118 protein-coding genes and 3 riboswitches (2 of these 121 cut by a window edge) are annotated in these 108,793 nt (G+C 68.0%); of the genes, 68 read left to right on the forward strand and 50 right to left on the reverse strand.

All coding sequences use genetic code 11. The features are described from left to right. A protein-coding gene (locus B3Z70_RS13870; RefSeq protein WP_292023767.1) for an ABC transporter transmembrane domain-containing protein crosses the window boundary here: on the reverse strand, nt 1-1,145 show its 5' portion. The gene continues 721 nt to the left of window position 1, outside the view; only the first 1,145 of its 1,866 coding nucleotides appear in the window; its start codon is at nt 1,143-1,145; its stop codon lies off the left edge, out of view. 136 nt (nt 1,146-1,281) lie between these two features. On the opposite strand from B3Z70_RS13870, the gene rpmE reads away from it, so the two are divergent. Together rpmE and B3Z70_RS13880 are read left to right on the forward strand one after the other, a co-directional pair. Continuing rightward, complete coding sequence (rpmE, locus tag B3Z70_RS13875) at nt 1,282-1,506, forward strand: 50S ribosomal protein L31 (protein WP_087119900.1); 225 nt, start codon at nt 1,282-1,284, stop codon at nt 1,504-1,506. 168 nt (nt 1,507-1,674) lie between these two features. Beyond that, on the forward strand, nt 1,675-3,237 hold the full coding sequence (locus B3Z70_RS13880; protein WP_292023764.1) for a L,D-transpeptidase family protein: 1,563 nt from the start codon (nt 1,675-1,677) through the stop codon (nt 3,235-3,237). Between the two features lie 10 nt (nt 3,238-3,247). Here the strand turns inward: B3Z70_RS13880 and B3Z70_RS13885 are convergent, their stop codons facing one another. Together B3Z70_RS13885 and B3Z70_RS13890 are read right to left on the reverse strand one after the other, a co-directional pair. Further along, on the reverse strand, nt 3,248-3,754 hold the full coding sequence (locus tag B3Z70_RS13885) for a DUF1465 family protein (RefSeq protein ID WP_312124097.1): 507 nt from the start codon (nt 3,752-3,754) through the stop codon (nt 3,248-3,250). Nucleotides 3,755-3,861: 107 nt separating this feature from the next. Further along, nucleotides 3,862-4,065 carry a DUF1192 domain-containing protein gene (locus tag B3Z70_RS13890; RefSeq protein ID WP_292023760.1) on the reverse strand — a complete coding sequence of 68 codons (204 nt, stop codon included), beginning with the start codon at nt 4,063-4,065 and terminating at the stop codon, nt 3,862-3,864. Between the two features lie 88 nt (nt 4,066-4,153). Between B3Z70_RS13890 and B3Z70_RS13895 the strand changes: the two genes are divergently transcribed. After that, complete coding sequence (locus B3Z70_RS13895; protein WP_292023758.1) at nt 4,154-5,125, forward strand: NAD(P)H-quinone oxidoreductase; 972 nt, start codon at nt 4,154-4,156, stop codon at nt 5,123-5,125. Here the strand turns inward: B3Z70_RS13895 and B3Z70_RS13900 are convergent. Beyond that, entirely contained in the window at nt 5,122-5,949 is an 828-nt protein-coding gene (locus B3Z70_RS13900; RefSeq protein ID WP_292023756.1) for a beta/gamma crystallin-related protein, read from the reverse strand. The genes B3Z70_RS13895 and B3Z70_RS13900 overlap by 4 nt on opposite strands. Before the next feature lie 219 nt (nt 5,950-6,168). Here B3Z70_RS13900 and B3Z70_RS13905 point away from each other — a divergent pair, with 219 nt between their 5' ends. After that, entirely contained in the window at nt 6,169-6,834 is a 666-nt protein-coding gene (locus B3Z70_RS13905) for a DUF1013 domain-containing protein (protein WP_292023753.1), read from the forward strand. 101 nt (nt 6,835-6,935) lie between these two features. Here B3Z70_RS13905 and B3Z70_RS13910 read toward each other — a convergent pair whose 3' ends face one another. After that, nucleotides 6,936-7,109 carry a YdcH family protein gene (locus tag B3Z70_RS13910; RefSeq protein WP_292045778.1) on the reverse strand — a complete coding sequence of 58 codons (174 nt, stop codon included), beginning with the start codon at nt 7,107-7,109 and terminating at the stop codon, nt 6,936-6,938. 116 nt (nt 7,110-7,225) lie between these two features. Between B3Z70_RS13910 and B3Z70_RS13915 the strand changes: the two genes are divergently transcribed. From B3Z70_RS13915 to B3Z70_RS13940, 6 genes are all read left to right on the forward strand, one after another. Then, nucleotides 7,226-7,825 (forward strand): UbiX family flavin prenyltransferase, encoded by a 600-nt coding sequence (locus B3Z70_RS13915; RefSeq protein ID WP_292023749.1) that lies wholly within the window; start codon nt 7,226-7,228, stop codon nt 7,823-7,825. Next, nucleotides 7,825-8,289, forward strand: a complete 465-nt coding sequence (locus B3Z70_RS13920; protein ID WP_292023747.1) for a TIGR02444 family protein — start codon at nt 7,825-7,827, stop codon at nt 8,287-8,289. Before B3Z70_RS13915 ends, B3Z70_RS13920 begins: the two co-directional genes overlap by 1 nt. Nucleotides 8,290-8,326: 37 nt before the next feature. Beyond that, on the forward strand, nt 8,327-8,551 hold the full coding sequence (locus B3Z70_RS13925; protein ID WP_292023745.1) for a YdcH family protein: 225 nt from the start codon (nt 8,327-8,329) through the stop codon (nt 8,549-8,551). 164 nt (nt 8,552-8,715) lie between these two features. Next, nucleotides 8,716-9,354, forward strand: a complete 639-nt coding sequence (locus B3Z70_RS13930; protein ID WP_292045779.1) for a M23 family metallopeptidase — start codon at nt 8,716-8,718, stop codon at nt 9,352-9,354. 84 nt (nt 9,355-9,438) lie between these two features. Further along, nucleotides 9,439-10,386, forward strand: a complete 948-nt coding sequence (locus B3Z70_RS13935; RefSeq protein ID WP_292021559.1) for an ABC transporter ATP-binding protein — start codon at nt 9,439-9,441, stop codon at nt 10,384-10,386. After that, nucleotides 10,383-11,741, forward strand: a complete 1,359-nt coding sequence (locus B3Z70_RS13940) for an ABC transporter permease (RefSeq protein WP_292021557.1) — start codon at nt 10,383-10,385, stop codon at nt 11,739-11,741. The genes B3Z70_RS13935 and B3Z70_RS13940 overlap by 4 nt, the downstream gene beginning before the upstream one ends. Nucleotides 11,742-12,003: 262 nt before the next feature. Here B3Z70_RS13940 and cysS read toward each other — a convergent pair whose 3' ends face one another. Further along, on the reverse strand, nt 12,004-13,455 hold the full coding sequence (gene cysS / locus B3Z70_RS13945) for a cysteine--tRNA ligase (protein ID WP_292021556.1): 1,452 nt from the start codon (nt 13,453-13,455) through the stop codon (nt 12,004-12,006). 130 nt (nt 13,456-13,585) lie between these two features. Here cysS and folE point away from each other — a divergent pair, with 130 nt between their 5' ends. The 16 genes from folE to B3Z70_RS14025 all read left to right on the forward strand — a co-directional run bounded on the left by folE (nt 13,586) and on the right by B3Z70_RS14025 (nt 28,596). Beyond that, nucleotides 13,586-14,200 carry a GTP cyclohydrolase I FolE gene (folE, locus tag B3Z70_RS13950; RefSeq protein WP_292021555.1) on the forward strand — a complete coding sequence of 205 codons (615 nt, stop codon included), beginning with the start codon at nt 13,586-13,588 and terminating at the stop codon, nt 14,198-14,200. A 169-nt stretch (nt 14,201-14,369) separates the two neighbouring features. Then, entirely contained in the window at nt 14,370-14,804 is a 435-nt protein-coding gene (locus tag B3Z70_RS13955; RefSeq protein ID WP_248118864.1) for a biopolymer transporter ExbD, read from the forward strand. Nucleotides 14,805-14,947: 143 nt separating this feature from the next. Then, a complete protein-coding gene (locus tag B3Z70_RS13960) occupies nt 14,948-16,765 on the forward strand; it encodes a gamma-glutamyltransferase family protein (protein WP_292045780.1) in 1,818 nt (605 codons plus the stop codon). Between the two features lie 238 nt (nt 16,766-17,003). Next, nucleotides 17,004-17,732, forward strand: a complete 729-nt coding sequence (locus B3Z70_RS13965) for an SPFH domain-containing protein (protein WP_292021652.1) — start codon at nt 17,004-17,006, stop codon at nt 17,730-17,732. Continuing rightward, nucleotides 17,729-18,070, forward strand: coding sequence for an MmcQ/YjbR family DNA-binding protein (locus B3Z70_RS13970; protein ID WP_292021653.1), 342 nt, complete (start codon nt 17,729-17,731; stop codon nt 18,068-18,070). The genes B3Z70_RS13965 and B3Z70_RS13970 overlap by 4 nt, the downstream gene beginning before the upstream one ends. 67 nt (nt 18,071-18,137) lie before the next feature. Continuing rightward, on the forward strand, nt 18,138-19,031 hold the full coding sequence (locus B3Z70_RS13975) for a serine aminopeptidase domain-containing protein (protein WP_292021655.1): 894 nt from the start codon (nt 18,138-18,140) through the stop codon (nt 19,029-19,031). A gap of 70 nt (nt 19,032-19,101) precedes the next feature. Beyond that, entirely contained in the window at nt 19,102-19,944 is an 843-nt protein-coding gene (locus B3Z70_RS13980; protein WP_292021658.1) for an aldo/keto reductase, read from the forward strand. Nucleotides 19,945-19,962: 18 nt separating this feature from the next. Then, nucleotides 19,963-20,625: a Pr6Pr family membrane protein gene (locus B3Z70_RS13985; protein WP_292021660.1), complete on the forward strand. Its 663-nt coding sequence runs from the start codon at nt 19,963-19,965 to the stop codon at nt 20,623-20,625. Nucleotides 20,626-20,635: 10 nt separating this feature from the next. Beyond that, a complete protein-coding gene (locus B3Z70_RS13990; protein ID WP_292021662.1) occupies nt 20,636-22,165 on the forward strand; it encodes a UbiD family decarboxylase in 1,530 nt (509 codons plus the stop codon). A 129-nt stretch (nt 22,166-22,294) separates the two neighbouring features. Then, a complete protein-coding gene (locus B3Z70_RS13995; RefSeq protein WP_292021664.1) occupies nt 22,295-23,224 on the forward strand; it encodes a DUF3829 domain-containing protein in 930 nt (309 codons plus the stop codon). Between the two features lie 186 nt (nt 23,225-23,410). Further along, nucleotides 23,411-25,180 carry a M14 family metallopeptidase gene (locus B3Z70_RS14000; RefSeq protein WP_409410580.1) on the forward strand — a complete coding sequence of 590 codons (1,770 nt, stop codon included), beginning with the start codon at nt 23,411-23,413 and terminating at the stop codon, nt 25,178-25,180. 3 nt (nt 25,181-25,183) lie between these two features. Continuing rightward, entirely contained in the window at nt 25,184-25,591 is a 408-nt protein-coding gene (locus tag B3Z70_RS14005) for an MAPEG family protein (RefSeq protein ID WP_292021668.1), read from the forward strand. Nucleotides 25,592-25,823: 232 nt separating this feature from the next. Continuing rightward, the gene (locus B3Z70_RS14010) at nt 25,824-27,179 is read left to right on the forward strand and encodes a TldD/PmbA family protein (protein WP_292045781.1); all 1,356 of its coding nucleotides are present in this window, start codon (nt 25,824-25,826) and stop codon (nt 27,177-27,179) included. After that, the gene (locus B3Z70_RS14015; RefSeq protein WP_292022735.1) at nt 27,176-27,985 is read left to right on the forward strand and encodes a 3'(2'),5'-bisphosphate nucleotidase CysQ; all 810 of its coding nucleotides are present in this window, start codon (nt 27,176-27,178) and stop codon (nt 27,983-27,985) included. Before B3Z70_RS14010 ends, B3Z70_RS14015 begins: the two co-directional genes overlap by 4 nt. A gap of 94 nt (nt 27,986-28,079) precedes the next feature. Further along, nucleotides 28,080-28,322, forward strand: a complete 243-nt coding sequence (locus tag B3Z70_RS14020) for a DUF4170 domain-containing protein (RefSeq protein ID WP_248118852.1) — start codon at nt 28,080-28,082, stop codon at nt 28,320-28,322. 67 nt (nt 28,323-28,389) lie between these two features. Further along, nucleotides 28,390-28,596 carry a hypothetical protein gene (locus B3Z70_RS14025; RefSeq protein WP_292022737.1) on the forward strand — a complete coding sequence of 69 codons (207 nt, stop codon included), beginning with the start codon at nt 28,390-28,392 and terminating at the stop codon, nt 28,594-28,596. Nucleotides 28,597-28,756: 160 nt separating this feature from the next. Here the strand turns inward: B3Z70_RS14025 and B3Z70_RS14030 are convergent, their stop codons facing one another. Then, on the reverse strand, nt 28,757-29,422 hold the full coding sequence (locus B3Z70_RS14030; protein ID WP_292022739.1) for a fused DSP-PTPase phosphatase/NAD kinase-like protein: 666 nt from the start codon (nt 29,420-29,422) through the stop codon (nt 28,757-28,759). A 31-nt stretch (nt 29,423-29,453) separates the two neighbouring features. Next, on the reverse strand, nt 29,454-30,419 hold the full coding sequence (locus B3Z70_RS14035; RefSeq protein WP_292022741.1) for a DMT family transporter: 966 nt from the start codon (nt 30,417-30,419) through the stop codon (nt 29,454-29,456). A 98-nt stretch (nt 30,420-30,517) separates the two neighbouring features. Beyond that, nucleotides 30,518-30,661, reverse strand: a riboswitch (FMN riboswitch). A 98-nt stretch (nt 30,662-30,759) separates the two neighbouring features. Between B3Z70_RS14035 and B3Z70_RS14040 the strand changes: the two genes are divergently transcribed. The 5 genes from B3Z70_RS14040 to lpxK all read left to right on the forward strand — a co-directional run bounded on the left by B3Z70_RS14040 (nt 30,760) and on the right by lpxK (nt 36,318). Next, entirely contained in the window at nt 30,760-31,281 is a 522-nt protein-coding gene (locus B3Z70_RS14040; protein WP_292022743.1) for a hypothetical protein, read from the forward strand. A 31-nt stretch (nt 31,282-31,312) separates the two neighbouring features. Then, nucleotides 31,313-33,151 (forward strand): ABC transporter ATP-binding protein, encoded by a 1,839-nt coding sequence (locus tag B3Z70_RS14045; RefSeq protein ID WP_292022745.1) that lies wholly within the window; start codon nt 31,313-31,315, stop codon nt 33,149-33,151. Nucleotides 33,152-33,329: 178 nt separating this feature from the next. Continuing rightward, entirely contained in the window at nt 33,330-34,013 is a 684-nt protein-coding gene (locus B3Z70_RS14050; protein WP_292022746.1) for a lysophospholipid acyltransferase family protein, read from the forward strand. Next, nucleotides 34,010-35,305 carry a 3-deoxy-D-manno-octulosonic acid transferase gene (locus tag B3Z70_RS14055; protein ID WP_292045782.1) on the forward strand — a complete coding sequence of 432 codons (1,296 nt, stop codon included), beginning with the start codon at nt 34,010-34,012 and terminating at the stop codon, nt 35,303-35,305. Before B3Z70_RS14050 ends, B3Z70_RS14055 begins: the two co-directional genes overlap by 4 nt. Continuing rightward, the gene (gene lpxK, locus B3Z70_RS14060; RefSeq protein ID WP_292020630.1) at nt 35,302-36,318 is read left to right on the forward strand and encodes a tetraacyldisaccharide 4'-kinase; all 1,017 of its coding nucleotides are present in this window, start codon (nt 35,302-35,304) and stop codon (nt 36,316-36,318) included. The genes B3Z70_RS14055 and lpxK overlap by 4 nt, the downstream gene beginning before the upstream one ends. Here lpxK and B3Z70_RS14065 read toward each other — a convergent pair. After that, on the reverse strand, nt 36,303-37,628 hold the full coding sequence (locus B3Z70_RS14065; protein WP_292020621.1) for a metal-dependent hydrolase family protein: 1,326 nt from the start codon (nt 37,626-37,628) through the stop codon (nt 36,303-36,305). The two genes, lpxK and B3Z70_RS14065, sit on opposite strands and share 16 nt — an antisense overlap. Between B3Z70_RS14065 and B3Z70_RS14070 the strand changes: the two genes are divergently transcribed. From B3Z70_RS14070 to B3Z70_RS14080, 3 genes are all read left to right on the forward strand, one after another. After that, nucleotides 37,582-37,767 (forward strand): hypothetical protein, encoded by a 186-nt coding sequence (locus B3Z70_RS14070; protein WP_292020633.1) that lies wholly within the window; start codon nt 37,582-37,584, stop codon nt 37,765-37,767. The two genes, B3Z70_RS14065 and B3Z70_RS14070, sit on opposite strands and share 47 nt — an antisense overlap. Next, nucleotides 37,743-38,435 carry a murein L,D-transpeptidase catalytic domain family protein gene (locus B3Z70_RS14075; protein WP_292045783.1) on the forward strand — a complete coding sequence of 231 codons (693 nt, stop codon included), beginning with the start codon at nt 37,743-37,745 and terminating at the stop codon, nt 38,433-38,435. Before B3Z70_RS14070 ends, B3Z70_RS14075 begins: the two co-directional genes overlap by 25 nt. Nucleotides 38,436-38,525: 90 nt before the next feature. Further along, nucleotides 38,526-39,491, forward strand: a complete 966-nt coding sequence (locus tag B3Z70_RS14080) for a hypothetical protein (RefSeq protein ID WP_292020622.1) — start codon at nt 38,526-38,528, stop codon at nt 39,489-39,491. A gap of 166 nt (nt 39,492-39,657) precedes the next feature. On the opposite strand, the gene B3Z70_RS14085 is transcribed toward B3Z70_RS14080, so the two are convergent. The 5 genes from B3Z70_RS14085 to B3Z70_RS14105 all read right to left on the reverse strand — a co-directional run bounded on the left by B3Z70_RS14085 (nt 39,658) and on the right by B3Z70_RS14105 (nt 42,362). Next, the gene (locus tag B3Z70_RS14085; protein WP_292020624.1) at nt 39,658-39,828 is read right to left on the reverse strand and encodes a hypothetical protein; all 171 of its coding nucleotides are present in this window, start codon (nt 39,826-39,828) and stop codon (nt 39,658-39,660) included. Continuing rightward, a complete protein-coding gene (locus tag B3Z70_RS14090; RefSeq protein WP_292020625.1) occupies nt 39,810-40,325 on the reverse strand; it encodes a TSUP family transporter in 516 nt (171 codons plus the stop codon). Before B3Z70_RS14090 ends, B3Z70_RS14085 begins: the two co-directional genes overlap by 19 nt. Before the next feature lie 91 nt (nt 40,326-40,416). Beyond that, nucleotides 40,417-41,691: a phosphoribosylamine--glycine ligase gene (gene purD, locus B3Z70_RS14095; RefSeq protein ID WP_292045784.1), complete on the reverse strand. Its 1,275-nt coding sequence runs from the start codon at nt 41,689-41,691 to the stop codon at nt 40,417-40,419. A gap of 63 nt (nt 41,692-41,754) precedes the next feature. Then, complete coding sequence (locus B3Z70_RS14100; RefSeq protein ID WP_292020627.1) at nt 41,755-42,183, reverse strand: PRC-barrel domain-containing protein; 429 nt, start codon at nt 42,181-42,183, stop codon at nt 41,755-41,757. 17 nt (nt 42,184-42,200) lie between these two features. Further along, nucleotides 42,201-42,362, reverse strand: coding sequence for a hypothetical protein (locus B3Z70_RS14105; protein ID WP_292020628.1), 162 nt, complete (start codon nt 42,360-42,362; stop codon nt 42,201-42,203). 65 nt (nt 42,363-42,427) lie between these two features. Between B3Z70_RS14105 and xseA the strand changes: the two genes are divergently transcribed. The 9 genes from xseA to B3Z70_RS14150 all read left to right on the forward strand — a co-directional run bounded on the left by xseA (nt 42,428) and on the right by B3Z70_RS14150 (nt 50,346). Beyond that, nucleotides 42,428-44,020, forward strand: a complete 1,593-nt coding sequence (xseA, locus tag B3Z70_RS14110) for an exodeoxyribonuclease VII large subunit (RefSeq protein ID WP_292045785.1) — start codon at nt 42,428-42,430, stop codon at nt 44,018-44,020. 249 nt (nt 44,021-44,269) lie between these two features. Further along, nucleotides 44,270-44,755 carry a signal peptidase II gene (gene lspA, locus B3Z70_RS14115; RefSeq protein ID WP_292022584.1) on the forward strand — a complete coding sequence of 162 codons (486 nt, stop codon included), beginning with the start codon at nt 44,270-44,272 and terminating at the stop codon, nt 44,753-44,755. Nucleotides 44,756-44,925: 170 nt separating this feature from the next. Continuing rightward, complete coding sequence (locus B3Z70_RS14120) at nt 44,926-45,492, forward strand: DUF3035 domain-containing protein (protein WP_248118835.1); 567 nt, start codon at nt 44,926-44,928, stop codon at nt 45,490-45,492. A gap of 74 nt (nt 45,493-45,566) precedes the next feature. Further along, nucleotides 45,567-46,010, forward strand: coding sequence for a PaaI family thioesterase (locus B3Z70_RS14125; protein ID WP_292022585.1), 444 nt, complete (start codon nt 45,567-45,569; stop codon nt 46,008-46,010). A gap of 111 nt (nt 46,011-46,121) precedes the next feature. Continuing rightward, nucleotides 46,122-46,805 carry a Tat pathway signal sequence domain protein gene (locus tag B3Z70_RS14130; RefSeq protein ID WP_292045786.1) on the forward strand — a complete coding sequence of 228 codons (684 nt, stop codon included), beginning with the start codon at nt 46,122-46,124 and terminating at the stop codon, nt 46,803-46,805. Next, complete coding sequence (argS, locus tag B3Z70_RS14135) at nt 46,805-48,607, forward strand: arginine--tRNA ligase (RefSeq protein WP_292045787.1); 1,803 nt, start codon at nt 46,805-46,807, stop codon at nt 48,605-48,607. The genes B3Z70_RS14130 and argS overlap by 1 nt, the downstream gene beginning before the upstream one ends. 50 nt (nt 48,608-48,657) lie before the next feature. Further along, nucleotides 48,658-48,894, forward strand: coding sequence for a FitA-like ribbon-helix-helix domain-containing protein (locus B3Z70_RS14140; RefSeq protein WP_292023832.1), 237 nt, complete (start codon nt 48,658-48,660; stop codon nt 48,892-48,894). Then, the gene (locus tag B3Z70_RS14145; RefSeq protein WP_292023833.1) at nt 48,891-49,337 is read left to right on the forward strand and encodes a type II toxin-antitoxin system VapC family toxin; all 447 of its coding nucleotides are present in this window, start codon (nt 48,891-48,893) and stop codon (nt 49,335-49,337) included. Before B3Z70_RS14140 ends, B3Z70_RS14145 begins: the two co-directional genes overlap by 4 nt. Further along, entirely contained in the window at nt 49,330-50,346 is a 1,017-nt protein-coding gene (locus B3Z70_RS14150; protein ID WP_292023836.1) for an adenosine deaminase, read from the forward strand. Before B3Z70_RS14145 ends, B3Z70_RS14150 begins: the two co-directional genes overlap by 8 nt. Before the next feature lie 45 nt (nt 50,347-50,391). Here B3Z70_RS14150 and B3Z70_RS14155 read toward each other — a convergent pair whose 3' ends face one another. The 3 genes from B3Z70_RS14155 to B3Z70_RS14165 all read right to left on the reverse strand — a co-directional run bounded on the left by B3Z70_RS14155 (nt 50,392) and on the right by B3Z70_RS14165 (nt 53,170). Continuing rightward, nucleotides 50,392-51,024 carry a nicotinamidase gene (locus tag B3Z70_RS14155; protein WP_292023838.1) on the reverse strand — a complete coding sequence of 211 codons (633 nt, stop codon included), beginning with the start codon at nt 51,022-51,024 and terminating at the stop codon, nt 50,392-50,394. Then, the gene (locus B3Z70_RS14160; RefSeq protein ID WP_292023840.1) at nt 51,024-51,989 is read right to left on the reverse strand and encodes a class 1 fructose-bisphosphatase; all 966 of its coding nucleotides are present in this window, start codon (nt 51,987-51,989) and stop codon (nt 51,024-51,026) included. Before B3Z70_RS14160 ends, B3Z70_RS14155 begins: the two co-directional genes overlap by 1 nt. Nucleotides 51,990-52,129: 140 nt before the next feature. Further along, on the reverse strand, nt 52,130-53,170 hold the full coding sequence (locus tag B3Z70_RS14165; protein WP_292023842.1) for an alpha/beta hydrolase: 1,041 nt from the start codon (nt 53,168-53,170) through the stop codon (nt 52,130-52,132). Between the two features lie 105 nt (nt 53,171-53,275). Beyond that, nucleotides 53,276-53,373: riboswitch (glycine riboswitch) on the forward strand. 4 nt (nt 53,374-53,377) lie between these two features. Then, nucleotides 53,378-53,463: riboswitch (glycine riboswitch) on the forward strand. A 56-nt stretch (nt 53,464-53,519) separates the two neighbouring features. Between B3Z70_RS14165 and gcvT the strand changes: the two genes are divergently transcribed. From gcvT to B3Z70_RS14200, 7 genes are all read left to right on the forward strand, one after another. Further along, nucleotides 53,520-54,632 (forward strand): glycine cleavage system aminomethyltransferase GcvT, encoded by a 1,113-nt coding sequence (gcvT, locus tag B3Z70_RS14170; RefSeq protein ID WP_292023844.1) that lies wholly within the window; start codon nt 53,520-53,522, stop codon nt 54,630-54,632. A gap of 167 nt (nt 54,633-54,799) precedes the next feature. Beyond that, entirely contained in the window at nt 54,800-55,165 is a 366-nt protein-coding gene (gcvH, locus tag B3Z70_RS14175) for a glycine cleavage system protein GcvH (protein WP_205681434.1), read from the forward strand. A gap of 143 nt (nt 55,166-55,308) precedes the next feature. After that, the gene (gcvPA, locus tag B3Z70_RS14180; RefSeq protein ID WP_292023846.1) at nt 55,309-56,655 is read left to right on the forward strand and encodes an aminomethyl-transferring glycine dehydrogenase subunit GcvPA; all 1,347 of its coding nucleotides are present in this window, start codon (nt 55,309-55,311) and stop codon (nt 56,653-56,655) included. Nucleotides 56,656-56,667: 12 nt separating this feature from the next. Next, entirely contained in the window at nt 56,668-58,236 is a 1,569-nt protein-coding gene (gcvPB, locus tag B3Z70_RS14185; RefSeq protein WP_409410540.1) for an aminomethyl-transferring glycine dehydrogenase subunit GcvPB, read from the forward strand. Between the two features lie 241 nt (nt 58,237-58,477). After that, on the forward strand, nt 58,478-59,413 hold the full coding sequence (locus B3Z70_RS14190) for an SDR family oxidoreductase (protein ID WP_292023848.1): 936 nt from the start codon (nt 58,478-58,480) through the stop codon (nt 59,411-59,413). A 193-nt stretch (nt 59,414-59,606) separates the two neighbouring features. Further along, the gene (locus tag B3Z70_RS14195; RefSeq protein WP_292023850.1) at nt 59,607-60,011 is read left to right on the forward strand and encodes a hypothetical protein; all 405 of its coding nucleotides are present in this window, start codon (nt 59,607-59,609) and stop codon (nt 60,009-60,011) included. A gap of 132 nt (nt 60,012-60,143) precedes the next feature. Beyond that, entirely contained in the window at nt 60,144-60,614 is a 471-nt protein-coding gene (locus B3Z70_RS14200) for a DUF6789 family protein (RefSeq protein WP_292023852.1), read from the forward strand. A gap of 79 nt (nt 60,615-60,693) precedes the next feature. Here the strand turns inward: B3Z70_RS14200 and B3Z70_RS14205 are convergent, their stop codons facing one another. From B3Z70_RS14205 to B3Z70_RS14225, 5 genes are all read right to left on the reverse strand, one after another. Further along, nucleotides 60,694-61,209 carry a F0F1 ATP synthase subunit B gene (locus B3Z70_RS14205; RefSeq protein ID WP_292023854.1) on the reverse strand — a complete coding sequence of 172 codons (516 nt, stop codon included), beginning with the start codon at nt 61,207-61,209 and terminating at the stop codon, nt 60,694-60,696. Then, entirely contained in the window at nt 61,209-61,781 is a 573-nt protein-coding gene (locus B3Z70_RS14210) for a hypothetical protein (protein ID WP_292045788.1), read from the reverse strand. The genes B3Z70_RS14205 and B3Z70_RS14210 overlap by 1 nt, the downstream gene beginning before the upstream one ends. 68 nt (nt 61,782-61,849) lie before the next feature. Beyond that, nucleotides 61,850-62,074: a F0F1 ATP synthase subunit C gene (locus tag B3Z70_RS14215; RefSeq protein ID WP_008261286.1), complete on the reverse strand. Its 225-nt coding sequence runs from the start codon at nt 62,072-62,074 to the stop codon at nt 61,850-61,852. Nucleotides 62,075-62,131: 57 nt separating this feature from the next. Further along, nucleotides 62,132-62,917 carry a F0F1 ATP synthase subunit A gene (locus B3Z70_RS14220; protein ID WP_248118819.1) on the reverse strand — a complete coding sequence of 262 codons (786 nt, stop codon included), beginning with the start codon at nt 62,915-62,917 and terminating at the stop codon, nt 62,132-62,134. 6 nt (nt 62,918-62,923) lie between these two features. Next, nucleotides 62,924-63,283, reverse strand: coding sequence for an AtpZ/AtpI family protein (locus B3Z70_RS14225; RefSeq protein ID WP_292019530.1), 360 nt, complete (start codon nt 63,281-63,283; stop codon nt 62,924-62,926). A gap of 251 nt (nt 63,284-63,534) precedes the next feature. Between B3Z70_RS14225 and ispH the strand changes: the two genes are divergently transcribed. After that, complete coding sequence (gene ispH / locus B3Z70_RS14230) at nt 63,535-64,506, forward strand: 4-hydroxy-3-methylbut-2-enyl diphosphate reductase (RefSeq protein WP_292019528.1); 972 nt, start codon at nt 63,535-63,537, stop codon at nt 64,504-64,506. 68 nt (nt 64,507-64,574) lie between these two features. Beyond that, the gene (locus B3Z70_RS14235) at nt 64,575-64,823 is read left to right on the forward strand and encodes a DUF333 domain-containing protein (protein ID WP_292019526.1); all 249 of its coding nucleotides are present in this window, start codon (nt 64,575-64,577) and stop codon (nt 64,821-64,823) included. A gap of 10 nt (nt 64,824-64,833) precedes the next feature. Here B3Z70_RS14235 and B3Z70_RS14240 read toward each other — a convergent pair whose 3' ends face one another. From B3Z70_RS14240 to B3Z70_RS14265, 6 genes are all read right to left on the reverse strand, one after another. Then, nucleotides 64,834-66,441, reverse strand: a complete 1,608-nt coding sequence (locus tag B3Z70_RS14240) for a sensor histidine kinase (protein ID WP_292019523.1) — start codon at nt 66,439-66,441, stop codon at nt 64,834-64,836. Nucleotides 66,442-66,505: 64 nt separating this feature from the next. Beyond that, nucleotides 66,506-67,177, reverse strand: coding sequence for an SMC-Scp complex subunit ScpB (scpB, locus tag B3Z70_RS14245; protein WP_292019521.1), 672 nt, complete (start codon nt 67,175-67,177; stop codon nt 66,506-66,508). Nucleotides 67,178-67,324: 147 nt separating this feature from the next. After that, a complete protein-coding gene (locus B3Z70_RS14250; protein ID WP_292019519.1) occupies nt 67,325-68,146 on the reverse strand; it encodes a segregation and condensation protein A in 822 nt (273 codons plus the stop codon). A gap of 48 nt (nt 68,147-68,194) precedes the next feature. Beyond that, a complete protein-coding gene (gene nagZ / locus B3Z70_RS14255) occupies nt 68,195-69,244 on the reverse strand; it encodes a beta-N-acetylhexosaminidase (RefSeq protein ID WP_292045789.1) in 1,050 nt (349 codons plus the stop codon). Continuing rightward, the gene (locus B3Z70_RS14260) at nt 69,241-70,026 is read right to left on the reverse strand and encodes an SPOR domain-containing protein (protein ID WP_292045790.1); all 786 of its coding nucleotides are present in this window, start codon (nt 70,024-70,026) and stop codon (nt 69,241-69,243) included. Before B3Z70_RS14260 ends, nagZ begins: the two co-directional genes overlap by 4 nt. A gap of 76 nt (nt 70,027-70,102) precedes the next feature. Continuing rightward, entirely contained in the window at nt 70,103-71,293 is a 1,191-nt protein-coding gene (locus B3Z70_RS14265; protein ID WP_292045791.1) for a deoxyguanosinetriphosphate triphosphohydrolase, read from the reverse strand. A gap of 142 nt (nt 71,294-71,435) precedes the next feature. Here B3Z70_RS14265 and erpA point away from each other — a divergent pair, with 142 nt between their 5' ends. The 4 genes from erpA to B3Z70_RS14285 all read left to right on the forward strand — a co-directional run bounded on the left by erpA (nt 71,436) and on the right by B3Z70_RS14285 (nt 73,778). Beyond that, a complete protein-coding gene (erpA, locus tag B3Z70_RS14270) occupies nt 71,436-71,753 on the forward strand; it encodes an iron-sulfur cluster insertion protein ErpA (RefSeq protein ID WP_292024175.1) in 318 nt (105 codons plus the stop codon). Between the two features lie 91 nt (nt 71,754-71,844). Next, complete coding sequence (locus tag B3Z70_RS14275) at nt 71,845-72,150, forward strand: metalloregulator ArsR/SmtB family transcription factor (protein ID WP_292024173.1); 306 nt, start codon at nt 71,845-71,847, stop codon at nt 72,148-72,150. Then, nucleotides 72,147-72,827, forward strand: coding sequence for an SdpI family protein (locus B3Z70_RS14280; protein ID WP_292024174.1), 681 nt, complete (start codon nt 72,147-72,149; stop codon nt 72,825-72,827). The genes B3Z70_RS14275 and B3Z70_RS14280 overlap by 4 nt, the downstream gene beginning before the upstream one ends. 21 nt (nt 72,828-72,848) lie before the next feature. After that, on the forward strand, nt 72,849-73,778 hold the full coding sequence (locus B3Z70_RS14285) for an alpha/beta hydrolase (RefSeq protein ID WP_292045792.1): 930 nt from the start codon (nt 72,849-72,851) through the stop codon (nt 73,776-73,778). A 521-nt stretch (nt 73,779-74,299) separates the two neighbouring features. On the opposite strand, the gene B3Z70_RS14290 is transcribed toward B3Z70_RS14285, so the two are convergent. From B3Z70_RS14290 to B3Z70_RS14300, 3 genes are all read right to left on the reverse strand, one after another. Continuing rightward, nucleotides 74,300-75,040 (reverse strand): prephenate dehydrogenase, encoded by a 741-nt coding sequence (locus tag B3Z70_RS14290; protein ID WP_292020021.1) that lies wholly within the window; start codon nt 75,038-75,040, stop codon nt 74,300-74,302. 136 nt (nt 75,041-75,176) lie between these two features. Beyond that, a complete protein-coding gene (locus tag B3Z70_RS14295; protein ID WP_292020023.1) occupies nt 75,177-76,508 on the reverse strand; it encodes a dihydroorotase in 1,332 nt (443 codons plus the stop codon). A 217-nt stretch (nt 76,509-76,725) separates the two neighbouring features. Beyond that, nucleotides 76,726-77,697, reverse strand: a complete 972-nt coding sequence (locus B3Z70_RS14300) for a glycosyltransferase family 9 protein (RefSeq protein ID WP_292045793.1) — start codon at nt 77,695-77,697, stop codon at nt 76,726-76,728. Nucleotides 77,698-77,783: 86 nt separating this feature from the next. On the opposite strand from B3Z70_RS14300, the gene B3Z70_RS14305 reads away from it, so the two are divergent. From B3Z70_RS14305 to B3Z70_RS14335, 7 genes are all read left to right on the forward strand, one after another. Further along, complete coding sequence (locus B3Z70_RS14305; protein ID WP_292020044.1) at nt 77,784-78,014, forward strand: hypothetical protein; 231 nt, start codon at nt 77,784-77,786, stop codon at nt 78,012-78,014. A gap of 83 nt (nt 78,015-78,097) precedes the next feature. Next, on the forward strand, nt 78,098-78,946 hold the full coding sequence (locus B3Z70_RS14310) for a pepsin/retropepsin-like aspartic protease family protein (protein WP_292020041.1): 849 nt from the start codon (nt 78,098-78,100) through the stop codon (nt 78,944-78,946). Between the two features lie 12 nt (nt 78,947-78,958). After that, nucleotides 78,959-79,507 carry a hypothetical protein gene (locus tag B3Z70_RS14315; protein WP_292020039.1) on the forward strand — a complete coding sequence of 183 codons (549 nt, stop codon included), beginning with the start codon at nt 78,959-78,961 and terminating at the stop codon, nt 79,505-79,507. A 376-nt stretch (nt 79,508-79,883) separates the two neighbouring features. After that, nucleotides 79,884-80,690 carry a YgfZ/GcvT domain-containing protein gene (locus B3Z70_RS14320; protein WP_292020037.1) on the forward strand — a complete coding sequence of 269 codons (807 nt, stop codon included), beginning with the start codon at nt 79,884-79,886 and terminating at the stop codon, nt 80,688-80,690. An 8-nt stretch (nt 80,691-80,698) separates the two neighbouring features. Beyond that, nucleotides 80,699-81,457: a 3-oxoacyl-ACP reductase gene (locus B3Z70_RS14325; RefSeq protein ID WP_292020035.1), complete on the forward strand. Its 759-nt coding sequence runs from the start codon at nt 80,699-80,701 to the stop codon at nt 81,455-81,457. A gap of 544 nt (nt 81,458-82,001) precedes the next feature. After that, nucleotides 82,002-82,601: a DNA-3-methyladenine glycosylase I gene (locus B3Z70_RS14330; RefSeq protein WP_292020033.1), complete on the forward strand. Its 600-nt coding sequence runs from the start codon at nt 82,002-82,004 to the stop codon at nt 82,599-82,601. Further along, a complete protein-coding gene (locus tag B3Z70_RS14335; protein WP_292020031.1) occupies nt 82,594-83,235 on the forward strand; it encodes a ribonuclease HII in 642 nt (213 codons plus the stop codon). Before B3Z70_RS14330 ends, B3Z70_RS14335 begins: the two co-directional genes overlap by 8 nt. A 9-nt stretch (nt 83,236-83,244) precedes the next feature. Here the strand turns inward: B3Z70_RS14335 and B3Z70_RS14340 are convergent, their stop codons facing one another. Beyond that, the gene (locus B3Z70_RS14340; RefSeq protein ID WP_292045794.1) at nt 83,245-83,592 is read right to left on the reverse strand and encodes a hypothetical protein; all 348 of its coding nucleotides are present in this window, start codon (nt 83,590-83,592) and stop codon (nt 83,245-83,247) included. Between the two features lie 61 nt (nt 83,593-83,653). Continuing rightward, nucleotides 83,654-84,799: a DNA adenine methylase gene (locus B3Z70_RS14345; protein WP_292045795.1), complete on the reverse strand. Its 1,146-nt coding sequence runs from the start codon at nt 84,797-84,799 to the stop codon at nt 83,654-83,656. A gap of 42 nt (nt 84,800-84,841) precedes the next feature. On the opposite strand from B3Z70_RS14345, the gene poxB reads away from it, so the two are divergent. After that, on the forward strand, nt 84,842-86,560 hold the full coding sequence (gene poxB, locus B3Z70_RS14350) for a ubiquinone-dependent pyruvate dehydrogenase (RefSeq protein WP_292045796.1): 1,719 nt from the start codon (nt 84,842-84,844) through the stop codon (nt 86,558-86,560). A gap of 216 nt (nt 86,561-86,776) precedes the next feature. Here the strand turns inward: poxB and B3Z70_RS14355 are convergent, their stop codons facing one another. Then, complete coding sequence (locus B3Z70_RS14355) at nt 86,777-87,325, reverse strand: hypothetical protein (protein ID WP_291832730.1); 549 nt, start codon at nt 87,323-87,325, stop codon at nt 86,777-86,779. After that, nucleotides 87,318-87,794 (reverse strand): hypothetical protein, encoded by a 477-nt coding sequence (locus B3Z70_RS14360; protein WP_292045797.1) that lies wholly within the window; start codon nt 87,792-87,794, stop codon nt 87,318-87,320. Before B3Z70_RS14360 ends, B3Z70_RS14355 begins: the two co-directional genes overlap by 8 nt. A 166-nt stretch (nt 87,795-87,960) precedes the next feature. Here B3Z70_RS14360 and B3Z70_RS14365 point away from each other — a divergent pair, with 166 nt between their 5' ends. Beyond that, nucleotides 87,961-89,022 (forward strand): hypothetical protein, encoded by a 1,062-nt coding sequence (locus tag B3Z70_RS14365; RefSeq protein ID WP_291832732.1) that lies wholly within the window; start codon nt 87,961-87,963, stop codon nt 89,020-89,022. A gap of 78 nt (nt 89,023-89,100) precedes the next feature. Beyond that, complete coding sequence (locus B3Z70_RS14370; protein WP_292045798.1) at nt 89,101-90,465, forward strand: hypothetical protein; 1,365 nt, start codon at nt 89,101-89,103, stop codon at nt 90,463-90,465. 125 nt (nt 90,466-90,590) lie between these two features. Here B3Z70_RS14370 and B3Z70_RS14375 read toward each other — a convergent pair whose 3' ends face one another. From B3Z70_RS14375 to B3Z70_RS14425, 11 genes are all read right to left on the reverse strand, one after another. Continuing rightward, entirely contained in the window at nt 90,591-91,712 is a 1,122-nt protein-coding gene (locus B3Z70_RS14375; protein ID WP_292045799.1) for an acyltransferase family protein, read from the reverse strand. Nucleotides 91,713-91,714: 2 nt separating this feature from the next. Next, the gene (locus tag B3Z70_RS14380) at nt 91,715-92,014 is read right to left on the reverse strand and encodes a hypothetical protein (protein WP_291839638.1); all 300 of its coding nucleotides are present in this window, start codon (nt 92,012-92,014) and stop codon (nt 91,715-91,717) included. Between the two features lie 120 nt (nt 92,015-92,134). Beyond that, nucleotides 92,135-92,575, reverse strand: coding sequence for a CopM family metallochaperone (gene copM / locus B3Z70_RS14385; RefSeq protein WP_291839634.1), 441 nt, complete (start codon nt 92,573-92,575; stop codon nt 92,135-92,137). A 28-nt stretch (nt 92,576-92,603) separates the two neighbouring features. Beyond that, nucleotides 92,604-95,108: a heavy metal translocating P-type ATPase gene (locus B3Z70_RS14390; protein WP_292045800.1), complete on the reverse strand. Its 2,505-nt coding sequence runs from the start codon at nt 95,106-95,108 to the stop codon at nt 92,604-92,606. Between the two features lie 174 nt (nt 95,109-95,282). Further along, nucleotides 95,283-95,927 carry a methyltransferase family protein gene (locus B3Z70_RS14395; RefSeq protein ID WP_291839626.1) on the reverse strand — a complete coding sequence of 215 codons (645 nt, stop codon included), beginning with the start codon at nt 95,925-95,927 and terminating at the stop codon, nt 95,283-95,285. Beyond that, nucleotides 95,924-96,523 carry a cation transporter gene (locus B3Z70_RS14400; protein ID WP_291839623.1) on the reverse strand — a complete coding sequence of 200 codons (600 nt, stop codon included), beginning with the start codon at nt 96,521-96,523 and terminating at the stop codon, nt 95,924-95,926. The genes B3Z70_RS14395 and B3Z70_RS14400 overlap by 4 nt, the downstream gene beginning before the upstream one ends. Beyond that, nucleotides 96,520-99,744 (reverse strand): efflux RND transporter permease subunit, encoded by a 3,225-nt coding sequence (locus B3Z70_RS14405; protein WP_292045801.1) that lies wholly within the window; start codon nt 99,742-99,744, stop codon nt 96,520-96,522. Before B3Z70_RS14405 ends, B3Z70_RS14400 begins: the two co-directional genes overlap by 4 nt. 9 nt (nt 99,745-99,753) lie before the next feature. Next, nucleotides 99,754-100,956 (reverse strand): efflux RND transporter periplasmic adaptor subunit, encoded by a 1,203-nt coding sequence (locus B3Z70_RS14410; protein ID WP_291834352.1) that lies wholly within the window; start codon nt 100,954-100,956, stop codon nt 99,754-99,756. Beyond that, nucleotides 100,956-102,209: a TolC family protein gene (locus tag B3Z70_RS14415; RefSeq protein ID WP_291834349.1), complete on the reverse strand. Its 1,254-nt coding sequence runs from the start codon at nt 102,207-102,209 to the stop codon at nt 100,956-100,958. The genes B3Z70_RS14410 and B3Z70_RS14415 overlap by 1 nt, the downstream gene beginning before the upstream one ends. Before the next feature lie 56 nt (nt 102,210-102,265). Beyond that, nucleotides 102,266-102,610 carry a hypothetical protein gene (locus B3Z70_RS14420; RefSeq protein ID WP_291834346.1) on the reverse strand — a complete coding sequence of 115 codons (345 nt, stop codon included), beginning with the start codon at nt 102,608-102,610 and terminating at the stop codon, nt 102,266-102,268. 40 nt (nt 102,611-102,650) lie between these two features. Then, nucleotides 102,651-103,319, reverse strand: a complete 669-nt coding sequence (locus tag B3Z70_RS14425; protein WP_291834343.1) for a cation transporter — start codon at nt 103,317-103,319, stop codon at nt 102,651-102,653. A gap of 53 nt (nt 103,320-103,372) precedes the next feature. Between B3Z70_RS14425 and B3Z70_RS14430 the strand changes: the two genes are divergently transcribed. Next, entirely contained in the window at nt 103,373-103,837 is a 465-nt protein-coding gene (locus B3Z70_RS14430; RefSeq protein ID WP_291834340.1) for a MerR family transcriptional regulator, read from the forward strand. Between the two features lie 21 nt (nt 103,838-103,858). On the opposite strand, the gene B3Z70_RS14435 is transcribed toward B3Z70_RS14430, so the two are convergent. From B3Z70_RS14435 to B3Z70_RS14450, 4 genes are all read right to left on the reverse strand, one after another. Continuing rightward, on the reverse strand, nt 103,859-105,811 hold the full coding sequence (locus B3Z70_RS14435) for a hypothetical protein (RefSeq protein WP_292022770.1): 1,953 nt from the start codon (nt 105,809-105,811) through the stop codon (nt 103,859-103,861). Continuing rightward, nucleotides 105,808-106,401, reverse strand: coding sequence for a hypothetical protein (locus tag B3Z70_RS14440; protein WP_291834334.1), 594 nt, complete (start codon nt 106,399-106,401; stop codon nt 105,808-105,810). Before B3Z70_RS14440 ends, B3Z70_RS14435 begins: the two co-directional genes overlap by 4 nt. Further along, complete coding sequence (locus B3Z70_RS14445) at nt 106,398-107,675, reverse strand: dsDNA nuclease domain-containing protein (RefSeq protein ID WP_291834331.1); 1,278 nt, start codon at nt 107,673-107,675, stop codon at nt 106,398-106,400. Before B3Z70_RS14445 ends, B3Z70_RS14440 begins: the two co-directional genes overlap by 4 nt. A 116-nt stretch (nt 107,676-107,791) precedes the next feature. Then, nucleotides 107,792-108,193, reverse strand: coding sequence for a hypothetical protein (locus tag B3Z70_RS14450; RefSeq protein WP_291834328.1), 402 nt, complete (start codon nt 108,191-108,193; stop codon nt 107,792-107,794). 290 nt (nt 108,194-108,483) lie between these two features. On the opposite strand from B3Z70_RS14450, the gene B3Z70_RS14455 reads away from it, so the two are divergent. After that, a protein-coding gene (locus tag B3Z70_RS14455) for an LPD7 domain-containing protein (protein WP_292022767.1) crosses the window boundary here: on the forward strand, nt 108,484-108,793 show its 5' portion. 110 nt of this gene lie beyond the right edge of the window; 310 of the gene's 420 nt are visible here — the first part of the coding sequence; its start codon is at nt 108,484-108,486; its stop codon lies off the right edge, out of view.

Here is a 108,793-nt window from a genome sequence, read left to right on the forward strand (position 1 = left end):
ATCGACAGTTCCCCGCGCGGCGGTTGAGGCAGGGCCGCGACATGAGCGGGCGGCGCGATGCCGGGCACGGCGCGCATCAACTCCTCGATCCGCTCCATGGCGCCCGCGGCCTTCTGCACGTCGCCCCAGCTTTCGCCCAGCGCGCCCACGGCCCCGGCGGCGAAGACCGACAGCAGCACGAACTGCAACAGGGCGCCGGGCGTCATGACGCCCTTCACCACGTCCTGGGCGCCCAACCACAGCACCAGGGTAACCCCGCCGAACATGACGACGATGATCAGGGCGGTCATCCAGGCGCGGGCCTGCATCCGAGTCAGGGAGGCGTTGAAGGCGTCCTCCACCGCCGCGCCGAAACGGTCGATGGCGCTGCGTTCACGACCGAAGGCCTGAACGGTCTCGATGGCGTCCACGCTCTCGCCGGCGAAACCGACGGCGTTGGCGAAGCGATCCTGCGACGCCACGGTCAGTTTGCGGACGCGGCGACCGAAGATGAAGATCGGCCCCAGGAGGAAGGGCACGATCAGCAGGACGAGGCCGGTCAGCTTGGGGCTGACGAAGAACAGCAGGATCACGCCCCCGATCAGGGTCAGGAAGTTGCGAAGCGCATAGGAGATCGAGGTCGTCATCAGCGTCTCGACCAGCGCAATGTCGGTGGTCAGGCGCGATAGCACCTCGCCCGTGCGCATATGGGCGTAGAAGGACGGGTCCAGCGTCAGGATGCGGCCGAACAGACCCTTGCGGACATCGGCGATGACGCGCTCGCCCGTGCGGGTGACGAAATAGTAGCGGGCCGCCGTCGCCAGCCCCAGGAACAGGGCGTTGGCGCCCAGCAGCAGGAACCAGATGTTCAGATTGGCGCCGCCCGCCTCGAATCCATGATCGATGGCGCCGCGCGCCAGGGCCGTCAGACCTAGGGAGGCGGCGGTGGACAAGAGCAGCCAGAACACCGCCATCAGGGCGTGTCCCTTGTGCCGCAGGGCGAAGGGGATCAGGCGCGCCAGCGGGCGGATGTCGCGGCGTTTGGCGCGCTTGGCCCCCGCCTCGTTCATCTGGTCGGCCAGAAGGGCGCCGGCGCTGGGCCGCCCCTCGACGGAAGCCAGACCGGAAGCGCGATTGGAGGGGGCGGAGGCGGTCTGATCGGTCATGGCGCCCGCCTCTTGCCCCGGAACGCCCCCCGGTGTAAACGCCGCGCTCTTTTCCGCTGGACCTTTCAGCGGGATTCTCATTTTCACGCGCACAGACGGTCGGCATCGTCACCGCGCCAGAGACTGGACGACGACCATGAAAGCGGACACGCATCCCGACTATCACTTCATCACCGTGGTGATGACCGACGGCACCTCCTACCAGACCCGTTCGACCTACGGTAAGGAAGGCGACACGCTGAACCTGGATATCGATCCGACGACGCACCCGGCCTGGACCGGCGGCAACGCCCAGCTGATGGACCGCGGCGGCCGCGTCTCGCGCTTCAACAACAAGTTCGCCGGCTTCATCAAGAAGTAAGGCCCGACTTGAGACTTCGCTGCGACATACTGCAGCAAACAGGTCACCAGGAGCGTCGGTCGAAAGGCCGGCGCTTTTTGTTTGACCGGAACACCGATAATGTAAGGACGTTCGGGTACCAGGGGCATCGGCCACGCTGGCCGAAGCGATCGAAGAAGCGGACAGGTTATGAATAGACGGCAACTGGGTCTGGGCGTCGCCACGGCGGCCATGGCCCTCGGTTCCACGGCGCGCGCGCAACAGGTCTTCGTGCAGCGCGGCCCGGAGGCGACCGCCTTCTACAACAGCTTCAACGACCAGATTTCCCGCCTGCCGCAAACCCAGCAGGCCGACGTCCGCGCCTTCTACGAGATGAACAACTGGCGCCCCGTCTGGAACGCCGAACGGTTGCGGGCCCTGAACACGGCGGCCTCGCGCGCGGACAAGCACGGTCTGGCCGCCAACGACTATTTCGATTTCGTCGGCCTGGCGGCGGACCCGGCCAGCGCGGACCTGCGCACCACGGCGGCGGCCCTGGCCTATGCCCGCGTCCTGGCCGAGGGCAAGGTGCGGCCGGAAACGGTCGAAGAGTTGTGGGAGATGCAGAAGAATCGCGTCGACCTGCCGCGCGGCCTGACCGACGCCCTCAGCCGCAACGTCCTGGCCAACTGGTACGACGGCCTGGCCCCGACCGACATCGGCTATCAGAACCTGTCGGCGGGCTATGTGCGCTATCGCCGCCTGGCGGCCCAGGGCGGCTGGCCCCGGTTCACCCAGGGCGCGACCATCGAGCCGGGCAATAGCGACCGCCGCATCCCCGCCCTGATCGACCGCCTGACGGCCGAGGGCGATCTGTCGGCCGCCGACGGCGCGCGGTTGAAGGCGCAAGGCCTGACCTACAACGCCGAGCTGCAGCGCGCCGTGCAAAGCTTCCAGAACCGGCACGGCCTGGGCGCCGACGGCCGTATCGGCGCGGGAACCCAGCGGTCGCTGGGCGCCTCGGCCGAGGATCGTGCGCGTCAGATCGCCCTGAACCTGGAACGCCGCCGCTGGCTGAAGCGCGAGGTCGCGCCCGAGCGGATCGAGGTCAACACCGCCGCCGCCATCATGGTCTATTGGAAGGACGGCAAGCCCGTTCACTCCAACCGCGTGGTGGTCGGTTCGGCCGAGAACCAGACCCCCAGCCTGGAGAAGCCGTTCGCCTCGGTCGTGGCCAATCCGCCCTGGTATGTGCCGGCCGGCATCGCGCGCCGTGAAATCCTGCCCAAGGGGCCGGGCTATCTGGCCGCAAACGACATGTATGTGAAGGACGGCATGGTCATCCAGCGCGCCGGTCCGCGCTCGGCCCTGGGCTATGTGAAGTTCGAGCTGCGCGACAGCTACGCCATCTTCCTGCACGACACCCCATCCAAGGCCGCCTTCAACCTGTCTACCCGCCAACGCAGCCACGGCTGCGTGCGGGTTCAGAATGCGGTGGAGTTCGCCCGCCTGCTGCTGTCGCCCGACCCGACCAAGCTGGGACAGTTCGACGCCGCCCAGGACAGCCGTGAGACGACGCGGGTGACGACGGGTCGCGAGATTTCGGTGCGCCTGCTGTACTGGACAGCCTTCGTCGACGGTCAGGGGCGCGTCGCCTTCCGCGAGGACGTCTATGGCCGCGACGACAAGCTGGCCCAGGCGCTTGGAATCGGCGTCAACCTGCCCAAGCCCATCGACGACGGCCGCGCCGACGCCAACGACGTCGGGCCGTAAGCGCCAGCGATCAGCCCCGGAAGGCGGCCTCCAGCCTTCCCATCTGGGACAGCACGGGGTTTTCCGGGGCCTTCTCCTGGTCGTCCAGATACATGCGGCGATCCAGATAAAGGGTCCGTTCGAACAGTTTTTCGGACCGCACCAGATATTCGACCAGGGCGATGGGCAGTTCGGCGTGGCTGGGTTCGGCCTCGATACGGCGGTCGTTCAGGCGATAGCGCGGCTCGCACGCCGTCTCGGGCGACATGTCGTCCTCGCGCACGGCCCGCTGGACCAGCAGCCACGAGGCGATCTGCATCAACCGGGTGGTCAGCTTCATGCTCTCGGCCGCATAGGCCAGGGCGGCGGCGCGCGACAGCATCTTGGAATCGCGACGCCCCTCCCCGTCCAGATAGGCGGCCGTCTCCTCCACCAACTCCATGCCTTCGCGGAAGGTGCGGTCGAACAGTTCCGAACGGGCGAAATCGCGCACCGTGCGGCTGCGGTCGGCGGAGGCGTGGGCGTGGGCGAAGGTCATTTCAGCTTTGATCATTGGGTATGCGGAGCCGTCCTGCAATCGGCCCCTGACGGCGCCGTTCGTCGAAACGATGCAACGCTCATGCCATGCCGCGACCGCTTTCGCGATCAGGATCCGAAGTTGAACAGGGCGTCGGCGGCGTTTTTCTTAGAGCGTTTGGCCTCGATGGCGGCGCGGGCGCGGGCGATCTCGTCGTCGAGAGCGGCGATGCGCCCCTCCAGATCCTCGATGGAATAGACGTCCAGATCTTCGCGCGACAAGGCGCGCAGCGGTTCGCCGCGCTGGGGCCTGGGCTCCAAATCCTCGAACATCGTCTGCGCCCTTCGTTCCGGTGATGGCCAAGGCGGGCCGGGGCGCCTATCTGAACGCCCTGACACGGACGAAAGCAAGGCGAGTGCGATGCGGGTCATCCAGATCGAAGGCGGCGCCGGGCCGGCCGAGGCGTTGAAGATCGCCGAACGTCCCGATCCCGTCGCGGGACCGGGCCAGGTGGTCATCCGCGTGCGGGCGGCGGGGGTGAACCGGCCGGACCTGCTGCAACGCACCGGCGCCTATCCCCCGCCGCCCGGCGCGTCGGACACCCTGGGGCTGGAGGTCGCCGGCGAGATCGCGCAGCTCGGGGAAGGCGTCACGCGATGGCAGGTCGGCGACCGGGTCTGCGCGCTTCTGGGCGGCGGCGGATACGCCGAACAGGCGGCGGTTGACGCCCGCCATGTCCTGCCGATCCCGGATGGACTGGATTTCATCCAGGCCGCGGCCCTGCCCGAGACGGTCTTCACCGTCTTCGCCAATGTGTTCGAAGGCGGCGCCCTGAAGGCTGGCGAGACCCTTCTGATTCACGGCGCGACCAGCGGCATCGGCGTGACGGCGATCCAGATGGCCAAGGCGGCCGGGGCGACCGTCATCGCCACCTCTCGCGGTGCGGACAAGGCGAAAGCGGCCGCCGCTTTGGGGGCCGACGTCAGCCTGGACGCCCGGACCGACGATCTGGAGGCGCGCATCAAGGCGGCGGGCGGCGCCGACGTCGTTCTGGACATGGTGGGGCGCGACTACGCCGATCTGAACCTGAACAGCCTGAAGGCCGGCGGGCGATGGGTTGTCATCGCCTCACTGACCGGCCCGAAGGTCGAGATGGACCTGCAGCGTATCATGCTGAAACGCCTGACGTTGACGGGATCGACGCTGCGCAGCCGCCCGGCGGACGAAAAGGCGCGTCTGACTGCCGCTGTCGAGGCGACCGCCTGGCCGTGGGTCGCGTCCGGGAAGGTGAAGCCGCCGGTTCAGGCGGTGTTCGCGTTGGAGCAGGCGGCCGATGCGCACGCCGAACTGGAAGCCGGCGGGCACATCGGCAAGATCGTGCTGAGCGCCTAGTAGCGCCCGCCGCGAACGGGACGCAGCGACGAGATGTTGTCGTTGAAGCCGCCGGTCAGGAAGCGGACGTCGCCTTCGACGACGCGGCAGCGGCCCCGGAACTCGGCGTCGGTGCAGACTTCCCAGCGGCCTTGGACGCGCATCGAGCTGATGCGGTCGTTGAACGGGGTGCGGCCCAGGTTGCGGTCCTCGCTGGTGAACTCGCGCGAGGCGCCGCGGAAGTTGGCGTCGTCATAGACGGTGATCGAGGACCGACCCCAGCCGCCGCCATTGCCGCCGCTCCATCCCCCTTCGCCTTCCCACTGGCCTCGCACCGGGCCGCAGACCAACAGACCATTTTCGTTGGCGATGTCGAAGCGGCCGCAGCGGCTGTAGTCCAACGAGCTGGCGCGACGATCCCGACCGCCGCCCTCGCAACGGGCAAACAGGCGACCGTCGCGCACCGAGGCGTCCGTGCAGCTTTGGCGATAACTGCCCTGGGGCGCGCGGCCGGCCCCACCGCCCCAGTCTGGACCGCCGTTGCCAGGGCCCCAGCCGCCGCCGGGACGGCCGGGCTGGCTGTCCTCATAGTCGCCACGGAAACGCCCGCAGACCAGCAGGCCGTTGTCGTTGTTGATCTCCTCGCCGCCGCAGCGGTTCAGCTCGATCGACGTGCCGCGCATCTGGCCGCGCGTATCGCGGCAGTCGGCATAGAGACGACCGCGATTCACATAGGCTTCCGAACACGACTGGGCATAGCCGCCGCGCGGGGCGACGCGCTGCTGCGCATAGTCCTGGCCCGAGGCCATCGCTGCAGCCAGAGCCGCGCCAAGCAGAATGGACATGGTGGTTCTCCTCTCCCGAAGCTGAAAAGCTTCACTACCGCAAGGGTTGCATCGGACGGATGAACCGTTGCTGTATGCGATTGTCGGTCGGCGTTTTCTTTTCGCGCGAATGGGCCTATATCGGCATCATACGCGCCCGGTCGAAAGGCCGGGCGCCGTCGTATCCAACGCCAGCCGAAGTCCCATTCGGCGGCTCAACAACACCGGGACGAACGCCCCATGAGCGACATTCTGATGCCCAAGGCCACCGCGGTCTGGCTGGTCGACAACACCTCCCTCAGCTTCGAGCAGATCGCCGATTTCTGCGGCCTGCACCCGCTGGAAGTCCGCGGCATCGCCGACGGCGACGTGGCGCGCGACATTCGCGGCGTCGATCCCGTGACCGGCGGCCAGCTGACACGCGAAGAGCTGGACAAGGCGCAAGGCGACGAAAACTATCGGATGAAGGCCATCGTCAGCCGTCACGCCGAACTGCTGAAATCGGCCAAGCCGGCGCCGAAATACACCCCCGTCTCGCGTCGCCAGGACCGCCCGGACGCCATCGCCTGGTTCGTGCGCAATCACCCCGAGGTGACCGACGCCCAGATCGCCAAGATGCTGGGCACCACCAAGTCCACCATCGAGAGCGTGCGCAACCGCACCCACTGGAACTCGGCCAACATCAAGCCGGTCGACCCGGTGACCCTGGGCCTGGTCGGCCAGCTGGCCCTGGACGAGATCGTCAAGAAGGCCGCCGACAAGAAGGCCAAGGACGACCTGAAGAAGGGCGGCGGCACCATCCAGCCCGTCGAGGAAGTGGAGGCCGAGCCCGAATTCGTCCCCGAGGCCCGCCAGCGCCCCAGCGCCGAACCGACCGCAGAGTCGGTGTTTGGCTCCAAGGACTAAAACAAGGTCTCCTCCCCACTTCGTAGGGAGGAGACATAACGAAAACGGCCCCGGAGAGCGATCTCCGGGGCCGTCGTCGTTTTGGGAAGCCTGACGCCGCGTTAGTGAGCGCGGGCCTCCAGACTGGTGATCTCTTCCTTGAGCCGAAGCTTCCTCTGCTTCAGCTCCCTGACGTGCAACGTGTCCACGGACGGCCGGGCGAGTTCCTTCTGGATCGTCTGATCCAGATTGCGATGACGGTTACCCAGTTCGCGAATACGAGCCTCGATGGTCATGGCTTGCGCCTCCTCAGGTTAGGGACCAGTAGAGTGAGCGCCCGGTTTGGCAGGCTGTGGAATCACATTCCGGTGACAGCCCGCTTCGTCGGACAGGTTGGAGGCTGACCGCAAAAATGGTCGATGATGTGAACGGAGCCATACGGAACCTGCCCGCGCGGATGGTGGTCGGAATTTCAGGAGCTTCCGGCGCGATCTATGGCGCGCGGACGCTGGATGCGCTGAACGACCTGGGCGTGGAGAGCCATCTGGTGGTGACCAAGGCCGCCCTGCTCACATTGTCGCAGGAAACCGATCTGACGCCGGATGCGCTGACGGCCAAGGCGTCCGTGGTTCACAAGCTGGCCGATGTGGGCGCGACCATCGCCTCCGGCTCCTTTCGCACCCTGGGCATGATCGTCGCCCCCTGTTCGGTCAGGACGATGGGCGAGATCGCGACGGGCGTGACCTCCACCCTGTTGACGCGCGCGGCGGACGTCACTTTGAAGGAACGGCGCCCGCTGGTCTTGATGGTGCGGGAAACGCCGTTCCACCTGGGCCACCTGCGCACCATGACGGCCCTGACCGAGATGGGCGCCGTCATCGCCCCGCCCCTGCCTGCCCTCTACGCCCGACCCGCCTCGATCCAGGAGATGGTCGACCAGTCGGTGGGCCGCGCGCTGGACCTGTTCGGCCTGGATTGGGACGCCGTGCGGCGCTGGAAGGGTCTGAGCTGATGGGATTGTGGGATTGGGCCGTCGCCGCCTATGGCGCGCCGGGCGTTTCCGACGCCTGTCTGGCGCTGCAGGACAATCACGAACAGAACGTGCCGCTGCTGCTGTGGTCGGCCTGGGCCGCCGCGACGGGGCGTCGGCCGGACGAGGAAACCCTAGAGGCCGCCTGCGACACCGCCCGCGCCTGGGACGGGGTGGTGGTGACGCCGCTGCGAGCCATGCGCCGCATCCTGAAGGCGCCCGTGCCCGACATCGACGACGGGCCGCGCGAGACGATCCGCAACCGCGTCAAGGCGCTGGAGCTTGAGGCCGAACGCCATCTTCTGCAGGCGCTGGAGGCGCTGGCGCCCGAGCCCAGCGCCCCGCCCCGCCCCGCCATCGACGGCCTGGCCGCCACGGCCAGGATCTGGGCTTCCGTCACCCCTCGCCCGGCGCTGATCCGCCTGGCCGACGCCCTTCCGGCCTGAAGCCGGCGTCGCTATAAGCGCCTTCGGGGACCAGACGATGAACGACGACCTGCCTGACATCAGCGAAGAAGAAGCGGCCCTGCACGCCCGCGTCAAACTGCTGCGCCAGGAGCACGCCGACCTGGACGCCTCCATCGACGCGCTCAGCCAGGCGGCGGTGCCCGACCAGCTGATGATCGCCCGGCTGAAGCGAAAGAAGCTGGCTCTAAAGGATGAGATCGTGAAGATCGAGGACGTCATACTGCCCGACATCATCGCCTGAACGTCGCTGCGGCCCGGTTCCGCCCTGCGACCATCCGCCGCCCGGACCAGGCCCCAAAGTCGCCCCAGCCCCCGGGCATAAGCCGCCCTTCCACGGAACGCCGTGCGTCATCGAACGCCGCGTCCCTTCATTCCAGAGCGTAAAGACGCTGGAGACGCCGCCGAATGCGACGCCTGCTGACCGACGCGCCGATGGCGCGCTGCAAGACCCTTTTGATCCACTCCGGCCAGACGGCCGCCTTCGCCGCCGTGGCCGTCCTCGCCGCCGCCGCAGCCCCCAACGTCGCCCCCGCGCCCGACCGCACGCCGACGCCCGTCGCCGCCCCCGTGGCCCCGCCGATCAAGGCCGAGGCCGAAAAGGCCGGGCCGGTCACGCGCCAGATCGTCTTCACCGCCCCGGTGCGCGGCTATGCGATCAACTCGGTCTTCGGCCTGCGCAAACTGGCCATCGAGGCCAAGGCCCGCGCGCACAAGGGTGTGGACATCGCCGCCCCCCAGGGCACCAGCGTCTTCACCGCCGCAGAGGGCCAGGTGCTGCGCACCGGCTATGACGCCGGCGGCTACGGCAACTTCATCGAGGTGCGCCACCCCAATGGCATGACCACCCTCTATGGCCACCTCAGCCGCATCGACGTGGCCAGCGGCGACCGCCTGGCGCCCGCGCAGCGTATCGGCCTGGTCGGCTCCACCGGCTACTCCACCGGCCCCCACCTGCATTTCGAGGTCCGTCGCGACGGCGCCCAGGTCAATCCGACCAAGGTCATGGACCGCCACTTCGAGATCGCCGTCAAACCCAAGGCCTGACGACCGCTCTTTTCGAAACCGCTTCATGACTGGCGTCCAGGCGGCAACGCCCATAGGCTGACGGCTGGAACATGAGGGGGCGACATGGCGGCGTTGACGCTGGACGGCGTAAGCAAGCGGTATGGCGATTTCGACGCCGTGCGCGATCTGAGCTTTCAGGTTCAGAGAGGCTCGATCTGCGGGTTTCTGGGGCCCAACGGGGCGGGCAAGACCTCGACGTTGCGGATGATCCTGGGGCTTCAGCCGGCGACGTCAGGTTGGATCGAGATCCTGGGCGCCGCAGACGGGCGTCAGGTGCGCGACCGGATCGGCTTCCTGCCCGAGGAGCGGGGCCTCTACAAGAAGATGACGCCGGTCGAGGCCATCGCCTTCTTTGGCGCATTGAAGGGCCTGCCCGCTGCAGAAGGCCGCCGTCGCGCCAAGACCATGCTGGAGCAGCAGGGGCTAGGCGCCGCGCAAAAAAAGAAGATGAAGGAGCTGTCCAAGGGGATGGCGCAGAAGGTGCAACTGATCGCCTCGGTCGTGCACCAGCCTGAGTTCGTCATCCTGGACGAGCCGTTCTCGGGCCTGGACCCCATGAACCAGCAGGGGCTGGAGGCCATGATCCGCGACCTGGCGGCCAACGGGGCCACGGTCCTGTTCTCGACCCATGTGATGCAGCACGCCGAGCGACTGTGCGACAAGGTCGTGCTGCTGGCGCGGGGACGAAAGGCGTTCGAGGGTACGGTCGATCAGGCCAAGGCGACCTCGCCCCGGTTCCTGGATCTGGACGGCGCCATCGACGCCCAGGCGGCGGCGACCCTGCCTGGCGTGGCGGGGGTCGAAACCATGTCCGAACAGGACGGCGTGCGGCGGCTGAAGATCGCCCTGTCGCCGGGCGCGGCGGGTCAGGAGACGTTGAAGGCCGCCTTCCTGAACGGCCTTGACGTGCGCGGCTTCGCCTTGAAGGAGCCGACGCTGCACGACGCCTTCATCGGCCTGACCGGCGACCATCCCGACCAACCCGCCTCGCCGTCGGAGGCGGTCCAATGAAGCGCACCCTGCTGATCGCGCGCCGCGAATATGTCGCCTACGCCAAGACGGTGGGGTTCTGGCTGTCGCTGCTGGCCTTTCCGATGTTCGCCGTGCTGGGCGGGGGCATCCCGCTGTTGATCCGTTCGGCCGAGCCGATCAAGACGGTGGCCGTGATCGAACAGGGCCCCGCCGCGACGGGCCTGGCCGCCACGGTCCGCGACGCCTTGCAGGCCGATCTGAATAAGCAGGGCGAACGGCTGCGCATCGCCGCCGAGAAGGGCCAAGCCGGCGCCGGGCGCGCCGTGGCCTCGATCAGCGCGCCAAAAATTCGTTTGGTCGCGGCCCCGGCCGCCATCGCCGATGCGACCGGCCCGGCGCGCGACGCCGCCATCAAGACCGCGCTGGACAAGCAGACGCCCAAGGCCGATCGCCTGGACGCCGTGGTGTTTCTGGACCGCATCGACGGCAAGCCCGCCGCCCAGGTCTGGACCGCCCGCGCCACCGACAACGACGTGTCCGGCTTCGTCCGCAGCGCCCTGCGCGACGCGCGCCGCAACGAACTGCTGACCGAGGCGGGCGTGCCCCCGACCTTGGCGACCGAGATCCAGACCTTCCAGCCCGAGGTGAAGGCCTTCTCGCCCAACGCCGCCAGCGGGGCCGAGGTGTCGATGCGCGACCGCATCCCGTCCTTCGTGGGCCTGGGGGCCGGTTTCCTGCTGTGGTCGCTGGTCATCACCGGCGCCTCCATCCTGCTGAACAGCGTGATGGAGGAGAAGTCGAACAAGATCCTGGAGGTGCTTTTGTCCTCGGCGTCGGCGACCGAAATTTTGACCGGCAAGGTGCTGGGGGTGGCGCTGCTGACGCTGACGGTCATGGCGGTGTGGGGCGGGATCGGCGCATCGACCCTGATGTCCGCCTCGCCCGAGGTGGCGGCCAGCATCGGCCAGGCGCTGATGCACGACGGCCTGATCTTCTATTTCATGGCCTATATGGTCGGCGGATATCTGATGTATGCGGTGCTGTTCGCCGCCATCGGCGCCTTCTGCGAGACGCCGCGCGACGCCCAGACGCTGATGGGGCCGATCATGATGATCCTGGTGGTGCCGATCCTGGTCATGCAGATGGCCCTGACCAGCCCCGACGCGCCGGTGGTCAAGGTGCTGTCTTGGATCCCCTTCTTCACCCCCTTCCTGATGAGCGCGCGGGCGCCCAGCGATCCGCCGCTGATCGAGGTCGTGCTGACCCTGATCGGCATGTTCGCCACGGCCGCCTTCATGGTCTGGATCGCCGGCCGCGCCTTCCGCGCCGGCGCCCTGTCGGACGTGAAGCTGAGTTGGAAGACATTCGGTCGGGCGGTGACAGGACGGGGGTGAGGACCAATCTTCCACCATCCCATAACGAGCCACCTCGACCGTTGTCGTCAGTCTCCATGGGCTGCCCGCGCTTGAGGCCCCGTGCAATGGATTAAGGTCCTGCCGCCTATTATGCGGACTTGACCTCGGTCGCTCGCCCGGTGCGCAAGCATCAGGCTCATCGCAGCGCCGGTTCGCGCTCGGCCGGAGTAAACTTGAACGCATCTCCAGCGGTCGGCGGACATGGCGGCGCCCGCTCCCCGCTGACAGGAGACGCGAGTCGTCAGCCCTTCATCCGCCAGGTGGCGCCGTCGGGGCCGTCCATGACGATGACGTTCAGGGCGTTCAGGCGGTCGCGGATGCGGTCGGCCTCGGGCCAGTCCTTGGCGGCGCGGGCGGCGGCGCGTTGGTCCAGCAGGGCCTCGACCTCGGCCTTCAGGGCGGGATCGCCGCCTTCGAACCAGGCGTCCGGCGTCAGCGACAGCACGCCGAGCAGCCCGGCCGCTTCCTTCAGGCTCCAGCGGGCCATGGCGACGTCGTTGATGTCGGCCTCGGCGTCGTTCAGCAGGTCGCGCAAGGCGTTTCCAAGACCGAACAGCTGGGCGACGGCGCCCGGCGTGTTGAGGTCGTCCTCAAGCGCGTCCAGCACCGGATCCAGGGCGTTCTCGGCCAGTTCCCTCTCGGCCTCGTCCAGCGCGCCCTCGTCGAAGTCGGCCAGGGCCGCGTCGGCGTCGCGCAGAACGCCGTAAAGACGGTCCAGGTTCTTGCGGCTCTGGTCCAGCAGCCCCTGGTTCCAGTCCAGCGGCTGGCGATAGTGGGCGCTCAGCAGCGCCCAGCGGACGACCTCGCCCGGCATGGCCTGAACCAGGTCGTGCAGCAGCAGGACGTTGCCGATGGACTTGGACATCTTCTCGGCGTCCACGGTCAGAAAGCCGTTGTGCATCCAGTAGCGGGCGTATTCGTCGTGCGCCTGATCGCCGTGGGCATGGCCGTGAGCGCAGACGCCTTGCGCGATCTCGTTCTCGTGGTGGGGGAAGACAAGGTCGATGCCGCCGCCATGGATGTCGATGGGCAGGCCCAGCGTCTTCTCGATCATGGCCGAGCATTCGATATGCCAGCCGGGACGCCCCTGCCCCCACGGCGACGGCCAGGACGGCTCGTCCGCCTTGGACGGCTTCCACAGGACGAAATCGTGGGGGTTCTTCTTGTAGGGCGCGACCTCGACGCGGGCGCCGGCGATCATGTCGTCCAGATTCCGACCCGACAGCGCGCCATAGGATTTATAGGAGGAGACGTCGAACAGGACGTGCCCCTCGGCGGCATAGGCGCAGCCGGCGTCGACGATGGCCTGAATCTGATCGACGATGGCGGGGATATAGTCGGTGACGTGGGGGGCGATGTCAGGCGGGCTGACGTTCAGCAGGCCCATGTCGGCCAGATAGGCGGCCTCGTAGCGCGCCGTGACCTCGCCGATCGGCACGCCCTCTCGCGCGGCCTTCTGATTGATCTTGTCGTCCACGTCGGTGACGTTGCGGGCGTAGATGACCTTGTCCGCGCCATAGGTCCGGCGCAGCAGCCGCACCAGGACGTCGAACACCACCGGCGGACGCGCATTGCCGATATGGGCGTAGTCATAGACCGTGGGGCCGCAGACATAGAGGGTCACACGATCCTTGTTCCGGGGCTCGAACAGGCGCTTTTCACGGCGCAGGGTGTCGTGGATGTGCAGCGGCATGGATCGGTCTTTAGCGGGTTTTCTTGCGGGACGCAGGCTCCGTCCCATATAGCGGCCTGATATACAGTCCCGACGGATTGTAGAAGGTAAACCGGGCCGCCCCGCCCGCCCCGGCCGGAAAATCGAGTTCATGAGCCTTATCCCCGCCAAGCCCGTTCTCGTCGCCGATGCCGCCGTGCAACGCCCCAGCCGCGAACAGGCGCTGGAGGCGGTGCGGACCCTGATCGCCTGGGCCGGCGACAATCCCGACCGGCCGGGCCTGGTGGATACGCCCAAACGGGTGGTGGACGCTTACGGCGAATGGTTCGACGGCTATGAGGCCGATGCGGCCAAGGAGCTGAGCCGCACCTTCGAGGACGTGACCGGATACGACGACATGGTCATCCTGCGCGACATCGAGGTGGAGAGCCACTGCGAGCACCACATGGCCCCCTTCCTGGGCAAGGCCTATGTCGCCTATCTGCCGGGTGAAAAGGTGGTCGGCATCTCCAAGCTGGCGCGGGTGGTCGAGATCTTCGCGCGCAGGCTCCAGAATCAGGAAACCCTGACCAACGACATCATCGACGCCATCGAATCGCATCTGCAGCCGCGCGGCGTGGCGGTGATGCTGGACGCCGAACACCAGTGCATGACCACCCGCGGGGTGCATCACCGGCACGTTTCGACCATCACCACCCGGTTCACCGGCGCCTTCAAGGACGATCCTGCCCTGATGGACCGTTTTCTGAAGCTGGCGAAGGCCTGAGACGGGCGGCGGCGGGGGACTGTCGCGTATAATTGACGTTCGGGAACGCCGGATCGTTTAGAACCGCTTTACAAGCGCGCATCGGGACGCCAAGAACCGAGCAAGCTTTCGGGCGATCCATAGGGAAATGCCGGCGCGGATTGCAGCCGGCGAGTAACGGAGACGATGCATGGCTGCCAAGCTCGGTGGTTCCGGCGGGGACAAGCACACGATCGAACAGACGGCGGATATCAACATCACGCCGTTCATCGACATTCTGCTGGTGCTCATGATCATCTTCATGGTCGCCGCGCCGATGGCGACCGTCTCGATCCGTCTGGACCTGCCGCCCGCGCAGCCGCCGGTGAACCCGACCCAGGAAAAGGAGCCGGTGTACATCACCATCCAGGAAAACGGTCAGCTGTTCCTGTCGGACAAGCAAACCTCGATCGACAACCTGCCCACCGACGTCTGCACCGCCCTGGGCGGCGGCGCCTGCCAGGAAGAGCGCGTGTTCGTCCGCGCCCAGCCGGAAGTGAAGTACAAGCAGTTCATGGAAGTCATGAACAAGATGCAGGAGAACGGCTTCTTCAAGGTCGGTCTGCTGAACGAAGACATCAGCTAAGTTCACGCTCAGGCGAAACGATCAGGGCCGCGTTCCGAAAGGGACGCGGCCTTTTTCTTTGGCGCCATGATCGGCCGATTGGGGCTTGCCGGATCGGCCGCACGGCCCCTTGATGCCGCATCGGTTGTTCGAGGAGTTGCCCCATGCGTCGTCGCACCTTCCTGTCCGCCCTGCCCGTCGGGGTGCTGGCGGCGAATACGGCCCAGGCCCAGCAGCCGACGCCGACGACCGCCCCGCCCGCCCCTGCCCGCCCGGCCGACCCCTACGCCGGCGTCGGCATCGGCGACCGGATCTCGGGGCCGAAGTTCATGGGACGCTCGACCGTCTGGGGCGCGAACGGGGCGGCGGCGACGGCGCATCCGGCCGCCAGCCTGATCGGCATCGACACCCTGAGACGCGGCGGATCGGCCATCGACGCGGCCATCGCCATAAATGCGGCCCTGGGCTTCCTGGAGCCGGTCGCCAACGGCATCGGCGGCGACGCCTATTGCATGTTGTGGGACCCGAAACAGAAGAAGGTCGTCGGTTTGAACGGCTCGGGCGCCAGTCCACGCGGGCTTAGCCTTCAGACGGCGCGATCCAGGGCCATCGACGGCTATCTGCCCCGCTATGGGGCGGTGACGGTCAATGTGCCGGGCGCGGTCGACGCCTGGTGGAGCGCGCACCAGCGGTATGGAAAACTGCCGTGGAAGGAGGTGCTGCTGCCGGTCGCCGAACTGTGCGAACAGGGCGCGCCCGTGCCCCAGGTCATCGCCTACTATCTGGAGCGCAACATGGCCGCCTTCGACCGGGGCCAGATTCCGATCGAGGAGAACGACAACCGAAAGCGCATCTGGGCCGCCGGCGGCGCGACGCCCAAGGTCGGCGAGCTGTTCGCCAACCCTTATCTGGGAAAGACCCTGCGGCTGATCGCAGAGGGCGGGCGCGACGCCTTCTACGACGGTCCCCTGGCCGATCAGATGGAAGCCTATTTCAAGCGAATCGGCGGTTGGATGACCCGCGCCGACCTGGCCGCCCACCACACCGAATGGGTCGAGCCGATCCAGACCAACTATCGCGGCGTGGACGTCTTCGGCCTGGGTCCGAACACTCAAGGGTTGTCCACCAACCAGATCCTGAACATCTGCGAACAGTTCGATCTGAAATCCATGGGCTTCCAGTCCGCCGCCTCCCTGCACGTACAGGCCGAGGCCAAGCGGCTGGCGTTCGAGGACCGGGCCCGCTGGTTCGCCGACGACCGATTCTCCAAGACCCCGGTCGAATGGCTGAACTCCAAGGCCTATGCCGCCGAACGGGCCATACTGATCCGGCCGGATCGGGTGATGGATCGCGTTATGCCCGGCGACGCGCCGCACCACGGCGACACCACCTATTTCAGCGTCGCCGACAGCGACGGGATGATGGTCAGCTGGATCCAGTCCAACTATCGCGGCATGGGCTCGGGCCTGGCGCCGGACAATGGGTCGGAGCCGCTGGGCTTCATGTTCCAGGACCGGGGCGAGCTGTTCGCCCTGACCGACGGCCATCCCAACATCTATGCGCCGGGCAAGCGGCCCTTCCAGACCATCATCCCCGGTTTCGCGCTCAAGGACGGCGAGCCCTGGATGGCGTTCGGCGTCATGGGCGGCGCCATGCAGCCGCAGGGCCAGGCCCAGATCATCATCAACATGGTCGACTATGGGCTGGAGCCCCAGGCGGCGGGCGACGCTCCGCGCTGGCAGCACTATGGCTCGTCCGAACCGACCGGCCAGCCGCAGGAAGGGACCGGCGTCCTGCATCTGGAAAGCGGCGTGCCCGAGGCGACCAAGGCCCAGCTGCGCGCCATGGGCTGGACCCTGGGCGAACCGGACGGCGGCTTCGGCGGCTATCAGAACGTGATGAAACAGATGAACCCCGGCGGCCGCTGGACCTATGGCGCGGCGACCGAGATGCGCAAGGACGGCATCGCCCTGGCCTATTGAAGGCTGGACGTCGGGACGGTCCGCGCTAAGGTCGGGCGGGGTCTTCCCCGTTGAGATCGTCTCGGCGCGACGCCCGGTCACGGGCGCGGTCAGCCGCAAAGGGGCGGCCTCTCGTGTTTGGTCACAACGCAAAGGACGCCCGGCGCCGGCCGAAAGGCAAGTCGTGGAGGGGCCATGCGGGCTTCGCGCCCCCGCCCCTTCGCCACGGCGCCGGGCGTCTGTGTCGCAGGAGACGAGAATGAGCGAGATGCCGGACTACGCCGTAATCCTTACGGCCATCGTGATCCTGGTCGGCGTGATCGGCCTGCTGAACGCCTTCCGGCGCGTGCGGGTCAACCGTTGGGAGCGGACGGCCGTCTATGTCGATGGCGTGTTCGACCGCCTGCTGGAGCCGGGGGTTCACCGTCTGTGGAAGGGTCACGGCCGCCTGATGCTGGTTCCGATCAGCCTGGATCAGCAGGTGCGGTCGATCCGGGCGGACGTCCTGTCTTCCGAACGGATGCCCCTGCGCCTGACCGCATCGGTCCTGTTCCGCATCGAGAACGCCGAGCTTTCGCTGCGCGAGCCGGTCGAGCCGCGCCTCGATCTGGCGGTCCAGTCGGCCCTGATCCGGCTGGCGGGCGAGACGCCGCTGGACGCCCTGCTAGCCCATGCGCCGGAGACGGCGGACATGCTGACGGCCCATGTGGGCGACACGGTGGGCGCCGCAAGGATCGAGCGGGTCGAGATCGCCGCCGTCACCCTGCCGCCCGAGATTCGTCGGCTGCTGAGCGATGTCGAACGGGCGCGGCTGGATGGGCTGGCGGCGCTGGAACGCGCCCGCAGCGAACAGGCGGCGCTTCGCGCCCTGGCCAACGCCGCGCGCCTGCTGAAGGACAATCCCGAGCTGGCGCAGCTGCGGCTGCTGCAGACGGCCGAGAACGCCAAGGCCGCGACCATCGTCATCGGCGACGAGCGAGGCCGATGACCCACGAGGAGGTTCGCGCCCTGATGCTGTCCTTTCCCGGCGTGGAGGACGGGACATCCTATGGCGAGCCGTCGTTCAAGGTGGCGGGCAAGTTCCTGACCTGGCTGCGGCCCCGGCTGGACGACAGCATCGTGGTGCATCTGGCCAACCGCGACGAACGCGACCTGCTGGTCGAGATGGAGCCGGCGACCTTTCACTTCACCGACCATTATCGCGATCACGCCATCGTCCTGGCGCGCATCGCCACGGTCGATCCGGTCTGGCTGAAGACCATGATGGAACGGCGCTGGCGCAAGGTCGCGCCCGGACGGCTGGTGAAAGGCGTCGATCAGGCTTGACCTGACGCGACGGAAATCCGGCATGGTCCGTATTCAATAAGGACGGACACAGAGGCTGGGGCGCGCCGTGACGGTCGGGATCGAGGATCGCATCATCAACTCCGGCGACGGCTGGCCGCTGGAGGCGACGCTGTTTCGCCCCGCCGAGGCGCGGATGGCGGTGCTGATGTCGGCGGGGACCGGGTTTCCGCGCGGATTCTACGGCCGGTTCGCGTGCTGGATGGCGGGGCGTGGGGCGGTGGTCCTGACCTATGACTATCGCGGGATCGGCGGATCGCGGCCCGAGGATCTGGCGGCGATGCAGATGGATTACACTGACTGGGGGCGGCTGGACATGCCGGCGGCCCTGGAGGCGTTGAAGGCGGCGGCGCCCGGTCTGCCCGTCTTTCATGTCGGCCACAGCGTCGGGGGCCATTTCGTCGGCTTCATGCCGAACCAGGGCGAGATCGCCCGACACGCCTTCGTCTCGGTCGGCAGCGGCTGGTGGGGCGGGCATCACCGGACCTACAACCCGTTCGAGCTGATGTTCTGGCTGGTGCTGGGTCCGCACGATCTCGGCAAATACGGCTATGTCCGCAACGGCAGGCTGTGGCGCGGGACCGACCTGCCGCGCGGGGTGTTCCAGACCTGGAAACGGTGGTGCCTGAAGCCGAGCTATTTCCTGAAGGAACTGGCCGACGGCGCCCTGGACCCGCAGCAGTTCGACCGGGTGACGGCGCCCATTCGGTCGTGGATCTTCAGCGACGATCCCATCGCCCCGCCGAAGACGGGCGCGCGCCTGCTGACCGCCTATTCCGCAACGCAGGCTGAAATCCTGACGCGGCGGCCCGAAGACTATGGCGTCAAACGCATCGGCCATGAGGGGGCGTTCAGAAAGGGGATGGAGCCCTTGTGGGAGGACATCCTGGACTGGTTCGAGGCGGAACGTGCGCGCCCCGTCGAACCGGGGACGCAGGATTAATACAGGCGAAACAGTGGCGAAGCCGCGTTCGGGACCTATATCGGGCGACACGACCCAGCAGGAGATGCGCATGGCCTACGGCGACCAACCCACGATCACCGTCGATGGAATCGAAATCCCGCTGCTGGGGTTCGGCACCTGGCAGCTGGAGCCGGACGATGCGCGGCGCATGGTCGCCGAGGCGCTGCGGATCGGTTATCGCCACATCGACACCGCCTGGATTTACAAGAACGAGAAGGCCGTCGGTCAGGGCATCGTCGATTCCGGCGTGGCGCGCGACGACATCTTCCTGACGACCAAGATCTGGGTCGAGCATTTCACCAATGACGCCCTGCTGAAACAGGCGAAGGAATCGGCCGACAGCCTGGGGACGACGCCGGACCTGTTGCTGCTGCACTGGCCCAAGACCACGCCGTCGTTCGAAGAGACGCTGGGCGCCCTGAACGAGGCCAGGGACCAGGGGCTGACCAAGTCGATCGGCCTGTCCAACTTCCCGTCCAGGGAATTCCGTCAGGCGCAGGCGCTGTCCAAGGCGCGGCTGCTGACCGATCAGGTCGAGCATCACCCCTATCTGGGCATTGACCAACTGGTCGCCACCGCCGCCGAGTTGGGGTCGTCGATCACCGCCTGGTCGCCGCTGGCCCAGGGCAAGATCGCCGAGGACGCCACGATCAGCGAACTGGCCAAGGCGCATGGCAAGACCAACGGTCAGATCACGCTGCGCTGGCTGATCCAGCACGGGATCATCGCCATTCCGCGCACGACCAAGGAAAGCCGGGCGCGCGAGAATTTTGACATCTTCGACTTCGCCCTGACGGACGAGGAGATGCAGCGGATGGACGCCCTGGATCGCGGCGAACGGCTAGGCGACTGGCTGGACCCGGCGTTCGAATGGGACAAGACTGCCGCCTGACCGACGACGGAGGCGCGGATGCTGAGGCACAGGGACCGGCCGCGACTGTGGCGGGCGACCTTCGCGGTCGTCGGCTGGGCGACCCTGATCCTGCAGTATATCTTGATGGTCGGCCCGACCCAGGGCTGGAGCGTGGTCGAGCGGACCGTCAACTATTTCAGCTTCTTCACCATCCTGACCAACATCCTGGTCGCCCTGGCCTTCACCGGCCCGCTGATCGACGCCGATCGCAGGCTGGCGCGCTGGAGCGCCAGCGAAGGCGTGCGGGCGGCGGTGGCCATGTACATCGTCGTGGTCGGGGTCGTGTACCACCTGCTGATCGCGCCGCACTGGCGGCCGCAGGGCCTGCTCTACGGGGTCAATCTGGTGCTGCACTATCTGATGCCGGTCGCCTTCGTGCTGGACTGGCTGTGGTTCACGCCCAAGGGTCGGCTGCGCTGGATCGACCCGGTGAAGTGGCTGGCGTTTCCGCTGATCTATGGCGGGTGGACGCTGGTTCACGGCATGGCGACCCATTGGTGGCCCTATGGGTTCGTGGATGTGGATGCGCTGGGCCTGGGGCGGGTGGTCGCGGTGTTCGGCGGGCTGCTGGTCTTCTTCTGGCTGGTCGGGATGACGTTGGTAGGGCTGGACCGGCTGTTCGGGCGAACGGCGCGTGACAGCGGGCCGAGAGCCGCCTAAGCCACCGCGCATGGCCTACAAATCCCTGCGTGACTTCATCCAGCAACTGGAAGCCGACGGCGAACTGGTTCGGGTGTCCGAGCCGGTGTCGACCGTGCTGGAGATGACCGAGATCCAGACCCGGCTGCTGCGAAACGGCGGCCCGGCGGTGCTGTTCGAAAAGCCGGTGATGCCGGACGGAACGATCAGCCCCATCCCCTGCCTGGCCAATCTGTTCGGCACGGTGAAGCGGGCGGCGATGGGGGTGACGCTGGAGGGCAAGGCGCGCACCACCACGGCGGAGCTGCGCGAGGTCGGGGAACTGCTGGCCTTCCTGCGCAATCCGACGCCGCCGCGCGGCCTGGGCGACGCGATGGAGATGCTGCCGCTGGCGCAGACCGTCATGTCGATGCGGCCCAAGACGGTGAAGAAGGCCCCGGTCCAGGAGGTGGTGCTGAAGGGCGAACAGATCGACCTGACGGCGCTGCCCGTCCAGTCATGCTGGCCCGGCGAACCGGCGCCCCTGATCACCTGGGGTCTGGTCGTCACCAAGGGGCCGTCGGACGACCGCGAGGACGACTTCAACCTGGGCATCTATCGGATGCAGGTGCTGGGCAAGGACAAGGCCATCATGCGCTGGCTGGCCCATCGCGGCGGCGCTCAGCACTACGCCCGGCACAAGAAGGCCGGAAAGCGCGAGCCCCTGCCCTGCGCCGTGGTGCTGGGCGCCGATCCCGGCACGATCCTGGCCGCCGTGACGCCGGTGCCGGACACCCTGTCGGAATATCAGTTCGCCGGCCTGATGCGCGGCGCAAAGGCCGAACTGGTGCCGTGCAAGACCGTGCCGCTGATGGTCCCGGCCCAGGCCGAGATCGTGCTGGAGGGCCATGTCCTGCTGGACGAGTTCGAGGACGAAGGCCCCTACGGCGACCACACCGGCTATTACAACTCGGTCGAGAAATTCCCGGTCTTCAAGGTCAGCGCCATCACCATGCGCAAGGACCCCATCTATCTGACCACCTTCACCGGGCGTCCGCCGGACGAGCCCAGCGTGCTGGGCGAGGCGCTGAACGAGGTGTTCATCCCCCTGCTGCGCCAGCAGTTCCCCGAGATCGTCGACTTCTGGCTGCCGCCCGAGGGGTGCAGCTATCGGATCGCCGTGGTGTCGATGAAGAAGGCTTATCCGGGCCACGCCAAGCGGGTGATGCTGGGCGTCTGGAGCTATCTGCGCCAGTTCATGTACACCAAATGGGTCATCGTCGTGGACGACGACATCGACGCCCGCGACTGGAAGGACGTCATGTGGGCCATCTCGACCAAGATGGACCCGGCGCGCGACATTACCCTGATCGAATCCACCCCCATCGACTATCTGGACTTCGCCTCGCCCGAGAGCGGCCTGGGCTCCAAGATCGGTCTGGACGCCACCAATAAGTGGGAGCCCGAGACCAAGCGCGAATGGGGCGAGGAGATCCGAATGGAGGACGCCGTGATCGAGCGGGTTTCCGACATGTGGGACCGGCTGGGTCTGCCCGGCGACGGCAAGCCGATCTGGAAGTGAAGCGCATTCAAGGACTTGCGAACTTATCGCAAGACGGCGGCGTTTCCTGAGAACCCAACCTTGACCGTGGCGTTGTCTTCCCACTTCGGCGGAGGCTGAGCCTTCGCCCCATCACGGAAGGGAAAATCCATGAAGTCTCGGACAGCGGTTAGCGCCATGGCCTTGGTCTGCGCGATGACGATGGGCCTGGCGGCCTGCGGACAGGGCGACGGCAAGAAAACGGACGGCCGCCCGCAATCGATCGCCGCCGCCACGGGCAATGAGGCGACGCAGCAGAAGCTGGGCCTCTACACCGACGCCTTCAACAAGCTGATCGACAAGAACTGGGGCGTGCCCGAGAACTTCGACAAATATCAAAAGCTGAACATCCCGTCGGCCGACGCGACCGGTTCGATCTACTTCCCCGAGAACATCACGACGCTGGAACAGGCCATCGAGAAGCTGAAGGAAGGCAAGGCCCTGTCGGGCGGCGCGCAGAGCCAGCGGGCCGATGCGGCGGTGGACAAGCTGATTCCGCAACTGGAGGCCCTGCTGGCCCAGTGGAAGACCCTGGATCCCTATTTCGAATCCCGCGCCTATCGCGAGGATGGTCTGGCCAAGGCCAAGGCCGCGCACCCGGCGGTGATGACGGCCTATCAGGGCGCCGTCGGCGGGATCGGCGAACTGGACGCGGCCCTGTCGGAGTATCAGCGCGCCCGCAACGCCGCCCAGATCACCGCCCTGAACAAGGCGGGCCACGCGGCTGAGGCCAATCTGGTCGACGCCATGCAGAAGGCCGATCACTTCACAACCGCCGTGATGGAGGACAAGCCGGAAGAGGCCGACCGCCTGCTGCCCGGCCTGGTCGCGGCGACGGCCAAGGTGCGCGAAGCCGAGGCGGCCATGGCGGCTGACGCCAAGAACAAGTCGGAGTTCAGCTCCATCGCGGACCGCCTGGATTCGATGGTCGGTTCCTGGCGCGACTACAAGCAGAACAAGTCCGACTACGAGCGCGAAAGCATCGTCGACGACTACAATCACGCCATCGACCGCATGGGCGACGTCGAACTGCCGGCCTGATCCCAAGGCGCCGCATCGCTAACGACTGGCGATGCGGCGCACCATCCGAAGGCGGACGCGCCCAGGGCGACGCGGCGGCGGTTGAAACCTTGTCAGGGCGGACCAATCGGCTCACGAAAGGCCATGCAGTCCCCTCTTCTGGTTTCGGCCTTCCTTGCCGCCCTTGCCTGTAGCGTGAGCCCCGCCATGTCCCAGACGCTTCCCAACGCCGCCCCCTGGGATCAGGCGTTCCTGCCGCCCGCTCCCGCCTGGAACGGCGCCTCAAAGGCCCTGCTGCGCGACGCCGGCGATCCGTGGGTGACGGCGTTCGAGGCCGATCCGGGCCATGACTTTTCGCCCAACTACGCCGACACCCGCGCCTGGTTCGACCGGCTGGATCAGGCCAGCGACCTGATCCGCATCGAACAGTTTGGCACATCGCCCGAGGGGCGGCCCATCTATGCGGTGATCGCCTCCAAGGATGGCGCCGCCTTCGATCCGGCCAAGCCGGTGCTGATGATCCAGGCGGGCATCCACCCCGGCGAGATCGACGGCAAGGACGCGGGCATGATGCTGCTGCGCGACATCGCGTTTTACGGCAAGGACGCCCTGCTGGACCGGGTCAACCTGATCCTGATCCCGATCCTGAGCGTGGATGGGCATGAGCGCGCATCCGCCTATTCCCGCCCCAACCAGCGCGGGCCGCGCATCCAGGGTTGGCGCAATACGGCGACCAACCAGAACCTGAACCGCGACTATCTGAAGCTGGACCAGCCCGAGATGCGGGCCGTGCGTGGGTTGATCCTGAAATACCGGCCGGACCTGTATGTGGATGTCCACGTCACCGACGGCATGGATTACCAGTACGACGTCACCTACGGCTTCAACGGCGAGGACGGGGCGTTCAGCCGCTCGCCCAACGGCTCGGCCTGGCTGGATTCGGTGTTCAAGCCCGCGATGAACGCGGCGCTGGAACGCGAGGGCCATATCCCCGGCGAACTGGTGTTCGGCCTGGACGACGACGATCCCAGGAAGGGCCTGTCGGACGGCGGCCTGGGCGAGCGGTTCTCCAACGGCTGGGGATCGGCGGCGCACGTGCCGACCATACTGATCGAAAACCACAGCCTGAAACCGCACGAACAGCGGGTGTTGGGGACCTATGTCTTCATCGAGGCGGCGATGCGTCTGCTGGCCGACCAAGGCGCCGGTCTGCGGGCCGCGACCGATCAGGACAGGGCGCTGCGCCCGGCCCAGATCCCCGCCAACTTCGAGGCCGACGACACGCCGTCCTCCACCCGGCCGTTCAAGGGCATCCTGTACGAGATGTACGACAGCCCCGCCTCGGGCCGGAAGGAAATCCGCTGGCTGGGCCGGCCCGATCCCGACCTGTGGCAGATGCCCTTCTATGGGTCCAAGCCGACGCTGACCCTGACCCGGCCAGCCGCCTATTGGGTGCCGGGCTATCGTACCGACATCATCGAGCGGCTGCGCGCGCACGGGATCGAGATGGAGACGCTGACGGCGGCGCGCACGGTGAACCTGTCGATGCTGCGGCTGGTCGAGCCCAAGCTGGCGACGCGCGCCAACGAGGGCCACGTCCAGGCCTCGGTCAAGACGGTCGAGGTGGAGAAACGCGACTGGACCTATCCGCCCGGCTCGGTGCGGGTGCCGACCGACCAGCCGCTGGGCGACATCGTCGTGCTGCTGCTGGAGCCGCAGTCCAGCGAGAGCTTCTTCGCCTGGGGGATGTTCCCCGAGGTCATGAGCCGCGTCGAATATATCGAGGCCTACGCCATTGCGCCCCTGGCCGAGAAGATGCTGGCGGCGGACCCGGCGCTTAAGACCGCGTTCGAGGCCAAACTGGCCGCCGAGCCCGCCTTCGCGGCCGATCCGCAGGCGCGTCTGGCCTGGTTCTATGAACGCACGCCCTTCTATGACGAGCGCTATCTGCTCTATCCCGTCGGGCGTGAGGACTGATCGATGACGACGCCCCTTATGCTCGCCATCCAGGCCGCCGCCTTGTGGAGCGGCCTGCTGATCCTGATGATGCTGGTGCTGTCGGGCGTCGTGGTCAGCGGACGACGCAAGCACATGGTTTCGCTGGGAGACGGCGGCAACGCCGACCTGATGGCCGCCAGCCGGGCCTTCGGCAATCTGGTGGAATATGCGACGCCCGGCATGATCGCCATGCTGTTGCTGGCCGCCGTGGGCGCGCCCGCCTGGATGGTGCATGGCGTCGGCGCGACCCTGCTGATCGGGCGGATCTGCCATGCGCTGGGCCTGCTGTTCCAGACCGGGCCGTCGCTGGGCCGGGTGGTGGGGATGCTGCTGACCTGGGTGGCGCTGTTGACGGCCGCCGTGGGGCTGATCGCCTTCGCCGTCGTCTAGGTTCAATCGACATTCAGCCGGTGGAATCTCAGATCGTCATTCCGGGGCTGAGCGAAGCGAAGAACCCGGAACCCAGGGCTGCGGCGCCGTTGCTGGACGTAGTCGGCGCCGGATAGCGAGCCTCCTGGGTTCCGGGTTCGTCCTATGGACGCCCCGGAATGACGGTTTAGGGCTGAATGTCGATTAGCCCTAGGCCGGTTGCGGTGCAGCAGGGCGTCCGCCATATCGGGGCATGACCGAGACCCTGGCTGCGCCCGTTTCCACCGATCTTCTCAACGACATCGTCAAGGCGGCGCTGAAGGCCGGCGCCGACGCGGCCGAGGCGGTCAGCGCCGACCGCCGGTCCCTGTCGGTGGGGGTGCGCAACGGCGGGCTGGAAGACGTCGAGCGCGAGGAATCGCGCGACCTGGGGCTGAGGGTCTTCGTCGGCCAGCGTCAGGCGTCGGTGTCGGCGTCCGACCTGTCGCCGGCGACGCAGGCGCGGCTGGTCGAGCGGGCCGTGGCCATGGCGCGATTGGCGCCCGAAGACCCCAATGCCGGCCTGGCGCCGCAGGATCGTCTGGCGCGCGGCCCCCTGCCCGACCTAGACCTGTTCGACGCCAGCGAACGCAGCGCCGAGGCGCTGGAAGCCGCCGCCGCCGAGGCCGAGGCCGCCGCCCTGGCCGTGACCGGCGTGGCGCGGTCAGAGGGCGGTCACGCCTCCTGGTCGTCCAGCCGCTGGCGGCTGGTCACGTCGCACGGGTTCGACGGCGCCTACGAGGGGTCGGCCTTCTCGCTGGGTGTCGGCGTCATCGCCGAAAAGGACGGGGCCATGGAGCGTGGCGGCGAAAGCCGGTCGACCCGACACCTGTCCGACCTGCCGGGCGCCGAACACATCGGGCGCACCGCCGGCGAGCGCGCGGCGGCCCGCGTGGGGCCGAGGAAGATCGCCTCGACCACCGCCCCGGTCATCTTCGACAATCGCATGGCCGGCCAGATCGTTTCGCCAGCGCTGGGGGCCATATCCGGCCCGTCGATCGCGCGCGGCACCTCCTTCCTGAAGGACCGGCTGGGCCAGCGGGTGTTCGCGCCGGGCGTCACCCTGATCGACGATCCGTTCCGCCCGCGCGGCATGGGATCGACCCCGTTCGACGACGAAGGCGTGGCGGTCGAGCGGCGCGCCCTGTTCGACGACGGCGTCCTGACGACCTGGCTGCTGAACAGCGCATCGGCGCGGCAACTGGGTCTGGAGACGACCGGCCATGCGTCGCGGGGCCTGGCCGGGCCATCCGGCGTCTCGACCCACAATCTGCACATGGAGCCGGGCGAGCGCGATCTGGCGGGCCTGATGGCGGATGCCGGGACCGGCCTGTTGGTGACGTCGATGTTCGGGCCGTCGCTGAACGGCAATACGGGCGACTGGTCCGCCGGGGTGTCGGGCTTCTGGTTCGAGAACGGCGCGGTCGCCTATCCGGTCAGCGAAGTGACCGTGGCCGGCAAGCTGACCGACCTTTACCTGCGCATCCAGCGCGGCTCGGACCTGGAGTTCCGGGGCGGGTTCAACGTGCCCAGCCTGATGTTCGACGCGGTGGCCATCGCCGGCAAATGACGGACATCTCGCCACAAGATTGGGCCGCCGACCTCGACCTGATCCGCCAGGCCGCCATCGACGCGGGCGCCCTGGCCATCGCCGAGCGCGAGGCGGGGCTGAAGATCGAGTCCAAGCCCGGCGGTTCGCCCGTCACCAGCGGCGACCTGAAGGTGGACGCCATGCTGAAGGACAGGCTGATGACGGCGCGGCCCGACTATGGCTGGCTGTCGGAGGAGACGGCGGATTCGCCGGATCGTCTGTCGAAACGGCGCATCTTCGCGGTCGATCCCATCGACGGCACGGTGGCCTATATGAAGCGGACCCCATGGTGGTGCGTGCCCATCGCCGTGGTCGAGGACGGCCAAGTCGTCGCCGCCGTCATCCATGCGCCCGAGGTGGACGAGACCTATGTCGCCGTGCGCGGCGGCGGGGCGCGGCGCAACGACCGCATCATCACGGCCTCGGACGTGGCGACGCTGGATGACGCCTCGATTCTGGGCGACGCGCGGTTGATCGAGGCGCCCTGGTTCGACGAACCGTGGCCGGCGATGCGGTTCTCGAAGCGCAACGCCCTGGCCTATCGCATGGCGCTGGTGGCGTCGGGCGCCTTCGACGCCGCCCTGGCCCTGACGCCCAAATGGGACTGGGACGTCGCCGCCGGCTGGTTGATCGCCACCGAGGCGGGGGCCAGGGTCAGCGATCACCAGGGCCGGCCCTGGGCCTTCAACCGCCCCGATCCGCGCCAGGCCAGCCTGGTCTGCGCCGCCCCGCTGATCCAGCCGATGATCGTGCAGCGCTGTAAAAACGTGCCGTTTTCGACCTAGGCCGGGGGTGGAAAAACCCCGCCCGACATTGATCCGAGACCGTTCTCGGCCTATTGCGCGCGCAAAGCCCCCTCCCCCAATGCCTGGATTGTCGATGACCGATCAAAACACCGTTCCGCCCCAGCTTCTGCACATCGTCATCGGCGGCGAGTTGCGTCACCTGGGCGAGCCGACCTTCCGCGACCTGTCGCAGGTCGAGTTCGTCGGCGCCTTCGGCAGCTATGACGAGGCCAAGAAGGCCTGGAAGGCCCGCGCCCAGGCCACCGTGGACAACGCCCACATGCGCTATTTCATCCTGCACGCCCACAAGCTGATCGACCCGCGCGGCGACGCCTGATCCTGCGACATCGGGGCGTCCGAACCGACGCCCCGATCCGACGTTCAATCTGTATGCGAGGACGACGATGAACCTGGAGCCGCAACAGATTTTCCAGCTGGTCAGCCTGCTGGCCGTGCTGGCGCTGTTCAGTTTTTCGCTGCGCGGCCACATCAACTACGCCCGCTGGTTCAAGAAGTGGGAGGCCGACCGCAAGGCCCGACGCGACGCCGAACTGGCCGCCGAGGCGCGTAAGAGCGATCCCGACGCGCCGAAGACAGGCCCTTGGGGCTGATCCCACCACCGTCGTCTTTCCGGGGCTAAGCGCAGCGAAGAACCCGGAACCCAGGGGGATGTGCTGGACGCCCGAAACGGGTTGACGCAGGAACCGCATCCCTGGGTTCCGGGTTCGTCCTGCGGCCTCCCCGGAATGACGGCTCAAGAAGCCCCCTCTCCTACTCCCGCCGCAGCAGTTTGTCGGTCAGCAGCGTGCCCCACCAGCCGGCCGTGAACTCGGCCCGGATCGCCTGGGGGTCGTAGTCGGGGCTGTCGATCCAGTCGATGAAGCTGATCCCCCTCGGTTCGACCTCGGCGACATATTTCTCCAGCGTATAGTCCAGCACCCCCGTCAGCCCCTCGCGCGAGTGCAGGTATTTCTTGGACAGCTGGCTCATGGCGACCGAGATCGGCTCGCCCAGATGGAAGTGGCGATAGAAGACCGCCATCATCCCCGCCCGGTCCGCGCCCGACTTGCAGTGGATCAGCACCGGATATTCGATGGTCCTGAACAGGTCGCGGGCGCGGTGGATGCGGTCGGGTTGCGGCGGATCGCGCGAATCCAGCGGGGCGTGGATCAGGGTCAGGCCCAGCCGGTCGCAGGCGTCCTTCTCCAGCCAGTAATAGCCCTCGTCCCGCTCGCCGCGCAGGTTAATGACGGTCTTGATCCCCCTGGCCTTCCATCCGGCCAGCTGGCGCGGCGACGGCTGGTTGGTGCGCACCAGGTCCGGTCCCAGCCAGTGGGCGTTGGAAAAGGCCACGCGCAGAAACGCATGGTCCGCCCAGAAATAGTGCCAATGGGCCTTGAACCGGCCCCAGGCGGTGGTGAGATCGAAACGCGACATGGGGGCCAGATAGCGGTCCGGGGCCGCCGCGTCATCCTCCGCCGACCGCCGGGGCCGCGCGCGTCTGCGGGGCGCGGTTCTCAATCCAGAAGATGAAGACCGAGGCGGCGACGATCAGGGCCGCCCCGTGCCAGAACCACGGCGACGGCGTCTGGCCCAGCAGCGACCAGCCGATCAGGCCGGCCAGCGGCGCCTTCAGGTCCGCGAACGGCTGGAGATAGGCCGCATCCGCCCGCTTGTAGGCCGAGGCCAGCAGATACTGCGCCGCCGCCGTCAGCCCGCCCAGGGCCAGCAGAAGCAGCAGCCCCGATCCTTGCGGCAGGGCGAACGGCAGGCCCGTCGCCACGCCAGCCGGCAGGACGAAGGCGAAGGCGTTGGCCAGCAATAGAATGGCCAGATGGTTGGGCGTGATCAGGACCAGCAGCGACACCGTCAGGGTCTCGGCCGTCTCCTCGCGCGCCAGGGCCTTGGTCAGGACGTCGGTCGCGGCCCACAGGGCGGCCGCCAGGATCGGCGTCAGCGCGGGCCAGTCCAGACGTTCGGCCCCGACGCCCGACACCACCACCGCGCCGACGAAACCGGCCAAAGCCGCGCCGAGCCGGGCGCCGGATACCCGCTCGCCCAGGAACAGCGTCGAGCCGACGATGACGAACAGCGGCCCGGTGGCCAGCAGCGTCACCATCTGCCAGATCGGCACGCCCGAGGCGAAGCCGTACACGAACACATGCACGCCCAGCGCCGAGGCGAAGGCGCGGCCCTGGTGCGCCAGCGGATGGCGGGTCTTCAGCTTGCCCAGCCCGATCCGCATCACCACCGGCGCCATCAGCACCGAGGCGATCAGATATTGCCAGAAGGCCATGCCGGTAGAGCTCATGCCGAACTGCTGCGGCAGGATCGACTGAAGCGTGTTGCCGGCCGCGAACACCAGGCTGGCCGACAGCATCAGCAGCGCGCCCATGGAGGCGGCGCCGGGGTTAGACGAGGAAATCTGGTTCAATGGTCGTCCTTTCCGTAACCAGTTTCCTCAGGGTTACGGGCGACGACGCGCCGGCCCGCCGCCCGGCAAGGGGCGGCGAACGCCGACGAGGCGTTTGGTCCCGTTCTCTTTCATCCGGACTATACCGTCGGCCCCGGAATCGCACCGGATCTGCTGACCTCTCCAATCGTGGAGAGCGCTCGCGGGCTTGGCGTCGCCGCCTTACCGCCGGTGGGGAATTTCGCCCCGCCCTGAGAACACTGCGGGCGAACCCGCAGCCCCTAGTTAGAAAAGGCGCACGGCCTGTTCAACCACCCAGGCGTTCGGGCGTTGGATTTCCATGTCCGACCGAATGCTCCCGATGACGATGATCGCCGCCGCCCTGGCCCTGTCCGGGTCGCTGACGGCGAGCGTCGCCGCAGCCCAGGCCCCTCCGCCCGAAGACCCCGTCCTGATCGCCTATCTGCGGCACAGGGCGCACGGCGCGCTGGACACGACCCGATATGCCGCCGCCCTGACGCCGGACGGGCGGACGATGCTGGTCTATCTGACCGGCCCGAACTGGTGCGGATCGGGCGGGTGCCGGCTTCTGGTGCTGGACCGGGCGGGCCGGACCTATCGGTCGGTCGGCGAGATCGGCGTGGCGCGCGCCCCCATCCGCCTGCTGGAACGCCAGAGCCACGGTCGGCGCGATCTGGGCGTCCAGGTCGCCGGCGGCGGGATCACAGAAGCCTACGAGGCCGCCGTGCCCTTCGACGGTCGCCGCTACGCCCGCAATCCGACCGTCGCCCCTGCCGTCAAGATCGACGATGCGCCGGGCGAAACCCTCATCCGCGCCGACGAACCGGGCCGCCCGCTGGTCCCGTCGCCCGACAAGCCTTGACTTGAGGGGCGGCTCGGACGACCGAAGGCCGATGAGCGAACCCGTCGACCAGACCATGCCCCTGCGCGTCCTGCTGGCGCGAATCTGGCGCGACTACCTGTCCCAGCACCGCTGGACCCTGATCACGGCCATCGTCTGCGCGGCCGTGACCGGTGTGCTGACCGTCACCCTGCTGCAACTGCTGCAACCCGCCGTGAACGCGCTGTTTCTGGACGGCGACAAGCCGATCACCCTGTTCAGATACATCCATATTCAGGCCGGACACGCGGTGGTCGCCATTCCCATCGCCATCCTGGCCCTGGCCCTGATCCGAACCAGTGCAGCCCTTTTGCAGGCAGCCCTGGTCAACCGGCTGGGCCACAGCATCGTCGGCGATATCCAGGTGCGGCTGTTCGGTCGCATGATCCGCGCCGACCTGGCGCGTCTGCGCAGCCAGCACTCGGGCGGCTTCGTCTCGGCGGTCCTTTTCGACGCCAATCTGGTGCGTGAGGCCTTCACCTCGGGCGTGGTAACCTACACCCAGAACCTGCTGATGCTGGTCGGCACGATCGTCTTCATGTTCTTCAACGACTGGCAACTGGCGATGGTGGTGCTGCTGGGCGTGCCGATGGTGGCCCTGGTGCTGCGGCGGTTCGGCAAGCGGACGCGCAAGGCCGCGCGCGGCGCCATGGCCGAAACCGAAAACCTGTCCACCGCCCTGATGGAGAACATAGACGGGGTTCGGCTGATCAAGATCGAGAACCGCGAAGCCGCCGAAGAGGCCCGCGTCGCCGAAGTCGTCGCCCGCCGCCAGCGCCACGTCATCAAGGGCGCCAACGCCCGCGCCTTCGCCGGTCCCGCATCGGACATGGTGGCCTATGTCGTGGTCGCCGCCGTGCTCGCCTATGCCGGATGGCGGGCGCAGTCGGGGGCCATGACGGTGGGCGGGTTCGCCGCCTTCATCGCCATGCTGCTGGCGGCCGGCCAGTCGCTGCGTCAGGTGACCAATCTGGCGACCGTTATGGCCGAAGGATTCACCGCCGCGCGTCGTCTGTTCACGGCGCTGGATATCGAGCCGGAAATCCGTGAAGCGCCGGAAGCCGCCCCCCTGCCTACCGGGCCGGTCGAGGTGGTGTTGGACCGGGTGTCCTTCGCCTATGCGCCCAGGAGCGAGGGCGGCGCCCCAACGCTGGACCAGGTGTCCCTGCGGGTCGCGCCGGGCGAGACGGCAGCCTTGGTCGGGCCGTCGGGCGGGGGCAAGAGCACGATCCTGAGCCTGCTGCCGCGCTTCTATGACGTGACCGGCGGGGCGGTGACGATCAATGGGCGCGACGTGCGGGCGCTGCGCATCCACGATCTGCGCGACCATATCGCCCTGGTGACGCAGGAGCCCTTCCTGTTCGACGACACCATCGCCGCCAACATCGCCTATGGCCGGCCGGGCGCGACGCAGGAACAGATCGAAGAGGCCGCCCGTTCGGCCGCCGCCCACGACTTCATCACCGCCCTGCCGCAAGGCTACGACACCCGCGCGGGCGAGGCGGGCCTGCGCCTGTCGGGCGGTCAGCGCCAGCGCGTCGCCATCGCCCGCGCCTTCGTGAAAGACGCCCCCATCCTGCTGCTGGACGAGGCCACCAGCGCGCTGGACACCGAGAGCGAGGCCCTGGTCCAGGCGGCGCTGGAGCGGCTGATGCAGGGCCGCGCCACCCTGATGATCGCCCACCGCCTGTCGACCGTGAAGAACGCCGACCGCATCTATGTGATCGAGGCCGGGCGCGTGGTCGAACAGGGGTCGCACGACGCCCTGGTCGCCCAGGGCGGTCTCTACGCCCGCCTGGCCCGCCAGCAGTCGCTGGACGGCGCCCCGGTCAATGTGGAGACCGTGGCGTGAGTGTCCTTCCCGCCCCTCTTCTCAACGCCGTCATCCTAGGCCTTGTGCCTAGGATCCATACGCCCGGCGCCGAGCGGGGGCGTCCAGGCGGCAGCCGCCTGTGTTTATGGATCCTAGGCACAAGGCCTAGGATGACGGGCTTTATGTGTGGCGGATTCCGTTCTGCGGAGACGGGTATATGAGGCCTCTGCGCATACCCGCCGTCCAGGCGACCCTGTCGTTCATCCTGGCCTATTGGATGCAGTTCTGCTTCGCCACCATGCGCTGGACCTATGAGAACCAGGGCGTGGCCGAAGGGGTCTGGGCCCGGGGCGGCGGGGTGTTGTGCGCCTTCTGGCATTCGCGCATAGGCCTGTCGCCGGCCTGCTGGCCGCTGAACCGGGCCCAGCCGGCAAAGGCGCTGATCTCGCTGTCGGCGGACGGTCAGTTCATCGCCAAGGCCGTGGCGCGCCAGGGGTTCCCCGCCATCCGGGGGTCGTCGTCGAACAAGGACAAGGCGGACCGGGACAAGGGCGGATCGCAGGCGCTGCGGGCCGGCCTGCGTCAGTTGAAGATCGGCGCCCTGGCCATCACGCCCGACGGCCCGCGCGGCCCGGCGCGCCAGATGGCCGAGGGCCTGCCGATGATGGCCAAGATCTCCAAGGCGCCGACCCTGTTCATTGGCATGTCGTGCCATCCGGCGATCCGGCTGAACAGCTGGGACGGCGCCATCCTGCCCCTGCCCTTCGCCAGGGGCGCCATCGTCTGGGACATCGCCGACTATCCGACCGGCGACGATCTGGACCGTGTGCGCCAGGACTGGGCGGCGCGACTGAACGCGGTCGAGGCCCGCGCCGACGAAATCACCGGCCTGAAGCCGTGACGCCCCTGCCCCTGATCGCCTATCGCCTGGCCACCCGTGTGCTGGAGCCGCTGGCCCCGCGCCTGCTGGATGCACGCGCGCGGCGGGGCAAGGAAGACCCCGTACGGGTGGACGAGCGGATGGGCTTCACCCGCGCCGAACGCCCCGCCGGCGATCTGGTCTGGCTGCACGGCGTCAGCGTGGGCGAGAGCCTGTCGCTGCTGCCCGTGGTCGAGCGGTTCGTGAAGGCGCGACCCGACCTGACCGTGCTGGTGACCTCGGGCACCGTGACCTCGGCCCAGATTCTGGCCGAGCGGCTGCCGGCGGGGGTGATCCATCAGTATGCGCCGGTCGATGCGCCGGGCGTGGTGGCGCGGTTTCTGGATCACTGGCGCCCGGCCCTGGCGGTGTTCGTCGAGAGCGAACTGTGGCCCAATCTGCTGCTGGAGGCGCATCGGCGCGGGGTCAGGCTGGCCCTGGTCAGCGCGCGCCTGACCGAAAAGACGGTCGAGGGCTGGGCGCGGTTTCCGGCCTCCGCGCGCGCCCTGACCGGCGCGTTCGATCTGGTCCTGCCCCAGGACGCGGCCTCGGCGCGGCGGCTGGAGACGATGGGCGCGCGCATCGACGGCTTGGTGAACCTGAAACTGTCGGGCGAGGCCCTGCCGCACGACCCCGCCGCCTTCAGCCGCCTGTCCGCCGCCATCGGCGACCGGCCGGTGATCGTGGCCGCCAGCACCCATGAAGGCGAGGAGATCGCCATCGTTCGCGCCCTGGACGGTCTGGACCAGCAGACATGCCTGATCCTGACGCCCCGCCACCCCGAGCGCGGGCCGCATATCGCCCAGGCCCTGGCGCGCGAGGGCTACACCTTCGCCATGCGTTCGCGCGGCCAGACGATCGGGCCGGACACCGACATCTATCTGGCCGACACGCTGAACGAGATGGGCCTGTTCCTGCGGCTGGCCGATGTGGTCGTCATGGGCGGGTCGTTCGCCCCGGCGCTGGGCCTGCCGCCGGTCGGGGGCCACAATCCGCTGGAGCCGGCGCGGCTGGGTCGGCCGGCGATCACCGGGCCGGACGCCTCGAACTGGGCGCCGGTGACGGCGGCCCTGAGCAGCGCGGGCGGCCTGACCCTGGTGCAGGCGCCGTCGGACCTGGCGGCGGCCATCGCGCCGCTGCTGGCCGATCCGGCGGCGGCCAAGGCGATGGGCGAGCGGGCGCGTCGCGCCGCCGCCGAGGCGGGCGGCGGGCTGGAACGGCTGTGGGCCGCGCTGCAGCCGCTGACGCCCCCGCCGGCGCGGGCCAGACGATGAAGCTGAACACCCCCCGCTGGTGGTATGTGCGCGACAGCAACCACGCGCGCATGACCCGCACCGCGCTGAAACCCCTGGGCTGGCTGTGGGCCGGCGTCACCGCGCGGCGCATCGCCCGGGCCGCGCCGGTCGATCCGGGCTGCGCCGTCGTCTCGGTCGGCAATCTGACGGTCGGCGGATCGGGCAAGACGCCGGTCGCGCGCGAGATTCTGCGCCTGCTTCGGGCGGCCGGCGTGCAGGCGCAGGGCCTGTCGCGCGGCTATGGCGGGCGGCTGGAGGGGCCGATCCAGGTCGATCCGGCGGCGCATACGGCCGCCGAGGTCGGCGACGAGCCCTTGATGCTGGCGCAAGGATCGCCGGTCTGGATCGCGCGCGATCGCGTGGCGGGCGCCAGGGCCGCCGTCGCGGCCGGCGCCCAGGCCCTGGTGCTGGACGACGGCCATCAGAACCCGGCGTTGAAGAAGACCGTCAGCCTGATCGTCGTGGACGGCGAGACGCGCGGCGACGAATGGCCGTTCGGGGACGGCTCGGTCTTTCCTTCCGGCCCGATGCGCGAGCCCTTGAAGGCCGGCCTGGCGCGGGCCGACGCCGTGGTGGTGATGCTGCCGACCGATGTGGAGGCCGCCGATCCCGAACTGCTGGCGGTGTTCGGCGCCCTGCCCGTCTTCGTCGCCCGCCTGACGCCCGAGGGGCCGCCGCCGTCCGGCCCTCAGGTCGGGTTCGCCGGCATCGCCAAGCCGTGGAAGGTCGAACGGTCGCTGAAGGCGGCGGGCTGCGACCTGGCGGACTTCGTTCCCTTCCCCGACCATGCGGCCTACAGCGCCGAAAACATGAGGTTCCTGACCGACCGCGCGGCCGTATTCGACGCCGGCCTGGTCACGACGGAAAAGGACTGGGTGCGTCTGACGCCCGACCAGCGCAAGAACGTGACGGCCTGGCCGGTCGTCGCGCGGTTCCAGGATCAGGCGGCCTTCACCGCCTTCCTGAACGACCGGATTCAGTCGGCGCGATAGACGACGCCGGACTTCATCACGAACTTCATCCGCTCCAGCTCGGTCACGTCCGCCAGCGGATCGCCCGAGACGGCGACGATGTCGGCGGGCATTCCGGGTGCGATCCTGCCCGCCTCGTTCGATATCCGCAGGTGTTCGGCGGCGCCGACGGTGGCGGCCTGGATCGCCTCAAGCGGGCTCAGGCCGGCGCGGACCAGAAGCGCGAACTCCTGGGCGTTGTCGCCGTGGGCCGAGACGCCGCTATCGGTGCCGAAAGCGATCTTCACACCCCCCTCGTGCGCGCGCCGCGCCATTTCCAGCATCTTGGGCCCGGCCTCCAGCGCCTTGGCCGTCTGGGCCGGGGTGAAGAAGTTGTCGGGCCCAGAGGCGATGCGGGCCACGAAATCGCCGGCCAGCAGGGTCGGGATCAGCCAGGCGCCGTTCGACTTGAACAGGCGGATCGACTGGTCGTCCAGATAGGTGCCGTGCTCGATGGAATCGCCGCCCGCCCGCAGGAAGGCGTTGATGCCGTCCACGCCGTGGGCGTGCGCCGTGACCTGGCGGCCCATGCGGTGGGCGCTGTCGACGATGGCGGCCAGCTCGGGATCGCTGAACTGCTGGTTCAGGCCGGCGGCGGTGTTGGACAGGACGCCGCCCGTCGCGGTGATCTTGATGATGTCGGCCCCGGCGCGAACCTGGGTGCGGACCGCGCGCATGCAGTCCTCGGGGCCCGAACAGATGCTCTCGGACGACAGCAGGTGCATGATGTCGTCGCGATAGCCGTTGATGTCGCCGTGACCGCCGTGGATCGAGACCGACGATCCGGCCGCGATGATGCGCGGTCCCGGCACGTCGCCGTTCCTGACAGCGTTTCTCAGGGCGAAGATGGCCTCGTTGCCGGCGCCCAGGTCCGCCACGGTCGTGAAGCCCGCCATCAGGGTGCGCCGGGCGTAACGGGCGCCGACCATGGCCCGGTCCGCGTCGGAAAGCGTGACCTGTTCCAGCCGCCCGTTCGGGTTCTGCTGGCTGGTCAGATGGACGTGGCTGTCGATCAGGCCGGGCAGGACGAAGGCTTGTCGCAGGTCGAGAACCTTGCCTTGCGACGTATCGCCGACGAAGCCGTCGCGCACGTCGATGACCTGGTTCCCTCTGATCACGAGAGTTTTATCGCGCTGCACAACGCCGTTCGACGGGTCGGCCAGCAACCTTCCGGCCTCGACGAACGTTGTCGTGGGTTGCGACGAAACCCCAACCCCCGTGGGGGTTTGCTGGGCGTGCGCGCTCATGGCCGACGCCATCAGCGCCGCCAATGCGATTCCGAAACGCTTCATCGATGTCTCCCCCCGGCGCGTCGGCCGCAAAAATGCCCCACAAGGCTCAGGTTGCCTCGCCCGTAACCTTTTGAAACAACCACGCTCCAAGACCAACCGCAACGAGGGCGTCGCATGCGGCTATCGAGACGAGGGCTGATTCTGGGTGGTTCGGCCATGCTGGCGGGATGCGCCAGCGCGAGCGCCACGGCGCCGCTGACCACGGCTCAGACCCTGTCCCCTGTCGCGCCGCCGCAGGCCGGTCTGCCGACCATCCAGACCGCCTCCTTGACGCCGCCGCCGCTGGATCCGCGCGGCCACGTCCGCAAGGAGCTGATGGAGCGCGCCATGACCGCGCTGGACACCCATCACCGCCACCTGCCGCTGCGCGACCGGATGTATCTGGTCGATTTCAAGAAGTTCTCGGGCGAAGAGCGGCTGTACGAGGTCGATCTGGTCGCCGGCGAGGTCAAGGTCCTGCGCACCTGCCACGGTCGCGGCTCCGATCCGGCGCACACCGGCTATGCCCAGCGGTTCTCCAACACGCCGGATTCCAACATGTCCTCGGTCGGCGCCTACGCCACCGCCGGGGCCAACTGGGGCGCGCAGCAGGGGCCGAACGTGCTGCTTGACGGGCTGGAATATTCGAACGACAGGGCGCGCGAGCGGGCCATCATCATTCACGGCGCCGACTACGCCGACCCGGACTTCCTGGCGCGCGAAGGCAAGCTGGGCCGCAGCTACGGCTGTTTCTCGGTCGCCCACACCGACCTGCCTGCCTTGCGCGAACGCATGGGCGAAGGCCGGCTGCTGTTCGCGGCGGCGTAGGGTTTTCCAAGCGGACTTGAGCTCGCGCCCTGATGGTTTGACTGTCTCGTAAAGCGGGAATACCGTCACAGCCTCACTGTGGGGGACGCCATGCTGACGATCATTCTTGCTGCGATATTGGCGATCGGCCAAGATCCCACACCACAGTCTCCGTCAGACCGGGTTTCCAGGGGTGAAGTTCAAGAGCCCGTTCGGTTGGAAGATATCGATGTCGTCGGCAAAAGTCCCGACAGACTAATACGAGACTTTGTCAATGAAGTCGCGGCTCCCAATCCCGATCGGGGCATCGCGCGCTGGGACAACGCGGTCTGCATCGGCGCGGCCAATCTTCAACATGAGGCGGCGCAGTACATCGTCGATAGAGTTTCGACGGTGGCCGAAGACCTTGGGTTGTCGCCGGGACTTCCCGGATGCCGCCCGAATGTCCTGATCATTGCAACCAACGAACCGTCCGCATTGGCGACGGAACTTGTCCGCACGCGTCTGCGCGCGTTTCGCACAGGCGGATCCGGCATGGATCGCGGCGCGGCGGCTCTCAGGGCGTTTCAATCTTCCGAACATCCTGTCAGATGGTGGCAACAGGCTATGCCGATCGATTCCAGCACCGGACAACGCGCGGTTCGTATCCCTGGCGAGTGCAGCGACGACTGCAGTGACGCTTTTGATTATGCTCCCATCATCCCGGTATTCGCCGCCTCGCGTCTTTCCTCGCAGATCGTCGACAATATCTTCCGAACAGTGATTCTGATCGACACAAGACAGACGTCCGGCTTATCCGCTCAGCAGCTAGCCGATTATATCGCCATGATCACTTTTGCTCAGATCGACCCTCAGGCAGACACAAGCCCCTATGCGTCAATTCTCAACCTGTTCGACGCTCCCGAAACGACAATGGGACTGACGAGCTGGGATAACGCCTACCTGAAAGGTCTCTACAAGGCTCAAAGAACGCGCCAGAACACGCGGGCCGGGAACGGCGAAATCATCGCCTCTATTCAGAGAACGCGCCAACACCTTCGCTCATCGACTGACGACGAGGCGCTTCCGCAGCCGTAATCCCGCCTGGGCTAATCGACATCCAACTCCAAACCGTCCTTCCAAGGGAGTTCATAAGACGAACCCGGAACCCAGAAGGCTCGCAATCCGGCGCCGCAGCCCTGAGCTCCGGGTTCCTCGCTTCGCTAAGCCCCGGAATGACGGACTGAAGATCGATAGACCAGACCTAGCCGAACCAGCCCAAGATCATGATCCCCGAGGGGTTGGCCGGGTCGGAAAGCAGCGTTGCCACCATGCCCAGCGAGATCACGACCAAGAGCGGGCGGATCAGCCGCCGTCCGAACCGCATGGCTGAATGGGCGCCCAGACGTCCGCCGATCACCTGACCCACGGCCATTGCGCCGCCCTGCAGCCACAGCACATGGCCGCCCGCGCCAGAACCACCACCGACAGCACATTGCTCATCAGGTTCAGGGCCTTGATGTTGGCGGTCGCCCACGTCAGACCCATCCCCACCAGTGTGACCAGCCTCAAGACGAAAAAGGAGCCGGCGCCGGGGCGGAAGAAGCCGTCATAGAAATCGATGCCCCCCGCCACGGTGCTGTAGGCCAGGGGCGTCAGGCGCGCGTGGGCGTCCTCGTCGCTAGCCTTGGGCCCGAACAGGAAATAAAGGGCGATGGCGATCTGAAGGACCGGCAACAACACCATCCGCCAGCGCGTATAGACAATGGTGACGGCGAAGGCGCCCAGCCCCGCACCGCCCAGGGTCGACGCCAGCGGCCATTTCAGAAGGCCGAAATTGATCCGACCCGCCCGCCAGCAGCTCCAGGTCGCTGACGCCGTGCCGAAACTGGACTGCACCTTGTTGGTGGCGATGGCCGCAATATCGTCCACGAACCCCGCCGCCACGGCCGCAAGGCACAACAGGGCGATGATCTCGGGGCCAGTTTAACCATGCAGTGTTCTCACTCGGCCCGCCTCAGGCCTATTCGCGCTCCAGCGCCCGCCAGCCGATGTCGGAGCGGTTGAAGCCGCCGGGCCAGTCGATCTGCTTGATGGCGGCGTAGGCGCGTTCGCGGGCCTGGGCGATGTCGTCGCCCTCGGCGCAGACGTTCAGCACCCGCCCGCCCGAGGCGCACAGTTGGCCGTCGTCGCGGCGTCTGGTGCCCGCGTGGAAGACCTGGACGTGGGGGCCGAAGTCCTGATCGGCGCCGCGAATGATCGAGCCTTCCAGCGGGCTGTCGGGATAGCCCTTGGCCGCCATGACCACGCAGATCACCGTCTGGGGCTTGAAGGCCGGCGCCGGCAGACCCGACACGTCGCCGCGCGCGCATCCCAGCAGATAGGGCACGATGTCGCCGGCGAACCGCATCATCAGCACCTGGCATTCAGGGTCGCCGAAGCGGGCGTTGAACTCGACCACCTTGGGGCCTTCGTCGGTCGCCATCAGTCCGGCGTAGAGCACGCCGCGATAGGGAGCGCCCTCCTCGGCCATGTGGCGGATGGTCGGCTGGACGATCAGTGCGTCGGCCTGCCGCACCAGATCGGGTGTGAAGACGGGCGCGGGCGAATAGGCGCCCATGCCGCCGGTGTTCGGCCCCAGGTCGCCGTCGAAGGCGCGCTTGTGGTCCTGGGCGCCGCCGAACAGCAGGGCCTGCTTTCCATCGCACAGAGCGAACAGCGAGCCTTCCTCGCCGTCCATGAACTCCTCGATCACGACGCGGGCGCCGGCGGCGCCGAACCGGCCGCCCAGCATTCGCTCGATCTCGGCCTCGGCGTCAGGGCGGTCGGGGCTGATGGCCACGCCCTTGCCGGCGGCCAGACCGTCGGCCTTGATGACATAGGGGGGACGGAAGGCGTTCAACGCCGCCTTGGCGTCCGCGACCGTCTCATGGACGCCGTAGCCCGCCGTGGGAATGCCGTGCCGCGCCAGGAAGGCCTTGGAGAAGGCCTTGGACGTCTCCAACTGCGCGGCCTTGGCCGTGGGCCCGAAACAGGAGATGCCCGCCGCGGCCAGACGGTCGGCCAGACCGGCGGCCAGCGCCACCTCCGGCCCCACCACCACCAGATCGGCGCGGATTTCGCGGGCCAGGGCCGCCAGCCCCTCGGCGTCGTCGGCCTTGACGGCGCGAAGCTCGCACAGCTTCTCGATGCCCGGATTGCCGGGCGCGGCGACCAGGCGTTTGACCAGCGGCGACTGGGCGATCTTCCAGGCCAGGGCGTGTTCGCGGCCGCCCGATCCGACGAGAAGAATGTTCATGAGACCGGGCAATGACCGTCCCGCGCGGGCCGGTCAAGCGCCGGTCAGGCTTAACGCCGAATATCAGCGCGCGGGCGGCGTCCAGGCCGGCAGGGCCTGAAGCTGGCCGGGCGTCAGGTCGGTGACCAGATCCTTGTCGCCGTTGCTGTCGATGGGGGCCACGTCGGCGACGGGAACCAGCACCTTCATGTCGCCCGGCCCGTTCAGCTCGACCACCAGATGGGTCAGGGCGCCCGAGGCGTCCAGCACCAGGGTCTCGACGTCGCCCAGATCGGCGTTGGCGCGCGATACGATATCGGCGTCTTCCAGTTGGTCGCGGGTCATGCCTAAGGCCAGGGCGGCGTTGGTCGCGGCGACATCCGCCTGTCTGTCCGGCAGGCTTGCGGGCGCCGCGCCTGGCGCGGGCGCCTGCACCACGTCGTCGTCACGGTCGGAACAGGCCGCAACGCTCGCGGTGATCGACAGGGCGGCGAGGGCGACGATACGGCTCATGGAATGTCCTGACGACGTCAAAGCAGGGCGAAAACGACATAGGCGCCCAGGCCCAGCAGGGCGATGCCGCCGACGATCAGCCACGGGCTCATGGCGCCGCCTTCGCCCGAGCGGCGCATCAGATCGCGCTCGTGCGGGTCTTGGTCGGCGGGGTCTGTATTCGGTGGATCGGCGGCCATGGGGACGCAACGGCGACATGCGGCCCCCGTTCCCGGACGCATCGACGCAGGCTAGAGTGGCCCGCATGAGCGACGACTATGTGTTCGAAGGCCCGGCCGAGGCCCCCGCCCCGCGCGACAACAATCCGCCGCTGTCGATCTCGGAGCTGTCCTTCGCGCTGAAGCGGACGCTGGAGGATCGGTTCGGCCATGTGCGGCTGCGGGGCGAGATCTCCAAGGTCAACCGCCACGCCTCGGGCCACATCTACCTGACGCTGAAGGATGACAAGTCCGCCATCGACGGCGTGGTGTGGAAGGGATCGACGCGCGGCCTGGGCGTGCAACCCGAGGCGGGGCTGGAGGTCATCGTCACCGGCAAGATCACCTCCTATCCCGCGCGATCCTCCTATCAGATCGTGATCGAGAGCATGGAGGCGGCGGGCGCGGGCGCGCTTCTGGCCCAGTTGGAGCGGCTGAAGGTCCGGCTGCGCGAGGAAGGTCTGTTCGAGCCGGGCCGCAAGAAGCCCCTGCCCGCCTTCCCCGCCGTTATCGGCGTGATCACCAGCCCGACAGGGGCGGTGATCCGCGACGTGCTGCACCGGATCGCCGAACGCTGGCCCTGTCGCGTCATCGTCTGGCCCGTGGTGGTTCAGGGCGAGGCCGCCTGCGGCCAGGTGTCCAATGCGATTCGCGGATTCGACGGGCTGACGCCGGACGGGCCGATACCCCGCCCCGACCTGCTGATCGTGGCGCGCGGCGGCGGGTCGGTGGAGGACCTGTGGTGCTTCAACGACGAAGGTCTGGCGCGCACGGTCGCGGCGGCGCGCATCCCGATCATCTCGGCCGTGGGGCACGAGACGGACACCACCCTGATCGACTTCGTGTCGGACCGCCGGGCGCCGACGCCCACGGGCGCCGCAGAAATGGCGACGCCGGTGCTGGCGGACCTGCGCTACGCCGTGGCGGACATGGACCGGCGCATGGTTCAGGCGGGCGGGCGGCTGATCGAGGATCGGCGCACCCGTCTGCGGGCCGTGGCGCGCGGACTGCCGGCGCGGCCCGAGGATCTGCTGGCCCTGGCGCAGCAGCGGCTGGACCATGTGTCGAGCCGTCTCGGCTCGGGCCTGCAACGCAACGTCGCCCTGCACGAGCGGCATCTGGCGGTGACGGGCGGCAAGCTGAGCCCGGCCCTGCTGCGCACCCGGATCGAACGGGGACAGGACCGGCTGCGCGGCGCGGGCGACCGGCTGGGCTCGGCGCTGCAGGCAGGCGTGGCGCGCGGCGAGCGGCGTCTGCTCCAGGTCTCGGCCCGCCTGTCCCCCGCGCCCTTGCATCGGCGGCTGGACCAGCGCGAGGCGCGGCTGCTGGCGGCGACGACGCGGCTGGACGCCGTGCTGCCGCGTCGGCTCGAACGCGACGCAGACCGTCTGGCGGCCCTGTCGCGGGCGCTGGCCACGCTGGACCCCGGCCGGCCCAAGCCCGGCTTCGCCCGGGTCGAGGACACGGACGGCGGCTGGATCACCTCGGCCGCCGCGCTGGAGGCGGGTCAGGCGGTTCGGCTGGTGTTCGGCGACGGCGCACGACCCGCCACGATCGACGGCGGCGATCCTCGCCCCGCCTCGCCGCGTGCGCCGGCCAAACCGAAACCGCCCGTGGCGGGTCAGGGAACCCTGTTCTAGAGGTTCGACGACCGTCATTCCGGGGCGTCCGCAGGACGAACCCGGAACCCAGGAGGCGTGCATCAGGCTTCATCTGCGTCTAGCAGCGCGACTGTGGCCCTGGGTTCCGGGTTCTTCGCGCCGCTCGGCCCCGGAATGACGGCCGTGTGGTTCGTCACGCAGCATCGACAGGCCCTCGTCCCGGGCGACCTGATCCGACGCGCGGTTTTCCGCTTCGCCCCGGCGGCGCTTCCTGCTAACCGGCCCGGCATGAAGATCACCCGCCTCGCCGTCACCGCCTATGTCTTCGCGCTCCTGATCATCCTGCTGGACCAGGCGACCAAGGCCTGGGTCATCAGCGGCCTGACCCTGCACGAGGTCGGACGCATTCCCGTCCTGCCGCCCATCCTGAACTTCAGCTGGGTCGAGAACACCGGCGTCAGCTTCGGCCTGTTCGGCGGGGGCGAGGCGCGCTGGGGCCTGGCCATCTTCTCCATCATCGTCTCGGCGGGCCTGGCCTGGTGGGCGACGAAATCGGAGCGCCGGCTTCTGATCACCGCCATCGGTTTCGTCATGGGCGGCGCGCTGGGCAATGTGATCGACCGCATCCGCTTCGGCTATGTGGTCGACTTCATCGACTTCTCCGGCACGGGGGTTTTTCCCTGGGTGTTCAACGTCGCCGACAGCGCCATCACCATCGGCGTGATCCTGCTGATTCTCGACAGCCTGATGTCGGACCGACCCTCGAAAGCCTGAGCGGCTTTCGATTCTCTCGAGCCTGATTCACGGTCTCGGCGGCGTCGCCCGCCTCGAACGATCAGGCTCTAGGTTGGCGCGGCCCCCGAAAAGTCGTAATCACCCCGTCTTCACTATGCCAACGGCGCCGTCGCGGCGCTTCGTGCATCAGCCGACCAGAGCCTGAAACCATGCGTATCCGCAGTGTCGCCGTCCTGACCCTCGTCGCCTCCTCCGCGCTCGCCGTCTCGGCCTGCGGCAGCCTGAAGCAGGGCATCGGCCTGACCAAGGTGGTGCCGGACGAGTTCGTCACCGTCTCGACCGCCCCGCTCAGCGTGCCGCCGGAATACGGCCTGCGTCCGCCCGCGCCCGGCCAGCCGCGCCCGCAGGAGCTGGCCCCCGAAAGCGCCGCGCGTCAGATCCTGCTGGGTCAGCGTCAGGCCGTCACCCGCACGCCGGGCGAACAGGTTCTGGTGGCCCAGGCCGGCGGCGAACAGGCCGACCCCCTGGCCCGCTACGTCGTGGACGACGAGTTCGGCGACCTGGCGCACAAGGACGAAAGCTTCGCCAACCGCCTGATGTTCTGGCGCAAGAACGACCCGTCGACCCAGACGGCGACCGTGCGCCAGACCGCCGAGGGCCAGAAGACCATCGACGCCGCCACCGAGGCCGAGCGTCTGCAGGCCCTGACCGGCGGCCGCCAGGCCATCACCATCCAGCCGCGCCGCAGCGGCGGCTTCAAACTGCCCGGTCTGTAAGACCCGCATCGGATCGGACGCTTGCCACGGCGGCGTCCGTCCTTATTGTGAACGGACCTGATGGAGCCGTTCCCATGACCGACACCCTCGATATCGCCGCCCTGTCCGGGGTCGAACAACTTCGCCTGGGCCTGAGCGGCGGATTCGTCGCCCCCATCGCTCGCACGGTCGGCTTCGATCTGACCGAGGTCGAGGAAGGCCGGGTGGTGTTCGAGGCCGTGCCGACGGCCGCCGTCTATAATCCGCTGGGTTCGGTGCATGGCGGCTGGATCGCCAACGTGCTGGATTCGGCCTGCGGCTGCGTCGTGCATTCGACGCTGCGGCCGGGCCAGACCTATACGACGCTGGAACTGAAGGCCGTCTTCCACAAGGCGTTGAGCGCCGGCACGCCGGTCCGCGCCGAGGGCCGAATCGTTCAGGCCGGCCGCCGCGCCGCCTTCGCCGAGGCGGATCTGCGCGGTCTGGACGGGCGGCTTTACGCCACCGCGACCTCGACCTGCCTGGTGATGGAGCGATAGGCCGCCAGCAAGCGTTTGCCGCGCCTCGCTTTAGCCGCTATCAGCGGCGAGCGTTCAACGGTCGGCCGCCGATCGTCGTGCGCCCCTTTTCGCTGTCGGAAATATAAGCTGATGCGTCGCGTCCTCACCGCCCTGGCCGCCTTCTCGATCGCGGCCTCCGTCCTGCCGGTCGCCGCCGAGGCCCAATCCCAGCGTCAACGCCAGCGCGGGGGCCAACAGCAGCAGGCGTCGGGCGACGACGCCGCCCCGGCCCGCGCGCCGCGCATCGCCCCCTTGCGCCGCCGCGTCAACGCCGGCCCCTGCCCCTATGTGAAGGTGCTGTACGACGCCGCCCGCTACGTCGAACTGGAAGGCGGCCGCGCCGCCGTGGCCAATGTCGGCTACACCGGCGAGATCGAAGGCGTGTCGTCGGACTGCGAATATCGCGAGAGCGATCCGATCCGCGTGGACATGAACGTGCTGTTCAACCTGGGCCGCGGCGCCCAGGCGGCCGGCGATCAGCGCACCTATCGCTACTGGATCGCGGTGACCGAGCGGAACACCGCCATCCTGTCCAAGGAATATTTCGACCTGCCGGTGAACTTCCAGGGCCAGCGCACGGCGTCCGTGACCGAGGAGCGCACCATCGTCATCCCGCGCGCCGAGGCCACGACCAGCGGCAGCAATTTCGAGATCCTGGTCGGTTTCGACGTGACGCCTGAAATGGCCGAGTTCAACCGTTCGGGCAGCCGATTCCGCGTCAACGCCGGCGCGACCCCGGCCGCGCCCGCCCCTGCCACGGCGCCGAACCCGTAATGTCCGATCTGAAGACCGTCCTCGGCGAAGCGGTCGGCGCCGCCTTCGCCGCCGAAGGCGTGGATGCTGCCCTGGCCCGCGTCACCCCGTCCGACCGTCCCGATCTGGCCGACTTCCAGTCCAACGGCGCCCTGGCCGCCGCCAAGGCGCTGAAGGCCAATCCGCGCGAACTGGCGGGCCGGATCGCCGAACGCCTGAGCGCGGACCCGCGCTTTTCCTCGGTCGAGGTCGCCGGTCCCGGTTTCATCAACCTGAAGATCGCCGACGCGGCCCTGGCTGAACGCGCCGAGGAGGTCGCCGCCGACGCCGATCACGCAGGCGCGGCGGTCGTCGCCGAACCGCGCAAGGTCGTCATCGACTTCGGCGGCCCCAACGTGGCCAAGCCTATGCACGTCGGCCACCTGCGCAGCGCCATCATCGGCGAGAGCCTGAAGCGTCTGTTCCGCTTCCGGGGCGACGACGTGACCGGCGACGCCCACTTCGGCGACTGGGGCTTCCAGATGGGGCTGCTGATCGTCGCCTGCGGCGACGAAGGTCTGGCCGACGCCTTCATGGCCGAGGGCGACGGTCCCTTCCCGACCGAAACCCCCGTCACCCTGGCCGATCTGGACCGGCTGTATCCGCTGGCCGCCGGCAAGGCCAAGGAAGACCCCGCCTTCCGCGACCGCGCCCGCAAGGCGACGGCCGAACTCCAGAACGGCCGCCCCGGCTATCGCGCCCTGTGGCAGCACTTCGTGGCGGTCAGCCGCGAGGCGCTGAAGCGCGAATACGGCGACCTCTCGGTCGATTTCGACCTGTGGAACGGCGAGAGCGACGCCGATCCGGTGATGCCTGAAATGCTGGCGCACTTGAAAGACACCGGCCTGCTGGTCGAGGACGACGGCGCCCAGGTGGTCCACGTCGCCCGCGAAGGTGAGACGCGCAAGAAGAAGCTGGCCGACGGTTCGGTGATCGAGGCCCCCTCGCCTCCGCCCCTGCTGGTCATCAGTTCGGAAGGGTCGGCCATGTACGGCACGACCGACCTGGCCACGATCCTGGACCGCAAGAAGGCGTTCTCGCCAGACCTGATCCTCTACGTCGTCGACGAACGTCAGGCCGAGCATTTCGAACAGGTGTTCCGCGCCGCCTATCTGGCCGGTTACGCCCCCGAGAAGTCGCTGGAGCATCTGGGCTTCGGCACCATGAACGGTCAGGACGGCAAGCCGTTCAAGACCCGCGCGGGCGGCGTGCTGAAGCTGCGCGACCTGATCGACCAGGCGACGGACAAGGCGCGCGAGCGTCTGCACGAAGCCAAGCTGGGCGACGACCTGTCGCCGCAAGAGTTCGAGGCCATCGCCCACAAGGTGGCCATCGCCGCCCTGAAGTTCGCCGACCTGTCGAACGCGCGCACGACCAGCTACGTCTTCGACCTCGACCGCTTCATGAGCTTCGAGGGCAAGACCGGGCCTTATCTGCTGTATCAGGCGGTCCGCATAAAATCCCTGCTGCGCAAGGCCGCCGAACAGGGCGTATCCGCCGGCCCCATCGTCATCGCCGAACAGGCGGAACGCGACCTGGCCCTGACGCTGGACGCCTTCTCGACCGCCGCGGCCGACGCCTACGACAAGCGGATGCCGCACCTGGTGGCCGAACACGCCTATCGCGTGGCCCAGTCCTTCTCGAAATTCTACGCCGCCTGCCCCGTGCTGGTCGCACCGGACGACGCCACTAAACGCTCGCGCCTGGCCCTGTCGGCGGCGGCTCTGCGCCAGCTTGAAATCGCCCTGAACCTCTTGGGCATCGACACGCCGGAGCGGATGTAGCGACGACGCCGACGATATGATAGCATTGCTATCATCTGTTGGAGGCCGTCATGAACATCCACGTCCGCCATCTGGACGAAGCCACGGTGCAGGCGCTGAAGCAGCGCGCAGCCCGCAATGGCCGGTCAGCCGAGGCGGAGTATCGGGCCATCCTGACCGCCGCTGCGGCGGAGGATGCTGACGGCTTCGACTGGATCGCCGCATCGGATCAAATCAGAGCCCATACAGTCGGTCGCTCGCATACTCCGTCCGAGGTGCTCGTGCGCGAAGGCCGTGAAGAGCGGTGAACGCAGTCATTGACGCCAGTGTGCTGGCGAAATGGTTTGTCGAGGAAGACGACACGGTCGCGGCTCGCCGCCTTCAGCACCTCAAGCTGGTCGCTCCGGATTTGCTGATCGTCGAAACGACGAACGTGCTTTGGAAGAAAGTGCGTCTGGGTGAGTTCGATCCAGCCTTTCTGGAGCCTGCGGTGCGAGTTATGCGACACGCACATCTGACCCTGGTCGACAGCGTGACCCTGGCGGATCGCGCCGTGGAAATCGCAGTGCGGCTCAATCATGCCGTTTACGACTGCTACTATCTGGCGCTGGCTGAACGGCGAAACCTGCCGATGGTCAGCGCCGATGATCGTCTGGGCCGCAAACTTTCAGCGGCCCCGAGCGTGACCACAGCCAGGGTTGTCGGTCTTGCGGCGTTTGTCGCTGATCTGCCAGAGAAGCATCATGACTGATCTCGACGCCTATATCGCCGGCCTGCCCAAGGCCGAACTGCATCTGCACATCGAGGGCAGTCTGGAGCCCGAACTGATGTTCGAACTGGCGCAGCGGAACGGCGTGTCCATTCCCTACGACAGCGTCGAGGCGGTGCGGGCGGCCTATGACTTTTCCAACCTGCAGGATTTCCTGGACATCTATTACGCCGGGGCGGCTGTGCTGCTGACCCGCAAGGATTTCGAGGATCTGGCCTTCGCCTATTTCCAGCGCGCGGCGGCGGACAATGTGCGCCACGCCGAAATCTTCTTCGACCCGCAGACGCACACGGATCGCGGCGTGCCGTTCGGCGTGGTGGTCGAAGGGCTGATCGCGGGCATGGACTGGGCCAAGGCGGAACTGGGCGTGACCAGCGGCCTGATCCTCAGCTTCCTGCGCCACCTGACCGAGGAGGAAGCCTTCGCCACCCTGGAGGCGGCCAAACCCTATCTGCATCACTTCATTGGCGTGGGGCTGGATTCGTCGGAGGTCGGCCATCCGCCGTCCAAGTTCCAGCGCGTCTTCGCCGCCGCCCGCGAGATGGGCCTGAAACTGTGCGCCCACGCCGGCGAGGAAGGCCCGCCTGCCTATGTGCATGAGGCGCTGGACCTGCTGCACATCGATCGGATGGACCACGGCAACCGCTCGATGGAGGACGAGGCCCTGATCGAACGTCTGGCCGCCGAACAGATGACCCTGACGGTCTGCCCGCTGTCGAACCTGAAACTGTGCGTGGTCAAGGATCTGAAGGATCACCCGGTCCCGGAGATGCTGCGCCGGGGTCTGCACGTCACCCTGAACTCGGACGACCCGTCCTATTTCGGCGGCTATGTGAACGCGAACTACAGCCAGCTGGCGGCGGCGGTCGGCCTGACGCGGGAACAGGTGACGCAGTTGGCGAAAAACAGTTTCGAGGGCTCGTTCCTGGGCGACGCCGAGAAGGCCGCGCGGTTGGCCGAGGTGGAGGCCTACGCAAGGGCGGAGCGTTAGCCTGACCACACGCCCGTCATCCTCGGCCTTGTTGACTAGGAGGTGTCAGCCCAGCAGCGTCGCCGCCTCGATCTCCACTACGCCCAACACGCGGAAACGGTCGTGCGCGGCCGCCGCCGTTTCCGGCGCGATGGCGCGGCTGGCGTCGGTGACGACCACCGCCTCGAACCCCTCGCGCACCGCGTCCTCGGCGGTGAAACGGACGCAGTAGTCAAGCGCCAGCCCCGTCAGGAAAACCCGCGTCACGCCCAGTTCCCGCAACAGGCCGCCAAGGCCCGTCGGCGTCTCGTGGTCGTTCTCGAAGAAGCCGGAATAGCTGTCGACCGCGGGGTTGTAACCCTTGCGGATCACGGCCAACGCCTTGTTCACCACCGGCGCGATGTCAGGATGGAAATCCGCGCCGCGCGAGCCTTGCAGACAGTGGTCGGGCCACAGCATCTGACGGCCATAGGCGACCTCGATCTCGGTGAAGGGCGTCGCGCCGGGATGGTTGGAGGCGAAACTGATCTGGTCCGGCGTGTGCCAGTCCTGGGTCACGATCACCCGTTCGAACCGTTCCGCCAGCCGCACGATCAGCGGCATGACCCCCGCCCCGCCCGACACGGCCAGCGCGCCGCCTTCGCAGAAGTCGTTCTGGGGGTCGATGACCAGAAGCGCGTCGGTGGGGCCGATCCGCATCAGGCGGCGGCCAGGGCGTCGATTTCGTTCGCCGAGCCCAGGGCGACCGGGATGCGTTGGTGCAACTGCGTCGGCTGGACGTCCAGGATCGGCTGCACCCCGTCCGTCGTCGCCTTGCCGCCCGCCTGTTCGATCAGGAGGGCCATCGGATTGCCCTCGTACATCAGGCGCAGCTTGCCCGGCTTGTTCGGCTCGCGCCTGTCCCACGGATAGATGAAGACGCCGCCGCGCATCAGGATGCGGTGCACGTCCGCCACCATAGCCGCGACCCAGCGCATGTTGAAGTTCTTGCCGCGCGGACCGTCCGCCCCCTTCAGCAGACCGTCGACATAGCGCTGCACAGCCTCGGCCCAGTGACGCTGGTTCGAGACATTGATCGCGAACTCCTTGGTGTCGGGCGAAACGGCGATGGCGTCGTGGGTCAGGAACCACTGACCATCCTGCGCCAGGGTGAAGCCCTTCACGCCGTTTCCGGTCGTCAGCACCAGCATGGTCTGCGGCCCATAGACGGCGTAGAGGGCCGCAACCTGTCGCCGCCCCGGCTGCAGGAAGTCGGCCTCGCCAGGCTGGGCGGACGGCGATTTCAGCACCGAGACGATGGTGCCGACCGGCGCATTGATGTCGATGTTGGACGAACCATCCAGCGGGTCGAACAGGGCCAGATATTCGCCCGCCGCATTGGTCGCGATCTCTGCCGTATCCTTCTCTTCGGAGGCGACCCCGGCGATGGCCGGACAGGCCAGCAGCGCCTGGGTCAGCATGTCGTCGGTGATGACGTCCAGCTTCTTCTGCTCCTCATCCTGGACGTTGATCTGGCCCGAGGCGCCCAGGGCCCCGACCAGGGCGCCGCCCGCCACGACCCGGCTGATCTCGGCGCAGGTCTGTCCCACGACGGTCAGCACCGTCTTCAGGCCGTCCGCCACGTCCAGGGCGGCGATATGGGCGTCGAGGCTGGTGCGGGTCATGCGGGAGGTCCGGTGCGGCTGAGGCGTCCCTGCGTTCTTGGCGGGCGACACGCGCCGCCGCAAGACAAGAAACCCTCTTCCCACCGTAGCGCCGTCATCCCAGGTTCTGCGCCTGGGATGACGGATCTCGCGGCGCCCGATCAGATCGGCAGGATCGCCGTGCCGAAGGCCCGCTTCAGTTCATGGGCCGCGAACGTCTGCGCCGCCGCAGCGTCCGGGACCACCATGGCCATGCCGAAGAACTCGTGCGTCGAGCCGTGGAAGGTCTTGTGGCGCACGTCGACGCCCGCCTGCTCCAGCTTTTCGGCCAGCAGTTCGCCTTCCGACCGCAGCGGGTCGATCTCGGCGCAGATCACGGTCGAGGACGGCAGGCCGCTTAGGTCGGCGTTCTCGACGATGTTGATGCGCGGATCTTGCGCGTCGGCTTCGTTGGCGAAGATGTGTTTCACGAACCACTTCATCATCGGCTTGTTCAGCGGCTTGGCGTCGGCGTTCTCGACGTAGGATTCATTGTCCATGTCCACGCCGGCGACCGGATAGACCAGCACCTGATGCACCGGCAGGGTCACGCCCGCGTCGCGCGCCATCATCGACACGCCGATGGCCAGGTTGCCGCCCGCGCTTTCGCCCATGACCGCCACCTTCTGCGGGTCGCCGTTGAAGCTTTGCGCATTGTCCAGCACCCAGCGATAGGCGGCCAGGGCGTCGTCGTGGGCGGCGGGGAAGTGATGTTCCGGCGCCTGGCGATAATGGACCGAGACCACGATGGCGTCGGCCATCTTGGACACGCCGCGCGGGCCGCCGTCATAGACGTCCAGATCGGCGATCACGAAGCCGCCGCCGTGGAAATAGACCACGACCGGATGCAGCTTGTCCTGGGAATGGTCGTGCGGCTTGTAGATTCGGGCCTGGATCGGGCCGGCGGCGCCGGGGATGGCGATGTCGGTGGTCTTGACGCCCAGATCGTCGGATTTCGGCTCCTTGCCCGCCTTGCGCAGCAGGGCGTGGACGGCGTCGGTGGGGGTGGGCTGCTGGCGAGCCTCCTCGGGCGACAGGGTCTCGATCGGCTTCCCGCCGAGCGAGGCCAATTCATCCAGCACCTTCTGCATCGGGCCATCGGCCTTGGCGGGGGTGTCGCGCGGCTTTTCGTTGTCGCCGAACAGCTTGTCTATAATGGACATTTTCGCATTCCTGGGTTTGGTGTGGGGGCTCGGGACGACAACCCGCCGCACGCATCCTTGTTCCCCGCCCGCTTGACTTGACGCTTGAGTCGATGCCTTAGGTCGAACGCTCTCGCGGGAGAGTTCGGGGACGGGAAACCGGCCGCGACGCCGAAGGCGCAACCGCCCCGGAAACGCTCAGGCAAACGGACCGCGACAGCATACGGACGCTGGAAAGTCGCCCTCGATGGGCGCGCCGACGGAGCAAGGCGACATGATTTGGTCGCCGGAATCTCTCAGGCTTCAGGACAGCGGGGGCGCGAGGACCGGCGGAGCTCCGCCCCAACACGCGACCGCGAAAGCCTGAACCATGACCGACCAGACCCTGAAGACCACGCCCCTGAACGCCGCGCACCGCGCGCTGGGGGCCCGCATGGTGGGCTTCGGCGGCTATGACATGCCGGTCCAGTACGAAGGGGTCCTGGCCGAACACCGCTGGACCCGCGAACACGCCGGTCTGTTCGACGTGTCCCACATGGGCCAGTGCAAGATCACCGGCGCCGACTCGACCGCCCAGTTCGAACGCTTCGTGCCCGGCGACTATGAAATCCTGAAGGCCGGCAAGCAGAAATATTCGGTGCTGCTGAACGACCAGGGCGGGATCATCGACGACCTGATGGCCGGTCGTCCCGACCACGACGGCCTGTTCGTCGTCGTCAACGCGGGCAACAAGGACGAGGACTTCGCCTTCTGGAACGCCAATCTGCAAGGCGACGCCAAGCTTACGGTTCTGGACCGCGCCCTGATCGCCATTCAGGGACCCGAGGCCGCCGAGGTCATGGCCGCCCACGAGCCCGTGCTGGCCGAGATGGGCTTCATGGAGACGGCCCGCCTGATGCTGTTCGGCGTCGATGCTTATGTGTCGCGCTCGGGCTACACCGGCGAGGACGGCTATGAGATTTCGGTCCCGGCGGACCAGGCCGAGCGCATCTGGAACACCATTCTGGAAGACGCCCGCGTCAAGCCGATCGGCCTTGGCGCCCGCGACAGCTTGCGCCTGGAAGCCGGTCTGCCGCTGCACGGCCACGACATCGACCCGACCACCAGCCCGGTCGAAGGCGCCCTGACCTTCGCCCTGTCCAAGTCGAGGAAGGAGCGCGCCGACTTCAACGGCGCCGACCGCATTCTGAAGGAGCTGGCCGACGGCCCATCGCGCGTTCGCGTCGGCCTGCATGTCAAGCAAGGCGCCCCGGCCCGCGAAGGCGCCGAGATCGCCGACGCCGACGGCGCGGTGATCGGCAAGGTCACCTCGGGCGGCCCCTCGCCCACCCTGGGCCACAACATCGCCATGGGCTTCGTGCCCCCCGCCTTCGCCGCCCTGGGCACGGAGTTGCAGGTCATCGTGCGCGGCAAGCCCGCCGCCGCCGAGGTCGTCGCCATGCCCTTCGTGGCCCAACGCTATTACCGCAAGCCGAAGGCGTAACGCCCCACGCTTCCGTCACCCCGGGCCTTGTGCCTAGGGTCCCATACACGCCGACGCCCGCCGTCGGATCACGGCTTCCGAAACCGGGGGTCTGGATCCCAGGCACAAGGCCTAGGATGACGAGTTGAACATCAGACCGCTTCGGCGGCTCTTGCGAGGACAGACAGATGAAGTTCACCAAGGATCACGAGTGGGTCAGCCTGGACGGCGACATCGCCACCGTCGGCATCTCCAAACACGCCGCCGACGCCCTGGGCGACGTGGTGTTCGTCGAAGTGCCCGAGGTCGGCAAGACCGTCTCGAAGGGCGACAGCTTCGCCGTGGTCGAGAGCGTCAAGGCGGCGTCGGACGTCTACGCCCCCGTCTCGGGCGAGGTGGTCGAGGCCAACGACGCCCTGTCGACCGCCCCGGAAACCGTCAACTCGGCCGCCGAAGCCGACGGCTGGTTCGCCAAAATCAAGGTCTCGGACGCCTCGCAACTGGACGCCCTGATGGATCAGGCCGCCTACGACGCCTTCCTGGCCACGCTGTAATTTCATCCGCTCATCCCGGCGAAAGCCGGGACCCAGTCCTTTCGCGAGGCAGGGTGCGTGGGATGAGCGGCTCTCTTTGATCGACGCGACCGATCGCCCGAAACACTGGGTCCCGGCTTTCGCCGGGATGAGCGGAACAGAATATGCGCTACCTCCCCCTGACGCCCGACGACCGCACGGCGATGCTCGCCGCCATCGGCGCGAAAACCATCGACGACCTGTTCGTTGACGTGCCCGAGAGCGCGCGGCTGGACGGACCTGTCGATCTGCCCCGCGTGGCGGGCGAACTGGAGGTCGAGCGCGCCCTGTCCGCCATGGCCGCCAAGAATGCGACCGCCGGGGCCGTGCCCTTCTTCTGCGGCGCCGGGGCCTACAAGCACCATGTCCCGGCGACGGTGGATCATGTGATCCAGCGCTCGGAGTTCCTGACCAGCTACACCCCCTATCAGCCGGAAATCGCGCAAGGGACCCTGCAGTACCTTTACGAGTTCCAGACCCAGGTCGCGAACCTGACCGGAATGCCGGTGGCCAACGCCTCCCTCTATGACGGTTCGACCGCCATGGCCGAGGGCGTGCTGATGGCCACGCGCGTGACCCGCCGCAACAAGGCGGTGATCTCGGGCGGCGTCCACCCCCACTATGTCAAGGCGACCGAGACCGTGGTTCACGCCGTCGGCGTGGAGACTGAAGTGCTGGCCCCCGCCTTCGACGCCGAAGCCGCCGTGATCGACCAGATCGGCCCGGACACCGCCTGCGTCGTCGTCCAGACGCCCAACGTCTTCGGCACGGCGACCGATGTCACCAGGATCGCCGAGGCCGCCCATGCCGCCGGCGCCCTGCTGATCGTCGTGGTGACGGAGGCCGTGTCGATGGGCCTGTTGAAATCGCCCGGCGAAATGGGCGCCGACATCGTCGCGGCCGAAGGCCAGTCGATCGGCAACGCCCTGAACTTCGGCGGCCCCTATGTCGGCCTGTTCGCCACGCGCGAGAAGCTGATCCGCCAGATGCCCGGCCGCCTGACCGGCGAGACCGTGGACGCCGACGGCGAGCGCGGCTTCGTCCTTACCCTGTCCACGCGCGAGCAGCATATCCGCCGCGACAAGGCGACCTCGAACATCTGCACCAACTCGGGCCTGTGCACCCTGGCCTTCACCATCCACATGAGCCTGCTGGGCGAGACGGGCCTGCGCAAACTGGCCCTGCTGAACCACGAGAAGGCCATCGCCACGCGCGACGCCCTGGCCGCCATTCCGGGCGTCGAGGTCCTGACACCGCGCTTCTTCAACGAGTTCGCGATCCGCCTGCCCAAAAACGCGACCGAGGTCGTGGACGCCCTGGCCGCCCATCACGTCCTGGCCGGCGTGCCCTATAGCCGCCTGGCGCCCCACGCGGGCATGGACGACGTCCTGCTGGTCGCCGCGACCGAGACGACGCTGGATGCCGACATCCAGATCCTCGCCAAGTCCCTCTCCAAAGTCCTGGCCGCCTAAGGGAAACCGATCATGAGCACCATGAACACCGTCGGCCGCCCGACCGCCCCGAACCCCGTCCAGACCAAGCCCGCCACCCTGACCGGCGGACGCGGCCTGTTGCAGAACGAAGCCCTGATCTTCGAGGGCGACGGCTGGGGCAAAACCGGCGTCGATCTGCCGGAACCCAGGACCGATGCGTCCGACCTGGGCGATCTGGTCCGCAAGGATCCGATCGGCCTGCCCGGCCTGTCCGAGCCGGAAGCCATGCGCCACTATGTGCGCCTGAGCCAAAAGAACCACGCCATCGACCTGGCCATCTATCCGCTGGGTTCGTGTACGATGAAGCACAACCCGCGCCTGAACGAGAAGATGGCGCGTCTGCCCGGTTTCTCGGACATCCACCCGCTGCAGCCGCAATCGACGGTTCAGGGCGCGCTGGAGCTGATGGATACGCTGGCCCACTGGCTGAAGACCCTGACCGGAATGCCCGCCGTCGCGCTTTCTCCGAAAGCGGGCGCGCATGGCGAACTGTGCGGCCTGATGGCCATCCGCGCCGCCCACGAGGCCAAGGGCGAGCATGAGCAGCGTCGCAAGGTGCTGGTCCCCACGTCCGCCCACGGCACCAACCCGGCCACCGCCGCCTTCGTCGGCTATTCCGTCGTCGAGGTCGCCCAGACCGAGGACGGCCGCGTGGACGTCGCCGATCTGGCGTCCAAGCTGGGCCCGGACGTCGCCGCCATCATGGTGACCAACCCCAACACCTGCGGCCTGTTCGAGCGCGACATCATCGAGATCGCGCGCCTGACGCACGAGGCGGGCGCATACTTCTACTGCGACGGCGCCAACTTCAACGCCATCGTCGGCCGGGTCCGCCCGGGCGATCTGGGCGTGGACGCCATGCACATCAACCTGCACAAAACCTTCTCCACGCCCCACGGCGGCGGCGGTCCGGGCGCGGGTCCGGTGGTGCTGTCGGAGGCGCTCGCGCCCTTCGCGCCCGCCCCGTGGGTCGTGCATGACGAAGGCGGCTATCGCCTGATCGAGCGCGAGGAAGACGAGGCGGCGCAGGCCTTTGGCCGTCTGTGCGCCTTCCAGGGCCAGATGGGCATGTACGTCCGCGCCTTGTCCTACATGATGAGCCACGGCTCTGACGGCCTGCGTCAGGTGGCCGAGGACGCCGTCCTGAACGCCAATTACATCAAGGCCCGCCTGCAGGACCTGATGAGCCCGGCCTTCCCCGACGGCCCCTGCATGCACGAGGCCCTGTTCGACGACGAATGGCTGAAGGGCACGGACATCACCACGCTCGACTTCGCCAAGGCGATGATCGACGAGGGCTTCCACCCGATGACCATGTATTTCCCGCTGGTCGTCCACGGCGCCATGCTGATCGAGCCGACGGAGACCGAGTCCAAGGCCGAGCTGGACCGCTTCATCCACGCCATGCGCCTGCTGGCCGAGGCCGCGAAGGCCGGCGACGTCGACCGCTTCAAGGGCGCCCCCTTCCACGCCCCGCTGAAACGCCTGGACGAAACCCGCGCCGCCCGCTCGCCGGTGCTGCGCTGGTCGGCGCCGGAAGGCTCCAACCAGGCGGCCTAGTACCTTATCCCGTCATCCCAGGGCTTGTCCCTGGGATCCATACACCCGGTGTTCGACGACCGCCCCCGCTGCGGACACACCGGGCGTATGGATCCTCGCCACAAGGGCGAGGATGACCGCGGATGAGTGCAGAGTCGCACACCGCCGCCGTCGCAACGCCCCGAAGCGCGCACAGCCGATAGGCCGGTCTGGCCGGTCCCAAACCCTTCACGAGCCATCCATTCCGCTGCAAGATGGCGTCATGACCACCTGGACCCCGCACGACATCCCCGATCAGACCGGCAAGCTGGCCGTCGTCACCGGCGCGACCGGCGGGCTGGGGCTGGAGACCGCCCTGGTGCTGGCGGGCAAGGGCGCGGAGATCGTTCTGGCCGCCCGCAATCCGGCCAAGGGCGCCGAGGCCGAGCGGCTGATCCGCGCCCGGCATCCGGGCGCCGACGTGCGGTTCGATCCGCTGGACCTGGGCGACCTGGCCTCCGTCGCCGCCTTCGCCGACCGGCATCTGGACGCCGCCCGGCCCATCGACGTCCTGATCGACAATGCCGGCGTCATGGCCCTGCCCCGCCGCCACACCACCCAGGACGGGTTCGAGACCCAGTTCGGCGTCAACTATCTGGCGCATTTCGCACTGACCGGCCGGCTGCTGCCGCTGCTGATCGCCGGTCCGTCCAGGCCGGCTGGCGCGCGGGTGGTGCAGCTGTCCAGCATCGCCCACCGAGGGGGCCGCATCCATCTGGATGACCTGAACTTCACCTCCGGCTATCGCCCCTTCGCCGTCTATCAGCAGTCCAAACTGGCCATGCTGATGTTCGCCCTGGAGCTGCAGCGCCGCAGCGACGCCCACGGCTGGGGTCTGACCAGCGTGGCCGCCCACCCCGGCGTCGCGCGCACCGATCTGGTGGCCAATGGTCTGGGGGACGGCGGCGATCCGGCCGCCTGGGCGTCGCGCCTCTTCATCCGCCTGTTCGGCCAGTCCAGCGCCGCCGGCGCCCTGCCCAGTCTGATGGCCGCCACCCTGCCCCAGGCCCGGCCCGGCGGCTATTATGGCCCGCAAGGGTTCCAGGAGCTGGCCGGATCGCCCGGTCCCGCCCGCATCGGCTCCCAGGCCAGGGACGAGGGCGTGGCCCGGCGTCTGTGGGCGGAATCCGAGGCCCTGACCGGCGTGCGCTACGGCTGATCCACGCCATGCCCCCAGATCGCCGCCGGATCATGAGCAAAGCTTAATCCGCATGACACCGATCCGCCATCGACGCGGGGCCTGATCGGCGTGTGGCGCGGTCGTCACGGTCGCCCTTTCCTTTCCCGACGAGGGATCGCGCGACCGAGGCGACCGTTGTCACACCGACCGTGGCTTCCCATCTGGCGTGTTCGTGACCTCCCTGCCTGTCGCCCTCCCCCCGTTCGCCAAGCCCCGCAGCCGCACGCTGCGGACGGTTCGACGCTGGGCGCTGATGATCGGCGGGCTTCTGGTCGTGCTGCTGGGCCTATTGATCGCCCCCCTGCCCGGCCCCGGGGGCGTTCCGGTCATGGCGGTCGGCCTGATCCTGATCCTGAAAAGCTCGTTCTGGGCCAAGCGTCAGTTCATCCGCGCCCAATACGCCCGGCCCAAATGGGTCTATCCCTTCCGTCGCCTGATGCGAAAGAAGCCCGAGTTCGCGCCCGTCTTCTGGCAACAGGCGCTGCGGGCCGAGAAGGTGGTCGTCAAACGGTCGGGCCGTCGCCTGTCGCGCGGCCGCAAACAGTTGCGGCGCTATTTCCGCAAACTGTTCCGGTAGTTGACGCCGATCTCGCGGTTGCGTTGCTGCAACCGCTAACCACGGCATCGTGAACCCGGCCGCCCTCGGACAGGCGTATCCTGACCCAGCGTTATCAGAGAACCACTCAAGGCGTTGGGAGGCGCTAAGGTCATGATGTCACGCGTACAAAAGGGTCTGATCGCCGGGGTTGCGGCGACCGCGGCCGCCTCGCTGCTCGAAATCCCCAATATGTTCCTGAACTGGTTCGACCCGTTCCAGGGCGTCATCGCCTCGATGATCGGCATGCCCGGCAATCTGGCGATGGGCTGGGTGATCCACCTGATCAGCGGGGTCTTCATCCTGGGGCCGCTGTTCGCGATCCTGTGTCCCCGACTGCCGACCGACACGCCCGAAACCAAGGGCATCGTCTTCGCGGTCGGCGCCTGGATCATCATGATGGCCGCCATCGTGATGTTCGGAAACTATCGCACCTTCACCGCCGGCGCGGGCTTCGGCACCTTCGCCTGGCTGCTGGTCACCCATGCGGTGTTCGGCATCGTGCTGGGCAATGTCTATGCCCGGCTGGTGAGCCGCGACAAGCGGATGGGCGCGACCGTCATCGGCGGCGCGCCCGCCCACTGACGCTCGCCTGAGGCGACCATAGAAAAAGGCCCCCGACGTCGCCGTCGGGGGCCTTTGTTGTCTTCGGACCAACCAGCCCTCAGTTCAGGCGGTCGCCGATCTGGGCGATGGCGCCGTCCAGCAGCGGGTCCTTGGCGCCCGAGGCCAGGCGCGTGGCCAGGATCTGCTCGGCGGACCGGGCGGCCAGGTCGGCGGCGGCCGCCTTGACCTCGGCGGAGGCCTGGGCCTCGGCCTGGGCGATGCGGTTCTCGGCCATGGTCTGACGGCGGGCCAGGGTCTCTTCCAGCTTGACCTTGGTCTCGGCTTCCAGGCGACGGGCGTCGGCTTCGGCCTGGGCCATCATCTCGGCGGCCTGGGCCTCGGCCTCGGCCTTCTCCTTGCGGATCTGGGCCAGCAGGGCCTCGGCCTCGGCGCGCAGGCGGGCGGCCTCGTCCAGGTCGGCCTGGATCTTGACGGCCTTGGCGTCCAGCGCCTTGGCGGCGATCTTGGGCACGCCGGCGGCGACCAGAACGCCGAAGAACAGGATCAGGCCGATCCCGACCCAGATCTCCGCATTGGCGAAGCTCCAGATGCCGTGCTCGAAGATCAGGTTCATCAGGCGGCTCCCTTGACGGCGGCCAGTTCGGCGGCGGTCGCGCCCTTGCCGGTCAGACGCTCGACCATGGCGGCGGTCGTGTCGGCGGCGATGGTGGAGACATTGCTCATGGCGGCGTCGCGCGTCTTGCCGATGGCGGCCTCGGCCTCGGCGATGCGGGCGTTGACGACCGCCTCTTCCGCAGCCTGACGGGCGTTGGCCTCTTCGGCGACGCGGGCCTTGGCGGCGGCGGCCATGGCGCGGGCGTCGGCGCGGGCCTTGGCGACCTCGGCCTGGGCTTCGGCGGCCTGGCCGGCGGCCTCGGCCTGAACCTGCCGCGCGGTGGCGACGGCGTTGGAAATGGTGTCGGCCCGCTCATCCATCACCTTGCGAAGGCGCGGAGCGAAGACCTTGGAGACCAGGACGTACAGGATGACGAACAGGATCAGCAGATAGCCGATCTGGCCCGCCCAATGTTCGAACTGGAATTGCGGCAGGCCGCCCGAGCCGTGCTCGGCGGGGGTCGCCGTCTCGGCGTGCAGGTCCGCTTCGACCGAAGGCGGGACCGCGTCGATGGTGTGGGTGCTGGCCATGAACCGTCTGCTGCAGAATCAGATGAAGCGGCGCGCGGGCGAACCCCGCGCGCCGTGATCGGCCGATATCAGCCGAAGATCATCAGGATGCCGAGCACGAAGGCCAGGATGCCCAGGGCTTCGGCCAGGGCGGCGCCGACGAACAGGTTGCCCACTTGGCCGGCGGCGGCCGAGGGGTTGCGCAGGGCGCCGGCCAGGAACTGGCCGAAGATGTTGCCCACGCCCAGGGCCGAACCGATCATGCCCAGGGTGGCGAGACCAGCGCCGATGTACTTCGCGGCTTCAGCGTCCATGATTGTATTCCTAGATTAAAGTCGTTGGTGGTTGGGGTGAAGAGACTGGTCCGGCCCTTAGTGGGCGTGGTCCAGGTTGACCACATCGTTGAGATAGATGCAGGCCAGAACGGCGAAGACGAAGGCCTGAAGGAAGGCCACCAGGAACTCCAGCGCGGTCAGGGCGACGACCATGCCCAGCGACAGGGCCGCGACCGGGAAGGCCAGCAGACCGATGCCGCCGCCCAGGCCCAACAGGCCCAGCGACACGACGAAGCCGGCGAAGATCTTCAGCGCGACGTGACCGCCCAGCATATTGCCGAACAGACGCAGCGCCAGGGTCACCGGGCGAAGCAGGAAGGAGACGAACTCGATCAGACCCACGACCGGGCGCAGCAGCAGCGGCGCGCCCATGGGCCAGAACAGCTTGAAGAAGCCCAGGCCGTTCTTGGCGAAACCGACCACCAGCACCAAGCCGAAGGTGATCAGGGCGAAGGTGGCGGTGATGGCCAGCTGCGACGTCGCCGTGAAGGTCAGGAACAGACCCAGGATGTTCATGCCCAGGATCAGGATGAACAGGGTGAAGACGAACGGGAAATATTTGCGGCCGTCATGACCGATGATGGAATCGGCCAGATTGTCGATCAGGCCGAACACGCCCTCGCCCGCGGCCTGAAGGCGGCCCGGCACGATCTTGGCGTTCGACGTCACGGCGGTCAGGAAGCCCACGATCAGCAGGAAGGCGACGGTCATGGCGATGTGCGAATTGGTGATCGCCAGATCGACGGTCCCCACCACGGGCAGGGTCACGTCGCCAAGGTCGACGACCTTCTGAATCTGAAACTGATGAATCGGATCGGCCATGAAGCCCTATCGTTCCCCGTCTTCGTCGGCCTCGACATAGGGTTCGGCCGGAGCCGATGTTCCCAACGCCTTGGCCTGCGCCATCAGCCGGTTGGCTGTGCGACGCGCCATGTAAATCGACAAGGCGAAGCCCAGAAGGACCCCGCCGATCAAACCCCACGGGCGGGTCCCGAAGACCCAATCCGCGATGAAACCGAACGCCAGACCCACGAAGACCCCGCCGAGAAGCTCGGCGATGATCTTGTAGGCCTGACCCGACACCTGATGGCCGGTCAGCTCGGCGGATTTCTCCGCCGTGGTCCGCGCCTCCAATGCGGATGCGCTCTCTTGGAGGCGTTTGATCGCCTCTTCGCGCGATTCCGACATAGGGGACAGGACCTGTGTGCTCAACGTCCGGACGGTGGGTCCGAACGGGTCTGAATTCGGCGCGGAAACTAATCGTGAGCGGCCATCAGGTCAAGGCGTCGTGATTAGCGGCTAAGCCCCAGGAAATGCTCGACTTTCCGCGTCTGTGGACAAGCCGTGACGATGCGCCGCTGTCGCAGGCGACAGAATCCCGCCTCATGCGCGCCGCCTCGACATGGCGATGCGGCGTGGAAACGACTAGGTTCCGGCCCATGAACGCCCACGTCCCGCCGCCTGCGCCCTCGCCCCGTCCGATCACCGTGCGCCTGGCGACGCCGCGCGGCTTCTGCGCCGGGGTGGATCGGGCGATCCAGATCGTGGAGCGGGCCATCGAGAAATACGGCGCCCCCGTCTATGTGCGCCACGAGATCGTCCACAACCGCCATGTGGTCGAGCGGCTGAAGGCCATGGGCGCCGTCTTCGTCAAGGAGCTGGACGAATGCCCGGACGACCGCCCGGTGGTCTTCTCCGCCCACGGCGTGCCCAAGTCGGTGCCCGCCAACGCCCGCGCCCGCGACCTGCTGTTCCTGGACGCCACCTGCCCCCTGGTGTCCAAGGTCCATGTCGAGGCCGAGCGCCACCACGCCGCCGGCAAGCACATCATACTGATCGGCCATGCGGGCCACCCGGAGGTGATCGGCACCATGGGCCAGCTGCCGCCCGGCGCCATCAGCCTGGTCGAGACCGAGCAGGACGCCGAACGGTTCCAGCGGCCCGGCGACGCCCCCCTGGCCTATGCGACCCAGACCACCCTGTCGGTGGACGACACCGCCGGCATATTGAAGGTGCTGAAGCGCCGCTTCCCCGAACTGCCCGATCCGCACAAGGAAGACATCTGCTACGCCACCACCAACCGCCAGGACGCGGTAAAGGTGCTGGGCGAGGGTTGCGAACTGGTGCTGGTGGTGGGGTCCAAGAACTCGTCCAACTCGGCCCGGCTGGTCGAGGTGGCCATGCGCGCGGGCGCCCGCGCCGCCTATCTGGTGGACGACGCCTCGCAGGTGGACTGGGCCTGGTTCGACGGGGTGGACACGGTCGGCGTCACCGCCGGCGCCTCGGCGCCCGAACCGCTGATCGCCGCCCTGGTCGACGCCATCCGCGCCCGGTTCGACGCCACGGTGACCGAGGACGCCGGCGCGCGCGAAACCGTGACCTTCAAACTGCCGCGTCTTCTGACGGCCTGAACGGGTCCATGCCAGGTCGGGCGTCGTGTGGTAGAAGCACGCTCGTCCATTCGCTGTGGAGAACCGCCATGATCAAACGCGCCCTGTCCGTCGCCCTGCCTTTGGCCGCCCTGGCCGCCTGTGCGCAGCCGCCGGGCGATGTCGGCGCGAAGCCGGTCGGCATGGTCAATCCCGCCTCCAAATACTGCGGCGACATCGGCGGGCGGCTGGAGATCCGCACCGGCGCCGACGGCGGCCAGACGGGCATGTGCCATCTGCCCGACGGCCGCGTCGTGGAGGAATGGGCGCTGTTCCGAAGCGCCCGCCCGCAGTCCTGACCGACCGGCGCTAGGCGCGCGCCAGCGGCAGGGGAACGCGGAACAGGCTGCCCACGCCCGGCGTGGACACCACCTCGATCTTGCCGCCCATCAGCACCGCCAGCCCATGGGCGGCGGTCAGCCCCAGCCCCAGCCCCTCGGCGGTGCGGGTGCTGCTCTCGTCGCCCTGGGTGAAGGCGTCGAACAGGCGCGTCACCTCGTCGGGCGTCATGCCCGGCCCGGTGTCCTCGACCTCCAGCACCAGATCGTCGTCGGCGCGGGCGCGCAGCGTCACATGGCCCGACCGGGTGAAGCGCACCGCATTGTCGGCCAGGGCGGCCAGCATCTTTTCGATATGGACGGGGTCGCCCAGCCATTCGCCCTCGACCGCATCGACGTGCAGGGCCAAGCCCTTGGTGGCCGCCGTGCCTTCGAAATCGTTGGCGACCCGCTGCAGCAGATTGTCGGCGCGGAAGGGGCGTCGTTCCAGCATCACCGAACCGTCGCGCAGCCGCACCACGTCCAGCAACTCCTCGACCAGCCGCAGCTGCTGACGGCCCGACGCCTTCAGGATTTCCAGCCGTTCGCGCTGTTGCGGCGTGATGGCGTCCGCGCCGATCACCTCGGCCATGCCCAGGACGCCGTTCAGCGGCGTGCGCAGTTCGTGGCTGACGTTGGACAGGAACCGCGTCTTGGCCTGGTTCGCCGCTTCCGCCTTGTCCAGCGCCGCCGACAGGGCGGCTTCCGATGCGCGCAGGCGCCGGATGTCCTGCGCCACCCGCCACAGCAGGGCGCCGCCGCCCACCAGCAACAGCGTCAGCAGCATCAGCAGCAGCGGCCCGGCCTGACGCAGGATGTCCGCGCCCGGCCGTTCCGGCGTCCAGACGATCCGGCCCAGCAGCACGCCGTTGGGATCGCGGATGTCCACCGCCTCGCGCCCCTGGGGCGGCGGCGCATCGCCGATGGAGAAGGCGGGATCGACCAGGCCGAGACGGTCGTGAATCTGCGGAATGATGGTGTCGAAGCGCTTGAACGACGCCACCGCCGGATCCGACGCCGGGACCTGCCCCTTCAGCGTGTGCCGCACGATGGTCGAGGTTCCCATCAGATAGACGGTCCCGTCCACCTTCACGATCGCGGGTTTCAGCGTCACGGCGTCCAGCGCCACGGTCGAACGGTCGCGCCGCGCCGCCGCCGCTCTCAGCGCATCGACGATGGGGCGCGCGGACCGGGCGAAGGGGTCGGCGGCGTCCGCCCCGGCCGGTCCGCCGTTCTTGGAGATGCGAAACAGCCGGCCGGCGTCGTCATACCCCAGCGTAACGGGCAGTTTGCTCTGCGCCTCGTAATAGCCGCCCAGATGCCGGTCCCACCACACGACGTCGCCCTGTCCCGTCATATGGTCGACCGCGTCGTCCCAGACCGAGGCGGTGGTCAGATCCTCGCCTATGGCCTGCAGGGCGCGGGCGACGCGACGCTCGACCAGCTTCTGTTCCTTGACGGCCTGGTGCGCGTCGATGGCCTGGCTGACGACCGCCAGAACCGCGATCATGCCGGCCATCGACCCGATCAGCAGGATCGCCGCGATGCGGAAGGCGGCCCACGCTTGAGGGCCCGATTTTGAAGCAACGCCACGAGACATGACCAACCGCTACCATTGGCCCGATAAGACAAGATGAACGCCCCGCGCCCCGGCGAGGCTTGGATCAGCGGTCGTCGTTGACGAAGTCCTGGGCGAACTCGGGCGCCTCGTCCTCGATGGGCAGGGTTCCGTCCTCGTCGTCGGCCTCGGAGGCGCGGCTGGGATCGGGAACCTCGAACCCGACCGGCAGCGACAGGTCCAACAGGCCCGCCGCCTTCATCTCCTGCACGCCCGGCAGGTCGTACAGGGTCGCCAGGCCGAAATGCTCCAGGAAGCGGTCGGTCGTCGCATAGGTCACGGGCCGCCCCGGCGTCCGCCTGCGTCCGCGCAACCGCACGAAGCCCATCTCCAGCAACAGGTCCAGCGTGCCTTTTGAGATGCTGACGCCGCGCACGCTCTCGATCTCGGCGCGGGTGACGGGCTGGTGATAGGCGATGATGGCCAGGGTCTCCAGGGCGGCCTTGGACAGGCGGCGCGGCTCCTCGCGCTCCTGGGTCATCATGAAGGCCAGGTCCGGCGCCGTGCGGAACCGCCAGCGGTCGGCGACGCACTCCAGCTCCACCCCCCGTCCCTCGTAACGGGCGCGCAAGGCCGCGATGGCGCGCGCGACATTGCAGTTCTCGGGCAGGCGAGCGGCGATCTCGGCGGCGGTCAACGGCCCGGCGGCGGCGAACAGCAGGGCCTCGACCCGGCGCTCGATCTCGGCCTCGTCGGGCTGGAAGGACAGGTCAGACATCCGAATATCCGCTCATCCCGGCGAAAGCCGGGACCCAGCACTTTGGGCGAAAGCTGCATGGGCCTAGAGGTCTGCGGTCATCCGACGCATTGGCGATGCGAAAGGCCTGGGTCCCGGCTTTCGCCGGGATGAGCGGAACGAGCGTGTTCACCCCCTCAGCTCCAGCGGCTGCCCCGGCCCGCGCCGTTTCAGATAAAGCTCGGCGAACGCCTGCGCCTGTCGAATGTCCATCGCCCCCTCCTTCACCAGCTCCAGACTGGCCGACAGGGTGGACGCCGTAAAGCTGGCCTGGCTGGGGCCGCCCTCGTCCTCGCGCATCGGCGCCACCCGCTCCAGCGGGGTCCAGTCGGCCAGTTTCGGCATGATCTCGCGCAGCCAGTCGCGCGCGGCCTCCAGCGGAAAGGCCTCGACCCGCTGACCGGGCGCATAGCGCCGGGCCTCCTCGCGCCGACGCTGCACCACATAGGCGCTCATCAGTTCGTAAAGGCTGGCGTCGATGCGGTCGGAGGGCGTGATCACGGTGGCCTCCGGGTCGCCGCGCGTGAAGACATCGCGCTTCAGCTGGGGCCGCGCCATCAGCTGTTCGACGGCCTTCCGCATCGCCTCCAGCTTTTGAAGGCGGAACGCCAGGGCGGCGGCCATCTCCTCGGCCGGCGGCTCCTCGGCCTTGCCCTTGTCGGTGCGCGGCAGCAGCAGGCGCGACTTCAGATAGGCCAGCCACGACGCCATCACCAGATAGTCGGCCGCCAGGGCGAAGTTCCTGCGCCGCGCCTCATGCACGAAGGCCAGATACTGTTCCGCCAGCTGGGTGATCGACAGCTTCAGCAGATCGACCTTCTGGTTCCGCGCCAGGGCCAACAGGACGTGCAGCGGCCCCTCGTAACCGTCCAGATCGACGACGAAGGCCTCGCGGTCCTCGACCTCGGCGACGGCGGTGAAGTCCAGATTGGGCTGGAAGGCTTCAGACATTTCCTGGGCCTACCGCGCTTCGCGCTACTTGAGGCCGCGCCGTGCCGATCACGCCTGCGCCTCCCCCACGTCCGGCCCCTTGGCGACATCCAGCCGCCCGCCCATCGCCTCGAAGAAGCGCTGATGCCCGGCCGCCGCGTCCAGCGGTTCGGGCGCGCGCACGATCCGCGCCAGCGCCGCCTCGGCCCGCGCCCTGGCCCTGCCCTTCAGCTTGCCGGTCGCCTCGGCCACCGCCTGCATCTCGGCCAGATCGCCGTTGCAATGCAGCACCACGTCGCACCCGGCCTTCAGCGACAGATGCGCCCGCTCGCCCAGCGATCCGCTCAGCGCCTGCATCGACAGGTCGTCGGTCAGGATAAGGCCGGTGAATCCCAGATGCTCGCGCATCGTCCGCACCGCCTTCTTCGACTGGGTCGCCGGCCGTTTCCGGTCGATGGCGGTGAAGACGATGTGGGCCGTCATCGCCATCGGCATGTCCGACAGGGCCTTGAACGGCGCGAAGTCCCAGCCGTCCAGCGTCTCGAAATCGGCATGGACCGTCGGCAGGTCCCTGTGGCTGTCGGCGAAGGCGCGTCCGTGGCCGGGCATATGTTTGAGGCAGGGCAGCACGCCGCCCGCCAGCAAGCCTTCCGCCGCCGCCCGGCCCAGCAGGGCCACGGTCTGCGGATCGCGGCCATAGGCCCGGTCGCCGACGATGTCGTGCGCGCCGGGGACCGGCACGTCCAGCACCGGCAGCAGATCGACGGTGATCCCGACGTCGCGCATGTCGTGCGCCATCAGCCTTGCGCCCAGCCGCGCCAGGTCGCGCGCGCGCATCGGATCGTTCGCGGCCTTCAGATAGGCGTCGCCCGGCGGATATTTGGGCCAGTGCGGCGGCCCCATCCGCTGAACCCGTCCACCCTCTTGATCGATCAGGATCGGCGCCTCGGGGTCGCCGACGCAGGCCCGCAGGTCGTCGGTCAGCGCCCGCAGCTGTTCCGGCGTCTCGATGTTGCGCCGGAACAGGATGAAGCCCCACGGCCGCGCCTTGGCGAAGAAGGCGCGTTCGTCCTCCGTCAGCCGATGACCGGCGCAGCCGTAGATGGCGGCGGACGTCACCGAACGATGCAGTCCCGGCCCGCCGCCTTCAGCGCATTGCAGAAGGCCGTGGCCCGTTCGCGCGACAGGCCGGAGAAGGCGGTGCGGTAAAGCGTCGATCCGCCCGAGGTCGTCACCTCGGTCACGCGCTTTTCGGCGCCCGACGCATACTGGCCGAAGCGGCCGGCCACGGCGGCGTATTCCCGGTCCGCGATCTCGGTCGAGGAGAAGGCGCCGATCTGGACCGAGGCCGAACCGCGCGCGGCTGCGGGCGCGGCGGGCGCAGGCGTGGTCGCGGCGGGCGCGGTCGCCGGGCGGGTCGCAGGCGTCGCCGGGGCCGGCGCGGGCGTGGCCGGCTTGACGGGCGCCAGGCCCTGTCCGGTCGGGGGGACCGGCGCCGGGGCGGCCGGGCGCGGCTGGGGCGTTTCGGGCGGCGGGGTGAAGGTCACCGGCGCGTCCGTCGTCTCGGTCTCGTCGCGATAGACGCGCACGCCGGCGGCCGGGTCGATGGGTTGGGCGTCGATGGGCGGCGCGGTCTTCATCTCGCCCACGGGCTGGCCCACCGCCGGCGGCGCGTCGGTCGAGGCGCGCATCCCCGAACGGTAGAAGAAGATCACCGCCACGATCAGCAGCAGCAGGACCACCGCGCTGACGATCAGCGTCACCGGCGGCGCCTTGCTCCCGCCCGAGCCGACATTGCGGCCGCTGCGCGGGTCATAGGAGTTGCGGCGGAACGGCAGGTCGTCGTCGGTGGGGGGCGTATAGGCGCCCCGGCCCGGCTTGTTGTCGTCTTCGAATGACATGGTCGCGCTCCGCCGTCTGCCCGGCGCGAATCGGGCGCCGAACGTTCACTTTACGCCCCCGCGTCCGTCTTTCGAATCACAGATCGAGCGCCAGGTCGAGGCTGAACAATTTCTGGTGGACTTCTATCGCATAGCGGTCGGTCATGCCGGCGATGTAGTCGCAGACCGCGCGCGCCCGCTGGGTGCGATCCTGCGTCAGGGCCGGCGTCCCCCATTCCGGCGGCATCACCTCCGGTTCGGCCATGAACAGTTCGAACAGTTGCGACAGCACCCGCCGCGCCTGGCTGCGCGTGCGGTTGACGCGGTAATGGCGATACATCCGCTCGAACAGGAATTTGCGCAGGATCGCCAGATCGGCGTGCATCCCGGCCGAGAAATCCACCATCGTCCGCTTGGCCGTGCGCACGTCCTCGGCCGTGACGATCCGGTCCTGCGCCAGCCGGGCCTGGGTTTCGGCCAGCACGTCCTCGACCATCACCCCGATCATGCGCCGCACGGCCTCGATCCGCAGCATCCGCTCGTCGATTTCGGGCCAGTCGCGCCGCGCCTCGGCCAGCATCGGCCCGATCAGCGGCACCTCGGCCAGATCCGCCAGGGTGAACAGCCCCGCCTGCACCCCGTCGTCCACGTCGTGGTTGTTATAGGCGATGTCGTCGGCGATGGCCGCGCACTGGGCCTCCAGCGAGGCGAAGGTGTCCAGCCGCAGGTCCCAGCCCGCCTCGCCCCCGGCCGCATAGGGCCGCACCACCGACCAGGCCGGCTCCTCCAGCCGGTGCGACACCGGGCCGTTGTGCTTGATGACCCCCTCGACCGTCTCCCAGCTCAGGTTCAGCCCGTCGAACTGCGGATAACGGTTCTCCAGCGCGGTCACGACGCGGAAGCTCTGGACGTTGTGGTCGAAGCCGCCATGGCCCGCCATCTGCACCACCAGCTCGTCCTCGCCCGCATGGGCGAAGGGCGGATGGCCCAGGTCGTGGGCCAGGGCGATGGTCTCGGCCAGATCGTCGTCCAGCCTCAGCGCATGGGCCAGCGACCGCGCGATCTGGGCCACCTCCAGCGAATGGGTCAGGCGGGTGCGGTAATGGTCGCCCTCGTGCGCCACGAAGACCTGGGTCTTCTCCTTCAGCCGCCGAAAGGCCGTCGCATGGATGATGCGGTCGCGGTCGCGCGCGAAGGCGGTGCGCGTGCGGCTGGGCGGCTCGAAGAAGCGGCGGCCCTTCGTCTGGCTGGCCCGTTCGGCGTAGGTGGCGAGTTCGATCTGGCTCAAGTCATCAACTTTGAGGCTGCTTTGATGCGGGCGGCCCTTTGCGAACGCCCTTGCGCGCCTCATATAGACAGCCGTGAGCACCGTCCAATCCACAGAACCGTCCACACCCGCCTTCACCGTCGCCACGCGCGCGCCGGAGGGCATCGTCCTGGCCGCCAGCGCCGCCAGGCGCCTGGCGAAACTGGGCGCGGCCGAGGGCAAGACCCTGATGCTGCGCGTCGCGGTCGACGGCGGCGGCTGTTCGGGCTTCCAGTATCGGTTCGAACTGGTCGAGACGGCCCAGGACGACGATTTGCGCGTCGAATGCGACGGTCAGGCCGCCCTGGTCGATCCCGTGTCGGTCCCCTTCCTGAAGAACGCCGAGATCGCCTTCGTCGACGAACTGGCCGGCGCCCAGTTCGTGGTCAGAAACCCCAACGCCGCCTCCAGCTGCGGCTGCGGCGTCAGCTTCTCGATCTGACAGGCGCCCCCACCTCGTCATTCTAAAAAGTCTCCATCGACCGCCAATCCATCACTTGCATTTAGCCAATTTCCTAATTAGGAAAATCGCTATGAACACCCTTTTCAAGGCCCTATCCCATCCCGTCCGCCGCCGCATCGTCGCCATGCTGCGCGCCGGGCCTCTGGCTTCCGGCGACATCGCCGCCGCCTTCGACATGAGCTGGCCCACCATCACCGGCCACCTGAACGCCCTGAAGGAGGCCGGCCTGGTCAGCCCCGAACGCGACGGCCAGACCATCCGCTATCGCCTGGAGATTTCCGCCGTCGAGGAGGCCATGGCCTTCCTGATGGACATCGCCGGAACCGGCCAGGCCGCCCGTCCCCTGCCCCACGCCGCAAAGGCGCCGCGCCGATGACGCGCCGTCTGTCGCTGCTGGACCTCCTGACCGTCGCGGTCTTCGTGGTTCAGGCGGGGTTCGCCCTGCACATCGGGCTGAACGGTCCGACCCAGGCCGTTCTGCCGATCCACTGGAACGCGGCCTTCGAGGTCGATGGCTGGGCCTCCGGTCCAGAGTTCGCGGTCCTGCTCGGCGGCCTGGCGACGATCGGCCTGCTCGCCGGCGGGGGTCTGGGCCTGGGCGCCCTTTATGCCGCCGCCGAAGCGCCGTCCCGCGCGCGCACCCTGCGCATCGGGCAAGGCATCATCGCCTTCACCACCGCCGTCCTGGGCCTGACCCTGTCGGCCCAGACCCTGGGCGACCTGCCGCCCGAAGGGACGGCCCGACTGTCCATGGCCGGCCTGTCCCTGATCCTGCTCGGAGCCGGCGCCTTCCTGGGTCGTGTCGCGCCCAACCGGCTGGTCGGCGTGCGAACGCCCTGGAGCTACAAGAGCCGGTTGGCCTGGGACCGATCCAATCGCCTGGCCGGACGCCTGCTGTTCATCCTGGGCCTGGGCGGTCTGTTCGCCGCGCCCTGGGCGCCGCAGCCCGCCGCGACACTTTCCCTGATCGCCGCCGCCTTGATCGCCGCCGGTCTATCGACCTTCGAAAGCTGGCGCGTCTGGCGCGCCGATCCGAACCGCCAGCCCTTCTGATCCGCCGCAAGGAGACCGCCCATGTTCACCCTCGCCGCCGCCCTCGCCGTTATGGCCGGCCCCGTCGCCACCGAGGTCGTCCTGCCGTCCCAGCCCGCGCCGCTGCACGGAACCCTGCTGACCCCGCCCGACGCCTCGGCCGTGGCGGTCATCCTGCCCGGTTCCGGTCCGACGGATCGCGACGGAAACAGCACCTTGGGCGTCGCGGCCTCGACCTATCGCCTGTTGGCCGAGGGGCTGGCGGACCAGGGCGTCGCCACCCTGCGCATCGACAAACGCGGCGTCGCCGCCAGCGCCGCCGCCGGCGCGGCCGAGGCCGATCTGCGCTTCGACGCCTACGCCGCCGACGCCCGCGCCTGGGCCGCCGAGGCCGCCACCCGCGCCGGCAAGCCCTGCGCCTGGCTGATCGGCCACAGCGAAGGCGCGCTGGTGGCCCTGAAGGCGGTCGAGGGCGGAGACGACAAGATCTGCGGCCTGATCCTGCTGTCCGGCGCCGGCCGTCCGGCGGGCGCGGTGCTGCGCGAACAGCTGGCCTCCCTGCCCGAACCGACCAAGACCCAGGCCTTCGCCGCCCTGACCGAGCTGGAGGCCGGCCGCACCGTCGCCGATGCGCCGCCTGCGCTGGCGGCCCTGCTCCGCCCCTCCGTCCAGCCCTATCTGATCTCGTGGCTGCCGCTGGACCCCGCCGCCCTCATCGCCGCCTACGACGGCCCGGTCTTCATCGGCCAGGGGACCACCGACCTGCAGGTCAGCGTCACGGACGCCCAGGCCCTGGCCGGCGCCGACCCCAGGGCGACCCTGAAACTCTGGGACGGCGTCAACCACGTCCTGAAAACCGCCCCCGCCGACCGCGCCGCCAACATGGCCACCTACGCCGACCCCGCCCTGCCGCTCGCGCCGGACGTGGCGGCGGACGTGGGGGCGTTCATCCGGGCGTATAAAGTCCAGTAGGGCCTGGCGTTGAGACATCGACGCTGGGACCGCATGTCCAGTCGCTCAGCTTTCGCGTCCGCAGATCGTATGTCCCTGCCGCAAACATGAAGTTGGAGTCGTCTATCAACGCATCAGTCTGACCCGCCCTTAAAAAATGACGGCCCGGCGGATAAAACTCGGCATCGGCCCCTTGATAAAGTCTAACCTCGACTTGCGACGTGTCTGACCCAAACCACAGGCTGGTCAACATCCAGAGGAATATTCGATCGTCATTCGATCTGAACCATGGCGTTGGTCGCCAAGCATAGTATCGCGCCGGCCATCTTTCGACCGAGCCGACGCAATGGTCTTGGTCGAGAACGCGATCAATCTCATCGGCCAAGGCTGGGCTCGGCGGACGCATTGTTGTCAGACTCAGAACCAGCAAAACTGCAAGGAGGGCTGCCCCTCCGATCAACGCCGACCTCATTCTACTACGTTTGATGGCCAACATAACCCGACCATATCAGCGGTCGATTAATCTGCAACGCTTGAGCGAGCTATCCTTCCCCCACCGTCCCCCGCGCCTGATCCGCCAAGGCGAAGAACCGTTCCCGCACCTCGGCCGCGAACGGGTTATCGCGTTCGATGGCGCGGAAGACGGCAGGGCTGTCGTGGCGGACCATGTCGACGGCCTGCATCAGGCGTTCGAAGCTGGCGGTGGTCATGCGCGTGGGCAGGGGCTCCATGGCGATCAGGACGCGGGCGATCAGATGGGTCAGGCCCTGGACGACCGCCGCCTCCCGGTCGTGATCCTCGGGGCTGACCAGAAACACCTTCAACCCCAGCGCGCGGCGGCAGAAGGCGGCGACGCGGCGCGCGTCCGCGCCCTCTCGCACAGGACAGACGGCGATCCTCAGGCCGGCGATGCCGTCCTTGCCGCTTTGCGGGCCGAACAGCGGATGGGCGCCGACGATGCGCACGCCGGGCGGCGCCATCTGGTCCATCAGGCGCGCGGGCTTCACCTTCACCGATCCCACGTCGACGATCAGGGCGTCCGGTCGCAGATGCGGGCGAATGGCCGCCAGCACCTCGCCCATCGCCTCGACCGGCATGGCCAGGATCACGGTGGGACAGCCGGCGGCGGTCGCCAGGTCGCTCAGGGTCGCGACGCCCTCCCCGTCCGTCGCCGCCGGATCGTGGGCGAGGATATCGAACACCGGCGACAGATGCCGCGCCGTCAGCCGCCCGAAGGCGCCGAAGCCGATCAGGCCGAAACGGGGTTTCTCAGGGGCGGTCACGCCCCCGCCCCCCTGTCCGTCATCCTGGGCCTTGCGCCCAGGATCCATAGACTCCGTCGAGGACGGCGCGCACCGGCGAAAACCGGGCGTAGGGATCCTCGGGACAAGCCCGAGAATGACGCGGGAAAAGAAGGCCTCACAACGTCTCCATGAACCGCACCGGCCGCCCGTGCGCCGATCCGATCAGTTCGCCGTCCTGCATCACCACCCGGCCGCGCACGATGGTCGCCATCGGCCAGCCGGTCGCCTCCACGCCGTCGAACGGGGTCCAGCCGCAGCGCGTGGCCTGCTGGTCGTGCGTGATCGTCCGTTTCGCCTTCAGATCGACGATGGTCAGGTCGGCGTCATAGCTGACGGCCATCCGCCCCTTGTTGGCCGTGCCGAACACCCGCTGCGCGCCCGCCGAGGTCAGGTCGATGAACCGCTCCAGCGACAACCGCCCATTGGCGACGTGTGTCAGCATCAGCGGCACCAGCGTCTGCACCCCCGGCATCCCCGACGGAGAGGCCGGATAGGGTTTGGCCTTTTCCTCCTTGGTGTGCGGCGCGTGGTCGGACCCCAGCACATCGGCCACGCCCTGCTGCATCCCCCACAGCCACAGGGCGTCCACATGCTCCTGCGACCGGATCGGCGGGTTCATCTGGGCATAGCTGCCCAGCCGCTCATAGGCTTCCGGTCCGACCAGGGTCAGGTGCTGGGGCGTGATCTCGACGGTGGCGACATCCTTGTGGAAGCGCAGATACTCCATCTCGTCCCTGGTCGTGACGTGCAGCACATGGATGCGCGCGCCCGTCTCCTGGGCCAGACCCACCAGGCGCCGGGTCGAGCGGATGGCGCTTTCGGCGTCTCGCACCTCGGGGTGGCTGGTCCAGTCCCCGGTGCGGGCCAGGCCGCGACGCTCGACCAGGCGGTATTCGTCCTCGGAGTGGAAGGTGGCGCGGCGGCGCACATTGGACAGAACCTTCCTCACCCCTTCGTCGTCGGCGATTAGCAGGTCGCCGGTCGAGGCGCCCATGAAGACCTTGACCCCGCAGCAGCCCGGCAGCCGCTCCAGCTCGCCCAGATAGTCCGCATTCTCATGCGTGCCGCCGACGTAGAAGGCGTGGTCCGTCCACATCCGGTCCTTCGCCCGCGCCAGCTTGTCGGCCATGGTGTCGGGGTCGGTGGTGTTGGGATTGGTGTTCGGCATTTCGAACACGGCGACGACGCCGCCTAAGGCCGCCGCGCGCGATCCGGTCTCCAGATCCTCCTTCCACTCCAGCCCCGGCTCGCGGAAATGGACCTGGGTGTCGATGACGCCGGGCAGGACCGTCAGGCCCGTGGCGTCGAAGGTCTCGCCCGCCGACGCCTGGCTCAGGTCGCCGATGAAGGCGATCTTGCCGTCGATCACGCCGACATCGGCCAGACCGCGCCCCGCATGATTGGCCACCTCGCCGCCACGGACGATCAGGTCATAGGTCTGGGTCATGGGGCGGGCTCCTGCGACTGCTTGCCGAGGTTCTAGCGGATGCGGCGTCCTTCGTGAAAGCCGCTAAACGCTCTCCCTCCCCGTTCGGGGAGGGTGGTCGAGCCGCAGGCGAGACCGGGTGGGGAGGGCAAGGCGAAACGCCACAGGTCCGTCGCGGGGTCGCGCGCCGCCCCCACCCGGCCGCTTCGCGTCCACCCTCCCCGAACGGGGAGGGAGATCAGCTTACATCCCGCGTCGCCAGCATCCGCATCGCGGTCTTCAGCACCCGCTCCCACGGCAGGTCCATCATATGCTGAATGGCCTGGTTCAGGCGGGGGTCCAGGGTCTTGAACTCCTGATAGCTGCGCGGCCCCCGCACGGCCTGGCCCTTCCACGGCCCGCGCGTTGTCTCGTCCGACGGGCCGAAGACGGCGATGGTCGGCGCGCCCGCCGCCACGGCCAGATGCGTCCAGATCGAATCCGCGCCGATATAGAGCGCCGCCTGAGAGATCGCCGCCGCCGTCTGCAGCCGCGTCAGTTTCCCCTGCAGTTCGATCACCCGCGCGCGCGGCACGGCGTAGCGGATGGTGTGGGCCGCCTCGCGGTCCACCTCCTCGCCCACGATCATCAGCCGCCCGCCGGCCAGCGGCCCGTCGTCGGCCAGCAGTTTGGTCGCCACCTTGGCGTAGCGTTCGGCCGGCCAGCGCTTGCCCATCCACTCCACGCCCGGCCCGACCGCCAAGATCGGCCCGTCTCCGCCAGTCGCCGGGAACAGCGCCCTGGCCTCGGCCAGCGTCTTGTCGGAGAAGAACAGGCGCGGCCCCGGCGTCTCCTCCGGCCCCAGCTTCAGCACCGCCGCCGCCGCCTCGACCGCGTGCAGGCCGGCCGGCGTCTTGCCGCGCACCGCCCGCCGCTCGCGCCGCAGCTTGCCCGACAGGTCCGAGCCGCGCATGTCCACGACCAGGCCCCATTTGGTCCCGCGCACCTGGTTCCACAGGGCGATCCATTCGAAATGGCCCTCGCGCTCCAGCACGATGGTCCTGGCCAGGCGCGGCGTGTCGGCGAACAGGGGCGCGCTGGCGGCCGATCCGACGAGGGTGAAGCTCGCCTGCGGCAAGCTGTCGACCAGATGCGCCAGGACGCCGGACGACAGAATGGCGTCCTCAGCGTCGGCCTCGGCGATATACAGGATTGGGAACCGCCCGATCATGAGATCAGGACTACAGGGATTCTATCTCAGGTTCAGCGCCAAACGACTGTTTCCACAGGCGGACGTCCTGCGTTACAGCGACGCGCATGAGCCAGACGCCCCCTTCCGCCGCCGACCCCGCCGCGACCGCCGCCCTGGACCGCTTCAAGGCCCAGCGCGTCACGGCCATCTATCGGCTGGACCTGATCGCCAAGGGCGCCACCCTGTCCTACGAGGACGGCGCCCCCATCGACATGGCGTCGGAAAAGGCCCGCCTGGAGCAGGTCGTCGCCGACATGGACCGCCGCATCGCCCAGCTTGAGCGCGCGCTGGGGTAGGGGTCGCCGCGCGCCCGGATATGACCAAGGCTTAACTTGCCGTCGGCGCCGCATCGTGGCCCTGCTGATTGCGGAGGACGCCCATGATCGCACTCGCCACAGCCCTGATGCTCGTCGCCTCGGACACGTCCTGCCTGATGCTGGAGCGCGGCGACGGAGACAGCCCCGTCATCCAGGCGCGGGTCAACGGCCAGGGGCCATTCGCCTTCGTGCTGGACACGGCCTCCAGCGGCACGACGCTGGACGCGCCGCGCGTCGCCCTGCTCCATCCGCCGCGCGAGCCGGCGCCGGACCAGGCCCAGGGCATGGGCGGCGCCGTCCAGGTCGATCTCTACCGCATCGCCGCCTTCGACGCCGGGCCGGTGCGGATGCGCGACTTCGTTTCGCCCGAGATTACGCCTCCCGCCTTCGACAGCCACGACATAGCGGGTCTTGCCGGCGTCGATCTGTTCGGCGACGCCATGGCCGTGTGGCGGCCGGCCCAGGCCTGCGTGTCGGTGCGCGCCAGCGGCGCCGTCGAAGCCGGCTGGACCCCGGTTCGCACGGACTGGCAGCGACCCTGGCGCATCCTGCTGCCTGTCCGCATCGGCCGGACCGACGGCTGGGCCTTGCTGGACACCGGCGCGCAACACACCACCCTCAATCCCGCCTTCGCGACCGCCCTGGGGCTGAAGACCGACGCCCTGCCCTCGGGCGGCCAGATCACGGGCGTCGACGGCGCGCCGCTGGAGTTGCGTCAGGCCCGGATCGCGGCGGCCCAGGTCGGGCGATGGCGGTGGCGGGCCGTCTCGGTCAAGATCGGCGCCCTGCCCGTCTTCGACCGCCTGGGTTCGCCGGATCAGCCGATGGCCATCCTGGGCGTCGACTGGCTGGGCGACAGAGGCTTCGCCATCGACTATGGAGCGCGAAAGGTCTGGCAGACGACCGACTGAGATTTCGGCGTGATGGCCTCACTTCCCCTTCTCCCCGGCCGGACCTGCGGCGGTTGCGTGGAATGCTGCCGGGTCATTCCGCTGGACCTGCCCGAACTGGCCAAGCCGACCGGCGAACTGTGCGCCTATTGCGTCGACGGCGCCGGCTGTTCGGTTCACGAGATCCGGCCGAACACCTGCCGCATCTGGTTCTGCCTGTGGCGCGTGATCGAACTGGACGAGGCCTGGCGACCGGACCGCAGCGGCGTGATCGTGCGGCCCGACGGGGTCGAGGACGGGATCATCACCCTGTATGTCCTGCGCCGCTCGGACTTCCTGGCCTCGACCGACTTCTTCGTCACCGTGGCGGGCTGGATCGCCGAGGGCATCCAGGTCGCGCTCAGCATCCCCGGCCCGGTCGGGACCTATCCGGCGCGCGCCGTCGTCACCGACTGGCTGCGCCCCGCCGTGGAAGAGGGCGATCCCGAAGCCTTCGTCGCGCGCGTCGTCCGATCCCTGGACAAGCTGGCCGAACACGACTTCCAGCCCGATGGCGTCGTGGCGCGCTATGCGGTGGTGTAGGTCCGTCATTCCGGGGCGTCCGATGGACGAACCCGGAACCCAGGAGGCGAGCATCGGGTCTTGAAGGCATAGAGCAATGCGCGCGGCCCTGGGTTCCGGGTTCTTCGCTCCGCTTGCCCCGGAATGACGAACCGCGTCGCCTCTATTTCCCAAAGGCTCGTCATCTTCTCAAAGGTTCGTCTTCACAAAGGTTCGTCATCCTTAGGCCTTGTGCCTAGGATCCAGACGTTCAGTCATCTGACGACCGAATTCCAGCAGCGAGGTCTGTGTGTATGGATCCTAGGCACAAGGCCTAGGATGACGGGCAGGAAGTAGGGCTCTACGGAAATGCCGCCCCCTCCCTTTCCTCGCGCCCTCTTGCCCCTATCTAGCCGTCATGCCCATCGCCCGTCTCGACAGCCGCGCCCTGATCTCGATCACGGGCGAGGACGCCAAGCCCTTCCTGCACAATCTGCTGACCCAGGACGTGGAGACGCTGAACGACGGCGAACTGCGGTTCGGCGCCCTGCTCTCTCCGCCCGGCCGGCTGCTGTTCGACCTGTTCATCCTGGGTCGGGACGACGGCGTTCTGCTGGATGTCGCCGCCGACCGCCGCGAGGCACTGCTGCAGCGGCTGACGATGTACAGGCTGCGCGCCAAGGTTCAGGTCGCCGCCGACGACCGTCCCGTCTTCGCCGCCTGGCCGGATGCGCCCGCGGGCTTCATGCCCGATCCGCGCACGCCGCTGATGGGCGGCCGCCTTTATGGCGGCGACGCGACCGCCGACGCCGTTCAGGCCGACTATGACGCCCACCGCCTGTCCATCGGCCTGCCCGATCCGACCGCCGACGCGCCGCAGGACAAGACCTATCCGATCGAGGCCGATTTCGACCTGCTGAACGGCATCGACTTCCACAAGGGCTGTTTCGTCGGCCAGGAGACCACCTCGCGCATGAAGCGGCGGGGCGCGATCAAGAACCGGATGCTGCCGCTGGATTTCGACGGCCCGCCCCCCGCCTTCGGCGCCGAGGTGCTGAAGGGCGAATTGCGCGCGGGCGAGGTGCTGTCCGGCCGCGACGGTTCCGCCATGGCCCTGCTGCGGGTGGACCGCATCGACGGCGACCTGACGGTGGACGGCCGCCCGGTGCGCTTGCGCAAACCCGCCTGGATGGGCGAGGACGTGCTTCCCTCCTCCCAGCCTTGAGTCGCCCCATGAAGATCGCCGACCAGATCGTCCTCGTCACCGGCGGCGCGCGCGGCGTCGGCGCCGCCTGCGTGCGCGCCTTCGCCCGTGAAGGCGCCCGCGTGGTGATCAACTGGCGCAACAGCGGCGAAGCGGCGAACGCCCTGGCGGCCGAGATCGGCGAGCGCGCCATCGCCCTCCAGGCCGACGTGATCGACCGCGCCGCCGTGGACGCCATGGTCGCCGCCGCTGAAAGCCGTTTCGGCGCCCCTGTGACCACCGTCGTCAACAACGCCCTGGACTACAGCTTCAACGGCGACGCCCGGTCCCAAATGACCGCCATCGGCTGGGACGAGATGGACCGCCAGTTCTCGACCGTGGTGCGCGGCGCCCTGAACCTGATCCAGGCTGCGGCGCCCGGCATGGCCGCCGCCCGGTTCGGCCGGGTCGTCAACATCGGCACCAACCTGTTCCAGAACCCGGTCGTGCCCTATCACGACTATACCGCCGCCAAGGCCGCCCTGCTCAGCCTGACCCGCACCGCCGCCGGCGACCTGGGGCCGGACGGGATCACCGTCAACATGGTCTCGGGCGGCCTGCTGCGCACCACCGACGCCAGCGCCGCCACGCCCGAAGCCGTGTTCGACCTGATCGCCGGCATGACGCCCCTTCGGTCGGTGACCACGCCCGAAGAGTTCGCCGACGCCGTGTTGTTCTTCGCCTCGCCCTGGAGCCGCGCGGTGACGGGCCAGAACCTGGTCGTCGACGGTGGGCTGGTGCGGGACTAGAGCCGCCTCCTCTCTGTCGTCATCCTCCGGCAAGCCGCTTGCGGCGCAGACCGGGGGACCCAGCGGCGCCGAAGGCGATACGTCCGCCGCAAAGACATCTTAGGTTTGCTCTCGCGACAGGTTCGCGCTCACGCGCGCCGCTGGGTCCCCCGGTCTCGCTACGCTCGCCGGAGGATGACGAAAGGCATGCGAGCCGTTCCAGCCATCCTAATCCGACGAAACTTCCGCCCCTCTTTCCGCGACTTGACCGCCACCAGCGTCAATCGACCATCCCCTCCCCCAAACGCCCTTACACTGCGCGGTTTCAGGACAGGAGGAGACGAAAACTTGGACTCGTTGGACTCGTTGGACTGTTTTTTTCATCGTCCAACTCCGCCCCTCCCCAATTGCACCCTCTCGCACTTTGCACTCCTTTCGCCGGTGCATTGCAATTCCGCGCACCGCCCCGATTTCAGACGATCGAGACTATTCAGACGGTCTTTTTCGCCGCCGCGTCTCCAACCCCGCCCTTTTTTCCACCGGAACAGACTGGCAACATGACGCCATGACCGATTCACGTGCAGACGGCCGCTGCGGCTGGTGCGGGACCACAGACCCGCTCTACATCGCCTATCACGACACCGAGTGGGGCGTGCCCGAATACGACCCGCGCGCCCTGTGGGAGAAGCTGATCCTAGACGGCTTCCAGGCGGGCCTCGCCTGGATCACCATTCTGAGAAAGCGCGAGGGCATTCGCGACGCCTTCGACGGCTTCGACCCCCAGATCGTCGCCCGCTATGGCGAGGACGATATCCAGCGCCTGCTGAACGATCCCCGCATCATCCGCTCGCGCGCCAAGATCGTCGCCGCCATCCGGGGCGCCCAGATCTGGCTTCAGATGCGCGACAACGGCGAAGACTTCTCCGCCTGGCTCTGGTCCTTCGTCGGCGGCGAACCGATCCAGACCGACTGGGCCGATTATCGCCAGGCCCCGGTCAAGACCGACCAGTCCGAAGCCATGGCCAAGGCCCTGAAGAAGCGCGGCTTCAACTTCTGCGGCCCGGTGATCGTCTATGCCTTCATGCAGGCGGTGGGCATGGTCAACGATCACCAGACGACCTGCTTCCGTCACGCCCAGGTTCGTGCGATGGCGGGCCATGGCTAAAGCCCCCGCAAACCCCAAGGCCTTCCCCACGCTGGCGCTGGAGACGGTGTTGATCCAGCGCGTCAACGGCCATGTCTGCGGCGTGGACGAGGCCGGGCGCGGTCCGTGGGCGGGTCCGGTGTCGGCGGCGGCGGTGATCCTGAACCCCGACGACCTGCCCCCCGGCATCGACGATTCCAAGGCCCTGACCGAAAAGCGCCGCGCCGCCCTGGAGCCCGAGATCAAGGCCCGCGCCGTCGCCTGGGGCGTCGGCTTCGCCTCGGTGGAGGAGATCGAGGACCTGAACATCCTGCACGCCACGGGCCTGGCCATGTGCCGCGCCATCGAGGCGCTGCAGGTCCAGCCGGTCGCGGCCCTGGTCGACGGCAACTATCGCTTCAAGCTGCCGTGCGAGATCCAGACCGTGGTCGGCGGCGACGGCCTGTCCCTGTCCATCGCGGCGGCCTCTATCCTGGCCAAGACGGCGCGCGACCGCCTTATGATCGAACTGGACGCCCAATACCCCGGATACGGCTTCGCCAGCCATAAGGGCTATAATGCGCCGATCCACCAGAACGCCTTGAAAACATTGGGACCTTGCCCCGCCCATCGGCGCAGCTGGTCCCCGATCCGCGCCTTGCTGGAAGAGGTCTGACGCCCTGCCTCAGATGTGCATGAAGCCGCCCAGCAGCGCGCCCAGCAGGGCCGCCACCGCCGCGCCCGCCACCATCATCATCCAGCGCGGCGGCGGCGACAGCTCGGGCTCCAGGTCCACACGTTCGACCGGAGCGACGGCCTCGGCCGGGCGGCTGTAGCGGGCGGCGTTGTGGGTGAAGGTCGGCCGCGTCTCGACCGGCGGCGCGCCCCAGCCCCAGTCCGCTTTGGCGACGCGCGGCGCATCCGGGCGGGGCGCCCACGACCGGGCCTCGGCGGGCGCGACCCGACCATCGGCCCCGAGGGTGTCGGGGTCGGTCAGGGAGCGAAGGCGAGCGGTGTCGGCGCGGGGTTCCATGCTTCCCCAACGGCACGCCGCGATTCGCGTTCCAGCCTCGCGGGTGTTGTTTTTCAGGCGATTAGGCGGCGACCGGCAGGGCCACGGGCCGATCCGTGACGACGAACAGCTGCTCCACGTTCCGCAGCCGTCCGACCTGTCCGACCTTCTCGCCCTTGGGGTTATGGATGCCGATGCGGGCGCCGACATAGCGGGGATGCGCCACCTCGATCACCTGCACATGGCCGCGCGCGGACAGCATCTCGACCAGTTCGGCCCGGCTCAGATAGCCCTCGTCGTTGAAGCTGACGATCAGGTTCGGCGCCCTGACCCGCTCGATCACCGACCGCAGGGCCGGGCCGATGCCGGGGCGGCTGTTGAAGGGGCTCTTGCGCGTCTTCACGTCCACCCGCTTGTTGGCCACCCCATAGGTCTCGGGTCGATCCCACAGCACCAGACTCTCCCAGCAGTGGTAGTTGGCCAGGTAGGAATGCTGGTTATAGGGCGGGTCCAGATAGACCAGATCCGCCTCCACCTGATCGGCGATCTCGACCGCGTCCCCTTGCGTCGCCCGGCACGGGCCGCCCGCCGCCGCCGGGACCAGATCGGGCGTCCTCAGCGCCAGCGGCTTCAGCGCACGCGGCGCCCACTGCTTCATATAGGCCATCTGCACGCCGGCGGTGGAATCGACCCGATCCGCCGCCTCCATCAGGCTGACCAGGGCGATGGCCTTCAGCTCGGGCTCCAGCCCCATCGCCTCGATCCGATCGCGCACCGCGTCGATGCGCGCGCCGTTGTCGGGATGGAAGTAGCGGGCGTCGCGGCAGAAGGCCTGGGTGAACCAGCCCGCCTGGGGCGTGACGGTTCTCAGCTCCGCCAGCACCGCCTCGGCCCGCTCGATCCACCGCTCCCGATCCGCCTGGACATAGGTCGCGGCCAGGGCATGGGCATAGGCGTTGACGTCGTTCGACCAGACCTGGAACCCCTGCTTCTTCAGCGCATGGCCGACCCGCGCCGTGCCGGAGAACAGGTCGCACACCCGCCCGCCGTCCGGCAGGACGCCGACGATGGCCCCCGTCACATGGCCCAGCAGGGCGCGTTTGGAGCCGATGTATTTGATCATGCCGCAGCCCTGGTCATGACCCCACCATAGCCGGTTCGGCGCGGGGCGACAGGCCGCAGGCAGCCGAACGCCGTCCCGCGCATTGTTAAGCTGAACGGGACGCATGGCGCGCCCCTCGATTATCAACAGACCTATCGGGAGCCGACCATGGCGATGACCGTCGCGGACCTTCTGGCCAAGACCCTGGCCTCGGCCGGGGTAAAGCGCATCTGGGGCGTCACGGGCGACAGCCTGAACGGCCTGAACGACAGCCTGCGCCGCTTCGACCAGATCGAATGGATGCACGTCCGCCACGAGGAGACGGCCGCCTTCGCCGCCGGCGCCGAGGCCGCCGTCACGGGCCAGCTGGCCGTCTGCGCCGGCAGCTGCGGGCCGGGCAACCTGCATCTGATCAACGGCCTGTTCGACTGTCATCGCAACCGGGTTCCGGTCCTGGCCATCGCCGCCCACATCCCCTCGTCCGAGATCGGCCTGGGCTATTTCCAGGAGACCCATCCGCAGGAGCTCTTCCGCGAATGCAGCGACTTCTGCGAACTGGTGTCCAACCCGGCCCAGATCCCCGGCGTCCTGGCCCGCGCCCTGAACACGGCGGTCGGCAAGGGCGGGGTGGCGGTGATCGTCCTGCCCGGCGACGTCGCCCTGGCCCGCGCGCCCGACGGCGCCTCGCCCGACTGGTCCGCCCCCGCCCGGCCGCGCATCAGCCCCGCGCTCAACGACGTGACCCAGGCGGCCCAGCTGCTGAACGGCGCCGACAAGGCAGCCATCCTGGCCGGCAGCGGCTGCGCGGGCGCCCACGACCAGGTTCTGGCCTTGGCCGAGGCGCTTCAGGCCCCGGTCGTCCACGCCCTGCGCGGCAAGGAGCACGTCGAATGGGACAATCCCTATGACGTGGGCATGACCGGCCTGATCGGCTTCTCGTCCGGCTATCACGCCCTGATGAACTGCGACGCCCTGGTCATGCTGGGGACCGACTTTCCCTATCGCAACTTCTATCCCTCGGACGCCAGGATCATCCAGATCGACCGCGATCCGTCCGCGCTGGGCAAGCGCGCCCATCTGGCGCAAGGGATCGTCGGCGACGTGGCCGAGACCATCCCCGCCCTGATCCCGCACCTGAGGACGGATCGCTCGTCACGCTTCCTCCAGGCCGCCCGCAAACACTATGCCGAGGCGCGAAAGGGTCTGGACGAGCTGGCCCGGCCCGCCCCGGCCGACCGGCCCATCCATCCGCAGTATCTGACCGCCGTGATCGACCGGCTGGCCGCCCAGGACGCCGTCTTCACCGCCGACGTCGGCACCCCGACCGTCTGGGCCGCCCGCTATCTGACCATGAACGGGCGCCGGCGCCTGTTGGGATCGTTCAACCACGGCTCCATGGCCAATGCGATGCTGCAGGGCATCGGCGCCCAGGCCGCCGCGCCCGGCCGCCAGGTGATCTCCCTGTCCGGCGACGGCGGCTTCACCATGATGATGGGCGACTTCATCAGCCTGTCGCAGCTGGGTCTGCCGCTGAAGGTGGTGGTCTACAACAACGGCTCTCTGGGCTTCGTGGCCATGGAGATGAAGGCGGCCGGCTTCCTGGATGTCGGCACCGACCTGAAGAACCCCGACTTCGCCGCCATGGCCCGCGCCATGGGCGTCACCGCCTTCCGCGTCGAGGCCTCGGATCAGGTCGAGGATGCGGTGGCCCAGGCCCTGGCCCATCCCGGCCCCGCCCTGGTGGACGTCGTCACCGCCGGCCAGGAGCTGGTCATCCCCCCCAAGATCAAGAAGGAACAGGCCAAGGGCTTCAGCCTGTTCATGCTCAAGGCCATCATGAACGGCCGCGGCGACGAGGTTCTGGAGCTGGCGCGCACCAATCTGTGACCATCGGGCGGCGGCTGGTGCGGGCGGCCGGGCTCGAACCGGCAAGGACTTGCGTCCGGCAGATTTTAAGTCACACACGCCAGCATCAACCATCTGATACTTAACAAGAATCTACCACAACCCAGTCGACTGTGTAAGCATTTGTGTAAGGCCGCAGCCTCCGCAGGAAGGCTCGGCATCGCACTTTATGTCAGGACGCAGGACTTCATGTTTCGGCTACCGAGCGGAGAGACGCGCACGCAAATCAAGCTCAGGTTCCTGAGAGCCGACCCGGAAGCGATAATCCACCTGTCGCCCTATCAAGGCGTCGAGAACATTGACGGCGTGGCTCGCTGCCGCCGCGAAACGCACGGGCTTATCTAGGACGCGCGGGAGAACTTCGGCGAACTCCTGCACATGGCTGATGTAGCTGTTGCGATGGTTGACCTTGAGATCGTTGATCGCCGCCCGGTACGCCTTGACTTGGGCCTTCAGATCTTCAGCCTTCCTGGCCGCTAGTCCCTCGCGATTCATGGCAGCGAGAGCATTTGGGAAAGACCGTGCCCCGGAACCGTCGTCGTCCAGCGCTGTAAGTCGCGCGATGATATCCCTCGTCCCGCTTTCCAGCAGGGCGAGCTCAAGCACGAGGTCTTCTCGTGACATCTTTCCCAGGTTCGGCAGGCGCTGCTTTTCGCGGTGCGCCAAGATCGTGAGCAGGAGGTAGAGGACATCCTGCTTGAGGCCTTCCAGCAGATCCTCCGAGGACGTGTAGACCTTCTTAGCCATTGAGCGTGAGCTCGGTCAGCGTCTTCCCTTCGCCCTCCAGCCTAAGCAACCAGTTCCCATAGATTCGCAACATGCCCGCTGGCCCGTCCGTCTTTGCTTCGCCTGTCTCCATCGACAAGTACAGGCGTGGGAAGGGATCGGCTTGCTCAATGACGAGGAACGGCTTGTTCTCGCCATCGAAGACGAGCGCGCCATGCGTCACCGCTTCGCGTCGCTCCGTCTTCGCGGTTCTGCCTACCACGAGCTCGGCATCGACAGCGTAGCACTCACCGGGGAGGTGCTGATTCTGCAGATAGCCCGGCAAGGCTGCCTGGCCCTTCACTTGACCGAGAAGGATGGCCGTCACCAGATCAAACGCCTTCACTGTGACGCCGTAGAGCGGCGGAGCTGTATCACCGACCTGGAACGCTGATCCGGGCTTCAGGCTGGAGATATCTACGGGGGCAGGAAACCCGACAACCTTCACCATAATCTCACGCTCCATCGATTGGGGATGTTAACTTGGGAAGTCCCCTCGCCCCATGCCAGCGCCACGCGGCGCCATCTCAAGTTTCGTTGCGCACAGCCAAGCTTCAATCAGGCATTGCGTCAATGCGCGCCTGTCGATCAGATCAGGTCCGAGTCGGGAGGTATGCATGATCAAGTGGGGAGACAGCCGGCAGGATCATGATCCTATCCTCGCGATATGGCCGAGCTATCGCCCGTTGCATGAGCGCTGGTTCATGGTGGAGCTGGTCGAGACCGAGGATGGCGGTGTTCGCTGGCGAGACCGACGAATCCCGTCCGAGGAGGGATGGGTCAGAATGGACGTCCATCCGGATCGGGAGGCCGCAGTATCCGCAGCCGAGGCTCTGAATCCCTCACTGGCGGCGGCGCTCGCTGCGAGGCAGATGGACGCAACAGAGAAGACCTCTCTCACCTTGAAGGTCCGCAAGGCGCTTCAGTCGCGGCAACGTCTGGCAGATGAGGAAGCCCTTATGCTTTCTGAGGCGGTCCGACGCCACGCGGACACGCCCCGGATCCCCATCGGTCAACTCAAGCTGCACACTGAGGCCGAGCCATATCGGGAGGCTCTTGCGCAAGAGCTCCAAACCTACCCCTATCTTTGGATGGCTCTTCTTGATGGCCGCGGACGGCAGGTCGTTCTGTATCGCAATGCCGACGACGTCTGGAGCAAGCCCTATCCCGCCGGAGAGAAGTCGGCTGAAAAGGCGTTGCGCGCCCGGATCGCCAACGGATTCAAGTTTCACCAGGATCAGCACTGGGGTCAGGTGAAGGCCAAGATCCGCGCCGAACTGCTGCCGCGGGCCAATCAGCTTCTTCAGCTCGCCAGCGTTCAACGCCTGCTCGCTGAGGCTCTGGCCCGTGGCGAGCGCGTGCTGGTCAGCAATGGGATCGTGTTCTGGTGCGAGCCGGACGGGCAGCTCGGCTGGACGGTCAAGGCGACGACAAGCGACAAGGGTGAGGATGGTTCGACCCTATGGCGCGAGGGCACCATACTCTCGACCAATCATGGGCGGCTCGTTGTCCTTCCCTACGTCAAGGAAGGCGGCGAACAGGTTCGCGGCCACACCAAAAACGGTCCAGGGGATGGACCGGCCAAGCCCAGACACCCCGACCACTTCGTCGAGATTCCCTTCCGTGAGCTGAAGGGCGATCTGATGATCGGTCTCTTCGGCGAGCTTCCGTACGAGTAGCTCGGTCAGGATCAGGGCCTCGCCCCATTAGCTCCCCGACCTCATCTCAGTCCTCATTTCTCTCTTCGGTAGGCCCCCGTGGACGCCAGCTTCGTAGATCTCGACATCCTACTGACCAAGGTGCGCAACGCCCAGTCCCGCATCTACTTCCTCGATGCCGTGAAGGCCTACAAGGCCGGCGCCCTTCGCGCCTCCCTGACGGCGGCCTGGGTCGCGCTCGCCTATGATCTGATCGCCAAGTACCGGGAACTGAGCGCGATGGGCGACGCGGCGGCGACGACCTTCCTTCAATCCTGGGACAATGCGACCGCGATCAACGACATCCGCCAGCTGCTCCAGTTGGAGGGCAGGATCATCGAGGACGCGGCGGACAACACCCAGGCGATCAGCCAAATCGCCCGGCGACAATTGGAGAGACTGCGTGAGGACCGCCACCTGTGCGCCCATCCCGCCTTCTCGGCCGAAGCCCTGCTGTTCGAGCCCACACCGGAACTGGTGCGGATGCATCTGGTGAACGCTGTCGATCTCGTGCTTGCCCAGGAACCCCTTCAGGGCCGAGCCATCTTCGAAGTCTTCGATGTCGACGTTCAGTCGCCCGGATTTCCGAACGATCACGCCAGGATCCTCGACTACGTCGAGCAGCGCTATCTCGTTCGCGTCCGGTCCCAGAACATCCGCAACTTTGGCACCGTTCTCGCCAAGTCCTTGCTCAAGGGTATTCCCCCTCACCTAGACGGAGTGCGCGGCAAAATCGCCTCGGCGCTCGTGGCGGTCAGGGAGCGAACCCCTGCAGCGTGGCCCGAACTCACGCCTTCTATTGTTCAGCTCCTCGACAATCTGGCGCCTGTCGATCGGCCTCGGGCGATCGCCTTCATCGCCGCCTTCCCGAACTTCTGGCCGCTGATCCAGGAGGCCACGCAGACCGCCCTGCAGGAGACCGTCAACAACCTCGACCCCGCCAATGTCGCCGATGTCCGGATCATGATGGGGATCACGTTCGAGCGGTTCCGGGCGCCCCTCCTCGCAGCGATACCGCGACTGGACCGCGACACACTTGCGCGCACGATCGCTGCCACTCCGCTCGCGGACCTATGGCCGAACGCGCTCGCGCGCTATGCGGGCTCGGGCAGCTTCAGGGGTTCGGAAGCCAACTTCAGCGCCTTCATCGCGCCCTACACGGGCTCCCTGGCGCAGGCCGAGCTGGACCAGGTGCTCGATGCCGTTGTCGGCAACGGGCAGAACTACGCCGCAGCCGCGACAGGTGGTTTCCTGCTCAGTCTGCTGCGAAACGCCGGGCGTCAGCCTTCGATTGACGCGCGGAACCGGTTCGTTCAGGGACTGCACGAAGTCCGCCACGTGGACCAGTTTCGCGACGTTCTCGCGGTATTCGCCGCAGATGGATGGCAGCGGCCTCCCCTTGCGGTGATTGAGGACGAAGAGTAGGCGCCGCCCATCCCTGCTCGTAGGGCGGTGCTGCTGCAGGCGGCCCGGCACTTTAGGGGAGCATACGTTCGGATCCGGACTTCCGTGTCCTCTCCGCTCAGCTCTACATCCGGGACATAGCAAGTCTATGCGATGGGCCGCTCAATGCTGACGCCGGGAGCGGCTGCCGGTCTTCGTGGAGGGTTGAAGCGTTCCTGGACAGGACGGTCGAAGGCGTACCGGAAGATTACAGCTCCGATGAAGGCGCTCGCCAGGCCCGCAGTCCAGATCGCCCAGCGAACGTCTGAAGACCAGCCTTCCTGTCCGATCGCATCGAAGACCCCGAACCAGAGGATCCGGACCACCTCATTGGTCAGGAAGATCGCGAACGACATCAGGCCGAGATGCTCGATCAAGCGTGAGGGCTTCGCGACAGGCGCCGCGCCCGCAGCCCAGATCATCACCGTAAGCAGCAGAAGCGAGAGCAAGGCCGTGGTCCCAACCGCCTGCGCGCAAACCAGGGCGACGAAGGCGATTATTCCCGTGATCGCGGCGAGCGTGGGTGAGACATAGACGCGCGCCCCGAACAGCGCTGCCGCAACACCCAGCAGGAACAGAGGTAGGGCCCGCAGGAAGCCGTGGCGGAACGGCAGGCGGTAGATCGGATCGCCGAGCCAGGCGCGGCTGGCCCAGTCCGCGAGGATCAGAAGCCCAACGGCGCCCGCCACGATCAGCCAAGGCCGCCGACGCCAGATCAGTCGGCATATCCACGGCAGCAGGAGATAACATCCAAGCAGGGCCGAGAGCGTCCAGGTCGGCGCGTTCCAGCCCTGCCCCCCCGGAACGCCGTAGGCCTGAAGCAGAGCCGCCTGCGCCGGGAGCTGCGCCCAGTCGAACCACTGGGGATTGCTCGGGCGAATGCCGACCGCGGCGGCGACGGCGACCATGGCGGCAAGTACGCCGATCACGACGAGATGAGACGGGACGACCCTGAGGACGCGCTGGCGGATATAGTCCGGGATGTTGAGCGAGCGGGCGGCGAAGCCGTCGCCATAGATCCGGGCCAGAATGTACCCGGAATCGATGATGAAGAAGTTGGTCAGCAGGAACCCCCGGTCAAACACCGGGTGGAGTTCGCCCAGAGGCGTCGGAGCCGCCTCGCGAAAGTGATACAGGATGATCAGGGCGCCGGCGACGAACCGGAGAACGTCGAGCCAGCCGCCGCGCGCGATCCGGGCCGGCCTGCGGGGTTCTGCGACCTCGACCAACGTCAGTCCGCGCGCGTTGCGGCGACCGGGCCGGGGGTATCGTGGTGGTGACGGGACCCGAGGACAATCTGGTCGCGGCCGAGAAAGAGCGCAGCCACCCCAAGAACGCAGACCACCCCCATCACCCCCGCCATAACCCGTCCCGCCTTGTCTCTTCCGGCGACACGGTAGGTCATGAAGGTCAACAAAAGCATCAGCGCCCCGTAGGGGAGATACATCGGTATGCGGTAGAGCGATGCTAGCGGCACGGCGATGACACAGACGACCAGGCCTGCGACGAGGCTGCCGGCGAGGGCGATCAAGGTATCCGGAACGGGATCGAACGGCCGAACCCGACGCTTTGTCCGACCCCGAGGGCGATACCGGCCTGGCCGCCATCGGGGGGCATGGCTGCGGATCGGGGAGCGCTTTCCGCCCATGATCTAGGCCGCCGGCTCGACGGGACGTCCGGCGCGGTTGGCGAGCCACACACGCATGCGGACGATCTCTGCTTCCTGGGTGCGGATCACTTCTTCGGCGAGCCCGCGAACCTCGGCGTCCTTTCCGTGCTCCAGGGCGATCCGGGCCATAGCGACCGCTCCCTCATGGTGGGCGATCATCCCGCGCATGAAGTCGACATCGGCGTCGCCGCTGTAGTCGATCTCCATGGCGAGGTGCATGCGCTCGTTGGCCTCCTTGAACGACCGGGTGGCCGGACTGTACGCCGCGGCGTCGGCATGGCCCGCGTGGGCGTCGATCGGACGAGCATCGACGGGCGTGACCGCCGGAGGTCGGGTCGCGTTCTGGCGGGACAGCATCCCGAAGCCGAAGGCCGATATGAGAAGAAACAACGCGATCGCGCCAACCCATCCGGACCGTTTCATGGTAGTCTCCTTTTCTGGGATTTGAGGGTCACGGCTCTGCGCGCGGATCGCGCCAGGCCAGCAGCCGCAGGGCGTTGAAGACGACGAGGAGCGTCGAGCCTTCGTGCAGGGCGACGGCCGGCCCGATCCCGAGACCGAGGATGGTGGCCGGGATGAGGAAGGCGACGACGCCGAGGCTGACGAAGAGGTTCTGACGAATGATCCGGCGGGTCTGCCGACTGAGCCCGACCGTGAAGGGCAGCTTGGACAGATCGTCCGCCATCAGGGCCACGTCCGCCGTTTCCAGCGCGACGTCTGACCCCGCCGCCCCCATGGCGACGCCGACGGTCGCCGTGGCCATGGCCGGGGCGTCGTTGACGCCATCGCCCACCATCGCGACCCGGGCTTCGGCCCGGAGCTTCTTGATCGCCTCGACCTTGTCTTCCGGCAGGAGATCACCCCACGCCTCGGTCAAACCGACCTGACCGGCGACGGCCTGGGCGGCCTTCTGGTGGTCGCCCGAGATCATGATCATCCGACGGATGCCGAGGGCCCTCAGAGCCGTGAGCGTTTCGCGCGCCTGCGGACGCGGCGTATCGAGCAGGCCGATCAAACCCAGGTCGTGTGAGCCCTGGCGAACCACCATGAGGGTGCGGCCCTGGTTGCGCAGGGCCGCGACGGCGATCTCGGCGTCGGGACCCAGCGGCGCGACGCCATCCGCCCCGAACATCTCCGGCTTGCCGATCCAGATCGTCTCGCCGTTCAGGGTCGCGGTGACGCCCTTTCCCGTCAGGCTGCGGAGATCCGTCGCGGTCTGCACAGGAGCCGCGACGAGGCGCTGGCTCCCGTCGCGGACGATCGCCTCCGCGAGGGGATGGTCACTGAGCCGCTCGACGGCGACGGCGACCGTCAGGAGATCGGTTTGCGAGGTCCGTCCGAGCGGAACAACGTCGGTGATCCGGGGTCGCCCCTCGGTCAGGGTGCCGGTCTTGTCGAAGGCGATGGCGTCGAGCGCGCCCAGATTTTCCAACGGCGCGCCACCCTTGATCAGCACGCCGGCGCGGGCCGCCCGGGCGACACCCGACAGAACCGCGCTGGGCGTTGCGATGGCCAGGGCACAGGGGCTGGCCGCCACGAGCACGGCCATGGCCCGGTAGAAGCTGTCGCGGAAAGGCTCGTCGACGACGACCCAGGCGAACAGCAGGACGAAGGCCAGGGCCAGCACGAGAGGGACGAAGATCCTCTCGAACCGGTCGGTGAACCTCTGCGTCGGCGACTTCTGCGTCTCCGCTTCGCTGACCATCCGCACCACCTTGGCAAGGGTGGTGTCGCTCGATCGTTTGGTCGTCTCGATCTCGATGGCGCCGGCGCCATTTATGGTCCCCGCGAACACGACCGAGGCGGCGATGACGCCCGCTGGACGCGCCCTCGCCTCTTCCGCGTTCGTCACCGGCTGCTTGTCCACCGGCATGCTCTCGCCGGTGACCGGGGCCTGATTGATGCTGGTCGTCCCCACGACCACGAAGCCGTCGGCCGGCAGGCGCTCGTTCGGGCGCACCACGACGACATCGCCGATCTCCAGGTCCTCGACCGGAAGCTCCACGACCTCTTCGCCGCGACGCACATGCGCGGTGCGAGGCGCCAGGGCGGCCAGCGCCTCGATCGCCCGCTTCGCCCGCCCGAGCGCGTAATGCTCCAAAGCGTGACCCAGGCTGAACAGGAAGAGCAGCAAGGCCCCCTCGGCCCATGCGCCCAGGGCGGCCGCACCCGCCGCCGCGACCAGCATGAGGGTGTCGATCTCGAAGCGGCGTCGCTTCAGGTTCTCCACCGCCTCGCGAATGGTGAAGAAGCCGCCGAACAGATAAGCCGCAAGGAAGAGGACCAGTGGAGCCCACCCGGGAACACCGGGCGCGAACCGTTCGATCAGATAGCCGACGGCGAGAGCGCCGCCGCTGGCGAGAGCGAAGTACAGCTCGATGTTCGGCCCCAGCAAACCACCATGGGCATGGTCGTGCCCCTCCCCGGCCGCGTGATCGTGCCCTTCATGCGCCGCCTCGCCGGCTTTGCCGTCCTGACCGTGGCCGCTGTCCACGGAGACCGTGGCTTGGGGCTTCGCCGAGAGTTGCAGACCATGGCCCCGAAGCCGCGCCTCGAGGTCTGTGCGCTCCAGTTTCTGCCGGTCGAACTCGACCCGGATAGCTCCTGAAGCGTCGAGCGCCGCCTGCAGCACGCCGGGCTCTGCGGCCAGCGCCGCCTCCAGTGTCCTCGCATGCCGGGCGTGGCGCACCCCCCCGACCCAGCCGGCCAGGTGATCGTAGCGATCACTGATCGATCCCCCGGCCTGTGTGGCGGCCCGGCGAACCTGGGCAAGAGAAAGCCGCTCCGGATCGTAGTGGATACACAGTTTCGGTCCGGCGTCCGTTTCCTCGACATGCGCCTTTTCGACCCCGTCGGTGATGCGCAACAGACTGATCAGTCTTCCCACACAGGCGTCGGAGGCGTCGGGCGCCCCCGGAAGGAGAACGGGCAGATCCAGTTTGACGGTCTTAGGCATGGTCGAACTCCACAGGAGCGGAAGGCGATGGGCGTTGCGGGGCTTCGGCCGGGCGACGCGGTTCCGGCCCCGTCCAGGCGAGGCGCGCCGCCGCCCCGGCGGCGAAGGCTGCGGCTGCCAAGCCAGCCGAAAGGAGCGTCACGAGACGTTTGCGGGTCATCCGAAGCCCTCCGGTCAGGGCAGTCGCAGGACGGCGTCGAACCAGCCGATCTGCTGCAGGCGCTCGAGCGACTCAAACACCGGCATCGCCAGCAGGAAGACGAGGCCGTCGCGGACGGTGCGAAGGAAGAACGCAGGTCGTACCGAGAGCTCGGGCTCGTCGCGCCAGGCCCGCAGGTCCGGCCAGAAGCGCGGCGTGCGACGGCGGTAGTCGTCATAGACCTCGCCGAAGGTCTCGCTCAGATAGGCTTCTTCGCGCCCGACGACGGTGCGGAACACGATCCAGCAGGCCAGGGCGAAGCCCAATCCCACCGTAGCGCTGCCCGTCTGGGCGCCGATCCCGAACGCCCCGATGAAGCTGAACAGGTAGAGGGGGTTCCGGCACAGGGAGTAGGGTCCCGCCGAAACGATCTCCTGCTTCTTTCGGCCGCCGATGTAGAGGGAGCACCAGGCTCGGCCGATCACGCACAGCATGATGGCGACCAGACCGAGATGCTCCACCGGATGTTCGAGAACGGGCGTGGGTTCGACCAGCGCCGTCCAGGTGATGAGAGCGAACAGGCCGACGAGGATGAAGAGTTTCCGCCAGCGCTGGACCCGCGTGAGGTCGGGGGGGGAGGCTCCACCGGGGTGGAGATCGTGAGGCAGCAACGGGCTCACTGGGCCGCTCCTGTGTCAGAGGCCTTGCGCGCATCGCGCAGGATGTCGATGCCGCCCTTGGCGGCGATGGCGGCGACCAGAACGCCGACGAGAAGGTCCGGCCACGACTGGTCGAGCCACATGACGAGACCGCCCGCGACAAGGATTCCGCCGTTGGACGCGAAGTCGTTGAGACTGAAGGTCTCGGCGGCCTTCATGTTGACGTCGCCGCTGTGCTGCCGACGGATCAGCAGCAGGCAGACCAGGTTGATGACGGCGGCCACAACCGCGAGGACCATCATGGTCGGGCCGACAGGCTCAGTCCCGGTGAGGGTCCGCCTCAGCGCGTCAAGCAGGACGAGAACGGCGAAAATCAGGAGCATGACACCTGAGGCTCGCGCCGCCCCCGTTTTCCAGACCAGGGCGCGTCCGACCGCCAGGAAGCTGATCAGATAGACGGCCGCGTCCGAACCGTTGTCGACCGCATTGGCCAGCAGGGCGCTGGAGTCGGCGGCGATGCCGCCGACTCCCAGGCCCACGAACAACAGGGCGTTCAGGACCAGCACCGTCAGGAGGGTGCGGCGCTGGACCTGCTCCGTTGCGTGGGCCTCGCTCATTCCTCGAGCCCTTCAGCCTTGCGGTGCTTCACGGCCTTGGCCGCGAAGGTCGGCAGGACCAGCAGGGTCAAGGCCGTGGCCGTCAGCAGGCCGCCGATGACGACGGTGGCCAAGGGCTTCTGCACCTCCGCCCCCGCGCCGTGGGCGAACGCCATCGGAATAAAGCCGACGATGGCGACTAGGGCCGTGGTCAGGACGGCGCGCAGCCGGCTCGTCGCCCCTTCGATGGCGGCGAGGCGTGGGTCGGCGCCGCCTGTCAGGCGTTCCCGAATGGCCTGCATAAGCACCAGCCCGTTCAGGGTCGCAACACCGGATACGGCGATGAAGCCGACCGCCGCCGAAACCGAGAAAGGCATCCCCCTGAGGACGAGCGCCAAGGCGCCGCCGATCAGGGCCAGAGGCACGCAGGCGAACACCAGTCCCGCCTCCGCGAAGGATCCCAACGCCATGAACAGCAGGACGCCGATCAGGATGAAGACGATGGGGATGACCAGGCCCAGACGCTGTTCGGCCCGTTTCAGGTTCTCGAACTGCCCACCCCAGGTCAGAGAGTAGCCGGTGGGGAGATCGACCTCAGACTGCACCTTCGCCTGGGCCTCGGTGACAAAGCCGCCCAGATCGCGCCCGCGAACGTTGGCCTGAACCACCATGCGCCGGCTGCCGTCATTGCGGCTGATCTGGTTCTGCCCCTCGGCCACCTGAATCCGGGCGACGGAGGAGAGCGGAACCGTCACGCCCGTAGCGGTCGTGATCGGCAGGGCCGCGAGGGCCGCCGGATCGTTCCGGGCTTCATCCGCGAGACGGACGACGACGCTGAAGCGGCGATCGCCCTCGAAGATCTGCCCGGCCTCGGCGCCCCCGACCGCGGCCGAAACCGCTTCGGAGACATCGGCAGCCGACAGGCCGTAGTTGGCGGCCGCGAAGCGATCCACGCTGACGGTCAGGGTTGGGAGCCCTGAAGCCTGCTCCACGCGGACGTCCGCAGATCCGGGCGTCGCGCGCAGAGCGTTGGCGACTCGATCCGCCGTAGCCTGCAGCTGGGTGAAGTCGTCGCCGTAGACCATGACCGCGAGGTCGGTTCGGACGCCCGAGATCAGCTCGTTGAAGCGCAGCTCGATGGGCTGGCTGAACTCGAAGCTGTTGCCGAGTTGCCCGGCGGCGAGCTCTTCGAACCGCGCGATCAGCTCCTCCTTCGGGAGGTTCGGATCGGGCCACTCCTTGCGGTCCTTCAGGACGATGACCGCGTCGGAGATGTTCGGCGGCATCGGGTCCACGGCCGCCTCCGCCGTCCCGGTGCGGGCGAAGATGGTCTTCACCTCGGGCTGGGCCTTGATGACGCGCTCCAGCGCCATCTGCATCGCCAGGGATTGCTCCAGCGACGCTGAGGGCACGCGCAGCGCCTGCATGGCGATGTCGCCTTCGTCCAGGGTCGGGATGAACTCACGCCCCAGGCTGCTGAAGGCTATGCCGCCGATAACGAGAGCGCCGAGCGCGGACGCCAGGACGACCCTCGGACGATCGACGGCCGCGCGGATGGCGGGTTCGATCCAGCGGCGCGCGTAGCGGAGGATGAAGGTCTCGTGCTCGTGCGCGTGGCCGTGCTCGTCGACCTCCACCTTCTTCGGATCCCGCACCAGCAGGGCCGTCATCGCCGGCACGAAGGTGAAGGAGAAGATGAAGGCGCCGACGAGAGCCAGCATCACCGTCGCGCCCATCGGGATGAAGGTCTTGCCCTCCACGCCCTCGAGCATGAGCAGAGGCGTGAAGACCAGCAGGATGATGAGTTGGCCGAAGGCGGCCGGCTTGACCATCTGACGCGCCGCGGCTCCGGCGACCGCCAGACGTTCCCGACGCGTCAGCATCCGCCCGGCCTCGGCCCGCTTCTGGCTGAGCATCAGCAAGGTGTTCTCGACCACCACGACCGCGCCGTCGACCAGAAGGCCGAAGTCCAGCGCGCCGAGGCTCATCAGGTTTCCGCTGATGCCGAAGCGGTTCATGCCGATGACCGCGAACAGGAAGCTGATCGGGATCATCAGGGCGGTGATCGAGGCCGCGCGGATGTTGCCGAGCAGCAGGAACAGAACCACGATCACCAGCAAGGCGCCTTCGATCAGGTTCTTGGCGACCGTCGAGATGGTCTTGTTGACGAGCGAACTCCGGTTCAGGACCGGTTCGGCGACGACGCTCGGCGGCAAGCTCGCGGAGACTTCCTCGAGGCGTTCGGCGGCGGCTTGGGCCACCGTCCGGCTGTTGCCGCCGGCCAGCATCAGCGCCGTACCGACGACCGCTTCGTGGCCGTCGCGGCTTGCGCCGCCGAGACGCGGCGCCTGGCCGATTTCGACGGTGGCGACATCGGCGACCCGCACGACCAGCCCGTTACGGTTGACCACGGGGGCCTGGGCGAGATCCGGGATGGTCTGCGCCAGGGCGTCGGTTCGGACGGTCAGGGCTTCACCGGACCGCTGAACATAGCCCGCACCGGCCTGGGTGTTGGCCCGCTCCAGAGCGACGATGAGGTCGTTCAGGCTCAGGCCGTATCCCGCCAGACGCGCGGCGTCAGGCCGAACCGCATACTCCTTCACATAGCCGCCGTTCACATCGACGCCGGCCAGGCCCTTCGCGGTCCGCATGCGCGGGGCGATGATCCAGTCCTGGACCGTGCGGAGATAGGTCGCGCGGGCCTGTGGTGTGGTCAGCAGTTCGCCTTCGGGCGTCAGATAGGCGCCGCCCGCCTGCCAGCCGGGCTCTCCCGGTTTGGCGAGATTGGCGCTGTTGAACGGTTTGAAGTCGACCGTCCACATGAGGACTTCGCCGAGGCCGGTGGTGATCGGCGCGAGCGCCGGCTCCACGCCCTCCGGCAACCGCTCGCGCGCCTGGGCCATCCGTTCGGCCACCTGCTGGCGAGCGAAGTAGATGTCCGTGCTGTCGGAGAAGATGACAGTCACCTGGCTAAAGCCGTTTCGGCTGAGCGACCGGGTAGTCTGGATCCCCGGGATGCCCGCCATGGCGGTTTCGAGGGGATAGGTGACCTGGCGTTCCATCTGCTCGGGCGCGAGCGCCGGGGCGATGGTGTTGATCTGGACCTGCCGGTTGGTGATGTCCGGCACGGCGTCGATGGGCAGCTGCGTCAGGTTGTAGAGGCCGAAGGCGGCGACAATCGCCGTCGCCAGAACCACGAACCATCGGAAGCGAACCGAGGCTTCGATAATCGCTTTGAACATGACGCCCCCCTAGTGCCCGTGCTCGGCTTCGCCCTTGGCCATCTCGGCCTTGAGCAGGAAGGCGTTGGCTGAGGCGACGCGTTCGGAGCCGGTCAGTCCGCGCAGGATCTCTGTGCGGCCCGCGGCCTGACGGCCCGCCAGCACCTGCACGGCCTGGAAGCCGCCCTCCACCTGAACGAAGACCACGGTGTTCCCGTCGACGGTCTGAACCGCTTCGCTCGGCACGGTCATCCCGCCGGCAGCCTGACCGGTCACGACAGCGCCGGTGACGGCCGACCCGGCCGGCGGCAGGGTCGCGCCCGAGGGCCGGGCGCGGATCACGGTCGCACCGCTCTCACTGAGCCCGGCGTCGGCCGCGACACCGGTGACGACGGCGTCGAACTCCCCGTTCGGGCCGGTGACACGCATGGGCGAGCCCGCGCGGACGTTGGCCGCCAGGGCCGGCGGCGCATTGAAGACCATTTCGACCCGGGCCGGGTTGCTGACCTCGGCCACCACGCCGCCCTGGGCGACAAAGCCCCCCGGACCGACCTGGACGCTGCTGACCACACCGGAAATCGGGCTGGTCACACTCAGCCGCCCGGAGGCGTTCGGCGATCCGGCCGCTGCGGAGCGGGCGCGGGCGGCCCGGGTCGCCGCCTCGGCGCTCAGGAACTGGGCGCGGGAAGCCTCGACCTCCTGACGGGCGACGATGCCTTGATCCGACAGGCTGCGATTGCGCTCATAGGCCTGGCGGGCCGCCTCGGCGGAGGCTCCGGCCGCATCGGCCTCGGCGCGGAAAGTCGCAGCCTCGCCGCTGACGAGGCTGACGAGCGGCTGGCCGGCCCGGACCGACTGACCCGGCGCGACGAGAACCCGCTCGACGCGACCTCCGACGGCAGCGGCGACCGCGGCGCGGGAATCGACCATCGGTTCGACGCGACCCGCCAGGCGGGTTTCGCCCCCGCCACCGCCGCCGACGCCGACGATCGTGATGCCCGCCGCCTGGATCTCTGCAGCGGTCAGTTCGACCCGCCCTTCGGTCTCGGCCTCGGCGGTCTCGCCTTCGGTGTGTCCCCCCTCCTCTTCCGCGTGGCCGGCCTCGCCTTCAGCGGCGGGCGGCGTGGCGGGTTCGGTGGATCGGGTGGCGAACCAGAGCCCGCCGCCTCCGAGAACGACGAGGGCGGCGACGCCGCCGATCAGCAGTGTCTTGTTGGATGTGCGTTTGCGCATCACTGGGCTCCTTCGAAGGGGGCGCGGCCGTTGAGGCGCGCGAGATCGATCTCGGCGCGGACACGCGCGAGACGCGCGTCCACGGCAGCGGACCGGGCGTTGACGAGGGCGGTGCGGGTGACCCGCAATTCGACCTGGGAGATGCGGCCGGACTCGAAGCCGATCCGCGACAGGCGGTAGGCTTCCTCGGCGGCGGTGACGCCGGCGTCAGCGGCGTTGACGCGGCTGACGGAGGCCGCGAGACGGGCGACCGCAGCGGCGCGATCCGCCTGGGCCTCCTGCCGCGCACTCATGAGCCGGGCGTCAGCCGCGCGAAACTCGGCCTGGGCCGCCTCGATGTTCCCCCGGTTTCGGTCGAACAGCGGCAACGGCATGCTGACGCCGAAGGTCAGGGCCGTCGCGTCCTCAGCCTCGAAGCGGCGGATGCCGATGCTGGCGTTGATGTCCGGGCGGGCCTGAACCCGTTGAACATCGATGCGCCGTTCGGCGGCGGACCGCTGGGCCTCTGCCACACGGACAGTCGGCGCGTCGTCGATAACCGATCCGACCGTCGCTGGCGTCTCATCCAGGAGACTGTCGTCGATCCGGGTCACGGCGACCGGGATCATGGCGACCGCAGTCAGACGTGCGTAGGCGGCGTCGCGTTCGGCGACGGCCTCATCCCGCGTAGCGCGGGCGGACGCGGCTTCGGCCTCGCCCTGGATGCCGCGCAGCAGGGGCTCTCGCCCCTCCTCCACCAGCGTCAGGGCGGCGCGAGCGTCCGCAACCGTGAGGGTCAGGGTTTCCTCGGCGAGGGTCGCGCGCCTCTGGGCCGCTTCCGCCTCGGCGTAGACGAGGGCGAGACGGCCGGCGGCGTCGACTACGGCGAGATCCCGCTGCAGCCCGACCGCTCCGGCCTCGGCGCGGGCGGCGGCGATACGCGTTGAACGACGCCCCCACAGTTCGAGATCCTGGCTCAGGGCCAAGGTCATGTCCGCGTTGTTCAGGCCTGAATAGGGACCTGAGCCGTAGGCGTTCTCGACATCGAAGCCGAGGACTGGGTTGGGCCGCACCCGCGCCTGACGGACACGGGCCTCGGCGGCGTCATAGTTGGCGCCGGCTTCGAGCGTCGCCGGAGCGTCCCCGAGTTGGGCGAGGAGTTGGGCATAGGTCGGGGCCGGGTCAGCCCATACGGGACTGCCCAAGGTCGCCGCGATCGCGGCGATGGCGCAGCCGACCGCGTAACGCGGCCGCCTGCGAGATGTGGGAGACATGATTCATTTCCAGAGTTTCTGAGGACGAAGAGGCGCGCGAAGGCGCAGGTCTTCGGTCAGACTCTGGGGGGGCGCTTCAGGCCATCGGGCGTGATGGAGGCCCGGAAGTCGTCGTGACGGCCGCTCTGCAGCGGCGGTTCTCCGAACGCGGGAGCGATCGAGTCGACGCCGTTGGTGCGGGCGGTTGTCGTGTGGTGGCAGTGACCGTGCGAGCAGACGCCGTGACCGGCGCCCTTTCCACTGTGGTCGCCATCGCCCTGATTATGATCGACCGCAGCGTGAGCCGCGGGCGGCTCGGGCAGGCAGGTGGCGGCGTCGACGGCAGGCGCGAAGAAGAAGGCGGCGAAGACGATGGTCGCCGCCACGATCAGTTTCGCCCATGTCGTCATCGACCAGGTCATCTCGCGCTCGTTACTTCCGTTCCCGACATCAGGCAATGCGTTACAAAGTCCGCGCCGCAGACGTTGCTGCGCGGCTCTCCGCTCTTGCCTGTAACAGGATAGAGATCGCGGATTGAAGGAAAACCCCGCCCAGCAGAAGGCCAGCCAGCAGGTCCGGCCACCGGGAACCGGTCAGCCAGACCAGCCCGCCAGCCGCAGCCACGCCGAGACTGTGGATGAGGTCGTTTCGGGTGCAGAGCCAGACGGAGCGGACGTTGGCGTCGCCCTCGCGGAAGCGCACGAGCAGCAGGGCCGCAACCAGATTGGCGGCGAAACCGACCAGTCCCAGACCGGTGATGACGGCGCCTTCGGGCGGCTGCCCCGTGACCGCTCTCCAGACGGCGTAGCCGAGAATGCTCACGGCCATGACGAGAAGGCTTGCGCTTTTGAAGACTGCGGCGCCGGACCGCACCCGCACGGATTTTCCAATGGCCCAGAGGCTGATGGCGTAGGTGGCGCTGTCGGCCAAGAAGTCCATCGCATTGGCAGCGAGCGCCGCCGATCCCTGCATGAGACCGCCCGCGGCGACCGCGAAGAACCCACCCAGATTAAGGGCGATGACGGCCACCAGCACGCGGCGATAGGCGGGCGAGGCCCCGTCGAACCGGACCTGATGGCCGCAGCAGCCTCGGGACGGGGCGCAGGATTCTGTCGGGGCGGGCGTGGTCATGCGCCCTTCATGCATCCTCTAGCCACTAGAGGATCAAGCCCTATATTTCGTCCATGGCCAGAGACGCATCTCCTCCCCAGCTCCGGACTATCGGACGCCTCTCAGCCGAGACCGGCGTGAAGATTCCGACGATCCGGTTCTACGAGAAGATCGGTTTGATGGAGGAGCCGCCTCGCACGGCAAGCGACCGGCGCCTTTACGACGGCGCTGCGACGCGGCGGCTGGCCTTCATTCGCCATGCGCGGCAGCTGGGGTTCGAGATCGACGACATTCGCGCCCTGCTGGCGCTGTCCGACGAACCCGACCGGCCCTGCACGGAGGTCAACCGGATCGCCGAGCGCCAGCTTGCGGCGGTTGAGGCTCGCATCGCCGGGCTTCAGGCGCTGCACGCCGAACCCGCCCGGATTCAGGCGGCGAGTTGCTCAGGTGGGCGGATTTCCGATTGCCGGGTGATCGAGGCGCTTGGAAACCACACGCACTGCGATGGTCACCACACGCGTTATTCGGCGCGCGATTAGCCGGGCGCCGGCTGCCGCCCTCTATTTGCCCCGGTAGTACCGGATCAGCGGCTCATGCTCGGTGCTGTCGGGCTGCATGTGCCGGCTGCGGATATCCAGGCCCAGCGCCGGATCCGGCGGCAGGTATTCCTTGTCGATCAGGATGATCTGGGTTTCGGACAACTCCCCGGCCTTCAGCGCGTAGACCATCCGGTAGAAGCCTTCGAACTGCGCCCTGTTTTCCCGTTCACTGATGTTCTTCATCGGGGAGTCGATGATCAGAAGCTCCGGAAGCGGCGCGTCGAGCAGGGCCGCTATCCGGTGGACGGCGATGGCGAAGCAGCATTTGAACAGGGTCTTCTTCCCGCCGCTGCTCATGGAGGTGAAGGTCGAGGCCGTGAGATCGGATGGGTCGCTACTGAAGACGGCGGGGTAGAAGGTCGGCGGCTCCAGGGCGACGCGGTCGTCGCGCTGGATGCCCGGCACGCCGGACTGGACCAGGGCGTCGAGGAAATAGTCGCCGAGCCGGGTCAAACTGGTCCGGTCGGCTTCGGCCGACGTGCGGGCATCCTTCAGGGCCTCCCTCAGCGTGAGCTCCAGGGCAATGATCTGGGCGAGCGCTTCGCGCTGCTGCTGCAGGAGGTCGGGAAGCCGCAGCAGCCAGGCGAGGCTCTGCAGTTCGGCCTCGAGCGCCGCGCGCTCGCGCTCCTTCAACAGGACGGTCGACAGGAACGCCGAGTCCGCCTCCTCGCTCGCGCGGTTGCGCGCGGTTTCAAGGGACGCCTTCCGGTCCAGCGCGCGCTCCCGCCGCAGTCGGATGCGGGTGAGACTGCGGTCGATCTCTTCGATCGCGCTGTCGAGGTCCGCCCGGCGCGAGGCGATGTCCAGTTCCAGGGCAGCCTGCTCCGCCGCGTCGGTCAGTTCGAGCCTGTCGTCCTGGCCGCAGACCTCGCAACAACGAGCAGGGCGCGCCGGGAGGCTCTGGGTGCATCGGGGGCAGTCCGCAAACCCGACGTCGCCGAGGATTTCGCGCGCCACGGCGGAGCGCCGGAACTTCAGGCCGAGGGTCTCGATCTCGTTTCGATGGCGCACATGTCGTTCGCGCGCGGCAAGCAGTTCATCGGCCGCAACGTCGAGGCGGGCGACGCCAACCCCGAGACGGCGGGTCCGGCGTGCGAGGATATCGACGGCATGCTCCGTCTGGCCCACCCGCTTCAGCTCCCGCAGGGCCACGATGCTGGCCTCCGCCTCGGCCAGGGCCGCCTTCAGGGACGCTTCGCGCTCGGCGATCTGCGCTTCGGAGCCGGCGCCCACTTCGTCGAGGGTTCGGGTCAGGCTTTCGATGGCGGAGGCGCGGGCCGTGCGATTGGCGCGCAGCTGATCCAGTTCGGCCTCCAGATCGGCGACCCTTTCATCGTGATATCCGATGACGTACCGGATCACGTCGCGGCTCTTCAGGCGCAGGTAGAACTCGGCGTCCTCTTCCAGATGGAAGAAGGCGCTGTCGATGTTGTCCTGGTCCAGATAGCAGTACCAGAGCAGATCCCTGACGGAGAGACGGACCGTCTTGCTGTCGTCCTTCAGCTTGCTCTTGCGCACGCGCGGCGGCTGGACGCCGGACAGCCAGAAGATGAGGTCCGACAGGGTCTCGACGCCGGTAAGGGGGATCAACTCCCCGGCAGCGGCCCTGGCCGGCACGATCACCGACTGGACCTCGTCCCCGACGGCCCATGAGGCGAAGACATTGGCCCCGTCGCGCTGCCGTTCGATCGTGAGCGTGCTCCTCTCAAGCTCCACAGTGAGCGTCGCGGATACGAATTCGGCCTGCAGGGCCGGTGACAGCTGGATGGCGCCGCCGAGGCAGTAGTCGATCATCCGGGCGATGCTGGACTTCCCCGCGCCCATCTGGCCCCAGAAATAGGTGATGTCCGAGAAGACGATGGTCTCGGTCGCATGCCTCAGATCGAGGCTCAGCGACTGCAGATGAAATTTCACGACTGATCACCGTCCAGGGCGGCGCCGCTTTCGGCGCCGATCTCCTGCCCCCACTTCATGCCCGTGATTTCCGGGACGATCTCGTAGACGAAGTCCTTGAGCTTCATGGCCGACATGTCCCCGACGGTCTTGACCACCAGCGTCCCGCGCTCGGCCAGGTCCGCGAACAGCGGCCGCTGCGCGAAATCGTCTGCGACCGCACGGCCGGCGTCGGTCAGCCCGATCTCGATCTTCCGGCCGGAGAGCGACAGGGTGACGAGGCCTCGTGCCGACAGCAGACTGAGCCACCGCCTGTAGCGCCCGTCCCATGGACCGTAGCGGAAGCGGATCATCCGCGTCTCCACGGTCGTCCGTTCACGCGGCGACAGATGAACCGCGTCGGGCGACTTCCCGCGCGCGACCAGGGCCCGCTCCAGATAGACGGGGTAGCGCAGAAGGAAGTCGAGCTTGGCCAGCTTTGTGATCCCTTCCACGGGCTTGGGCGTCCTGCCACGCTTGTCGGCGCACCTGAGCAGGACCAGCAGCCGCATCAGATGCAGGCCATCGGTGTTCTCTGCCCGGGCGGCCGCCCTCAGGACCCCGAGGCTCATGGGCGCGGCTCCTGGACGTCAAAGCGCTTGCTCCACCAGACACGGCACTCCCGCGTCAGCATGGCGGCGACGCCGACCAGCACTTCGTAGGGCTGTCCGCCCATGAGCGACCTGCGATCGCCCTCTAGCCTGCGAAGCCTGCCGGTCACGTCCGTCAGCATGGCCGGGCCGAAGGTCTCGGACTCGTTCGCGGCGGCGTAATAGGCCTCCACGCATTCGCCGTGGACGGCCTCCTCGATCTGCTTGAGCTGTTTCTCGGCGGCGACAGGGTTGCGCGCCTGATCCTCCAGCAGGGCGTATTCCGCGGCCATCTCCTTGGCGGTCATGTAGCTCACGGCTTCGCCCAAGCCGCCCGCTTCGAGCTTCTGTTCAAGGACGCCGGCTCGCCGGGGACCGCCGGGCGTCAGTCGGGGCTGGCCCTGATAGGCGAAGGCCTTCAGGGCGATCGTGGGCGGGGCGAAGACGACATCGGCGCAAACGATGCGCTTTGCGGTGATGACCGGATCCTCGTCGCCCTCGGCCAGAAGGCTGCGGGTGTGGCGCTCCGGGGCGGTGACATGCAGGGAAGCGGCGCGATGGACCCGCGCCACCAGGTCGTCACGAAGCTCGGACAGCTGGGCGGGTGTGAGGGCGCTGCAGTCGTCAAGCCGCCCGAGATGCTCATGGGCCAGGGTCGCGTCGAACTCCGCCCTGGACGGTCCCTTGACCAGCTCCACCCGGCGCAGGACGTCGAACAGCCTCTGCCGGTCGGCGCCCAGGGTGGCCCCCAGTTCGTCGAAGGCCGCCAGGAAGGGTGCCGCGATGTCCGCAAGCGAGGGGCAGGCCCTCAGGTGCGCCAGCATCAGCGGAGGGCATCGCCCGCGGCGCTTCTGATCCTGGATGTCGTCGCCGACCACATCGAAGTCGGAGTTGGACACGAAGTACAGGACGCCGATCTGCGAGGGGTAGGTCGCGCACAGGTCGACGAAACGGCCGATCGACTTGACCAGGGCGGCATCGCGGAGCGTCCAGGGTCCGTTCTCCGGCGTGGACGTCTTGATCTGCCAACCGTCGAACAGGCCGTCCGGACGCTCGCACAGCAGATCCTCGTGGTGTTCGCAGTAGAGGTTCACGTAGGGGAAGGCGCCGCGCCGAACGGCGACGAGCAGGACCACCCCGTACTGGTGCTGATATCGGAAGTTGCGTTCGGCCTCATCGCCAGGGTCACCGCTTCTCGTTCCATCGAGACGCGGGTCCTCCAGGGCATCCGCCCCATCGCCATCAAGATCAATCACCTGCGGCCGCCCCTCCGCGAGCCCCCGTCGCCGTCCCCGGAACCGGCGACGCTACGCTGCGAGCCGAACCTGATCAACCGACACGACCTTGACGGGAAGGAATTCGCGCCCGTCGCTCACGGACGAAGGATCTGCGTCCTCCCGCCCCAGAACGCCACCGCGTCGGGCGTCTGATTGTCCGAAGGAATGACGGGCCCTTGGAAAACGCCGCTGGCTGTCTCGTAGAGCTGTGTCGCGACCCCTTTCATCCGATGGGCCTCATTGACCGTGATGGTATCGCACCGGACCGCATCGGCGTCGGCGGCGAAGGTCGCCTGTGCGACGAAACCGCCCTGCCACGTCGAGACGTCGAACCAGATCGCCCCGAAGCTCTTGGGCACCTCGATCGACCCTTCGGGGAAACGCTCCCCGATACGCGGGTCTTCGGGCGGCCCCGGCGGAAGACACCACATCACCACCCGATAGGGCTCGGCCGGATCGTCGATTTCGTACAGCTCGAATTTCGTGATCGGCTTCACGCGCTTCTCCTGGACCCGGACATCGGCCCGCCGACCACTTTCGACTTGTCCGGGCGCCACACCGCAGAGGATAAGCACCGTTGGCGGGTTCCGGAACGTATAGGCGCTGATCCTGAGCCAGGGGACGCATCGCGTCGGCGGCGATCAGGGCTGAAACCCCCGGCTTCCGTACAGAAGTTCCAGACCCGCCCCCTACTCTTCGTTGCACCAAACCTCACTCCGCGTCGGGATCGATGATGCCATCGCGAACGGCGACCGCGACCGCTTCGATACGCGTGCGGACGCGCAGCTTGGCGCAGGTCTTCTCCAGATATCCGGACTCCGTCGCCTCCGTGCTCCGGATCGCCCAGCACCGCGGCTGGTCGGGCATCAAGGTCTCCGGTGACGACGCCTTCCGCCGCGAAGTCTGGGTGCAGGGACGATCGCTGGGTCTCGCGGTCGCGGGCTACAAGCCGACTGAACGGGATCGACAGGCCGCCAAAGAGTCAACCGATCGGGCCGGCCGCCGCGCCACGGAGCCATCACGCGAAGAGGTGAAGCGGCGTCTGGACATGGCCGCCGTGGTCGTCCGCACCCTCATCTCGGATCCGGCCACCCAGG

It is taken from the genome of Brevundimonas sp. UBA6550, assembly GCF_002434505.1.
Classification (GTDB): domain Bacteria; phylum Pseudomonadota; class Alphaproteobacteria; order Caulobacterales; family Caulobacteraceae; genus Brevundimonas.

What these genes read in the sequence shown, in the direction of transcription:
- rpmE (WP_087119900.1), top strand. Translation starts at nt 1,282, where the DNA reads ATGAAAGCGGACACGCATCCCGACTATCACTTCATCACCGTGGTGATG.
- B3Z70_RS13880 (WP_292023764.1), top strand. Translation starts at nt 1,675, where the DNA reads ATGAATAGACGGCAACTGGGTCTGGGCGTCGCCACGGCGGCCATGGCC.
- B3Z70_RS13885 (WP_312124097.1), bottom strand. Translation starts at nt 3,754, where the DNA reads ATGACCTTCGCCCACGCCCACGCCTCCGCCGACCGCAGCCGCACGGTG.
- B3Z70_RS13890 (WP_292023760.1), bottom strand. Translation starts at nt 4,065, where the DNA reads ATGTTCGAGGATTTGGAGCCCAGGCCCCAGCGCGGCGAACCGCTGCGC.
- B3Z70_RS13895 (WP_292023758.1), top strand. Translation starts at nt 4,154, where the DNA reads ATGCGGGTCATCCAGATCGAAGGCGGCGCCGGGCCGGCCGAGGCGTTG.
- B3Z70_RS13900 (WP_292023756.1), bottom strand. Translation starts at nt 5,949, where the DNA reads ATGTCCATTCTGCTTGGCGCGGCTCTGGCTGCAGCGATGGCCTCGGGC.
- B3Z70_RS13905 (WP_292023753.1), top strand. Translation starts at nt 6,169, where the DNA reads ATGAGCGACATTCTGATGCCCAAGGCCACCGCGGTCTGGCTGGTCGAC.
- B3Z70_RS13910 (WP_292045778.1), bottom strand. Translation starts at nt 7,109, where the DNA reads ATGACCATCGAGGCTCGTATTCGCGAACTGGGTAACCGTCATCGCAAT.
- B3Z70_RS13915 (WP_292023749.1), top strand. Translation starts at nt 7,226, where the DNA reads ATGGTCGATGATGTGAACGGAGCCATACGGAACCTGCCCGCGCGGATG.
- B3Z70_RS13920 (WP_292023747.1), top strand. Translation starts at nt 7,825, where the DNA reads ATGGGATTGTGGGATTGGGCCGTCGCCGCCTATGGCGCGCCGGGCGTT.
- B3Z70_RS13925 (WP_292023745.1), top strand. Translation starts at nt 8,327, where the DNA reads ATGAACGACGACCTGCCTGACATCAGCGAAGAAGAAGCGGCCCTGCAC.
- B3Z70_RS13930 (WP_292045779.1), top strand. Translation starts at nt 8,716, where the DNA reads ATGCGACGCCTGCTGACCGACGCGCCGATGGCGCGCTGCAAGACCCTT.
- B3Z70_RS13935 (WP_292021559.1), top strand. Translation starts at nt 9,439, where the DNA reads ATGGCGGCGTTGACGCTGGACGGCGTAAGCAAGCGGTATGGCGATTTC.
- B3Z70_RS13940 (WP_292021557.1), top strand. Translation starts at nt 10,383, where the DNA reads ATGAAGCGCACCCTGCTGATCGCGCGCCGCGAATATGTCGCCTACGCC.
- cysS (WP_292021556.1), bottom strand. Translation starts at nt 13,455, where the DNA reads ATGCCGCTGCACATCCACGACACCCTGCGCCGTGAAAAGCGCCTGTTC.
- folE (WP_292021555.1), top strand. Translation starts at nt 13,586, where the DNA reads ATGAGCCTTATCCCCGCCAAGCCCGTTCTCGTCGCCGATGCCGCCGTG.
- B3Z70_RS13955 (WP_248118864.1), top strand. Translation starts at nt 14,370, where the DNA reads ATGGCTGCCAAGCTCGGTGGTTCCGGCGGGGACAAGCACACGATCGAA.
- B3Z70_RS13960 (WP_292045780.1), top strand. Translation starts at nt 14,948, where the DNA reads ATGCGTCGTCGCACCTTCCTGTCCGCCCTGCCCGTCGGGGTGCTGGCG.
- B3Z70_RS13965 (WP_292021652.1), top strand. Translation starts at nt 17,004, where the DNA reads ATGAGCGAGATGCCGGACTACGCCGTAATCCTTACGGCCATCGTGATC.
- B3Z70_RS13970 (WP_292021653.1), top strand. Translation starts at nt 17,729, where the DNA reads ATGACCCACGAGGAGGTTCGCGCCCTGATGCTGTCCTTTCCCGGCGTG.
- B3Z70_RS13980 (WP_292021658.1), top strand. Translation starts at nt 19,102, where the DNA reads ATGGCCTACGGCGACCAACCCACGATCACCGTCGATGGAATCGAAATC.
- B3Z70_RS13985 (WP_292021660.1), top strand. Translation starts at nt 19,963, where the DNA reads ATGCTGAGGCACAGGGACCGGCCGCGACTGTGGCGGGCGACCTTCGCG.
- B3Z70_RS13990 (WP_292021662.1), top strand. Translation starts at nt 20,636, where the DNA reads ATGGCCTACAAATCCCTGCGTGACTTCATCCAGCAACTGGAAGCCGAC.
- B3Z70_RS13995 (WP_292021664.1), top strand. Translation starts at nt 22,295, where the DNA reads ATGAAGTCTCGGACAGCGGTTAGCGCCATGGCCTTGGTCTGCGCGATG.
- B3Z70_RS14000 (WP_409410580.1), top strand. Translation starts at nt 23,411, where the DNA reads ATGTCCCAGACGCTTCCCAACGCCGCCCCCTGGGATCAGGCGTTCCTG.
- B3Z70_RS14005 (WP_292021668.1), top strand. Translation starts at nt 25,184, where the DNA reads ATGACGACGCCCCTTATGCTCGCCATCCAGGCCGCCGCCTTGTGGAGC.
- B3Z70_RS14010 (WP_292045781.1), top strand. Translation starts at nt 25,824, where the DNA reads ATGACCGAGACCCTGGCTGCGCCCGTTTCCACCGATCTTCTCAACGAC.
- B3Z70_RS14015 (WP_292022735.1), top strand. Translation starts at nt 27,176, where the DNA reads ATGACGGACATCTCGCCACAAGATTGGGCCGCCGACCTCGACCTGATC.
- B3Z70_RS14020 (WP_248118852.1), top strand. Translation starts at nt 28,080, where the DNA reads ATGACCGATCAAAACACCGTTCCGCCCCAGCTTCTGCACATCGTCATC.
- B3Z70_RS14025 (WP_292022737.1), top strand. Translation starts at nt 28,390, where the DNA reads ATGAACCTGGAGCCGCAACAGATTTTCCAGCTGGTCAGCCTGCTGGCC.
- B3Z70_RS14030 (WP_292022739.1), bottom strand. Translation starts at nt 29,422, where the DNA reads ATGTCGCGTTTCGATCTCACCACCGCCTGGGGCCGGTTCAAGGCCCAT.
- B3Z70_RS14040 (WP_292022743.1), top strand. Translation starts at nt 30,760, where the DNA reads ATGACGATGATCGCCGCCGCCCTGGCCCTGTCCGGGTCGCTGACGGCG.
- B3Z70_RS14045 (WP_292022745.1), top strand. Translation starts at nt 31,313, where the DNA reads ATGAGCGAACCCGTCGACCAGACCATGCCCCTGCGCGTCCTGCTGGCG.
- B3Z70_RS14050 (WP_292022746.1), top strand. Translation starts at nt 33,330, where the DNA reads ATGAGGCCTCTGCGCATACCCGCCGTCCAGGCGACCCTGTCGTTCATC.
- lpxK (WP_292020630.1), top strand. Translation starts at nt 35,302, where the DNA reads ATGAAGCTGAACACCCCCCGCTGGTGGTATGTGCGCGACAGCAACCAC.
- B3Z70_RS14070 (WP_292020633.1), top strand. Translation starts at nt 37,582, where the DNA reads ATGGCCGACGCCATCAGCGCCGCCAATGCGATTCCGAAACGCTTCATC.
- B3Z70_RS14065 (WP_292020621.1), bottom strand. Translation starts at nt 37,628, where the DNA reads ATGAAGCGTTTCGGAATCGCATTGGCGGCGCTGATGGCGTCGGCCATG.
- B3Z70_RS14075 (WP_292045783.1), top strand. Translation starts at nt 37,743, where the DNA reads ATGCGGCTATCGAGACGAGGGCTGATTCTGGGTGGTTCGGCCATGCTG.
- B3Z70_RS14080 (WP_292020622.1), top strand. Translation starts at nt 38,526, where the DNA reads ATGCTGACGATCATTCTTGCTGCGATATTGGCGATCGGCCAAGATCCC.
- B3Z70_RS14085 (WP_292020624.1), bottom strand. Translation starts at nt 39,828, where the DNA reads ATGGCCGTGGGTCAGGTGATCGGCGGACGTCTGGGCGCCCATTCAGCC.
- purD (WP_292045784.1), bottom strand. Translation starts at nt 41,691, where the DNA reads ATGAACATTCTTCTCGTCGGATCGGGCGGCCGCGAACACGCCCTGGCC.
- B3Z70_RS14100 (WP_292020627.1), bottom strand. Translation starts at nt 42,183, where the DNA reads ATGAGCCGTATCGTCGCCCTCGCCGCCCTGTCGATCACCGCGAGCGTT.
- B3Z70_RS14105 (WP_292020628.1), bottom strand. Translation starts at nt 42,362, where the DNA reads ATGGCCGCCGATCCACCGAATACAGACCCCGCCGACCAAGACCCGCAC.
- xseA (WP_292045785.1), top strand. Translation starts at nt 42,428, where the DNA reads ATGAGCGACGACTATGTGTTCGAAGGCCCGGCCGAGGCCCCCGCCCCG.
- lspA (WP_292022584.1), top strand. Translation starts at nt 44,270, where the DNA reads ATGAAGATCACCCGCCTCGCCGTCACCGCCTATGTCTTCGCGCTCCTG.
- B3Z70_RS14120 (WP_248118835.1), top strand. Translation starts at nt 44,926, where the DNA reads ATGCGTATCCGCAGTGTCGCCGTCCTGACCCTCGTCGCCTCCTCCGCG.
- B3Z70_RS14125 (WP_292022585.1), top strand. Translation starts at nt 45,567, where the DNA reads ATGACCGACACCCTCGATATCGCCGCCCTGTCCGGGGTCGAACAACTT.
- B3Z70_RS14130 (WP_292045786.1), top strand. Translation starts at nt 46,122, where the DNA reads ATGCGTCGCGTCCTCACCGCCCTGGCCGCCTTCTCGATCGCGGCCTCC.
- argS (WP_292045787.1), top strand. Translation starts at nt 46,805, where the DNA reads ATGTCCGATCTGAAGACCGTCCTCGGCGAAGCGGTCGGCGCCGCCTTC.
- B3Z70_RS14140 (WP_292023832.1), top strand. Translation starts at nt 48,658, where the DNA reads ATGAACATCCACGTCCGCCATCTGGACGAAGCCACGGTGCAGGCGCTG.
- B3Z70_RS14150 (WP_292023836.1), top strand. Translation starts at nt 49,330, where the DNA reads ATGACTGATCTCGACGCCTATATCGCCGGCCTGCCCAAGGCCGAACTG.
- B3Z70_RS14155 (WP_292023838.1), bottom strand. Translation starts at nt 51,024, where the DNA reads ATGCGGATCGGCCCCACCGACGCGCTTCTGGTCATCGACCCCCAGAAC.
- B3Z70_RS14160 (WP_292023840.1), bottom strand. Translation starts at nt 51,989, where the DNA reads ATGACCCGCACCAGCCTCGACGCCCATATCGCCGCCCTGGACGTGGCG.
- B3Z70_RS14165 (WP_292023842.1), bottom strand. Translation starts at nt 53,170, where the DNA reads ATGTCCATTATAGACAAGCTGTTCGGCGACAACGAAAAGCCGCGCGAC.
- gcvT (WP_292023844.1), top strand. Translation starts at nt 53,520, where the DNA reads ATGACCGACCAGACCCTGAAGACCACGCCCCTGAACGCCGCGCACCGC.
- gcvH (WP_205681434.1), top strand. Translation starts at nt 54,800, where the DNA reads ATGAAGTTCACCAAGGATCACGAGTGGGTCAGCCTGGACGGCGACATC.
- gcvPA (WP_292023846.1), top strand. Translation starts at nt 55,309, where the DNA reads ATGCGCTACCTCCCCCTGACGCCCGACGACCGCACGGCGATGCTCGCC.
- gcvPB (WP_409410540.1), top strand. Translation starts at nt 56,668, where the DNA reads ATGAGCACCATGAACACCGTCGGCCGCCCGACCGCCCCGAACCCCGTC.
- B3Z70_RS14190 (WP_292023848.1), top strand. Translation starts at nt 58,478, where the DNA reads ATGACCACCTGGACCCCGCACGACATCCCCGATCAGACCGGCAAGCTG.
- B3Z70_RS14200 (WP_292023852.1), top strand. Translation starts at nt 60,144, where the DNA reads ATGATGTCACGCGTACAAAAGGGTCTGATCGCCGGGGTTGCGGCGACC.
- B3Z70_RS14205 (WP_292023854.1), bottom strand. Translation starts at nt 61,209, where the DNA reads ATGAACCTGATCTTCGAGCACGGCATCTGGAGCTTCGCCAATGCGGAG.
- B3Z70_RS14210 (WP_292045788.1), bottom strand. Translation starts at nt 61,781, where the DNA reads ATGGCCAGCACCCACACCATCGACGCGGTCCCGCCTTCGGTCGAAGCG.
- B3Z70_RS14215 (WP_008261286.1), bottom strand. Translation starts at nt 62,074, where the DNA reads ATGGACGCTGAAGCCGCGAAGTACATCGGCGCTGGTCTCGCCACCCTG.
- B3Z70_RS14220 (WP_248118819.1), bottom strand. Translation starts at nt 62,917, where the DNA reads ATGGCCGATCCGATTCATCAGTTTCAGATTCAGAAGGTCGTCGACCTT.
- B3Z70_RS14225 (WP_292019530.1), bottom strand. Translation starts at nt 63,283, where the DNA reads ATGTCGGAATCGCGCGAAGAGGCGATCAAACGCCTCCAAGAGAGCGCA.
- ispH (WP_292019528.1), top strand. Translation starts at nt 63,535, where the DNA reads ATGAACGCCCACGTCCCGCCGCCTGCGCCCTCGCCCCGTCCGATCACC.
- B3Z70_RS14235 (WP_292019526.1), top strand. Translation starts at nt 64,575, where the DNA reads ATGATCAAACGCGCCCTGTCCGTCGCCCTGCCTTTGGCCGCCCTGGCC.
- B3Z70_RS14240 (WP_292019523.1), bottom strand. Translation starts at nt 66,441, where the DNA reads ATGTCTCGTGGCGTTGCTTCAAAATCGGGCCCTCAAGCGTGGGCCGCC.
- scpB (WP_292019521.1), bottom strand. Translation starts at nt 67,177, where the DNA reads ATGTCTGACCTGTCCTTCCAGCCCGACGAGGCCGAGATCGAGCGCCGG.
- B3Z70_RS14250 (WP_292019519.1), bottom strand. Translation starts at nt 68,146, where the DNA reads ATGTCTGAAGCCTTCCAGCCCAATCTGGACTTCACCGCCGTCGCCGAG.
- B3Z70_RS14260 (WP_292045790.1), bottom strand. Translation starts at nt 70,026, where the DNA reads ATGTCATTCGAAGACGACAACAAGCCGGGCCGGGGCGCCTATACGCCC.
- B3Z70_RS14275 (WP_292024173.1), top strand. Translation starts at nt 71,845, where the DNA reads ATGAACACCCTTTTCAAGGCCCTATCCCATCCCGTCCGCCGCCGCATC.
- B3Z70_RS14280 (WP_292024174.1), top strand. Translation starts at nt 72,147, where the DNA reads ATGACGCGCCGTCTGTCGCTGCTGGACCTCCTGACCGTCGCGGTCTTC.
- B3Z70_RS14285 (WP_292045792.1), top strand. Translation starts at nt 72,849, where the DNA reads ATGTTCACCCTCGCCGCCGCCCTCGCCGTTATGGCCGGCCCCGTCGCC.
- B3Z70_RS14295 (WP_292020023.1), bottom strand. Translation starts at nt 76,508, where the DNA reads ATGACCCAGACCTATGACCTGATCGTCCGTGGCGGCGAGGTGGCCAAT.
- B3Z70_RS14300 (WP_292045793.1), bottom strand. Translation starts at nt 77,697, where the DNA reads ATGATCGGGCGGTTCCCAATCCTGTATATCGCCGAGGCCGACGCTGAG.
- B3Z70_RS14305 (WP_292020044.1), top strand. Translation starts at nt 77,784, where the DNA reads ATGAGCCAGACGCCCCCTTCCGCCGCCGACCCCGCCGCGACCGCCGCC.
- B3Z70_RS14310 (WP_292020041.1), top strand. Translation starts at nt 78,098, where the DNA reads ATGATCGCACTCGCCACAGCCCTGATGCTCGTCGCCTCGGACACGTCC.
- B3Z70_RS14315 (WP_292020039.1), top strand. Translation starts at nt 78,959, where the DNA reads ATGGCCTCACTTCCCCTTCTCCCCGGCCGGACCTGCGGCGGTTGCGTG.
- B3Z70_RS14320 (WP_292020037.1), top strand. Translation starts at nt 79,884, where the DNA reads ATGCCCATCGCCCGTCTCGACAGCCGCGCCCTGATCTCGATCACGGGC.
- B3Z70_RS14325 (WP_292020035.1), top strand. Translation starts at nt 80,699, where the DNA reads ATGAAGATCGCCGACCAGATCGTCCTCGTCACCGGCGGCGCGCGCGGC.
- B3Z70_RS14330 (WP_292020033.1), top strand. Translation starts at nt 82,002, where the DNA reads ATGACCGATTCACGTGCAGACGGCCGCTGCGGCTGGTGCGGGACCACA.
- B3Z70_RS14335 (WP_292020031.1), top strand. Translation starts at nt 82,594, where the DNA reads ATGGCTAAAGCCCCCGCAAACCCCAAGGCCTTCCCCACGCTGGCGCTG.
- B3Z70_RS14340 (WP_292045794.1), bottom strand. Translation starts at nt 83,592, where the DNA reads ATGGAACCCCGCGCCGACACCGCTCGCCTTCGCTCCCTGACCGACCCC.
- B3Z70_RS14345 (WP_292045795.1), bottom strand. Translation starts at nt 84,799, where the DNA reads ATGCGTCCCGTTCAGCTTAACAATGCGCGGGACGGCGTTCGGCTGCCT.
- poxB (WP_292045796.1), top strand. Translation starts at nt 84,842, where the DNA reads ATGGCGATGACCGTCGCGGACCTTCTGGCCAAGACCCTGGCCTCGGCC.
- B3Z70_RS14355 (WP_291832730.1), bottom strand. Translation starts at nt 87,325, where the DNA reads ATGGCTAAGAAGGTCTACACGTCCTCGGAGGATCTGCTGGAAGGCCTC.
- B3Z70_RS14360 (WP_292045797.1), bottom strand. Translation starts at nt 87,794, where the DNA reads ATGGTGAAGGTTGTCGGGTTTCCTGCCCCCGTAGATATCTCCAGCCTG.
- B3Z70_RS14365 (WP_291832732.1), top strand. Translation starts at nt 87,961, where the DNA reads ATGATCAAGTGGGGAGACAGCCGGCAGGATCATGATCCTATCCTCGCG.
- copM (WP_291839634.1), bottom strand. Translation starts at nt 92,575, where the DNA reads ATGAAACGGTCCGGATGGGTTGGCGCGATCGCGTTGTTTCTTCTCATA.
- B3Z70_RS14390 (WP_292045800.1), bottom strand. Translation starts at nt 95,108, where the DNA reads ATGCCTAAGACCGTCAAACTGGATCTGCCCGTTCTCCTTCCGGGGGCG.
- B3Z70_RS14400 (WP_291839623.1), bottom strand. Translation starts at nt 96,523, where the DNA reads ATGAGCGAGGCCCACGCAACGGAGCAGGTCCAGCGCCGCACCCTCCTG.
- B3Z70_RS14405 (WP_292045801.1), bottom strand. Translation starts at nt 99,744, where the DNA reads ATGTTCAAAGCGATTATCGAAGCCTCGGTTCGCTTCCGATGGTTCGTG.
- B3Z70_RS14410 (WP_291834352.1), bottom strand. Translation starts at nt 100,956, where the DNA reads ATGCGCAAACGCACATCCAACAAGACACTGCTGATCGGCGGCGTCGCC.
- B3Z70_RS14415 (WP_291834349.1), bottom strand. Translation starts at nt 102,209, where the DNA reads ATGTCTCCCACATCTCGCAGGCGGCCGCGTTACGCGGTCGGCTGCGCC.
- B3Z70_RS14420 (WP_291834346.1), bottom strand. Translation starts at nt 102,610, where the DNA reads ATGACCTGGTCGATGACGACATGGGCGAAACTGATCGTGGCGGCGACC.
- B3Z70_RS14425 (WP_291834343.1), bottom strand. Translation starts at nt 103,319, where the DNA reads ATGACCACGCCCGCCCCGACAGAATCCTGCGCCCCGTCCCGAGGCTGC.
- B3Z70_RS14430 (WP_291834340.1), top strand. Translation starts at nt 103,373, where the DNA reads ATGGCCAGAGACGCATCTCCTCCCCAGCTCCGGACTATCGGACGCCTC.
- B3Z70_RS14440 (WP_291834334.1), bottom strand. Translation starts at nt 106,401, where the DNA reads ATGAGCCTCGGGGTCCTGAGGGCGGCCGCCCGGGCAGAGAACACCGAT.